The sequence below is a fragment of the Hyphomonas sp. genome, assembly GCF_036964145.1.
Taxonomy (GTDB): Bacteria; Pseudomonadota; Alphaproteobacteria; order Caulobacterales; family Hyphomonadaceae; genus Hyphomonas.
In genome coordinates this window covers 282,659-395,325 of the sequence record NZ_JBALUC010000004.1, presented here as the reverse complement: position 1 = coordinate 395,325, position 112,667 = coordinate 282,659, and the positions used below count along the sequence as shown (strand labels likewise).

The window sequence follows — 112,667 nt, the reverse complement described above, 5'->3', positions numbered from 1 at the left end:
TTCGGCCGCAAGCCGGACGGCACCGAAGAGCCCGCCCGGATGGATCTTGTCCGCCTTGCCATGCCGCGGCGCGTCTACACCCAGTCGCATGCGGACTATATCGTCGAAGTGTTCGAGGAACTCGCCAAGCGCAAGGATGACATTCGCGGCCTGAAGATCGTGAAAGAACCGCCGATGATGCGCCACTTCACGGCGGAGTTTGCGCCGCTCTAGCAAAAGGAAGCGCTCATCCTGAGCGAAGTCGAAGGATGAGCCTGCGGGTATCGTGTCTACCCCGTCTTGGCCAAGTCAATCCATTGCTCGACTTCCTCTTCGGCGAGGTAGTCATCGTCGCGGATTACCCGGTCGCCCTGCGGTGTCTGGAGGAATTCACTGGCCAGCATGAACAGGGTCCGCGCGGGCGCCTCGGCCAGTTCCTTGCGATTGCGGATGCCCGCGCCGACAAGGATCTGGGCGTCATGCACGCGCAGGCCCGGCACTTCCATCATCAGGATGGTCTGGTCCTTCCAGTCATTCAGTGTGTCGACGTCGATATAGGCCACATCGACCAGGAAGACGGTTTCCTCCGTGTCGCAATCCAGCAGGTCACCGACCGTGGTAATGCCGGCGCGCGACAGGCGCTTGGCGGTCTTCTTGCCGATGCTCGGCGCCTCGACCACGGGGGACTCGCGGGTGATGCGGCTGCGGCGGGCGATGTCACCGGACTCGTCGCCCAGATCATCAGCAACCGGCACGGGGGTAGCGGCCTCGGCTTCTACTTCGGGCTCGGGTTCGAACAGGACCTCTTCGGCCTTGGGGGGCGCCGGCTTCTTTGGCGCGGGAGCTTCCTCCGCCTGCGGCGCTTCGGCCTCGACCGGCTCTGCGGGCTCGGCGACTGGTGCGGCCTCTTCGCCCGCAGTGTCCTCGGCCTTGAGTTCGGCTTCGTCCCCGATCAGGGCGGTCAGCAGGCGCTCCTCGACCGCCTTGTTCTTCGAGCCTATCGGGCCAAGCGCCTGTTTGTTCAGCTCTTTCAGCGGAACGCGCAGCACCTGTCTGGCGTGAAGCTTTCGGATCGCCTTGTCGTCTTCCGGCAGGGTGCGGATGACCTTACCGGTCTTCTGATATTCCTTGTACATCCTCGTCACGGTGCGCTTGTCGGCAGCATCCGACAGTTTCGCCGTTACCCAGCGCAGCGGAATGTCCAGCGTCTCGATATAGCCCTGGAGGGTGAGATTGGTCTTCGGCGGGCTGACGGCGGCTTCCGCGATCGCACGTGACAGGATCGCGCCAAAGCCTGCGGTCGCATAGGCGACCAGTTCGACAATGGCGTCGAACATGGTCTCGTCGAGGCCGGCCGGTGGGTCCTTCACGCCAACCTCGAGATCGTAATGGTCGATGAAGGTCTGGTAATGGGGATGCGACAGGCGCGCGCCATTGCGCACCATGTCCGCGACGAAGCCAGCGCCCTCCGGCACCGGAACATCGGGATAGCCGAGCGTCTCGATGCGAGCATCAATCTTGTCGCGGGATTTGGCGATGCTCCACTCCACCGCGCGGTGCATGGTGCCCTCTTCCTCGGTCTGGCCGGTATGGAAGGGCTGGATCGGATCGGCATAATAATGGCTCAGCACACCGAACGCATAGGCGGCCTTGCTCCATTGCTTGCGGCGGAGGTGATCAACCGCCGTCGCATACCATTCCATCGCCTTGCCCGGCGCGCCGCCCCATTCCCCTTCGGAAATGTGCAGGACGTGGTTGCGGAAATCCTTGAATTTGGAATCCGGTGCCTTGGCCCCTTCGAGCAGGTGCTCGTGGTGGACCAGGAACAGATCCTTCCACTTCTCCGCCTCATCGGACGCAATGAGCGACAGCGCGTCCATCGCGATAAAATGGTGCGTCGACCGGCACCGATGGCCGCGAATTACTCGTTCGAGCAGAGACATGTCCCGTCTCCCTTCCCGCCTGATTCAATCTGGATCAGACGAGAAATGCCTAATGATAGTTACGCTATCATTAACCATTCGCGCGCGAGGGGAAGTTTCTGCTGTGCCCTACCGCACCGCAAAATCGGTGGGTTCGGCGCTCTTGCCTTTCACGTCCTTTTCGCCCTTGGCCTGGCCGTGTTTGCCGGGGCCCATGAAGCCGAAGAGGTAGCCGCCGACCTTGCGCATCTGGATCTCTTCCGAACCCTCGGTGATGCGATAGCGGCGGTGGTGGCGATAGATGTGCTCGAACGGCTTGTGGCGCGAATAGCCCATGCCACCATGCACCTGCATCGCCCGGTCGGCCGCATTACAGCAAAGCCGGTTTGCCCGGTAGTTGCACATGGAGACCTTGTCGGAGAGATGGATCGCGACGTCCGGCTTGGACATCTGGTCCATTTCCCAGGCTGTCTTGAAGATCAGCAGGCGCAGCATTTCGGCCTCGGTGGCAAGCTCCACCAGCGGGAACTGGATCGCCTGATTGGTGGCGAGCGGCTTGCCGAACGGTTTGCGCTCACGGGCATATTGCACGCTTTCATTGATGCAGTAGATCGCAGCGCCAACCGAACTCGCCGCCTGGCGGATGCGGTTCTCGTGGACGAAATGCTGGGCCAGGGCGAGGCCCCCTTCCGGCGGGCCGAAGACGGCATCTTCCGGCACCCAGACATCCTTGATGGTCAGGCGCGGATGGTCTGTCGGCATGTTGAAGGTCCACATATATTCTTCGATGATCACGCCGGGGTCGCGCGCCGGGATGATCAGGCAGGTAATGCCCTTCGCGTCGCCATCCTCGCCGCTGGTGCGGCAGAACAGCATGATGTGCGTCGCGACATGCATGCCGGTGATCCACATCTTTTCGCCATTGATCAGCCAGCCATCCTTGCCGTCCTTCTTATGACGCACGGCGCGGGTTTCCATATGGGTCGCGTCGGAGCCGTGGTCCGGTTCGGTCAGGCCGAAACAGGCGAGGAATTTCCCGTTCAGCGCATCGTCGGCGAGATGCTTCTGATCCGGGCGGGCAAAGTCCCGTAACATCAGGATCTGAGGGAAATTGCCAACAATGGAATGTTCGTTCTGAAGGTCATTGTGCAGGCCGAGGCCCTTCTTGGCAAAATGCTCGCGGATGATCGCCATACCGAGGTTCGAGCCATCCTGGCCGCCGAACTCCTTGGGCAGCGCATAGCGAAGATGCCCGGCCTTGTCGGCGCGGCGCTTGGCTTCGCGGAGCAATTCCTCCCATTCGGGGCGCGGCAGGCCCTCATTGTCGAAATCGGTGCGCGCCCATTCGCGGCGATGGTCGAAGAAGCGGATATTGTCGTCCTGCAGTTCGAGTGGCCTGATCTCGTCTTCGATGAACTGGTCCAGCACGGTCAGATAATCGGCAATGTCCTGCGGGATGTTGAAATCCATGATGCGTTTCCTCCTGAGCGGTCGCCTTTGCGGCAATCCCTTTTCCCCTCTGAGCATACCGCGCCGCACCCGGACGGCAATTTGTGCCGCCACGGCAGGATTGAAACAAAAGTTGATGATTGAACGATTGACAATTTATTCAACGCTCATATTCTACCTCTACGGTCACCACCGGCCGCAACTGCAAGAAGGTTTCCTCCCATGCCATCTTCCCGTCTCTCTTACCTGTTCGCCGCCGCAGCCATCGCAGGCGTCGCCTATACTGCGCCGGCCATGGCTGAACCCACCCGCCCTGTGTCGGCTGAAATCCAGTATGATATCAGCGCACTTTATTCACGCTCCGGCGCGGGAACCGTGCTAGATTCCCTGCAGGAACAGGCGATTTCGGTGTGTCGCTATGATGCCCCGGTCTCCCGGGCGCCTCGCATCGACGATTCCTGCGTGTCACAGGTGATCGCCCAGGCGGTAAACAAGATCGACCATCCCACACTGACTGAAGCCTATGTGTCCCGGTCGGGTTTGGCCCCACGACTTGTGGCGAATGCCGATTAGGTGCTGAATCCCGAAGGCTGAATGATTGACGCTTTCGTCAGCAATCGGTATTGAGAGCAGACGGGCACTCAGGGTCCGACACAGTTTTCCTATCCACGCACCGAAAGGTCTCCTCCCATGATCCGTTCTGCTCTTACCGCCGCAGCCTTCCTCGCACTCAGCGCGCCGGCCTTTGCCTCCACATTCACCTTCGAAACCGCTGAGCCGGTTGAAGATGGTCAGGTCGTTGCCATCGGCACCGTCTGGCTGTGCGAAGGCACGGTCTGCAAGGGCGATCTCGACCGCAAGAAAGCCTCTGTCCGCGACTGCAAGAAGATCGCGAAGAAGGCTGGCGAGATCATCTCTTTCGCAAATTCCGATTCCGCGCTGGAAGCAGACGATATTGAAGCGTGCAAGAAATCTGCGCGCTAACGCGTTCGACCGATTAGCAGTCCTCTCCTCGGGCCGTTCTGGTGTTTGCCAGACGGCCTTTTTTTTTGCCTGCGCGCGAACCCGTCCCGACTTTGTGCGTTACAGTCGGCAGGATTGAGGAAAGACATGGCTGCATCACAAAGCGACCCGCTGGAGAATGTGCTGGAAACCGCCATCGAGGAAGGCGGTGACGGGGAGATTTCCGTGGGGGATCTGCTCGACATGTTCGGCCACCGTTCCTTCGGCCCCATCATCACCCTGCTGGGCCTGCTGGTCGTGCTGCCACCCATCGGTGCCATACCGGGCCTGCCCGCCGTGGTCGGCCTCGTCATCCTGCTGTTCAGCCTGCAGATTCTGATTGGCGCGGATCATATCTGGATGCCTTCCTTCGTGGAGAAGCAATCCATCGAGGCCTCAAAGCTTGAAAAGGCCGAAGGCAATGTGAAACCCTGGCTGAAGCGCATCGACCGGATGATTACCGAACGCCTGTCATGGGCGACGGGCAAGCCCGCAACTTATCTGGCTGCGGTCGCCGTTTCGATTCTTGCCTTACTCATGATTCCGCTCGAACTCGTGCCGTTCGCGGTCGCGGCGCCGGGCGCGGCCATCGTCCTCTTCGGCCTGGCCCTTGTGGCGCGTGATGGCGCCCTGATGCTGGCAGGGTTTGCCGCCACCGCAGCGGCCGTGACCATCACCATCCTGTTCGTGCCCTGGGACCAGGTCGCAGGCTGGTTCTGACAGACATGCTTACATGGCTGGTGTGGACTCGATCGGCTGCCAGAGCTCGACCTTGCGGCCATCCGGATCCATGACCCAAGCGAACTTGCCGTAGCTCTCGGTCATAGGGTCGCCCTCCAGATCAACGCCTTCGGCCTTGATCTGCTCGATCATGGTGTCGAGGTCATCGACCATCAAATTCATCATGAAGTCACTGTCGGAGGGTTTGAAATAGTCGCTTTCCGCATTGAACGGCGCCCAGATGGTCCGGGCTCCCTTGGGGAACTGCGCTGCAGCGTCGGCCTGCGAGAAGCTCGCGCCGCCATACGCGTCAATCTCGACGCCCAGAACGCGCGTATACCATGCCCGCGTCGCATCGACGTCCTTGCACAGGAAGAACAGTCCGCCGAGCCCGATCACTTTTGCCATTTCATTATCCCCCTACCCGGTTACCGGGGCCTAGATCGCGCCTACGGCCTCCGCCAGCATGTCGCGGACCTGCCCCGCCACGCCGTGCAGCTCGCTGTTCTCAATCGCCTGCATGGAGGCGACAGGATCAATGGCGCTGATTTCGATGCCGCCCTCCACTTCGCGCAGGATGACATTGCAGGGCAGCATCGCTCCGACCCGCGGCTCCATGCCAATCGCCTTGTAGGCCATGTCCGGGTTACACGCACCGAGGATGAGATAGCCAGGCATGTTGGCGTCGAGCTTCTTCTTCATCGTCGCCTTCACATCAATTTCGGTGAGCACGCCAAAACCCTTGTCTGAGAGCGCCGCGCGCGTGCGCTGGTCAGCCTCTTCCAGCGAGACGCCATCAAGGGTGCGAGTGATCGTATAGGCCATATCGAAAATCTCCGAGAGTGTGCCTAGGCAAAGGCTAGTTGAATTGGAAAGAAACGCAATGCGAGCGAGCCCGATTGAGTTCCTTTTCATCCCTGCAATTCGCAAGGGATGATTGTAGACTCCCCCTATGACCGATTCTGTTTCCTTGCCCGGCGCGGGCTGCGGCGCCGCGATCCATGACGAAAACGGCCGCCTGTTGCTGATCCAGCGCCTGAAGGAGCCGGAAGCCGGCGCATGGGGCCTGCCGGGCGGCAAGATCGATTTCGGTGAACGCGCCGAGGACACCGCTCGCCGGGAAATCGAGGAAGAACTTGGGGTCAAGATCGAGCTGACGGGGCTCGCCTGTATCGCCGAGACCATCGACAAGGGCGACGGCAAGCATTGGGTCGCCCCGGTCTATTCTGCGCGGATCGTGTCCGGCGAGCCCCGCGTGATGGAACCGCAAAAGCATGGCGGCTGGGGCTGGTATGCGCTGGACAATCTGCCGGACGCGCTGACCACGCCGGTTCGCGATTATCTGGCCGCACTGGACCGGACGTCCAACCCGGACTGAAACTGCAAATATGCAGTGCGTGTTGCGGCTTGGCTCTAGCGGGCCGGAGCCAAGTGGTGATTATAGCGGTGTGATTCGACGCATCCGAACATTGCTGATCTGGCTGGTCATGGCGGACCTGGTCGCCACGCTTCTCTTCTGGGGCGCCACCCGGCTTTCGGACCAGACAGGCAAGCTGTCCGGCGGACGCGGGATCATCTTCTATACCGACAATGCCGCGGATGCCTCGGCGCGCATCGACAAGGGTCTCGCCCTGCTGAAGGCCGGCAAGCTCGACCAGTTGAAAATGGTCGGCGGCCATCGCCCGCAGGAAGGTCGGCTCGGCAGCCAGGAGATGGCCCTGTTGGCGGCGCGCCGATCCGGAGAGGCCGCCCGGATCAGTGCAGACGTTGAAAGCCGGGACACGATCTCCGGGCTGGAGACTCTCGCCAATACGACCAGCGCCGCCGACAGCGGCAAGATCGTCTTCATTTCGAACTGCATGCACGTCCTGCGCGCCAAGGCGATCTATGCCAGCCATCCGGGCGACCAGCCCAAGGCGTTCGCCGCCTGCCCTCGCGGCGGATACAACCCGCTGGATATCTGGCGCCGCGCGCATTACGAGGCCGGCGCCTGGGCACTGTTCCTGATGCCTGAAAGCTGGCGGGACGCGATCATCGACCGCCTGCGCGGGGACGAAGAGGGCGCCTAGCCCAGAGGGCCGCAGCGGCGTTCGTATTCCACAATGGCGTCCGGCATCCATTCCCGGAAATTTTCGGCCCGTGTTTCAGAGGCCGGGTGGGTCGACATCCATTCCGGCGGGCGCTGGCCGCTGCCAATCTGTCCCATCCGCTCCCACAGATCCGGCGCTTCGCGCGGGTCGTAACAGGCGCGCACGAGCAGATCGAGGCCGATCTTGTCGGCTTCGGTCTCATGCTTGCGGGAATAGGCCAGCATGCCGCCCTGCGCCGCGATGCCGAAGGCCTGCAGGATGGCGCGCTGTTGCGAGGCGTCCATGTCGCCAAGGCCAACGCCAACGGCGATCTGCCCAAACTGGACAACACGCTGCTGACTGACCCGCTCAGCGCCATGATGGGCCAGGGCATGGCCAATCTCATGCCCCATGACCACGGCCAGCTTGTCGAGATCGCTGATATCGTCGGTGCCGACCTGGCCGTCATGATTGCCGGTGATGTCGAGGATGCCGGTATAGATGGCGACATAGCCCCCCGGCAGGCAGAAGGCGTTGGGCGTCGACGAGTCCACGACATAATAGGTCCAGTCAAACTGGTCGGCGACCGGCGTGAAGGAGGCGCCGTCTCGCAGGAGGTCCTGCTCCAACTCGATGGCGGCGCGCTGCAGCCTGACACCGATCTCGCGGACGGCTTGCGTGTACTCCGCTTCGGCGCCGTCACAAGTGTTGCCATCTGCGCACAGGACGTCATTTCCCTGCTGCTGCTCCTGCTTCAGGATCTGGACATAGGATTGCTGGCCCAACTCGACCTCTTTCTCGATGGAGACGGTGTTCAGCTGCTTGCGGCCCGAGAATGGCACTTCGGTCTGGTTCGCCTGCCAGTAGAGGAAGATGAGGAACAGGCCGACCAGGATCAGGCTGAACCGGCTGCGCAACAGGCCGCCCAGCCCGCTTCTGCGGGTCTTGTGGCCATAGGCATGACGCGGCAGGCGCATGAGCAATCTCCGTCAAATCTGCTTGGTAAACCGTTTAAACCAAGACCCGTCGCAAGGGAAAGCACGCTTGCACCTTCACGAAGGCCTCTCCGGACGCTATTTCTGAAGCATGACAGACCAAGCCCCCCAGCCGAAGCTCGAAATCCGCATCATCCCTGTGACGCCGCTGCAGCAGAACACATCGATGATCTGGTCCACCGACACGATGGAAGGGGTGTTCATCGATCCGGGCGGCGAGGTCGACAAATTGATGGGCGCGGCCGAACAGTTCGGCGTGAAGATCGTCGGCGTCTGGCTGACGCATGGCCATCTCGATCATGCCGGCGCGGCGACCGAAGTGTCCGAGCGCACGGGTTGCCCGATCATCGGTCCGCATGAAGATGACCAATGGCTGCTGGACGAGCTGGAAGCGCAGGGCGCCAAATATGGCATTACAGACGGCCGCAATGTGAAGCCGGACCGCTACCTGCAGGATGGCGACGAACTGGAACTGGCGGGCAATAAATTCGGCGTTGCCCACTGCCCCGGTCACACGCCGGGCCATGTCGTGATCTATCACAAGGATGGCGCATTGGCCTTTGTCGGCGATGTCCTGTTCCGCGGCTCCATCGGCCGGACCGATTTTCCGCGCGGCAATCACCAGCAGCTGATCGACTCGATCACCGGCAAGCTCTGGCCGCTGGGTAATGAGATGCGCTTCGTGCCGGGACACGGCCCCCTGTCCACCTTCGGTCAGGAACGGCAGGACAATCCCTTCGTCGCGGACTCGATCACCGGATACCAAGGCGCCGCAACACAGGATGCGGACGCGACAGACCAGAAGCTTGCCAAGCGCTGGAGCTGACGGAATTTCGTATTACGATCCGGCAAGTCTCTGAAATTGCTTGGAACCAAGCCGAAAAGAAGACGTTTCTGCCCCGTACACAACGGAAAGGAATGTCCCATGACCGCTTATCTGAAACTTGCCGCCATTGGCGCCAGCGCCCTTGCTCTGGCCGCCTGTACGCAAACGGGTACGACGGAACGCAATGCCGCAGTTGGCGCCGCAGCAGGGGCCGTCGCAGGCGCCGCAATCGGTAACAATGTTGGCGATGGCGATGCTGGCCGAGGCGCTGCCATTGGCGCGGTTCTGGGCGGGTCTGCCGGCGCCGCCAAAGGCTGTACGGAATCCGAGGATTGCGACATGCCCGGCGTGAAAGACCAGGCGGATGAAAAAGATGCGGATGGCGATGGCCGCGCCGACATCTATGACCGCTACCCGTATGACAGCTCGCGCTGGTAAGCAGCCGAGGTAGTAGAGTGATGGTGAGCCCCGCTTCTTTGGAAGCGGGGCTTTTCTTTTGCGGCACATTTTCGCCATCGTATGACCCCTGTCTCTCCCCGGCCGAACCGGAACACGCAAAACGCTGGCACGTTTATTCAGCAAGATTGTGAGACAGGAGACACTTCATGGGACGAGTTACGCCCCTCAAAAATTTTATTTCCGGCTCGAAGCATATCGAAGCGGATGATCGCGCCGTGCGCGAACGCATCCGGGACTGGTATCGCTGTTGGCCGCACGGCCAGCTGGCAGCGGCCGATGAGCCTCTCACGGGCCCTGGCTGTATTCGTTTACTCAGCGATTTTGGCCGGGACGTTTCAGTGAATCGTACTTTGAACGATTACCGCCAGCTCTGGCGGCCGATTCTGGAGGATACTTTCAAGCGCTGGCACATCAGCATCGTCTCGGCGATCAATCTGCGCTGTACGCGCGACATGGCAGCGGCCCATTTCTTTACCCAGCTGAGCGGCGTCACGCATCATGACGGCGTGATGAATCAGGTCCAGGCTGTGTCGCAGGTCTGGGAGAAGATCACTGGCCGCTGGCACCTCGTCCAGGAGCATTCCACCGTGCATGACGCCCCGGTCTAGGCCGGGCGGCAGGCGGGCTGGTGAAAATCAATTACAGCTATTGACGGAAACCCATCCCTTTGGCCTTGCCCCCGCCCCCGACTCCCAGCTATGGAGCAGCCGTTTGGCCCGGTAGGAGAAAAGCAACATGCCGAAGCGCACGGATATCCGCTCTATCCTGGTTATTGGTGCCGGTCCGATCATCATTGGGCAGGCTTGTGAGTTCGACTATTCCGGCGTGCAGGCGATCAAGGCGCTGAAGAGCGAAGGCTACCGGGTGATCCTGGTAAATTCGAATCCGGCGACGATCATGACCGACCCGGAACTCGCTGACGCCACTTATATCGAGCCCATTCTGCCGGAAGTGGTCGAGAAGATCATCGAGGCCGAAAAGCCGGACGCCCTGTTGCCGACCATGGGCGGCCAGACCGCGCTCAACTGTGCGCTGGACCTGCATTATGCCGGCATCCTCGAAAAGCATGGCGTTGAGCTGATCGGCGCGAAGGCCGAAGCCATCGAGATGGCCGAAGACCGCAAGCTGTTCCGCGAAGCGATGGACCGGCTGAGTCTCGAAAATCCCCGCGCTGCCATCATAGCGTCTCCGAAGAAGGAAGACGGCAAGTATGACCGGATCGAAGGCCTGAAGCGCGCCATGGCCGCGCTGGACGAAGTCGGCCTGCCCGCCATCATTCGCCCGGCCTTCACGCTCGGCGGCACAGGCGGCGGTGTGGCGTACAATGTCGAGGAATATGAAGAGATTTGCCGGTCGGGCCTTGCCGCCTCACCGATGGCCCAGATCCTTGTCGATGAAAGCCTGCTCGGCTGGAAGGAATACGAGATGGAGGTCGTCCGCGACAAGGCGGACAATTGCATCATCATCTGCTCCATCGAGAACATTGACCCGATGGGGGTCCATACCGGAGATTCCATCACGGTCGCGCCCGCGCTGACGCTGACCGACAAGGAATACCAGATCATGCGGAACGCCTCGATCGCGGTACTCCGCGAAATCGGCGTCGAGACCGGCGGGTCGAATGTCCAGTTTGCCGTGAACCCGGCCGATGGACGCCTGGTCGTGATCGAGATGAACCCGCGCGTGTCGCGCTCCTCCGCACTGGCCTCCAAGGCGACAGGCTTCCCGATTGCGAAGATCGCGGCAAAGCTGGCGGTTGGCTACACGCTGGACGAGCTCGACAATGATATTACCGGCGTCACGCCAGCCTCGTTCGAGCCGACGATTGACTATGTGGTCACCAAGATCCCCCGCTTTGCCTTTGAGAAGTACAAGGGCGCCGATCCGGTGCTGACCACCGCAATGAAATCCGTCGGCGAGGCGATGGCGATTGGCCGCTCCTTCCAGGAAAGCCTGCAAAAGGCGCTCTGCTCACTGGAGACGGGCCTGTCCGGCCTGGACGATATCGCATTCGAGACCGAAGCCGATCTGCGCAATGCACTGGGCGTGCCGACACAGGACCGATTGCGCGTTGTGGCACAAGCCCTGCGCCAGGGCCTGTCCGTGGACGAAGTTCACCAGATCACGTCCATCGACAAGTGGTTCCTTCGCCAGATCGCGGAGCTGATGGAGGTCGAGGCTGAGATTCTGAAGGACGGCCTGCCACAGGATCATGAGGGCATGCTGCGCCTGAAGATGCTCGGCTTTTCCGATAAGCGTCTCGGCAAGCTGGTCGGCAAGAACGAGGCCGCGATCCGCGCCCTGCGTCACGGACTGGGCGTGCGCCCCGTCTACAAGCGCATTGATACGTGTGCGGCGGAGTTCGCCGCCAAGACGCCCTATCTCTATTCCACCTATGAGCAGCCGGTGTTCGGCGCCGACGAGGCAGAGTGCGAAGCCCTGCCCTCGACGCGTAACAAGGCCATCATCTTGGGTGGCGGCCCCAACCGGATCGGACAGGGCATCGAGTTTGACTATTGCTGCTGCCATGCCGCCTTTGCGATGGAAGACATCGGCATTGAATCCATCATGGTCAATTGCAACCCGGAAACAGTGTCTACGGACTATGACACGTCGGACCGTCTCTATTTCGAGCCCCTGACCGACGAGCATGTCCTGGAGATCATTCACAAGGAACAGTCGGCCGGCAGGCTGAACGGGGTGATCGTCCAGTTCGGTGGTCAGACGCCACTGAAGCTGGCCAACACGCTGGACCATGAGAACGTACCAATCCTCGGCACCAGCCCGGCCTCGATCGACCTTGCCGAAGACCGCGAGCAATTCGCGGCCCTGCTCGACGAGCTCGGCATCCAGCAGGCCCCGTCCCGCACGGCCCGCTCGGTCGAAGAAGCCGAAGTGAAAGCCAATGAGATCGGCTATCCGGTCATGCTGCGCCCCTCCTTCGTGCTGGGTGGCCGGGCCATGGAAATTGCCCGCAATGATGAAGACCTGCGCAAGTTCGCGGCCGAAGCCCTGAACGTGGCCAAGGATTCCGGCGACGCGTCACTCTTCATCGACCGCTATCTGTCGGATGCGATCGAGGTGGACGTGGACGCCCTCTGCGACGGCGAGAATGTGCATGTCGCGGGCATCATGGAACATATCGAAGAGGCTGGCGTGCATTCGGGCGACTCCGCCTGTGCGTTGCCGCCCTACACGCTGTCGCCCGCCCTTCAGGGCCGTCTCGCCGAGCAGACGATTGCGCTCGCGCGGGCGCTGAAAGTTCGCGGCCTGATCAACATCCAGTTCGCGGTCAAGGATGACGAGATCTATGTGCTGGAGGCCAATCCGCGCGCCAGCCGGACCGTGCCCTTCGTTGCCAAGGCTGTCGGCGCTCCGATTGCCGCTATCGCCGCCAAGGTCATGGCCGGTGCCAGCCTGACCGATTTCGACCTGACCCACGCCAATCCGCGCCGCGTCGCGGTGAAGGAAGCCGTCTTCCCATTTGCCCGCTTCCCAGGCGTCGATCCGCAGCTCGGCCCCGAAATGCGCTCGACCGGCGAAGTCATGGGCTGGGATGATGATTTCGGCATGGCCTTTCTGAAAAGCCAGATGGGTGTCGGAGTCCAGCTTCCGGACTCAGGAACGGTGTTTGTCTCGCTGAGAGACGGCGACAAGAAGGCCATTGTGCCGGCCATCCGGAAACTCATCGATTTCGGGTTCTCTGTCCTGGCGACCAGCGGAACCGCCGCCTTCCTCGAAGGCGAAGGCCTGAAAGTGACGCGCATAAACAAGGTTCTGGAAGGCCAGCCGCACATCGTTGACGCCATGATCAATGGCAATGTGCAATTGGTGTTCAATACCACCGAAGGCGCAGCCTCGCTGGCAGATTCCGCCTCGATTCGCCGGACCGCCGTGAACCGGAAGATTCCGTATTTCACAACTCTTGCCTCCTCGATGGCGTCGGTTCAGGCCATCGAAAGCATGAAAGACCGGGAAATCTCGGTGCGCGCCTTGCAATCGGCCTGATCAGCCCCACTTGACGCAATTACCAATTAAGACAACGATTTTGCCGCCAACAATAGAGGTGACACAGATGGACCGCATTCCCATGACCGCAGAAGGCCATGCTGCGCTTCAGTCAGAACTAAAGACGCTGAAATCCGTTGAGCGCCCGAACATTATCGCGGCGATCGCGGAAGCTCGTGCGCATGGTGATCTGTCCGAAAACGCTGAATACCACGCCGCCAAGGAGAAGCAGAGCTTCATCGAAGGCCGCATCGCCGAGATCGACGACAAGCTGGCACGAGCGGACGTCATTGACGTCTCCAAGCTGGGCGGCAGCAAGGTGCGCTTTGGCGCGACCGTCACCCTGATTGATGTCGATACGGAAGAAGAAAGCACGTACAAGATCGTTGGCGAAGACGAAGCCAATGTGAAGGACGGCAAGATTTCCGTTACCTCCCCAATTGCCCGCGCAATGATCGGCAAAGAAGAAGGCGACGAAGCCGAGGTGGCGGCCCCGTCCGGGGCACGCGCCTACGAGGTTGCCAAGGTCGAGTACCTGTAAATGGCTGAGACGGGGTCGCTCGGACCATCCGTCTGGGCGGTCTCCGACGGCCGCGCAGGCAATGCTTCTCAGGTCCGCGCGGTGCTGCAGGCACTGGGCGATACGCGGCGATGGATCCAGATCGCTCATATTAATGGCGAAGCGCACCGCTCAGACCCTCTGATGCTGACGCCGCGCATACCCTGGACCTGGCTGCCGGCCGATAAATGGCCTGCCCCCCTGGCCTCACTGCCCAAAGGCCAGCGCGCCCAGTTGGAAGCACCCTGGCCGACTGTCTGGGTCGCTGCAGGCCGCCGCTCGGCCGCGCTGACCCGCAAGGTGCGGGAATTGTCCGGGGGCAAGACCCTGACGGTCCAGATTCTCGATCCGCGCATACCCGCAGACAATTTCGATCTTCTCGTCACGCCCACACATGATGAGGTCAATGGACCGAACGTCATCCAGACCATCGGCTCACCGTCTTATTTTGCACCTGACCTGATCGAAGAGGCCGGACAGTCCTTCGCAGACCTTGCCGACGAGCGCAGCAAGAGCGCCATTGTCATTCTCGGCGGGAACTCCCGTGCACATACATTCACCGATGCGGCTGCCGAGCGCCTTGAATCCCAGCTGCGCATACTGGCCGGACAGGGCTGGCGCCTGCGTATCACCACGTCCCGCCGCACGCCGGTGCCGGTTATTGCCCGCTTCCGTTCGATGGCGGATGAAATCGGGGCGCGGTTCTGGGCAGGCCCGGAAGATGGCGAAAATCCCTATCTTGCCTGGCTGGTTTTCTCCGACTGCGCCATCGTGACGGAAGACAGCGCAAACATGCTGTCGGACGCCGCTTGGCATGATTTGCCGATTCATATCGCACGCCTCGAAGGGCGCTCCAAGAAGTTTGACAGCCTGCACCAGAGCCTGATCGATCACGGCGCTGCGCGCTGGTTCGGGGGCACACTCGAAACCTGGAGCTATCCGGCCCTGCGGGAAGCGGACCGGGTCGCCGATGCGATTGTCGAGAAGTTGCTGGCCCGCCATCCACAGCCTGACATGGGCGGCGATGACACCAAGGTCGCCCCGCCGGACTGGATGGAATGAGCCTGATACGGCTCCCCGCATGACCAGCGCCTGATGAAGCTGTTCGCGCTCACCCTTCTGACCATGCTCGCCTTTGCGGCCAATTCGATACTGAACCGTCTGGCGCTGGCAGGTGGCCTCATCGACCCGGCAAGCTTCGCCATCATTCGCCTGTTCAGCGGCGCACTCATCCTCGGCCTGATCGTTCTTTTGAAATCGGCGGCCCGCCCTGCCCTGCTGTCGCCAAGGCGATGGACCAGCGTAGCGGCCCTGCTCGCCTATATGCTCGGCTTTTCCTTTGCCTATCTTTCCCTGGATACGGGCACCGGGGCACTAATCCTGTTCGGCGGGGTACAGATCACCATGTTCGTTGGCGCCCTGGTGGCGAAAGAACATGTTCCCACCCTGAAATGGGTCGGCGCACTGGTCGCGGCAGGGGGGCTCGCCTGGTTCCTGTGGCCCGCGCAGGATGCGCGGATCGACCCGGCCGGCGCTGCGCTGATGGGCGTCGCTGCGCTCGGCTGGGGCATCTATTCGCTGATGGGACGCGGCGCAAGGAATGCCACTGCCGAGACGGCGGCAAATTTCGCGATAGCCGCGCCATTCAGCCTGCTCGCCCTGTTTGCCGCTACGCCACAGGTAGCGCCTCTGGGCATCCTGCTCGCCTGTCTGTCAGGCATGGTCATGTCGGGGCTAGGCTATGCGCTCTGGTATGCCATCCTGCCCCGCCTTGCCTCATCCACCGCAGCTGTGGCCCAACTCAGTGTCCCCGTCCTTGCCGCACTGGGCGGGATTGCATTGCTCGACGAGGCGCTGACACTACGCTTTGTCATTGCGGCGCTGGTTGTGCTGGGAGGCATAGGCCTGGCGGTTGCGACCGCGCGCAGGCTGCGCTAGGCAGCTACGGCTCCTATAGCACGCCGATACATGTGAGCGCCATCATCAGCCTCGTTGCGTACCGTCCGGCCCCTGCCGGAATGGGTGCGAGACTCCCGAAATAATTCGGCCATTTCCAAATCAGCTTTTCGCTCTATCTTCATCTGAAAGAGAGCGGAAAAAATCCTGCTCCAAGGGGAGATGAAATGACCGAGGAGAGTCTTGCACCTCTGCATGCGTATGCGAAAGCCTGTCGGGAATCGACGAGTTTCAAGGACCTCAGAACCGCCGCCTTCGAATTCTATGACCACACTCCCGTAAAGATGATGAGTTACATCCATTATCCTCCGGTAGGCGTTGAGGAATTCAACACCAACCTGAATGTTTCTTCGGTCGGTTTCCCGAAGGCATGGGTGCAAATCTATTATCAGCATCGGCTATATGAATGCGATCCTATGGCCCGGCTGGCCTCCACGCGCATATACCCGTTCTTCTGGCGCGAAGCGCGCCAGATGCCAGACCTGACGGACCGGGAACTCGAATTCCTGGACCGGGCCCGGGAATTCAAGCTCGACGTCGGCATTACAGTGCCCGTGTTCGGCCCGAATGGCCGGAATGGATATTGCGGCTTCGGTTTTGGCAGAGATGAACACTCCCCTGACGCATCCATGATCTCTACACTGCATATGGCGTGTCAAATGGGACACCTTGCCTACATAGATGTGCTTCTCAGTCGGCTTCCCGTTGAACCTGCCCTGTCCAAGCGAGAGAGGGAGATCCTGAGACTTGTCGCCAAAGGACAAACCAATGGAGAAATCGCAAAAACACTCGACCTGTCCGCCAACACTGTGCACACATATGTGAAGCGAAGCTTCGAGAAGCTGGATGTTTCAGATCGGGTCTCGGCCGCCTTGCGAGGGATGGCGCTCGGTCTGTTGAGCTAGGCTGCCACCACGCGCTCATCGGCCGGGATCGGCTTCAGGATGAAGCCGCCGCCGAGGATGCGCGTGCTGCCTTCGGCGTCGTAGAGCACGGCAGCCTGACCGCGTGCGACGCCCTCTTCCGGGTCATCAAACCAGATCACGGGCACGCCCTCGCTCCAGCCCAAACGGGCTGGCACGGGCGGCCGTGTGGACCGCACACGGACAAGCACGGGCGAGCCCGCATCGGCGGCGGCCTCAAGAGAGCCTTCGCCCAGCCAGTTCAGCTCTTCCAGAAGCAAGCCGGACGTCATCAACGCTTCGCGCGGGCCAACAATGACCCGGCGGTTCGGCGCGTCTATTTTCACCACGTACAGTGGATCGCCCGTCGCGACACCCAAGCCGCGGCGCTGGCCGATCGTGTAGTGGATCACGCCATTATGCTCGCCCAGCACGCGGCCATCGAGATGCACGATCTCGCCGCCGCGCCCGGCGCCCGGACGCAATTTCTCGACCACCGTCGCATAAGAGCCTTCCGGCACGAAACAGATATCCTGGCTGTCCGGCTTTGAGGCGACCGGCAGATTGAACTGGTCGGCCAGTTCGCGCACCTGCGTCTTCGGCAAGTCGCCCAGCGGGAAGCGCAGATAGTCGAGCTGCTCTGCCGTCGTGGCGAACAGGAAATAGGACTGGTCGCGGCTGGCATCGGCCGCGCGGTGAAGCTCCGGCCCGGTGTCGCCGCCTGTCCGGCGGATATAGTGGCCCGTCGCAAGGCAATCTGCGCCAAGATCGCGGGCCGTCTTCAGGAGATCCGAGAATTTGACCGTCTGGTTGCAGCGGATGCACGGGATGGGCGTCGACCCCGCCAGATAGGTATCCGCGAAGTCTTCCATCACCTGCTCGCGGAATTTGGACTCGTAATCGAGCACATAGTGCGGAATGCCGATCTGGTCGGACACATTCCGGGCATCATGGATGTCCTGTCCGGCGCAGCACGCCCCCTTCTTCTCGATGGCCGCGCCATGATCGTAGAGCTGCAGCGTGATCCCGATCACGTCATAGCCCTGCGCCTTCAGCATGGCGGCCACGACAGAGCTGTCGACTCCGCCCGACATGGCAGCGACGACGCGCGTTTCCGCGGGCGGTTTGGCAAATCCAAGAGAGTTCACGCGGCCATCCCAGGCGGGCGGCAATTCATAAGTCATGTCTCACTCCAACCGGGTTAAAGGCCCGGAGCAGTTTCAGGAATGGGGGCATATAGCGCGGGACGCGCCAAATTGCGAGGGGGTCAGGCTGCAGATGCTTCGGCGTTGGCCGTTCCGGCCGCGACCCAGCCGCCCCGAAAATGGCGGGCCGGCTCCAGCTTGTCAGTCAGGCCGATGACGCTTTCGCCGCCGCCGAGCAGGATCATACCGCCCGGCATCATCTGTTTCGCGACACTGTCGATCACCTTAGTCCGGGCCGACCGGGCCATGCCGGACAACACATTGCGGCACAGGATGACATCGAAATTGCCCAGCCCGTCCGCGCGTTCCAGCAGATTGTGCTGGCGGAAACTGATACGGGAGCGCAGCGCTTCCGACGCCTCCCACTGCCCGGTTTCCAGCCGGGTGAAATGCTTCACCAGACGGTGAATCGAAAGCCCCTTCTGGACCTCATAATGGCCGAAACGCGCCACACGGGCCTTCTCGGTCGCAACCTTGCAGATATCGGTCGAGAGAATGTCGATCTGGGCGCCGCGCAGGCTGGCCGGAAGTTCGTCTTCCAGAAGGATGGCCAGCGAATAGGCTTCCTGGCCTGTGGCCCCGCCAGCGCACCAGACCTTGAGGCGGCCGGTGTTGGAGGCTTTCAGGCGTTTGGGAAGGATCTCTTCCACCACGCGCTTCAGCGCGTCGCGGTCCCGGAAGAACCATGTGTCCTTGGAGACCAGCGCTGCGGCCACTTCAGCGGCGAAAACTGGATTGGCGCGGGATTTCAGGCAGTGAACGAGGTCCGCCATCGTGCCAAACCCCTCGCGGCGTGCAATCGCGGCGAGCCGGGCTTCGATCAGATAGGATTTGGATTTCGGAATCGCCTGTCCGGAGCCTTTCAGCGCCAGCTCAGCCAACTCGTTGAAGACCTCTTCCTGCATCTAACACTCCGAATCGGACATTCTGCCCATAAACCTTACCCATAGGTCGCGGTTTATTAAGAAATGCTTCAGACCAGACCGACTTCCGCAAATTTGCTTTCCAGAATATCAGCGTCGAATGGCTTCATGATGAACTCGTCGGCACCCGAACTCAACGCCTCATTGATGTGTTCCGCGTCGTTTTCGATAGAACAGAACACCACCAGCGGATGCTTGCCCTCTTCCTCACGGCGCAGGGCGCGCAGGAAATCGAGCCCGTTCATCACCGGCATGTTCCAATCGAGCAGGATGGCATCCGGCATCTTCTGTCGGCACTGGCGCATGGCCTCAGCGCCGTCACCGGCTTCCAGGACATCGAATTTCAGGTCGCGCACGATACGCGCCGCCACTTTTCGGACAACACGGGAATCGTCGACGATCAGACAGGTTTTCATAGGATATCCTGTGCGCAGCAACTTGGCGTCGAATCTGGCCGACCCCGGTTAAGAAAGTCCTGCCAAAGTGTAAATTTCAGCCGGGCCGTCAGCCCTCAGCGCGGATGCCCGCCGCCATGATGATGACGGTCTCATCGCTTTCGCTGGCAGTCAGTTCGCCGCCCAGACCGTCACAGATGATCTTGGAGAACAGGGGCTGGATCGTCTCCGGCCGCCAGCCATCTTCCGGCTCGATTTCCTTGATACCATTGGCAATGTCGGGGCGCAGACGGGCCCGCTTGCCCTTGCAGGTCAATGTGATGGTCAGGCCCACTTGCTCATTGCGAATGCGGACATGGATGACCCCGCCCCGCGGCAGGCAGTCGATCCCCATCATGACGAGGTTCATCATCATGCGCACATGCGAGAAGCTCAGATGGTCGGTCTGGATGTCGAATTCGATGCTGGGCCGGTGGCTCGCCACGAAATTCTGGGTGATCTTGCGCGCTTCATGAATGTCGGCAGCGCCAGAATTCAGCCCGATCGAGCCGAAGGCATAGCGCAGGAATTGGATCCGCGCGCCAGCCTTCTCCGCGCCATCATGCAACAGGTCCTGTGCCTGAGCCTTCATTTCCATGTCACCGGGATCGTTCAGCAGATCCAGCGCATTGGTGACCGAGGAAACGGGCGAAACAAGGTCATGGCAGATGCGCGATGCGATGTACGCGGACAGGCGTGCAGGATCGATCATGGATGGGAGCGCCCCGTTCTAGAGTTCAGATTTTGCGCAGGATTGTGTGAGCCGCCCGGTGTGTCAATCAAGGCTGTATGAACTATTGGCGATATTCGACTTTCTGCTCAGTTGTGTCTTCCGGTCGCTCCATATCATCATAACCATGCCGCGCGCTATGGAAGGTCAGCAGGAACAGGCCAATGGAGAGGCCGAGCGTCATCACACCGCCCAGAATATAGGCGAGCCAGCCATGACCGGAGAGGCCATCGGCATTGCTTTCCCACAGCAGCGATATGCCCCAGAGCATCAAGCCCAGAAGCACGAAGCTGGCGACTATCCATAAGATCAGCTTGCGCGACATGAAGATTCACCTACGCCGGACGGCGCCGGAAACAAGCTATTTCTGTTTCCAGGTGCCGCTGGCGTCCATGTACCATTGGCCACGGCTCAGCTTGGCGATCTGTTTTTCGCCCGTGATGCGGGCCACTTCCGCCACCGTGGTGCCGGTTTCAGCAGCAACTTGGGCGTATTTGGCAGCGCGTCGGTTGTTGATCTCCTGAACCTTGCGGATCAGGGCCGGGTCGCCGGACCCGATGACGCCGAGGCGTCCATCAATGCGCTCACCGACCTCACCCGCCTCGATGGCGGCGTCGATTACAGGATCACCCGCCGAAGCGGCTGGGGCCAATGTGGCCAGCCCGAATGCCAGGGCCAGGGCAGCGAAAAAAGTGCGAAGGGATTTCATCATATCGTCTCCTGATTTCGCGAGTTTAGAACAGGTCCGGATTGTCCGCGATCAGGTCTTCGACTTCCTTGTCGAGGATCACGCGGACTTCCTGGGTAATATTTACGTTCAAATCGATCTTGATCGGCTTGTCGGAGGGTTCAATGCGGACTGTCGGCGTACAGGCAACCAATGCTGCCACGCCCGCACCAGCCAGCAGGGCTTTGGAAAAATTCATCAGGATTCGCTCCTCAGGGTTCAGCGGCGACCATGACATAAGCAACCTTAACGTCAATGAAGTTGGTCGTTGCGCGCTATTCAGATTCGTCGAGCCGTTTCGCCGTGACCTGTTTCACAACCTCGTCCGTCAGGCTCTTCTGACTGGTATAATACTGGGCATTGCGCAAGAGTTCCCCGAGCGCTGAATTGACGGTGATCGTGAACAGGAAGGGCTGGCCGGTCAGCACCTGATTTCCATCCCCATACGCAATCCCCTTCCGGCTCTTGCCTTCAAGGATCAGGGAGATCGTCATCCGGTCTCGCACATTGCCGTCGAGCCCGAGTTCGAGAACGGTGAAATCGAAATCCTTCAGCGCCTCAAACGCCATTTTGGCATTCGGATCGGCCGCCCCGGCGGAATCCCCGGCCGAGCCCTGATAGGAGATGTAGCCGCCTGTGGCGTCGGCTTTCAGACGGGCGTCACGGACAAGGATGTTCGTACCGTCAATGTCGATGGGGAACCGACCGGACACGGTGCCCGTGGCCCGCGTATCCGGCAGTTTCAGCACTTCTACCAGTTTCGCCAATTCGATGGCATCCGCCGTGACTTCAATGTTCTGCTGCTCCCCGCCCAGCGTCCATACAAAGGAGGGCAGCGCGAGCGTGCCGCCCGCAAATGGGAAGGAGGCCGACTCGACCTTGAATTGCGTCCCTTCGACCAATTGGAAGATGATCTCGCCATTTTCCAGCGGAACACCGGGATTCAGCCGCTCAACCAAAATGGTCTGGCCGGGCTCTGTGGTCAGCGCGAGAAGCTCGCTGAATGTCACGGTGCCGTTGACGCCCTGCACCCGGCCAAGCCGGGTCGTCTGGAAGCCAAATTCGGACACCGACACCTGACCCGTCCCTTCGATCTTGCCTTCGACAATGTCGAACCGTGCAGACGCCGCCAGTCCGCCGCGCGCATCGGTGAAGACGCCGCGCAGCCTGTCCGACAGCCGCCAGGGCTGCAATCCGCCAGGTTCGAATTGCAGGTCACGGCTCTCAATACCCGCGCTCCCGCTCAGCTTCGTCACATCAAGGCGCAACAACGTGTCCGCCACGCTGATCCCGTTGGATGCCAGCCTCAGGGGCCCCGTCATGTAGAAGTCCGCGCCGTTGAGCGTTGCGTCCAGGTCTGCCGTCAGGGGCTGGTAGAGCGGGTCGTCGCGATAATCCCGGATGATCACGCCATCGGCGCTCATGCCGCCCTTCACGCCGCTGTCTCCGGTCGTGCCATCGAAGCGGAAGTCGCTGGAGGTGACGTTGGCGGGAATGAGCGAGCCGTTGAATGTGGTTGCGCCCAGTCGGGCCGAAAGCGCCGGGGCAGCGTTGATTCGCGTGGCAACGCCCAATCTGAGGGCGTCCCCTTCAATGGTGAGGGTTTCCTCGCCAATGTTCAGGGCCAGCGCGACCGTGTCCGAGACGGCTGATACGCTTGCGGTCTTGCCGCCCGTCCAGTCGATCGCGGCATTGGTGAACTTCACCGTGCCGGAATTGGACGAAAAGGCGACCGGAAGCGACAAGTCTCCCAGCCTGGTCGCGCCCGCAAACCCGGCCCCCGGCGCGACGAAATCCTTGCCTTCAGGACAGATCGGCGTCTGGAACGCGCCAAGACTGACAGACCCAAAGCGCAGTCCCTGGCTGTTCAGCGTCAGGCAGGCCCGGTTCGGTGTGGACACCCGCCAACCGGCCTTGCTCGACGCGACAAGCAATTCTCCCGCAACACTGGTAGAGTTGAGATCGAAGCCGGACAGGTTTCCAGCCACGCCGATGCGGCCGGACGTTTGAAGGGTCATCTCCCCTTCTCCGACACGCTCATAGTCGATCTGCTTGAGATTGGCCGACAGGGTACGTCCGCCCGCTGTCCACGGCGACAGGCTCAGACCCGTTGCGTTGAACCGGGACAGTCCGGCCTCACCCATGCGGACATCAAGGTCTGCGGAGAAGGCCGGGAGGCCGCCACCGCTCATGTCGAGATGCCCCGTCACGGAGCGGTCGTGCCCTGCCCAGGACAGCCAACGGCCTTCCGGCCCCGGCTCAATACCCAGCGCGAGCCCGGATTGAGAGGTCAATTGCACTGGTCCCTCCGCCGAGATCGCCCAGCCCTCCGCGCTGCGCCGGGCCTGAACGGACGCGGCCCCATCGAACGCTGCCAGAATACGACGCAGCGCGTTCGTGAGGCTGGTCTCATGTGCGGCGAACGTATCGGGCAAATTCACGAAGTCGAGCAATTGGCTGGTCGTTCCCGCGTTCAGCGACGTGCCGGAGGTCGACAGGTCAGCTTCGAACCCGATGTCGCCGTCGACGGACCGCAGGAGCGTTCCGCGCATCGAGGCTGCCTGCGCCCGCCCCTGCGGGATTTCAAGATCGTTGGCAGAGGCGAGGATTGGGCCGTTCACGCGTCCCGCTTCACCTTCAAGATCGAATTCCAGTGCGATGTCACGGCCGGCAAATGCACTGCCGGACACTTTGACGGCGTTCGCTTCGGCCGAGGCCTCAACCAGAGCAGTGAGGATCGAGTCGAGGTCCGAGGATGGCAGGCGGGCCAGAATGGCACGGCCGCTCGTGGCTGCCTCCGAGACGGCATAGCCGCCCCAGGCTGCGCTCGTGATGTCGCCATCCCAGACAATTTGTGTGTCGCCCTCTCCGCTGAGCGGCGAGTTCAGCAGGGCGGTCAGCTGAACGTCACGGGCCTGAACGCCCCGGACATCGGCCTCGGCCAGATCGAGAAACGCCTCGCCCTCCAATTGGCCGTCGCTCGCGGTTACGTCGATCCGCCCTTCCGACCAGACCAGCGTACCGTCCGGCCCGGACAGGGACACCGGGTCCAGCGTCATCTGCAATGTGCCAGATTGCGGGAATTCGCCTTCCAGATTGACCGACGCGCCGATCTCGCCAGCGCTCGTGACCAGCACGACCCGACCATCGGTAATCTTCACCGGGGGCAGAGCGCTGCTACCTTCCCCGCCAGAACTGCTACTGCCGAGGCCTTCAAGCCCGTAAAAGCGAATGCCGCGATCATCCAGTGTGCCGCGCAATTTAGGCGCCGTGATCGCCACAGCCCCAAGCGAGGGGACCAAGCCCTTCCAGGTGAGGTTTGCCGTCACGTCTTCCGCCCTGAAGGGCACATGGTCGCCGGATTTGACCCGGACGCCGGAAATCACCGCGCCGCCGGGTCCGAGGCGCTCGATATTCGCCTCGCAGACCAAGGATTGTTCGTGGCACCATTGGGCAAGGGCCTGATGGGCGATGTACTTCCGTCCCAGCCAGCTAAGGGCCACAAACAGGAGGATCAGGGTCAGGATCGCCACCAGCAGCCACCGCCCCCATTTCAGGCGCCGCCTGCCCGTCTTCGAGCCTTCAACCTCTAAATCTTTGTAATGTGGCGTATTCACTGATGGTTCCGGCTTGCTTCTTGCTTTGGTTGGCTACTAGGATTTGTAGGAGAGCAAGAAGGCCAAATTGAGCAAAATTGTCGTTTCTTAACGTATAAACGGTATAAAAGGTCCTTCTGACATTCACAGTCCTGAGAGACAGAGGTGCTGGGTGGCACTGGAGTGAGGGAGAGCGCGCCATGATGCATGACGTGAGTACAATTGAGACTAATACCGCCGAGCCCAGCCGCACGGTGTCGCATGGGGTGAAAAGCCTGGTCGTCTTGGGCCTGCTGGGATCTGTTTCGGCAGTTCTGGGCCTGGTGACGATCGGCCCGTCCAACGATCCGGTCGGAATGGGGGCCGCGCACGCCTCCCCGGCCCCGCCGCCGCTGGCGACGACACTGCTGTCCGCCACGGAATTCGAGCCCGGTCTCGGCACTCCTGATCATTTGAGCGACACGCTGAAGAGCCGCGAGACACTGACCGAACTGGTTACCCGGCTCGGCGCGCAGCCTTCCGATGCCGCCGCCGCGCTGCACACGATCTATGAAAAGGAATTGCTGGACCCAAGGCGCCTGCGCCCGGGGGTCAAGGCAGATGCCTTCATCACGAATGGCCAGCTGACCGCCCTGAACATCAAGGCAGATGCCGAACGCAACCTCTTCATTACCCGCTCGGCCTCCGGTGGCTGGACGGCCAGCGAGCTGAAAGCCCGCCTCAGCCCGACCTATCACCGTGTGGCGGCGCCGATCGAAACCTCGATCTATGAGGCTGCCCGCAAGCTGGGCGCCGGTGACCAGCAGGTCGTCGATTTTGCCAGCGCCTTTGCCTATGACGTGGATTTCCAGCGGGAGATCCATCCGGGTGACTCCTTCGAGATGGTCTATGAGACCCAGGTTGACGAGCACGGCACGCCCGTGAAGAGCGGTGACCTCGTCTATGCCAAGCTGAACGGACGTGCCCTGACGCGCGGCTTCTACCGTTTCGCGCCGAGCGATGACGGGGTGCCCGATTATTTCGACGAGAATGGCGAGAGCGCCACGAAATTCCTGATGAAGACGCCGATCAACGGCGCGCGCCTGTCGTCATCCTTCGGCAATCGCCGCCATCCGATCTCCGGCTATAACCGCCTGCACAAGGGCACCGATTTCGCCGCCCCGTCCGGGACGCCGATCTATGCGGCCGGCAATGGCACGGTGGAGCGCGCGAGCCGCTATGGCGGCTATGGCAATTATGTCCGCATCAAGCACGCCAACAATTACAAGACCGCCTATGCGCACATGTTGCGCTATGGACCGGGTGTGCGTGCCGGCAAGCGTGTCCGTCAGGGTGACGTGATCGGCTATGTCGGATCCACCGGCGCCTCGACGGGTCCGCATCTGCATTATGAAGTCTACATCAAGGGCAAGCCGGTCAATGCGATGAAGCTTAAACTGCCGACCGGGCGCAAGCTGGCGGAAACGCCGGACATGCTGGCCGAGTTCGAAGCCCGCAAGGCCGAGATCGACGCCATCCGCACGGCCCAAGGCGCGCAATTGATGGCGGCCACCCCGCTGGTCAATCCCCGCTCACCGTAAACGGAGTATCGCGGAGCCAATAAGGCTCCGCGCATTCACTGGTCTATTGTGCCGGATGATGTGCCTGAAGGAAGGCTAGCGTCTGCTTCAGCACATCTGTCCGTGCGTATGTGGACTGCAGGAAGTGATCCTCGCCTTCCATTTCCACAAAGGTGAAATTCGGACGGTTTCCTGCCTCGCTGCGCATCTGGGTGAATTGGCGGAACGGCACGCGGGTATCCTCCCGGCCATGCATGACCAGCGTGTTCGCAGAAATGGTATTCACCTGACGTACTGGCATGATGGCCGCCCGGCTGGCTTCGTCCGAGAAACGGCCGGATCCCAACATGGCTTCATACTCATTGTAGGCATCACTTTTCGGGGTGAAGTCCGCCAGGCGCAGGATCGGGTCGGTGACCCCGTTCACGGAAATCGCGCATTTGACCTGAGCGGCATCCCGCGCCGCCACCATGAGCGCGGAATATCCGCCATAACTGCCTCCGACGATGCAATAGCCCCCCGGATTGGCGAGGCCCTGCGCCACAGCCCATGCGGCGCCGTCTATGACGTCGTCAACCATCTTGCCCCCATATTCGCCATAGCCAGCGAAGTGGTGCGCCGGACTTGATCCGGTCGATCCACGATAGTTCGGTCGCAGCACGGCATAGCCGGCTTCTGCATAGGCACCCGACCACCAGTCGAACGAGGCCGTGTCATGCAAGAAAGGCCCGCCATGCGGCAACACGACCAGCGGGAATGGCCCGTCCGCCTGCGTCTTGCCCTGCGGCAGCGTCACAAAGCCGGGCACCGTCAAGCCATCACGCGCCTCGTACGAAATCGAAATGACATTTCCGACAGGGCGATTCACCAGATGGGATCCGGCGCTTCCTAGTCCGCCCATGGTTCCGGCTGCGGAATCATAGACAAAGTAATCGGCGGGGCGCCCGGCCTCTTCCAGGGCGACGGTGACTTTCGATCTGTCCGCTGTCCATGACGTGATCGTCACATGCTTGCCCGGCATGGCAGCCTCGATCGCCGACTGGGCGGCATCAAGTTCCGGCACAAGAAAGACCTGCTGGTCCCATTCGCCGCCATACTCCACGCCCACCAGAGTCCGCGTATACGGATCAATAATGGTCGCCGCGCCGCTGGCGGGCCGGTCCCCGATCATGACTGGTGATATCGCACCGTCACGCAATGACATGTAATTGAGGCCATGATTTTCCCCACGGTCGATCCAGACGATGAGATCGCCCACGCTTTCCTCAAGAGCAATGAGGCTGAGATTCCGGACATCAATATCGGTTTCCGAATAAATCTCGTCGCGTCCCTTGTAGACGGTGGACGTGCCAAGGTTCGTATCGCGGCGCAGGCGGGCGACTTCCCGTCCATACTGATCGAACACCACCTCATCGGTATGCTTGGGAAATGTCTCGGCCTTCCGGCTTTTTCCATTCTTCAAGTCCACAATATAGGTACGCGGCAGCCACCCGCCCGTGGACTTTGTGGGCATGATCGTTCCGGACGTTTCGCCACCATCATACATCCAGCCAAGCGCAAGCACCTTGTGCTTTTCCTGCGGTAACAGGGAAACGATGTTCGATGTATTCACCATGCCCCGCATGTCACTCATCAACATGGTCGACTCGCCGGAATTCACATCATACGAGACCGCGCGCTTGGCTTCGAATTCCTGCATGCCACTCTGGGTCTGCAACCGTTCGAAAGAGCCGAAGCGGAAGATCAGGCGTTCTTCATCCGCCCAGAAGAAATCCTTCAGGCGGTAGGTAGAGTCGAGCCCCAGCAGCGCAGGTTCGGCCCCACCCGTCAGATCGAACACACATAGAGATGGCAGCCCCTGGGGGGCGCATTCGATGGCAAGGTGCGTGCCTTGGGGGGATATCTGAGGCGAGGCGATTCCTGCGGCGCGGCCATAGAGTTCGGCAATTTCGTTCGTGTCCGCACGCGCCGTCTGGAGTGCAGCCGCCAGTATCACCGCGAGCGCGGGCAAAATCTTTGTCTTCAAATGCAAGATGGCCTCCCTGTTGCCAGGAAGGCCACCATGATTACTGAAAGGGATCAACCCTTAGTTCAGGGCCGCTGCACCTTTTGCGAACCCGTTCGGGACACCGTTGATGGAGAGCTGGTCGCCCTCGACGCCGATCTCGATGGTCTCGCCATCATGGATGCGCCCCTCCAGCAGAAGCCGGGCAAGCGGGTCCTGAAGTTCCTTCTGGATGACCCGTTTCAGGGGCCGCGCCCCATAGACGGGGTCATAGCCGCGCGCGGCCAGCCAGTTGCGGGCATCAAGGCTCAGCTGCAGCGTCATCTTCCGGTCCTTCAGAAGCGCTTCGAGGCGTTCCATCTGGATGTCGACGATATGGTCGATCTCGCCACGGCCCAGCCGCTTGAAGAAGACGATCTCGTCGATCCGGTTGATGAATTCCGGCCGGAAATGCATGCGGATGGCGCCCATGACAGCATCCTTCGCCGCGTCCGACACATCGCCCTCCTCACCGCTCGCCAGCGCATCTGCACCGAGGTTCGATGTCATGATGATGATCGTGTTCTTGAAGTCGACCGTACGGCCCTGACCATCGGTCAGGCGGCCATCATCAAGGACTTGCAACAGCGTGTTGAACAGGTCCGGATGGGCCTTTTCGACTTCGTCGAACAGGATGACCTGATAGGGCCGGCGCCGGACCGATTCCGTTAGTACACCACCTTCATCATAGCCGACATAGCCGGGAGGCGCGCCGATCAGACGGGCGACGGAATGCTTCTCGGAAAATTCCGACATGTCGAGCCGCAGGATCGCGGTATCGTCATCGAACATGAATTCGGCCAGCGCCTTGGTCAGCTCGGTCTTGCCGACGCCGGTCGGACCGACAAACAGGAAAGAGCCGATGGGCCGGTTCGGATCTTGCAGGCCCGCACGCGCCCGGCGCACGGCATTGGAAACAGCTTCCAGCGCCGCATCCTGGCCAACGACCCGCTTGCGCAAATCGTTTTCCATCTTGAGCAGTTTCTCACGCTCGCCTTCCATCATCTTGTCGACAGGAATGCCTGTCCACTTCGAGACAACGGCAGCGATATGCTCTGGACGGACGACTTCGGACACGAGGCCACCGTCGCCTTGGTCATCCTCACTACCTTCGACTTCGGCGATCAGCTTTTCGAGCTGCGGTATGGTCGCGAATTTCAGCTCGGACGCCTTGGCGAGATCGCCTTGGCGCTGGGCTTCCGCCATATCGGCATAGGCCCGGTCGAGCTGCTCTTTCGCAGAGGCAGCGCCCTTCAGCTTGTTCTTCTCGGCTGACCATGTCGACGTCAGTTCGTCAGACTTTGTTTGCAGGTCTGCAATCTCGCTCTCGATCGTCTTCAGGCGATCAACGGAAGCGGCATCCTTTTCCTTCTTGAGGGCTTCGGCTTCGATCCGGAGCTGCAGGAGGCGGCGGTCGATTTCGTCCAGTTCTTCCGGCTTGGAGTCGACCTGCATGCGCAGGCGCGCGGAAGCTTCGTCCATCAAGTCGATGGCCTTGTCCGGCAGGAAACGGTCCGTGATGTAGCGGTTCGACAAATTTGCGGCAGACACAATCGCCGCATCCGATACGCGGATCCCGTGATGGGCCTCATACCGGCCTTTCAGGCCACGGAGAATGGAAATCGTGTCAGCTACGGTCGGCTCATCGACGAAGACCGCCATGAACCGGCGCGCCAGAGCGGGGTCGCCTTCGACATGCTTGCGGTACTCGTCGAGCGTGGTCGCACCGATACAGTGCAGTTCGCCGCGCGCCAGGGCTGGCTTCAGCAAATTGGAGGCATCCATCGCGCCATCGGCCTTGCCTGCGCCCACCAGCGTGTGCATCTCGTCAATGAACAGGACGACGCCGCCTTCCGCCTGCTGAACTTCATTCAGCACAGCTTTCAGACGCTCCTCGAATTCACCGCGAAACTTCGCCCCGGCGATCAGCGCGCCCATGTCGAGCGCAAGCAGGCGTTTGCCCTTCAGGCTTTCTGGTACATCGCCATTGACGATGCGCAGCGCCAAGCCTTCGGCGATGGCGGTTTTACCCACGCCGGGCTCACCGATCAGGACGGGATTGTTCTTGGACCGGCGGGACAGGACCTGGATCGCGCGGCGGATTTCCTCGTCGCGGCCAATGACCGGATCGAGCTTGCCTTCGCGGGCATCCTTGGTGAGGTCGCGGGCATATTTCTTGAGCGCCTCATAACCTTCTTCGGCATTCTCGCTGTCGGCCGTGCGGCCCTGGCGAAGCTCGGCCACCGCGCCTTCGAGGCCAGAAGGTGTGACGCCGGCATTTGCCAGCACGTCTGCAGCCGGATCATTCTTCAGGCTGGCCAGGGCCAGCAACAGGCGCTCGACGGTAACAAAGCTGTCGCCCGCTTTCTTGGCGCCCTCTTCTGCCGACTGGAAAAGCTGGGCCCCTGCCTGTTCGAGCCGCAGGCCGGAGCTTGCGCCCTGCACTTTGGGCAATTTGCCGAGCGCTGTATCAACGCCTTGCGCCACCAGTTCCGGCCGGCCGCCGCTTGCGCGGATCAGGTTCACAGCCAGCTGGTCGCGGTCTTCCAGCATGGTTTTCAGGACATGGGCCGGTGTCAGCACCTGATGCCCGTTTGCGAGGGCAGCCGTCTGGGCGCCCTGGATGATCGCGCGGGCGCGTTCGGTATATTGTTCAATATTCATCTACATCCCCTTTGAAAGGCAGATCATGGAAGGTTCTGGATGATGGCCCCGCTCAGCGGCAGCCGGTATCCGGTTCTTCCCTGATGTGGGTAGCCTTTATCTGTCTTACAACCGCCCGTATTGTTACGATAGGCGCAAGAAAAAGCCCGGCCTGCGAGATGGCAGCCGGGCTCTTTGAAATGTGTATGACAGCCTCACCCTCAGTCAGTGGTTTCGGCGGACGCCTCTTTGGGCTGGGCGCTATCATCTGCCTTTGGCGCCGCTTTCCGGCGGCCACGGGAAACAGTCTTCAACACGCCATCGGTCTCAGCCTCAGGGGCGTCGTCCGATTTTTCGCGTTTGGCGTAAGGCTTGCGGCGGGTGCGCGAGCGGGGCTTTTCAGCCTTGTCATCGCTATCTTCAGACCGGTCGGAGCTCTCGGAAGACTCATCACTGCGGGAAGCAGCCTCGCCAGGAGACTCGCTGTCACGGCTGGAGCGGTCATCGTCATCACGGCTTTTGGTGCGCGATTCGACTTCGGCTTCCTGCTTGGAGGAATTGTCGCTGTCGGAGTTGCTGCTGTCACTGTCATCACGGTCGTCGCGGCGAGTGTCGCGATTCTGGTTGCGCTGCTGCTGGGAGCGTTCTTTCGCTTCCGTCTGCTTGGCCACAATCCGCTGATAGTGTTCGGCAAACTGGTAATAGGCTTCGGACAGGATCCGGTCGCCGCTCGTCTGCGCGTCACGAGCATATTGCTGATACTTGTCCAGCACCTGCTGGGCAGATCCACGAATCTTTACATCCGGACCGACGCTTTCATAGTGACGATTCGGATTGTTATGGCTGTTCTGGCTGCTACCGCCTGAGCGACGATTGCGCCCACGTGAACGTTTCATGCAGATCTTCCCGTTTCATGCGCCTGATCTGTTTTCAGGCAATTCCCAGCGCAACCGGCCTTCTGGATAAAGTGGCCCCAGCCCTTGATTTGCGCGAGTCTTGTGAGGGGGACATGCAGTTACACCGTGTGTGGTCGCCGTCTCACGAGAATCTTCTAGCGTGACTTTCACAATACGCCAAGAAGAAATGTAAGTATTACACAACAGGGCGTTGCGCGACGATGGCCCGGTCATTTCCACCGAGATCGTTCAGACAGGAGATGGCCTCGAATCCCGCCATTTCAAGCAGCCCGCTGACGGATTCCCTCTGATCATACCCGATCTCGAACACTAGCCAGGCACCGGGTTTCATGGCTGCGGCCCCCAACTGGACAATCTCCCGATAGGCGTCGAGGCCGTCGGCGCCGCCATCCAGCGCTGCGGCCGGATCATGGTCCCTGACTTCCGGCATCAGGCCGGCCATCTCCGCGCTGACGATATAGGGAGGATTGGAAATAATCAGGTCCGCCTCATTCCATTTCTGCCAGCCAGACCAGGGGCCATCGTGAATGGACGCACGATCAGACTGGCCGAGGCGGGACAGGTTTTCGCGGGCGAGCGCCGCGGCCTCCGGACTCGCCTCCACGCCTTCCCCGCTCGCTTCGGGACGATGCGCAAGGATCGCGGAGAGAAGGCATCCACTCCCCGTTCCGAGGTCGGCGACGAAGACCGGCTGCCCCTCGGGGATGCGCGCGAGGGCGGCCTCGACCACGATCTCACTGTCCGGACGCGGGATCAGCGCGCGGGCATCGCTCAGGAAGTCGAGCCCGTAGAATTCGGTCGTGCCGAGGATGTGCTGGAGCGGTTCACGCGTGGCGCGGCGCGCTATGACGTCTGAAAAATCGGAAATGGTTTCATCCGAAACCGGATCGCCGCCACGCGCGATAAGGTCTGCCGACTGACAGCCCGCAACATGGGCTAGCAACCAGCGGGATTCGAGCCGGGCTGTCTCTATGCCGGCCTCGCGCAATTGAGCCGCGCCTTCTGCCAGCAGGATATCATACGTCTTGCCAGGCAGCTCAGTTTGCCTCCATTGCGGCCAGCTTCCGGGCCCGGTCTTCCGTGATCAGCGCTTCAACAACATCGTTCAGCTTGTCGCCGGTGATGATCTTGTCGAGGGAGTATAGGGTCAGGCCAATGCGGTGATCGGTGACGCGGTTTTCGGGGTAATTATAGGTCCGAACCTTCTGGCTGCGGTCGCCGGTACCAATCTGGCTGGCGCGCGCTTCGGCGCGTTCCGCGTCGCGCTCGGAGCGCTCTTTCTCGTAGAGGCGGATTTTCAGCTGTTCCATCGCCTTCTCGCGGTTGACGTGCTGGGACTTTTCCGAACTCGTCACCATGATACCAGTCGCAAGGTGCGTGATCCGCACAGCCGAATCCGTCGTGTTGACGTGCTGCCCGCCGGCGCCGGATGACCGCATTGTGTCGATACGGATGTCTTCCGGCTTCACCTCGATCTCGACATTCTCAGGTGCAGGCAGAACCGCCACGGTCGCCGCCGACGTATGAATACGGCCCTGCGTCTCGGTGGCCGGGACGCGCTGGACGCGGTGCACGCCGCTTTCCCATTTCATGTGACCAAACACGCCATCGCCAGCAATATTGGCGACAATTTCCTTATAGCCGCCGGCATCGCCTTCAGAGGCGTCGACCACTTCGACCTTCCAGCCCATGGTCTGCGCGTAGCGGGTATACATGCGGTAGAGATCGCCCGCGAATAGCGCGGCCTCGTCGCCCCCCGTGCCGGCCCGGACTTCAAGCACGATGTTCGCCGCATCATCGACATCCTTGGGCAGCAGCAGGACCTGCATCTCCTGCTCAAGGTTCGGCAGGCGGTCCTTGATGTCCTCGATTTCCATCTGGGCGAGTTCCGCCATTTCGGCGTCGCCAGAGGAAGCCAGTGCCTGCGCCTCCTCCAGGCCCTTGCGTGCAGTCATGACTTCCCGTGCCTTGTCGACGACGGGTTTGAGTTCGGAATGCTCCTTGGACAGGGCGATGATCTCGTCGGTTTCGGTCGTCGCGCCCATGCGCGCCTCGACCTGTTCGAAACGATCAACAACCTGTTGGAGCCGGGAAAGAGAAAGAGTAGCCATCCGCGCCCTTTAGAGCGCTTTTGGCCACCTGATAAGTCCCTTCGGCTGTGATTGCCTGCCTCAGACGAGAATGCGGATCACTTCCTTGCCAGCCAGTACGATCAGCGTGATCGAGGCGAGCGCAAAGACAGAGAAACGCAAAGTCACCTTCGGCGACAGGATCTGGACGAAGGAATGCACGATGCGCAGGCCGACATAGATCCAGGCCAACAGGGTCGCGACATGGTCCCCGCCGCCCGTCAGCGCCGCGAAGAATACGAGCGCATAGAATATCGTCGGCTGCTCATGGAGATGATTGTAATTATCGGCGACCGAGCGGACATTTGCCGGCAGCTTGTCACCAAAGGTACCGGGATGGCGGGCATCATCCGGGTTGATCTGGGCCTTCTGCATGGCCGGAATGCGCGTAGCATACATCCACAACCAGAGGATCAGCGTCCACACGACCAGGGCAAGGACAGGATAGAGAAATTCGACATTGATTGGCATTTGGGCCTCCCACAGCTTTTTTGTTCTGTATGGAGCTTATGCGCTATTCTGCTGCATGAACAGCACCTTGCTTGCGCGCCGCACCTGGAAATTGCGCATCAATGAAGGCAATGAACGTCTCGATATCCTCAGATACGATGCTGTGCCCGCCCGGCCGGAGCCACCATGCGATGCCGGCGCCGGGGTCGAATTCCTGCTTCATGCCGCCTGCGGGCAAGCCCTCTTCGCCCGACGCCACATAGGCGTCGGAGGCTGACAGGGCGGCGCGAAAGGAAGAATTCGGATCGGACCAGACGTCCCGGCGGCCATTACCCAGCAGGACCGGCGTCGGGGCAAGCAGCGCGAGCAATTGGTGCTGGTCCACCGGCAATTCGTCCAGCCGGTTCAGCCAGTCCTGGGTCTGCGGTGCCAGCCAATGAGGATAGGATTCCGCCATGCGCTTGAGCCCCTCGCCCGTTTCCGAACGTGACAGGGAGGCCCCCGCAAACCCGGCCTGATGGGCGATCACGGCATCGGCGCGCCGGTCCCAGGCTCCTGTAATCAATGCCGCCTTGCCGAAGCGCGAATGTCCGAACAGGATCATTGCCCCGGAATCAATCGCGTCCCGGCCTTCCAGCGCATCCATGGCGGCTGAATAGCCATAGGCCCACGCCATCAGCGTACTGGTCGGATTGATCGGGCCGCCAAGGTGCTCCATCACGTCTGGGGCTTCATTGCGGCGGTCGGGCACGAAATCGGAGCCATAGAAAGTGGCATAGGCGATGCCCGCATCCATGAAGCGTTCGAGCGGCACCTTGGCGATATAGGTGCCGAAAATCTGGGTCGCGAGATAGCCGAATGTGCCGTCCATCTCGCTGCCCTCGCACGGTGTTCCCGCAGTCGAGGTGACCGGATAGCCGGGGAAGGCGGCGCAATTGCTGGAAAAGGTCTGGCTGATCACGAGCGGGAAAGGCCCCTCGCCGGCCGGAATCGCGACGGCCAGCCAGAACTGGCTCGCGCCCTCGCCCATGCCGATCGTGACAGGTATCTCCTCCAACCGGCCCTTGCCGTCCAGCAGATTGGCCTCCACTAGCCGGGGCTCACCCCAACTGACCGGCATGCCCTCTGGCCAGGGCCCGTAAAGCACCTCCTCGAAGCTCTGCATCAGGCCTGTTCGGTAGGTTGGTTCGCTCATGATCGCGGCGACATTGAGGGCGGGCTGCGGGGCCGCCTTGTTCGCGGTTTCAAGGCTCGCATAGTTGAGCCCGAGCATGGTGCAGCTGCTCATCACCAGCGCCATCACGAAGATCAGCAACAGTAGTGGCAAGCGGACGAGAAACCAGACAATGGCGCGGAACATGTGAAGCATGAGCGTCTCCAACAGGAATAAGCGGCACCCTAGCGGCATTTCTTCGGCCGCCTACCCCCTCACGGAAAAGTGGTCAGGCTGCCCGTTCAGACTCGAACTGGGCGCGATACCGCCGCGAGCCCGGCACCTCGTCGCCCGTGTCCAGCCGCAGGGTCACATCCCCTTCGCCGGTCGGGAGAATCTCGCTCACCCGGTCGAGATTGACGATGTGCGAGCGATGCACCCGCACATGCCGCCCGCCAGCCGCATCCAGCAGACGTGACAACTCTGTCAATGTCAGGCGCGCCAGATAGGTTTTGCCCAGGGTGACCACTTCCACATAATTGCCCGCCGCCTTGGCCCAGACGATATCGGAGGCCGTCACGAAATAGGAGCGCCCGCCGGATTTCAGTGTCAGCCGGTGCAAATCGGTTGCGTCGCGTTGCGCCACCCTGGAATCAAGTGCGCGTTGCTCGACCAGTCGGTTCATCCAGAAGATCGCGGCGATCAGCGAATAGCTCAGCACATCCTTGCGGTATTCGTAGAGCCAGATCGAAACATTCGAGAGCCCGAAATCATACGGAATGCCGAAGACAATCGGCGTGAGCAGTTTCCTCAATGCCACCATGGCCAGGATATGTGCGACTGAGAACAGTATTGTCGCCGCTGCATGCACCAGCAGATTGGTGCGCCACTGCCCCGCCGAGAGAGGGAACCGGCTGAGCATGAAAGTGATAAAGGGCGTCAATGCCAGGATCACGCCATGCGAGGTCGCCTGGCTCAGCCAGGGCAGGTTTGGATACGGATCCCCGATCCGATTCAGCAAATGCTGGTCCGAAAGGGATTCCACCAGGAAAGACGCAAACAGGAAACAGCCGAAATAGAACCATGTCTTCCGGTCCGCGCGGCGGTCGGCTTCGATTTCCGGATGGGCGGCGCGTGTCTCCATGCCTCGCTTCCTGCCACAAGCCCGGCCAAGTCCGGAACAGAAATCTCAGGATTTCGTCCCTGAATACCGCCGTCCACCCCTCTGGCGGGTCATTCATCCCCCGCATCCACCGGACATCCCAATCCGCATGACCTGACAACAGGCGCGCGAGAGGCTGGGGTCAAACCTTCAGGAGATTCCCATGCCCAACGCCCCCGCCTTCCCGCGCCGATACGATCTCGACTGGCTGCGCATCATCGCCTTCGGCCTGCTCATTCTCTACCATTCCGGTATGTTCTACGTGACATGGGGCTGGCACGTGAAAAGCGTCCATGCGGGGCCCGAGGCCGAATGGGCCATGATGTTGCTGAACCCGTGGCGGCTCGCGCTGCTCTTCTTCATCTCCGGTGTGGCCCTGCGCTTTGCAGCCGACAAGCTGGGCGGCTCGAAACTGGCCCGGGAACGCGCCGTACGTCTGGGCCTGCCCATCCTGTTCGGCATGGCAGTCGTGGTCGCGCCGCAAAGCTGGCTGCAGCTGGTCGAATCCGGGGAGTTTTCAGGCAACTTCTTAGCCTTCTGGCCTCAATACCTTGATTTCGGGTCGGATTTTTCGATCACAACCCCCACCTGGAACCATCTCTGGTACATTGTGTACCTGCTCGTCTACACGCTGATGCTGGCACCGTTTGCTGGCCGGATCGCACGCTTCATGGGCGGCACAGGTGCGCAGATCACAAAGCGCCTGTTTGGCGGAAAATGGGGGCCAGCCGCGGCGCTTATCCTGCCCGTACTGCCGCACATCCTGTACCGCATTACCCTCGATCCCTACTTTGAAACCACCCACGACCTCACCTGGGACTGGGCCAATCACGCCCACAGCCTGACCATGCTGATGATTGGTTTCCTGCTGGCCAAGGATATCCATTTCTGGAGCGCAATCCGCCGCGTCCTGCCCTTTGCGGTCGGTCTGATGGTCGGCCTCGGCGCAGGCCTGTCGGTCATCTGGGCAAACTGGGAAATGCTCAGCGAGGGCGGAGACTGGGACTGGATCATCTGGCCAGCCCGCATCGCGCGCCTCGCCTATGCCTGGATCACCATCGCGGCCCTGCTCGGCCTTGCCGAACGCTACCTCAACCGGCCCAGCCGCGCGCTGACCTACATGACCGAGGCCATCTTTCCCTGGTACATCCTGCACCAGACGCTGACCGTCATGCTTGGCTTCTGGCTGACCCGGCAGGAACTCCCCGTAAGTATCGAAGCGCCGCTCGTCATCGGCGGCACATTTGCCGGCTGCGCCCTGTTGCACGAATTGGTCATTCGCCGCGTCGGCTTCCTGCGGCCCCTGTTCGGGCTGAAACCCGCCAGCGCGTCGCCCGTATCTAGAAAGGCGAGCGCGGCAGCGACAGTTTGAAAACGATCGCCAGCGCGCGGATCATGAAGGCTGCGAGGAGGCCGCCCCCAAAGGCAAAGGTCTCCTCGACGGCGCTCAGCTTGAGGAGGAAATAGACGAGCGACCCCATCAGGGCGGCCGTCGCATAGATGTCCTTCTTGAGCAGCAGCGGCTCTTCATTCGCCACGACATCGCGCAGCAGGCCGCCCGCGCTCGCCGTCATCGTGCCCATGATCAGCACGACCGGCCAGCCAAAGCCAAGCGACATGGCCTTCGCCGCGCCGGTCACCGCAAACAGCGCCATGCCGAACGCATCGGCCCAGCGCAGGGGCCGGAAATTCTCCAGCCAGCGATGAAAGAAGAACGCGGTAAAGCCCCCAGCCACCGCAAGGCCCAAGGTCTGCGTGTCCTCCAGCCAGAAGACCGGCTGGGACAGGATCAGGTCGCGCAGCGTACCGCCGCCAATCGCAGGCAGGAAGGCAAGTACGATCACGCCGAACATGTCCATCTGCTTGCGCACGGCGACAATGCCGCCGGAGATCGCAAACACGAACACACCGATCCGGTCGGCAAACAGGAGAAGCAAGTCTGGAGTCATTGAGCGATTAAATCGGCTTTGCCAGCCGGATCAATGGTCGCGATGCCCATGATGGTGGGAGTCGCCATCCGACCGCGGGCCATCATAAGCCCGGTTGCGCTCCCAGCAGGCACAATCACTGCCCCAGGTGAAGGCTTCCCCTCGCCCGTTTATGCGCAGGCTTGAAGAGGCCATCGAACCATCCGCCGTATCGCCATACATATCGGCATATCCATCGCCGCTCGTATCGCACTGATAGAAGCTCCCCGTGCTCCGGCATTCGCCATACCCGACCCAAGTACCTGCAGCATAGGAAGGCGCTCCGCCGTAATAGTTCGGCGCATAGATTGGGACCCCAGGCGATCCGTAGGGGGCAGAGGAATTTGCCTGCAGGTCGTAGGAGGCTTCCGCAAGACCCTCTGAAAACGCGGCCAGGTCTGCAGACGTGCACCCGGATACGGCCACCCCCGTAGCCACGATTATAGCCGACATGACCACCTTCATTGTCCGCACTGCCCCTCTTCAGGATAGAAACATTGCGGGAATGTAACCCGGTGAAGATGAACACAGGTCAACAAATTGAAAAAATACGTATTTTTGGGACTACTCGGCCGCGACTTCTGACGCCTCGCGTTCACGACGAAGGACTTCAGCCTTCTGTTCGACCAGACCGACAATGTGATCGACCATTTCGGCATTGGAGACATTATGGTCAGCCCGGCCGGAGACAAACATCTTGCCGCTTTCCTTGCCACCGCCGGTAAAGCCGAGATCGGTCAGCGCCGCCTCGCCCGGTCCGTTCACGACACAGCCAATGATGGACAGGCTGATCGGTTCGGAAATGTGCGCGAGGCGCTGTTCGAGCAGTTCGACGGTCTTGATGACGTCAAATCCCTGCCGCGCGCAACTCGGGCACGCCACGATGTTGACGCCGCGCGTCCGCAGGCCGAGCGATTTCAGCATCTCGAAGCCGACCTTCACCTCTTCTACAGGATCGGCCGACAGGGAGACGCGGATCGTGTCGCCAATGCCCGCCCAGAGCAAAGCGCCCATGCCGATGGAGGATTTGACCGTGCCGGTGCGCAGGCCGCCGGCTTCAGTGATGCCGAGATGCAATGGCGCGTCCGTGGCTTCGGCCAGTTGCTGGTAGGCCGCCACGGTCAGGAACATGTCCGAGGCTTTCACCGAGATCTTGTAGTCGTGGAAGCCGAGGTCATCGAGGATGCGGGCATGGTCCAGAGCGGACTCGACCATCGCATCCGGGCAGGGCTCGCCATATTTTTCCAGCAGGTGACGCTCCAGCGAGCCGCCATTGACGCCAATCCGGATCGAACAGCCATTGGCGCGCGCCGCCGCGACGACTTCCCTGACCCGTGCTTCGGACCCGATATTGCCCGGATTGATGCGCAGGCAGGCCGCCCCGGCATCGGCGGCCTCGATGCCGCGCTTATAATGGAAATGAATGTCCGCAACGATTGGCACGGGGCTCGCCCGGCAAATTTCATGCATCGCCGCGGTGGATTCTTCCGTTGGGCAGGACACGCGAACAATGTCCGCCCCAGCCTCGGCTGCGCGCTCGATCTGGGCGATCGTGGCCGCCGCATCTTCGGTCGGCGTGTTGGTCATGGTCTGCACGGCAATCGGTGCATCTCCGCCGACCAGCACGTTACCGACGCGAATCTGGCGAGATTTGCGGCGCTCGATATTGCGCCAGGGACGGATTGGATTGTGCGACATGGGCGCGGTGTCCTGTCCGGTGAGTGTCCCGGTTCACATGGCGGGTCCGGCGACGGATGGCAAGCCTAGCGGGTGGCCTTGTTGCCACCATTGGCAGCCATGGCCGGGGTGGCGGCATCTGCGGCGCGGCCGATCTGGTCATCAATGCTGACGGAGAAGACCGCAGCCCCCTCAGGGCCGAGCGGCCCCACGGTCACATCGCCAACGCGCCATTCAAATGCACCGCCATCACGGGCGGACACGGTCCAGCCGGCCTGCAGGCGTGGGAAATAGCTCTCGCCGGCGGCCATGACACGGCTGCGGAAGATCGTGCCGTCTGCGCCGCGCACTTCCAGCCAGCCCTGCCGCACAGCGGCCAGTTCAAGCGGCAAATTCTTGGGAACGGGGCGATCCGATTTCGCCGTGTCCGCAAACAAGCTGTCGCGGGCGCCATTCACGGCGACCACGCCGGGTTCCGGCGACAGTTCGACATTCGGGCGCACCAATTGCGACACGCCGAGCGCGCCAGCGCCCAGGGCAACCAGTACGGCTGCTGCTGCAAGAGCCAGCGGCCATTTGGACTTCTCCGGCGCAATCCCGCCAATCTTGGGCACCGGCGCATCATTGTGCACTTCTTCCAGCGCGCCACATTCCTGGCTGTAGATCCGGATGACATCCTTTTCCGGCAGCTGCAGATGCTTGGCGTAGGTGTTGAGGATCGCGGTCAGATAGCCGCCGCGTGGAAGTTCACCGACTTCCATGCGCTCGATCCACATGAGGTAGTCCTTGCGCATCAGCGTCGCGCGGGAAATATCTGCAATTTCAAGGCCCAAAGCCTCACGAACGCGGCGCAGGACCTGGCCCATGCGCAGCGCTTCGCCTTCAAATTCGCGAGTCCGGAAGATTTCCATGGCACGCTCGCGCGGGGTCATGTCCGCATCAACAGAGACCGTCTCCGACGCATACGCAGGAGCGTCCTGCGAGGCCATCAGGCTCGCATCGTCGCGATCTTGCTCAGGGGTCAGGTCGTCGTGTGTCATATTCTTCCAGCTTATAGATACAGCAAAGGGGTTCCCCTCCCTGCAGCGCAATTTCTGGTCCATGAATGTGGTTATTATATGGGCCAGTCCATATTAACCATCAGAGAGCTCAATCCCATGATCGGCCGCCAAGGCTAATACTTGGTTACGGAAATCCTGCTCTGGCGCGTTCAGGGCGGCCAGAAAGTCCGGCCTGAAGGCCTGCAGATTCAAGGATCTTATCATCTGCTTGACCGGACCAATAGAGCCCGCCGACATCGAGAGCGCCGTGAATCCCAGTGCCACGAAACAGAGCGCGGACAGGGTTGACCCGGTTGCCTCGCCGCAGGCCGACATCCGGATTCCGTAGGTCCTGCAGGAATCCGACACCTCTTTCAGAAAGCGCAAGGCGCTGGGTGACACCAGATCGTAGCGATCCGACACATGCGGCGTCATGCGGTCGGCGGCGAAGAAGAATTGCATCAGATCATTGGTGCCGACCGACAGGAATTCCGCCTTCCCGGCCAGTTCCGGCAGGCCATAGGCCAGCGCCGGGGTTTCCAGCATGACCCCGACTTCCACCCGGGACGGCCTGCGCCCGGTGCGTTGGGCCGACCATTCGACTTCGGCCAGCAACAGGTCGCGGGCTTCCTCAAATTCGGACACCACGGTCACCATCGGGAACATGATGGTCAGGGGGCGATCCCCGGCGGCGCGCACCAGCGCGCGCAATTGCCGGCGGAACAGACCCTTATGGTCCAGCGCGAAGCGGATCGACCGCCAGCCAAGCGCCGGGTTCTCTTCCCGTTGCAGGTTCAGCGCGGGCAACACCTTGTCGCCGCCGAGATCCACGGTACGGAATACGACCGGCTTGCCGTCCGCCTTGTCGAGCACACGCTTGTAGAGGTCGATCTGGTCATTCAGCTTGGGCAGGGATTCGGAGACGAGGAACTGGAATTCGGTGCGGAACAGGCCCACGCCGTCGGCACCAGCCTGCTTCATCATCTCCATGTCGAGATCGAGCCCGGCATTCAGCATCAGCGAGACATCGGTCCCGTCCGTGGTGCGCGCGGGCAGATCCTTCAGCGCTTCATAAGCCGCCTGACGCTCCGAGCGCAGCGAAACGCGGCCCTTGTACGCATCGTACAGAGTGTCATCCGGCCGGATGTGCAGCGTGCCTTCCTCGGCATCGACGATGACCCAGTCGCCCTGGTCAATGCGGGTGGTGAGGCCAGGAATTCCGCCCAATGCGGGGATGCCCAATGCGCGTGCCACGATCGCGGCATGAGACGAGGCGGCTGCCTCCTCCATCAGAATCGCCCGCAGGCCCGTATTGGAATATTCCAGCAGCTCTGCCGGGCCGAGCCGCCGCGCGACCAGCACGCTGCGCTCTTCGCTGATCTGGGGCTTGCCCTCTTCCCCGCCGAGAATGCGGAGCAGACGGTTGTCGAGGTCTTCAAGGTCGTGCAGCCGCTCACGCAGATAAGGGTCGCGGGCGTTTTGCAAGCGCGCGCGGTGTTCGCGGCGGGCCCGGTCGACCGAGGCTTCGGCAGACAGGCCCGACCTCACACCCTCCTGCAGTTTCTCGGCCCAGGACGGGTCATGCGCCAGCAGGCGGTAGGTTTCCATCACATCGCGCGGATCTTCGCCAAGCGCCGCGCCATCCAGCGCCATCATCCGGTCGATGGAGGCTTTCAGCTCCGCCATGCCATCGGACAGGCGATGGCTCTCCGTCACCTGATCGGCGGCGAAGAATTTGGCGGCTGGCACGACCGGGTCATGCAGTACGGCGCGGCCATAACCGAGCCCCTCACAGAAGACGCGGCCGGTCAGCGACGCCGTATTGCGCTCGCGTTTCTCGTTGCCGCCATTGTTCAGCGCATCCGGATCGATCCGGTCGACAATCTCGGCCAGCACCATGGCAATGGTCTGGAGATTGTCGATTTCCTCGTCATCATAGGCGCGCTCGGTCCGGTTCTGGACCGTGAGCACGCCGATGACGCGCCCGCCGCGCAGGATCGGCACGCCGAGGAAAGCGTGGAACGGGTCTTCGCCCGTTTCTGGCCGGTAGGAGAAGGAGGCGTGCCGGGGGGCGTCCTGGATGGCCATCGGTTCGGCCCGGCGCGCCACGAGGCCGACTAGGCCCTCATTCACGGTGAGGCGTGTGGCCGCCACGGCGTCCGCCTTCAGGCCTTCCGTGGCGATCAGGAGCAACGCGCCGTCCTGCAACCTCAAATAGATGGAACAGACATCGGCGACCATGGTTGACGCAATCAGCCGCACGACCTTGTCGAGCCGAGATCGTGTTTCGCCTTCCTCCGCCATAACCTGGCGGAGCCGGTTCATCAGCAAGCGCGTCGCGGGCAGATTATAAGGCATGGTCAGCCCGTATGTCGCAGCCTCTATCAGGCAGCGTCAAGGCCGAATGCCGTATGGAGGGCCCGAACGGCCAGCTCAGTATAGGCATCTGCGATGAGCACTGAAATCTTGATCTCGGAAGTAGAGATCACGTCAATATTGATGCCCTTCTCGTACAAGGCCTTGAACATTGTCTCGGCGACGCCCGTATGACTGCGCATTCCGACACCGACGATGGAAATTTTTGACACGTCGCGCACAACTTCGAGGCGCTCATAGCCGATTTCGTCATGCATGCTTTCCAGCGTGTCGCGCGCAATCGGGCTGTCACGGTCGGTGCAGGTGAACACCATGTTGGCCTGTTCAGGCCCGCGCGCCTGCGCCTGCACGATCATGTCCACATTCACCCCTGCCCGGGCGAGGGCCGAGAAGATCTTGGCGGAGATACCCGGCTTGTCCGGCACTCCGTAAAGCGTGACCTTGGCTTCATCCCGCGAATAGGCAACGCCGCTGACAACCTGTTTTTCCACGATTTCTTCCTCTGAGCAGACAATGGTTCCGGGGTTTGGCTCGCCCGGCTTCAGGAAGCTGGACAGGACCCGGACGGGCACATTGTGATTCATCGCCATTTCGACAGACCGGGTCTGCAGCACCTTGGCACCAAGAGAGGCCAGTTCCAGCATCTCCTCGAACGAGATTTTCTCGATCCGCTGCGCCTTGGGCACGATCCGCGGATCGGTCGTATAGACGCCATCGACATCGGTGTAGATGTCGCACACGGTTGCATTGAGCGCGGCGGCCACCGCCACGGCGCTGGTATCCGAGCCGCCCCGACCGAGCGTTGCGACGCGTTCGTCATCCGTCACGCCCTGGAAGCCCGCGATCACGGCAATCTCGCCCGCATCTATCGCGTCCGGCAATTTGGAATCGTCAAAGCCCATGATGCGCGCGCGTCCATGGCTCTTATTGGTCTTGAGGCGCAGCTGCCAGCCAAGCCAGCTCCGCGCCTTCAGGCCCCGGCGGCGCAAGGCCAGCGCCAGCAGGCCGGCCGTCACCTGTTCACCGGAAGCGACCACCACGTCATATTCATCGTCGAATTGCTCGCGCGGCAGGCCGTCGCCAGCCGCGCCTTCGGCATAGCCGACCAGCTTGTTGGTCTCGCCCGACATGGCCGACACGACCACAGCCATATGCTCGCCCTTTGCGGCGCGGTCGGCTACAATGTCCGCCACGTTCGCAATGCGATCCAGGTCGGCCACGGATGTGCCGCCAAATTTCAGAACCGTGCGCGCCATTTCGCCCCATATCCTGTCGTCTTCGAGGGATTTCCCCTTATATGCGCCCTCATAGGGTGTGTTCACGCCCGGATCAAACAGGTTTCTTTGGCTATGACAGTTACAGTTGACGGTTCCAGCGGCGCGCCCGCCACGCCCAGCATCGATCCGGATGAGGTCGCCAAGTTTTCCGCGATGGCGGCAGACTGGTGGAATCCTCGCGGCAAGTTCCGCCCGCTTCACAAATTCAATCCCTTGCGCCTGCGCTTTATCCGCGACCAGGCCGAGAAGCATTTCGGAATTGCGCCGGACGCCAAGCGTCCGCTGGAGGGCCTGCGCCTGCTGGATATTGGCTGTGGCGGCGGCTTGGTCTGCGAGCCCATGACGCGGCTCGGCGCCTCGGTGACCGGCGTCGATGCGTCCGAAGCCAATATCAAGACCGCCCTGACCCATGCCCGCGAACAAGGGCTCGACATCGACTATCGCGCCGGGACGGCGGAAGGCCTCATCGAGGCCGGAGAGCCGCTCTTCGACATCGTGCTGAACCTCGAAGTCGTCGAACATGTCGCCGACCCGCACCAATTCCTGAAAGACACGGGCGGCCTCGTGAAGCCGGGCGGCCTGATGATCGTCGCCACGCTGAACCGGACGGCCAAGGCGCTGGCCACCGCCGTGATCGGCGCCGAATATGTGCTCGGCTGGCTGCCGCGCGGCACGCATGACTGGTCGAAATTCGTAACCCCCGACGAGGCTGATGCCGGACTGACCGCCGCAGGTCTCGTCACCGAGCCCGCCATAGGCGTGTCCTACAACCCGCTTGCGGACAGCTGGAAGCTCTCTGGCGACACTAAGGTAAACTATATGATCGTGGCCAGGAGGCCTGCTGAATGACTAAAGTGCCCACGCCGGAACAGGTGCTCGATTACTGGATCGGAGACACGCGCAACTCGGCCGATTCGTTGCAGGAAAAACACAAGCTCTGGTTCGGGAAGTCGGATGAGACCGATGCCGAAATCCGGGCCCGTTTTCTGGGCCTGCTGGAAGATGCCTCCCACCTCCCCTTTTCCGATGACTGGGCCAGTGATGGCCCGCGCGGACGACTTGCGGCGATCATCGTGCTCGACCAGTTCAGCCGCAACCTGTTTCGCGGCGAGGCGCGCGCGTTCCGCCAGGACTCGCTTGCCCTTCGTATGTGCAAGGATGGTCTGGCCCTGAACGGACACAAGGCGCTCAGTGAGACCGAACGCGTCTTCTTCTGCCTGCCGCTGGAACATTCGGAATCGCTGGAAGACCAGACACGCTGCGTCGCCCTGTTCCGCGAACTGGTCGAAGACGCCCGCCCCGAATTCAAGGAGTTTGCCAAGAGCACGCTCGACTATGCCGAACAGCACCTGAAAGTGATCCAGGATTTCGGCCGCTTCCCACACCGCAACAAGGCGCTTGGGCGCGAAACGACCATTGAGGAAGCTGCGTGGCTGGCTGAAGGCGGCGGCTTCTAGTCCGGACTAATCCAGCATCTCGGGTCCGCGCGGATCGAGGCTCTTGCTGATGTCGAGCTGCATCGACCGGGTGAGCGTATAGCGGGACGCCACAATTGCCGCGAGACCATAGAGGATCATGGGCAACAGGCAGAACACGATGATCAGGCCGTGAATGGCTTCGGGAGAATTCTCCACGCCCGGCCGGAAGCCTGCGACCCGGCCCAGCACGAAATAGCCGATCCCGAAAGCAAGACTGTTTCCCACCTTGTAGACGCTGGTCAGCACGGAATAGTAGATCCCGGCGCGGTTCTCCCCCGTCTTGGCGGCCTGGTATTCCACGACATCCGCCGCCATGGAGCGCGCAATGACCACCGGCGCGCTGAAGGCTGCCCCATTGACAAGCGCGCCAATCAAGAGCGGCCCGAAGCCGCCGCCGCTGCGTGCTGCGAAATAATAGATCACATAGCTCGACATCCCCATGAGCACCGCGCACAGGAACGCCGTGTGCTTCTCCGTGCGGGCCGAGAATTTGAGCCAGAATGGCAGGGCGGCCACCGCCGTGGAAAAGAAGATCATCAAGACAATGCTGGACATCGAATCCGACAGGCCGAACGCATATTCCGCCACGAACAGATAGTTCGACGCGGTAATCGCGATCGCCGTCCCGACCAGCAATTCCATCAGAAGCACCGAACCAAGATACCGGTTTTTCAGCGCCGCAACGATGGCCTTGAAATCGAATTTCATGGCATTGCCGCGGTCGCCCCGCATCTGCCTGTCCGGCACGAAGGCGCAGGAGAGAAACGCAACGATTGGCAGCGAGATCAGCAAGGCCCAGCCCATCACAGCGACCTGCCCGAACCGATCGACCTCGACCCCAGACATGGCCAGGATCGCCGGCACCGCGAGCAACGCCAACATGGAGACAATGCTGGTCACTTCCGCCCAGGTGAAGAAGCGGGACCGGTCATCATAGTCTACGGCAATTGCCGGCACCCAGGCCGACCGCGCCGTTTGCAACAGGGTGAAACCGACATAGAAAAGCAGCATCCAGACGACGAAATAGCCCGGCCCGGCGCCCCGTTCCGGCATATAGACGAAATAGGTGGCAAGCCCCAGCAGCGGGACGCTGAGCACGATCCAGTGCCGTACCCGGCCCCACGGGCTGCGATAGCGGTCGACCACATACCCCATGATCGGGTCGGTCAGAACATCCCAGAACCTCAGGACCATGAACAGGAAGCCGGTGAGTTCCAGTCCAAGGCCAACTTCATTGGCGTAGAGCGGTGCAAGATACACCGCCAACGGCAATCCGACCCCCGCCAGCGGTATGCTGAGCGAGGAAAAGGCGAGTACTCTCGGTAGGGACAGGCGCGGGCCACGAGCGTCAGTCATGTGCACAGCCTGCCCGGTAAAAACGTGACGGCCAAGTCATTTTTTTATCCCCTGAGCGCTTGACGTCGGGGCGGTCGGGCCTGACACCGGAGAAAAGATGAGCCGGGAGGAAATGGACCGATGCTGAAGAAAATCCTGTTGGGCACAATTGCCCTGATTGTGCTGTTGATAGGGGTGATCCTGTTCCGCACGTTTACCTATGGCGGTGCCTCGGCCGGTGAACGCGTGGCGTTGCCGGACGTCCCTGCCGTCTCCGCAGACAGCGCCGCAGGCCATCTCAGCGAAGCCATCCGGTTCCGTACCATCACCGTCGCCTCCGGCGATCCCCGCCCCGGCCAGGAAGGCCCGTGGCTGGAGCTGCATGACTGGCTGGAAACGACCTACCCGGCCGCGCATACCGCCATGACACGCGAACTCGTGCCCGGCACCCTGACCCTGCTCTACACATGGGAAGGCTCTGACACCTCGCTCGACCCGCTGCTCCTGATGGCGCATCAGGATGTGGTGCCCGTGAATATCGGCACAGAGAGCGACTGGACCGGCGCCCCCTTCGCTGGCGACATTGTCGATGGCTATGTCTATGGCCGCGGCGCGCTGGACGACAAGGGCAGCCTCGTGGCTCTGATGGAAGCGGCTGACGCGCTCGCCGCAGATGGCTTCCAGCCGAAGCGTACTGTCATCTTCATGTTTGGCCATGATGAGGAAGTGCTCGGCAATGGCGCAGAGGCCGGGATCGCCCTGCTCAAGGCCCGCGGCATCAAACCGGCCATGGCCCTCGACGAAGGCTTTGCGATCATCGACCCGTCCCCGCTCACCGGAAAGCCGATGGCCTATATCGGTGTCTCGGAGAAAGGCTATCTCACGCTGACCCTGACGGCTCTGGCCGAAGGCGGACATTCCTCGACGCCGCCACGCGACTCCGCCGCCGTGCGCCTCGCGCGCGCCATTGTCGCGCTTGATGAGAATCAGATGCCAGCCGATTTCTCCAAACCTCCGGTGTCGGACCTCTTCCGCGTCTCCGCGCCCGACCTGCCTTTCATGCAGAAAATGGCCTTTGCTAATCTCTGGCTATTCGAAGGCAGTGTGGATTCCGCGATGGCTGGCATTCCGGCTGGCAATGCCATGATCCGCACGACCACAGCGCCGACCATGCTGACGGGGTCTGCCAAGGAAAACGTCCTGGCGCAGCGCGCCATGGCGACGGTCAATTTCCGTGTGCACCCGAACAATACGGTGGAGGACGTGATCACGCATGTGAAAGACGTCACTTCCGACATCAAGGGCATTGAGGTCAGCCTGTCGGATGGCGGCATCAGCGGCAGCGAAGCTTCGCCCGTCTCCCCCACCGACAACAAGGCCTATGCCGTGCTTGCCAGCGTGGCGGATGCCCAGGGCGGCGGGGTGCCGGTTGCCCCCGGCCTCGTGCTGGGCGCGACGGATGCCCGCTATGCAAGCGCGATCACCGACAGCGTCTACCGCTTTGCGCCGTCCGTGCTCAGCCCGGCTGACCTGTCCGGCTTTCACGGCACCAATGAGCGCCTGGCAGTCGAGAACATGAAACGCCTGTCGGAAGGCTACGCCCAGATCATCTTGTCCATGGATAGTGGGGATTAAAAAACGTTTGATGCCCTCCGCCCACCGGGATCCCTCGGAGGGCATCAAACTCCCCTCCCACCGTCATGCAGTCACGGGAACTGCAGGACGATAAGCTTCAGCATCTGTTGTAAACTCGGCATGGCCGTAGCGCTTGAGCAGGCGGCGGATGCGCGCGGTCAGGCGGCGATCTGCCAGACCCCGTAGTCCGGGCACGGACAGGGCGAAGCGATACAGCGCCATCTTCGCCGAGATATAGGGAAACAGGACCATCGCGACGGCATAGTCCAGCGGACCGACCGGCACGCCGATCTCACGCGCAATCTGGCTGTCGCCGCCAAGGAAATGCTTCACCAGAACCAGCCGCGCGAGACGCTTTTCCAGCGCATTGAAGATGCGATGGCCAAGCTTCCGGTCCGGCGGCAGATAGGCCTCCAGTGTTGCCCGCACGAGCGTGCCGCAGGTTTCATCATCAAAGCCTTCCCGGATGGACGCGCTGCGTGCATTCATGATGTCGATGATGCCTTGTGGCGTATCCATCAGCAGGTCTTCCGGCAGGCCCAGCAAGTAACACCGATACCGGCTGAACTCGACACGCGCCCGCTCCTCGGCGGTGAACTCGGTCCGCCCTTCGCCCAGCATCTGGTAAGCGAGCAGAAAGACATCAATCAGGCCGGCGGGCATCTGGTCCACCTGAGGCACCGGAATACCGTACACGGAGACGTCCCAGGTCTTCACTTTGCGCAGGATATTGAACCGGACCATGGAATGCATCAGGCGCACCATGGCGGCGGCCTTGAAGCCCTCGCCGTGCGGCTCCAGCGCGCCGGGCAGCGTGGTGACGGTGAAGAAGGTCGCCGTCTCGTTGACGCGCCGCGCTGACGTGGAATAGCCCAGCGTCCCCGTGATCGCCATCGGCAGCGCGGTATACTTGTTCAGGAAGGTCGCGAGAAAGGCGCCCCGGATCATCCACGGAGACGTGATCGCCATCGGCAGCCGGTTCAGGCGCGCCCCTTCGCGCACAAGATCCATGTCCAGCCAGTCAGGCTTTGCTTCCATTTCCTCGATCAGCGCCACCAGTTCCGGTGGCGCATCGGGCACAGCGCCCAGCCCCGTGTCGCAGGCGGTCGTCAGCATCTCGACGAGGCGCTTGAAGCCATACTCCCCCATCAGCGCCGCATAGGCATCCGCGGTCACATCCCCCAGCATCGTGTAGGCCTTAACCCGTCCGACCATATCCGCCGGGGGCGGCGGCATCTGGCGCAGGGATTCCGGCAGCGAGCTGTCTTCGATACATTCTGTGTAGCGTTCCGGCGACTGAGAAAAATCGATATTGCCGTACATCTCCGGCAAGGCTGACTTTTGCAGTGCAATTCGTTCGTGTACCTGCGCGAGCGAAGGATTCATCCAGACGCCTCCTGTAGTGTTCTTGGCAGTCGTCGCCCTATAATGTAAGCAATGCTCAGATATTCCACTCGCATCGGGAAATGCGTATGGTTAAGCAAATCGGAACGCACAAGTGACTGAAAAGACAAGAAGAAAACCAAGACAGGCGCGCGCGCAGGCGACGGTGGAGGCTATACTGGAAGCGACGTTTCAGCTTTTGGAATCGGATGGCCTCACAGACTTGACCACAAATCACATTGCCGATCGTGCTGGCGTCAGTATCGGCACGCTATACCAATACTTCTCGGATCGGGAGGCGATCCTCTATGCACTCAGCAAGCGCCAGAGCGATGATGTGCGAAAGATGATCACGGCGCTGGTGCTGGAAGCGCCTGAAACCTCCGGCGTTCGCGCGATCATCCGTGCGCTCATGTATGGGCCGAAAGGGTCTCCCCAGACACGGCTCATCCTGTCCGATGCGCTGTTTCGGTCTGGCGGCAGCGACGAAATGAGCCGCCAGCATTATGCCTTCCTGGAATCGGTCAGTGGACAGCAAAGTTTCAACTTCCCTCATGGGCGTGAGGCCGCCTTCATCCTGACGCACACCGCCGTGCAATTGCTGCGCGCCGCAGCCGGCGAACCGGAGCTGCAGCTCAATCCGGATGTGCTGGAAGACGAACTCGTCCATCTGCTGGAGAGCTATATCGAAAACCTCAACACACGCGCCGAGCGTGCGCGCGCCTAGCCGCTGTTGAAATGACCCCAGATGCGTTCGGCGAGCGCTTCGTTGACGCCCTCCACATCCATCAGATCCGCAACCTTCGCGCGGGACACGCCCTTGGCCGATCCGAAATGGTGTAGCAGCGCCCTCTTGCGCGCGGGGCCGACGCCTTCGATCTCGTCGAGTGGGGACATCTTGATGGCGGCGGATCGTTTGGCCCGGTGTCCGCCGATGGCCCAGCGGTGGGCCTCGTCCCGCAAACGCTGAAGATAGTAGAGCACGGGCGCCGTCTCCGGCAGTTTGAAGGGCGCCCGGCCCGGCCGGAAGAATTGTTCCCGGCCCGCATTCCGGTCTACGCCCTTGGCGATGGAGACGAGGTTCACATCCTCCGGGGTCACACCAATTCCTGCCAAGGCCTCGATCACGGCATTCAACTGGCCAAGACCACCATCAATCAGGACAAGGTCCGGCCAGTTCGCGCCATTACCCTCTTCCCGTTCCTTCAAGGCGCGGGAAAAGCGGCGGCGCATCACTTCGCGCATCATGCCGTAATCATCACCCGGCTCGATACTCGTGTCCTTGATGTTGAACTTTCGATAGGCGTTCTTCATGAAGCCTTCCGGCCCGGCGACAACCATTCCGCCTACGGCGTTCGATCCCTGGATATGGGAGTTGTCGTAGATTTCGATCCGTTCCGGCGGCGACTCCAGCTCGAACACTTTCGCCACTTCCGCCAGCAGGCGTGCCTGGCTCGCTGTCTCGGCCAGCTTGCGCGACAGGGCTTCCCCGGCATTGCGGGCGGCCTGCGTGACGAGGTCTTTCTTGCTGCCGCGTTCCGGCCGGCGCACTTCGACCTTGCGGCCCGCCTTCAGCTCCAGCGCTTCAGCGATCAGTTCGGCCTGGTCCGGTATCCGGTTCACGAGGATCAGCTTGGGCGGCGGGCGCTTGTCATAGAATTGCACGAGGAAGGCCGACAGCACCTCCTCCGGCGTCTGTTCGCGCTCATGGCGCGGATAGTGCGCGGTCGCGCCCCAGTTCTGACCCGCCCGGATGAAGAAGACCTGCACACAGGAGACCCCGCCATCCATCTCGATGGCGAACACGTCTGCCTCTTCAATGTCTTCCGGGTTCACATCCTGGCTGGCGCGGACATGGGCCAGCGCCCGGATTCGGTCGCGCAGGCGCGCAGCCCGTTCAAACTCCATATCTTCTGCCGCCGCTTCCATGTCGGCGGCGAGGCGCTTCTGGAGGTCGGCCCCCTTCCCGCGCAGGAAATCGGCAGCCTGGTCGGCCAGTGCCTGATAATCCTCGGTCGAGATCAGGCCCACGCACGGCGCGGCGCAGCGTTTGATCTGGTGCAACATGCAAGGCCGGGCCCTCACGCTGTAGACACTGTCCTCACAGGTGCGCAGCAGGAAGGCCTTCTGCAACGTGTCGAGTGTCCGCATCACCGAACCCGCGCTGGCGAACGGGCCGAAATAGTCGCCCTGATCCATCTTGGAGCCGCGATACTTCTTGATCTGCGGCGCTTCATGGTCGCGGCGGATCAGGATGTAGGGAAAGGATTTGTCGTCGCGCAGCAGCACGTTGAAGCGTGGCTTCAGACTCTTGATCAGGCTCGCTTCCAGCAGAAGCGCCTCGGTCTCGGTCTCGGTGACGACGAATTCCATCCGCCGCGTCATCGAGATCATGCGGGCGATCCGCTGGGTATGGCCGCCAAGGCGGGCATAGTTCGATACGCGCGCCTTCAGGTCCCGCGCCTTGCCCACATACAGGACGTCGTCATGTTCGCCGAACATGCGATAGACGCCCGGCTTGGCAGGCAGCCGTTTGAGATTGTCCTTGATGACGTCAATGCCCCGAAGGGAGGTCGCGCCGGAATCAGTCGGGTTCATACCTCTACAGATAGTCTGGCTTGGCCGCAGATGCGAGCCTCAGAAGAAGTTGAGCACATCCTGCATCTCGAAGCGGGAATCCATCATCCAGCCTGCCGCGAAGCTGAACAGCATCACCAGCACCACCGACGAGACGAAAGATCGCCCCGGCGCAGGGTTCACCTTGCGGCGCCCGGCGCGCACCAGGATCAGCATGAACAGGATCAGAATGAAGACGACCATGAAGAACAGCTTCTCCATGTCGTCCAGGCGATGCACCCAGCGCGAGAAGTCGTAATAGGCCTCATTGGCCACTTCAGCGATCTTATCCAGGACCCGGTTCAACAGGTCCATACTTGATGAATTACTCATGGCTCCGTCCGTCAATCCCGTCCTGGGAACGCCTTCCGACTGGCTCTCAATAACCGCCATCATGCCAAAACGAGGCTAATATCCCGCCTATTCTGGCAAGTGACTTTCCCCCTCATGCTTAATGCACCGGTAAGAATTGCCGCCCGCCCGCCGGGGCGCATGCGTCAGAATTACCCTCGCCCTCCCCTTGCAGGCCGGGGCCCTCAGGCTTAAGCGAGGGCAAACGCCGCCGCGCGTGACATTTCACGGGAAAACCTCATGTCCGACACCTTCCGCTTCTCCGATGCCCTGGACCGCGTAAAGCCGTCCGCCACCATTGCCGTCACCACCAAGGCCAATGAGCTGAAACGGGCCGGTCATGACGTGATTGGCCTCGGCGCAGGCGAGCCGGATTTCGACACGCCGGACAATATCAAGGAAGCCGCCATCCAGGCGATCCGCGATGGCAAGACCAAGTACACGCCCGCCGACGGCATCCCGGAACTGAAGGAAGCGATCTGCGCCAAATTCCAGCGCGAAAACGACCTGAGCTACACACCCAGCCAGATCCACATCGCACCGGGCGGCAAGCCGGTCATCTACAATGCCTTCCTCGCCACGCTGAATCCCGGCGACGAAGTCATCATCCCGGCCCCCTATTGGGTGTCCTATCCGGACATGGTCCTGCTCGCCAGCGGCACGCCGGTGCCGGTCGAATGCGGCCCGAATGCCAAATACAAGCTGACCCCCGAAGCGCTGGAAGCAGCGATCACGCCGAACACCAAATGGCTGCTCCTGAACTCGCCATCGAACCCCACCGGCGCGGCCTATACCAAAGACGAACTGCGCGGTCTCGCCGATGTCCTGCTGCGCCATCCGCAGGTCTGGGTGATGACCGACGACATGTACGAACACCTCGTCTATGACGATTTCGAATACTTCACGATCGCCCAGATCGAGCCGGCCCTGTTTGACCGCACGCTCACCGTGAACGGCGTCTCCAAGGCCTATGCCATGACCGGCTGGCGCATCGGCTATGCCGGCGGCCCGGAAAAACTGATCACCGCCATGCGCAAGGTGATCAGCCAGACCACGTCCAATCCCTGCTCGATCAGCCAGTGGGCGGCCGTCGAGGCGCTGAACGGCACACAGGATTTCCTGCCCGAGCGCCGCGCCGCGTATCAGAAGCGCCGCGACATGGTCGTCGCTGGCCTCAACGCCGCCGAGGGCCTCACCTGCCCGACGCCGGAAGGCGCCTTCTATGTCTATCCGTCCTGCGCGGGCGTGATCGGCAAGACCAGCCCCTCCGGAAAAGTGATCGAGACCGACAAGGATTTCGCCGCCGAATTGCTGGAACAGGAAAAGGTCGCCATCGTCTTCGGCGAAGCCTTCGGCCTGTCCCCGGCCTTCCGCGTTTCCTATGCCACTTCGACCGAAGCGCTTCAGGAAGCGCTCACGCGGATCCAGCGTTTCTGCGCAAACCTGTCATAGAAACCTGCTATAGAGTAACCCTATATCCGGTGTTCCACCTATTGATTTGAATGGAACAAAGACGGCTCTTACATCCTTGATAAGAGAGAAAAAGGAGTTACCCATGCCCGTTGATATCGGTTTGAACGATGAAGCCCGCAACACTTCCGCAGACGCGCTGCGTGTGCTGCTGGCGGAAACCTATGCGCTCTATTCCAAGACACATGGCTACCACTGGAACGTGACCGGCCCGCGCTTCAACAGCCTGCACACCATGTTCGAAACCCAGTACAATGAGCTGTGGATGGCCCTCGACGAGATCGCTGAGCGCATTCGCGCCCTTGGTCACTTCGCCCCCACCTCTGCCGGGGAGATGGTCGAGCCTGCCTCGATCAAGCCTGACAATGGCATTCCGGACGCCGACACTATGGTCGAGAATCTCGTCAAGGGCCACGAAGCCGTCAGCCGCGCCGCCAAGGCCGGGCTGAAAATTGCCGAGGATAACAGCGACGCCGTGACGGCCGACCTGATGACCCAGCGTGCCGCGATTGCCGAGAAAACCGCCTGGATGCTGCGCGCCAATCTCTGATCCGGGCAGCGCCGCGCTCGGGCCGGCACTTCCTGTATATTGCACTGCACAACACTTGCCGCGTCTCGCGGGCTTGACGGCCCCCATGAGGCGCGGCAATCTTGCATTCAGTTAATGAAAAAAAGCGGCCAGCAGAGCCCTGACTCCAAGGCAAAAAAAAGCCCGGCAGCGATTGAACGCGCCGGGCTGAAAGTATCGGGCCCCGTAGGGGGGAGGAAACGCCCAATCGGAGGAATGATTGGGTTAATGCCCGAGGCCCTTGGCATGCGTGGTAGATAACCTCTCCAACGCTGATTACAACCAACGAGACAGCAGAGCTTTCATGCATTTACGCATGGATGTCGCATTTTTGACTAATTCTGACGCATAGCGGGTCGGCGCAGGATTTCGGTCTCAGCCGTGATGAAATCCCGGAAGGCCGACACGCGCTTCGAGCGGCGCAGATCGCTCGGATAGATGAAATAGAGATCGAAGATCGGCCCGACCGTTTCCGGCAGCACTTTTACAAGGCGCGGCATCGTCCCGGCCATGTAATCCGGCACGTCCGCGATCCCCAACCCGGCATCGACCGCGCGTAACATGGCGAACACATTGTTGACCTTCAGGGCCGCCGGGCGCGGCGGGCTGTCATCGCGCCCTACCCGGCAAGCAAAGCTCATCACGTCGAGCAGCGAGCTTTCATCGCCATAGGCAATGATCCGGTGATTATCGAGGTCCTGCGGTGTGCGCGGCATGCCATAGGCCTTGAGGTATTCCGGTGAGGCATAGAGATTGGTTGCTACCGTGCCCAGCTTGCGCTGGATCAGGTCGGCCTTGTCGGCGGCCCACAACCGGATGGCGCATTCGGCCTCCAGCTTCAGCAAATCATATTCCCGGCTGTCATCGAGGCGCAGATCGAGATTCATGTCCGGATGCTTGCGGGCAAACCCGCCAAGCCGCGGCACCAGCCAGGTCGAGCCAAAGGCCACCGGCGCGGCGACGATCAATTCGCCCTGCGGGGTCTCCTGTTGGTCCTTGAGCAGCGTGTTGGCCGACTGCGCCGCCGTCGCCATTTCCATGGTCGAACGGAACAGGGTGTGGCCGCTATCGGTCAGCACCAGGCCGCGCGCATGCCGCTGGAACAGGGAGACGCCGAGCGCCTCCTCCAGCGCTGCGATCTGGCGCGACACCGCCGACTGCGAAATGCCCAGCCGCTCGCCCGCAGACGTCAGGCTGCCAGCTTCCGCTGCCGCGTGAAAAGACTTCAGCTTACCCCAATCCATGGGGATCGTTTGTGACGCCTAAATGACCCCACGGCAAGCGGAGAATGCTGGAGGCGGCAGCGGCGCAACCTGTAGGGCGGGTTGAGCAAAGCGATACCCGCCAAATGGATTCCCCTATCCGTCTGATAGACCCTACCCCCATACTCCTCGCATGGACGCGCAGATGGACATTCTCAAACGCGGGTTGGAACATGCCGCCCTTGCCGTGATGGAGGCGTCGGCGCTGGCGAACCTGCATCTGGGGCCGAAGCGGATCGGGCGCGGCCTGGCGCAGCGCGTCTCCGGCCGGCTCCGCATTCTTGAGACAATCGTCCGTCGGCTGATCCTCCTGATGGCGCTCGGCCTGCAACTGGCCCCCACGCAGCCGCGCCCGGATCCTGCCAATCCCGCACCAGAGCCCGACCTGCCCGAAGGCGTCGAGCTGGCCATTTTCCCCCGCCTTACGCCCAGACGGCTGACACTGCTGCCCGCGCGCCAGGCCTTTGAAGGCTCCGGCGGCTTTCCGGACATTTCCGGTACAAGTTATGGACCCGTTTCCCCACACAAGCTGATGGCCCGCATCGCCGCGCTCCGGCGCGTGATTGCCGCGCCCGAAGCCCACGCAACCCGTCTCGCCCGCACCCTCAAACGCCTGCAGAAAAACGGGGAGCCCAAGCCAATGGTCGGCGCAGCAACGCCCGCCTTTCGCCTCTCGCCAGAGCTTGGCGCGCTGGCCACGCTGCTGCCCGCGCAGATCAGCGTGGGCCTGGAAACATGGGAAAGCTCGGGCTGACTCCCCCGAAAAACCATTCCTTTCCGCCCGTTTCCCTCGCGTGACGACCCCTTGTCATGCCTGTCATTCTTTCCGCGTGGTGGTACACTCCCCACCGGGAGGATACGCGTATGCCACGACTGAAACAGGCGGGCCGCGAAGCCGGCAATCCGTTTGCCAACCAGATTTTCGATCTGTTGTTTGCCGACCGCGACCCGATTGCCGAGCCCGGCACCGCAACCGGCACGCCCGGAAACTGGTGGACCGTGTTCAACATCGTGCCGGACGCCTTCAAGCACACGACCGAAGGCTTCCAGTTCTATCGCTCAAAGAACCGCAAGCTTGATCCGAAACTGCGCGAGCTCGGCCAGATCCGCGCCGGCTTTGCCGTCGGCTCGCAATTTGTCTTCTCACAGCATTGCAAGGCGTGCCGCGATGTCGGCCTGACCGAAGACCAGATCGCCGCCATTCCCCACTGGCAGGTCGCGACCTGTTTCAGCCTAGTCGAGCGCGCCGTGCTCGCCTATACGGACGGCCTGGTCCTGCAACGCGGCCGCGTGCCCGATGGCGTGTTCGAGGTCCTGAAAGCGGAATTGTCAGACGAGGAAATCCTCGAATTCACCTACATCACCTGCACCTATATGATGCACGCCATCATGAGCCGTGCGCTGAAACTGGAATATGATGATGTCGATGACCGCGTGGTCGAGATCGCCGCGCCGGATGGATCGGATACGGACGTAATGTCGATGGTCGACAGAGGAGGAAACTGACATGGCCTACCATCACCTCGCGCTCGCCGCAAAAGACATGAAGGCCACCCACGCCTTCTATGAAGGCATCATGGGCTTTGAACTGGTCAAGGTGGAAGTCGCCCCGATCATGGGCGGCGGCTGGGGCAAGCATTTCTTCTATCGCATGGATGGCAATGACAGCCACTTCATCGCCTTCTGGGAATTGCACGACACCGAAGGCAGCGAGGAATATGTCTACGACCTCAACGCCGCCGCCAAGCTTCCGCCGGCCACGAACCATTATTCCTTTTCGGTGGACACGAAGGAAGAACTGGAAAGCTGGAAACAGAAATGGCTCGGCGCCGGTTTGGACGTCTTCGAGATTGACCACAATTGGTGTCACTCGATCTATACGCGCGACCCGAACAACAATCCGGTCGAGTTCTGCCTGACCACGGGCGCGTTCACCGAAGCCGATCGCCAGCGCGCGCTCGACGCCCTGTCGGAAACGGAGTTCACCCCCTCCCCGGCGCCCGCCTTCATGCAGATGTGGAATGCTGAAACCGTGGGCAGCTGACTACCAGCGCGCCGAATAGCCTCTCGTATCGACATGCACGAACGGCCCATGCGCCGCATTCGATCCATAGGCCGACGCGCCGCCAACGACCCAGCCTTCCGGCTGCTCTGCCGCAAGCTCGTCGATCAGCCTGACCAGCGCGCGGGCATCCTCCTTGTCGATCCGGCCATTGCCATCAAGATCGTCCATCTGCCCGTCCCGGTCCTGGTCAATATAGATATCGGCCGCGTCCCCATAGAGATGGCGCGATGAAGTCGTCGTATTGCCGATGGCCGCATTATAGAAGGGCGTGCGATAGCCGCTCATCACAAAGAACGTGTCCGCCTCCCATCCTTTTTCATTGGCGGCCGCAAGAAGGGTTTCGAGCTTCACGAGCATGTCCGGCTGCATCAGCAAATAGGTCGGCTCATGTCCCGGCTGCTGCTTGCAGCGGAACTGGCCGAGCTGGAAGTTCGGCGAGACATGAAGATCCTCCGGCATCGCGGTCAGATCAATAAACCCCTTGGGCACGGCATAGGACGGAAGGTCCCGCAACGGCCGCGCATACATTCCGATGCGATAGCCATTCAGGGAATCATCCACCCCATTCTCGAAAGGCGTCAGCACCAGCAGGTTCAGGCGAGTTTCGGCCCCGCGATGCGAGACTACCATCTCGGCAAGGCCCGGCGCTTTCGGCGCGGTCCAGTCAATTTCCTCCGACTCGCGGCTCAGTTTCCCGTCCGAAATCTCAATGTGCGCATCTTTTGGAATAGCCAGGCTGATCTGGTCTCCCGGCATGGCGGAGACGGAGATCAGGGGCAGCGCAGAGCGCGTTCCGTTTACTGTAATCTCGACGCCGGCGCCTGTCGGGACCGTCTCGATCTTGCCGACCGGTTGGGCTGGGTGCGGCTCTGCCGTTGCGATGATCCAGGGCAGGAAGATGAATTTCATGAACTCGGAAAATATGGGTCTGGTCCTCTTGTCTGGTCTGGGCAGGCACGCGTCATCTTAACCATTACGCATGCCCCCTCAAACGCATCAGAGCGAAGATGGTGCCATATTTTTTCTGATGTTTTTCAGGGCCGTATTTCGGAACCAGAGCGGGCGCGACCGGTTTATCCAACAACACCGCGAAGAGTTCCGCCAGTCTTTCCGATTGGCCAGGCCAGCCTGATGCGGCGGCCGCGCTCTTCTCTAATAAGAGTATTTTGGAGATTATTTATGCGTACGCATCGCCGACTTCTTGCATCAACCCTCCTCGCCACAGCTGGCCTCCTGACCGCCATTCCCGCCAGCGCCCAGCATGCGGCTCCAGCCGACCCGGTCCAGCTTGCCGATCTGAGCGAGAAAGAGGCCATGGGCGGCGAACTTGAAGCGGAAAAAGCCTCTGCCATCCAGACCCTGATCCTGAATGACTGGCTGGAGCGCGAACTCGGTAATGAGACCGAATCCGGCGTCCTCACCACAGTGCGCGCCGCCTATGCCCAGAATGTCTTCAAGCCGATCTGGACCGAGAAAGGGATCCGTTCCCTGAAGCGCGCGCGCAGTGATCTCTTCTCTTACGGGCTTGTCGCATCAGACGTCTCGAAGGCCAATCTCGACAAGATCGCCGCCAAGCGCCTGAAAGGCGACAGCGACGAGATTCGCGCCACAGCCGACCTGCAACTGACCGCAGCCTGGATCCGCATGGCCTCTGCCGTAAGCGGAGGATTGTCCGACAATGGCGAAGCGGCCAAATCGAAGACCGATGCGCCCTCCAAATCCACCGTGCAGAAAAGCCTGATCAAGGCCGCACGGGGCGATGCCGACGACATCCTTTCCGAGCTCGAACCGGAACACCCCCAATACAATCGTCTCAAGAAACAGCTGAAGCAGTACCGCGAAATCCGGTCGGCAGGCGGCTGGCTCGCCATCCCGGACGGTGACGCGATTGAGCTGGAGGATGAAGACCCGCGTATTCCAGCCCTGCGCGACCGTCTGGAGGCGGAAGGCTATTACAAGCCGGAGACCTGGGCCGGAGAGCTTCTGTCCACCATCAGCCTGGCTTCGAATGATGACACCGACACATCTTCCACGGAGATCGTGTTTGATGCGCGCCTTCAGGGTGCCCTGAAGGAATTCCAGCGCCATCACGGCCTTGAGGATGACGGCGTCGTCGGTGGCAATACGCTTGCCGCCCTGAATGAGAGTGTCGACTCCAAGATCGACCGGATCGCCGACACGATGAATCGCTGGCGCCATTATGATGATCTGGGCGACCAGTATATCTGGGCCAATATTCCATCCTTCACGGCCGAAGGCTGGCGCAACAACCGTCGCGAAATCGCGATGAAGACAATCGTCGGCATGCCAAGCCGCGAAACCCCGGTCTTTTCCGACCAGGTGGAATATGCCGTCGCCAATCCGCGCTGGTATGCTCCGGTCAGCATCGTGCGCCGCGACAAGCTGCCAAAGCTCGCCAAGGACCCGTCCTATGCGGCCCGCAAGAATTTCAAGGTGATTGATCGCGCTACCGGCCAGTCCGTCTCCGCCGCCTCGGTGGACTGGACAGATCCGGCAGCCGCCGAAACCTACCAGCTGGTTCAGGGCCCCGGAGCCAGTAATGCGCTCGGTGACCTGAAGATCATCTTCCCCAATCAGTATTCGGTCTATCTGCACGGCACGCCGGGCATGAGCCTGTTTGACCGGGCCCAGCGCACTTTCAGCTCAGGCTGCGTGCGTCTGGAGAAGCCGAAAGAGATGGCGAAATGGATTGCCGCGCATGACCCCGAAGTCTCGGAGCGGGATGTCTCCAAGGCGCTCGAAGGGTCAAATCCGGAACGGATCGAGTTCAAGTCCGAAACCCAGATTCACATCACCTACATGACCGTCACAGTGGACGAAGATGGCGAGCCGAATTTCTGGCGTGACGTCTATCATGAGGAAGACGGCATCAGCATGGTCGGCAAATATGCCCCGCTCTACGAGCCCACCCAGGATGAGGAACTGGCCCAAGCGGCACCCGCCCCGCGCAAGGGATAAGGCTTACTGGCTCGCCCAGAGAATCCGGGCGAGCCAGGCAATTTCTGTCGGCTTGAAACTGCGGGTGGGATAGGCTGGGTTGAGCGAGGCGAGTTCAACCGTCCGCGTATTCTTGCGGGCCAGAACCTTGGCCATGACTTCCCCGTCAATTGTTTTCGCCACCACCCGGTCTCCCGCCTTCACCTCCGAGCCCGGCGACACAATGATCCGGTCCCCGGCCCGGTAGGCCGGCTCCATGGAATCCCCGCTGATCTCCAGCGCATAGACCGATTCCGTTTCCAGCCCCGGAAACCGAACCTCTTCCCAGCCCCCGCCAACCGGAAACCCGGCATCATCGAAAAAGCCGTCCTGCCCGGCCTGCGCAAAGCCGATCAGGGGGGCAATCGCGCCGCGCCTTCCATCGACCAGCGCGGCGAAATCCTCAAACCGGCTGCCGACAGATTCCAATACGCGCGCAAGGCTTTCCGTGGACGGCCAGCGCGGACGTCCATCGGCCCCTTCCCGCTTGGAAGGATTAAAGGCCGTCGGGTCCAGCCCGGCACGACGCGCCAGCCCGGAAGGCGTCAGGCCATGATGAGCTGCAAGGGCATCAAGCCCCCGCCAGATATCACGATGTTTCATGGGATAATTTTCCCAAAGGTTGCGCCTGTCGCTTAATAGGAATATTCACCTATTGTCAAGCAAGAGGTGGGGAAATGGCAATGAAACTGTTCATTCATGGCGTGCCCGATACGCCGCATTTGTGGGAGCCGCTGGTCGCGGCGCTCGACCTGCAAGAGCAGGACTATCTCGCGCCCACCCTGCCCGGCTTCGGCTGCCCGCGTCCGGACGGGTTCAGCGCCACCAAGGATGCCTATGCTGACTGGCTGGTCGGCCAGATGGAAGCGGCAGGCGGCAATGTCGATATTGTCGGCCATGACTGGGGCGCGCTGCTGACCCTGCGCGCGGTTTCCTTGCGGCCGGACCTCGTGCGCAGCTGGTGCGTCACCAATGCCGTGATCGATCCCGACTATCGCGGCCACACAATGGCAAGGCGCTGGGCAACGCCTGTGCTGGGCGAGCTTGTCATGCTGGGCATGCGCAACAAGAAACGGCTCCTGCCGGCACTTGTTTCCGGCGGTATGCCGCGCAGTCTTGCCGAGCAGGAAGTTCCCCTGATCGACAAGACGATGCGGCAGAGCATCCTCAGGCTCTACCGGTCAGCCGCCGGCCTGCGTTTCTCGGATGAATGGGTGAAGGGTCTCGAAAACCTGCCGGAACGCGGCCAGTTGTTCTGGGGCGAGACGGACCCCTTTGTGGACCTGTCCGTGGGCAAACGGTTCGCGAAGCGCTGGAACGTGCCGCTGCATGTCGAGCGCGGCGCCGGTCACTGGGCCTGTGCGGAGCGGGCAACCGAATTTGCTGCCCTGCTCCGATCACATTGGACCTGACTTTCAGGCGGCTTCCTTCTTGGGGCTGCCGAGTTCCTGTTTCACCCGCTCGGCCAGCTGGCGGACGGTGAACGGCTTCGGCAGGAACGAGACCGCGCGGTCGTCGTCCAGCTGCTTGGCAATGTCGCGCTCGGCATAGCCGGAGATGAAGATCACACGGGCATGGCCCAGCAAATCCTTGGCCTCGCGGATCAGCGTCGGACCATCCTTGCCCGGCATGACCACGTCGGAGATGACGAGGTCGAAGCTCTCCGGATTGTCCTCCAGGATTTCCATTGCCTCTTCGCCATCGCAAGCTTCTTCGACTTCATACCCGCTGGAGCGCAGCAAGGAGGCCGCAATGCCGCGCACGCCGTCTTCATCCTCGATCAGCAGGATGCGGCCGCGACCCGAAATATCAACGGGCTGGCTGGCAATCTTCTCGGCCTGCGCCATGTCGACCGGCTCAGGAATTTCCTCGGCCTTGAGGGCCGGCAGGTAGATGTGGAAAGTCGTGCCCTTGCCGACGCCGGACGTGGTGCAGATATAGCCGCCCGATTGCTTGATGATGCCGTAGACGGTCGCAAGGCCAAGGCCCGTGCCGACGCCAGCTTCCTTCGTGGTGAAGAAGGGCTGGAAGATCTTGTCCATGACATCCTTCGGCATGCCGTGGCCGGTGTCTGCCACTTCGATCAGCATGTAGTCGCCATCATTGACGAAGGCGAAGCCCTTGTCCTGGGCTTCCTTGCCCGTGGCGCGCGCTGTGCGGATCGTCAGCTTGCCGCCATTCTTGTGGCTGAGCATTGCATCCCGCGCATTGGTTGCGAGGTTGAACAGGGCGTTTTCAAGCTGGTTCTTGTCGGCCTTGATATAGGGCACGTCGCGGCCATGCTTGACGTCCAGCTCAATCCGCTCGTCCAGAAGCTGGCGCAGGAGGATGGAGAATTCGGACATGAAGTCGGTCACAGCGAAGACTTCGCGCTTGAAGGTCTGCTGGCGCGCATAGGCGAGCAGCATCTTCACGAGATCCTTCGCACGGATCGAAAATTCGTGGATCGACTTCAAATTCGAATAGGAAGGATCGCCCAGCGGATGGTGTACCATCAGCTGTTCATTGTTCAGGATGATGCCCTGTAGAACATTGTTGAAGTCATGGGCCACACCGCCGGCGAGCTGGCCGATGGCCTGCATCTTTTCGCCATGTGCCAGACGCATTTCCAGCTGGCGCTGTTCGGTGATGTCCATGACGTAGGCGACCGAGGGGCGCCCGGCCCCATCCAGCGCCACGAAGACGTTGACGTGCTTGGGCTCTTCGCCAGCCAGTTTCAGGTTTACCGGCTTGTCGATCGCGTCGACCAGCAGGCTCTTGAGGCTGTCCTCACCTTCTTCGGCTGAGAACAGGTCGGAGAATTTCCCGCCCGGCGCGGCCTTGCCTTCGGTGAGGTCCATCAGGGCGCGGTTGGTGTCCATGATGATGGCGCTGTCGACGCTGCCGCCCTCAAGGCGCACGGCGCCGAACGGCGCATCGTCGAACATCGGGTCGCCATCTGGGCGCGGCGGACGCGACGCGGTGGAAACGCGGAAACCTTCCTCGCCGGTGTTCATCACCTGTTGGCTGGCCAGGATGATCGTGCGGCCGGTCGCATCGGCGCCCTTGCCCGACCAGGTCGTGATCGCCTGCACCGGGCGCTCGACGCCGTCGCGGCCGCGCAGCTGGATGTCGACCCGTCCCGGCACCCCGGATTTGCGGTCACGCGACAGCATCTTCACGAATTCCGGACGCATGATGTCGTCGATGCGAATGTTCTTGGCCGTTTCCGGCAGGCCCAGCATGTCGCGCAGCCAACCATTGGCATAGGTGATCGTGCCATCAGGGCGCGCCGCGAAGAAACCCATCGGGGCGTCTTCGACATAGAGCGATTTCAGGTCAGCCGCGCCGGTTGCTTCGCGTTCGCCAGCAATCGGGCGGATACGCCAGAGCACCTTGTCGCGTGGCAGCGGGGAAACCGTGATTTCGAACTGGGCGGGCACGCGCTCTGGCCCGATCGTGATCGGCGGCAGGATTTCGCGACGCGCATGACCGGCCTTGGCGCCCTTGGACAGGCGATAGACGGGCGCAGCCAGGCCCGGATTGGCGCCGAACAGGCGGTCCACCGTGACAGGCGCGCCTTCGGATTGCGATCCGATCAGCGCGAGGCTCGTCAGTTCCCGGTAGGATGTGTTGGCCGCAACGGGCGCGCCACCCTGGTCGGCAATCAATACGGATTCATCCAGCGCCTCGATCCAGCCAAAGCGCGGCGTCGCGGCCTGCGCTGCGCGCGCAATCGAGCCGCGTTCCGGAAACAGGCCGAGCATCCGGCCAGCGCCGCGCACACTCCACAACAGGAAGACGAGTCCGCCAGATGCCATGGCGATCAGCAGGATCGGTCCCGGCGCGCCGGAGGCGTTTGGCCAGGCAAGCGCAACACTGGCGGCCGCGATGGAAACGAGCAGGCATATCCAGAACGAAAGCTGCATGAAGTCCACGCGTCCACGCTCAGGCAGCTCGCTCATTTCGGCGGCAGTTTCCTGATCGTCAGCGGGAGCGGCCTTCGCCTGCACTTGAAAATCCATTGGTCGCTTTACACTCCTGTTGCCAGCCGCCAAGGTTGGGCCAGCACTCTACGCCTTTTCCGTTCGGCATCGCTGCCGACTCAGTCATACGGAATCCTAGTGTACCAAATGTGGCACGACAAAGGTTAATGAAAGCGAAAAAGACGTTAAGACCAACGTTGAAAATTACAGAAATCACAGTGGAATCGGAGCTTTTCATGAGACGGACTTCAACAGCAATCGCAGCGCTCCTGCTGCTCGGCGCCTGTCAGAACACGCCGGAGTCGACGCTGTCACCCCCAGTCGCAGACCTTCCCCCCGCCCCCACCCAGGCCGACCGCGCAGAGCTGGTGGCCGCCGAGAGCGCCCGGCTGAACCAGTGGTTCGAAGACAAGTTCCAGGAAACCCTGGCGCGCAACCCGATGTACCAGACCTATCTCGGTGTGAAGACGGATTACGACAAATGGAATGACGCCTCCGACGCGGCCGAAATCGAAGAGATGGAAATCCAGCGCGCCAACATCGCCGAGATGAAGACGCTGTTCGATTTCGACCTGCTGGACGATCAGGCCAAGCTGTCGTGGCGCCTCGCCGAATATGAGCTGGCCGACGCCGAAGCCGGCTTCCCCTACCGCCACTATGACTATGTCTTCGACCAGATGGGCGGCGTCCAGTCGGGCATTCCGGCCTTCCTGATAAACCAGCATGGCGTCACCAGCCTGTCTGATGCCGAAGCCTATGTGGCCCGCCTTGAAGGCGTTGAAACTTATCTGGCCCAGAATATTGAAAACGCTGAATATTCCGCAGGCCTTGGTATCATGCCGCCCGCCTTTGTGTATCCCTATGTCCTGAATGATTCCAAGGGTGTGATCACCGGCTACCCCTTCACGTCCGATGTGGATGATGGCAGCGAAGACAGTCCCCTGATGAAGGATTTCCGCGGCAAGGTTTCCAGCCTCGTAGAGGGCGGCACGATTGAGGCTGCCCAGGCCGATGAGCTGCTCGCCAGTGCCGCTGCCGCGCTTGAGACCTCGGTGGGCCCGGCTTATGAAAACCTGATTGCCGTCATGGAGACACAATCGGAGTCCGCCACGACCGAGGATGGCGCGTGGAAGCTGCCCGAAGGCGATGCCTATTACGCCATGCGCCTGAAACATATCACCACGACCGACAAGAGCGCTGCGGACATCCACCAGCTGGGCCTGGACGAGGTTGCCCGCATTCATGACGAGATGCGCGAGATCATGACGAAGGTCGGGTTTGAGGGCACGCTCAAGGAGTTCTTCGAGTTCATGCGGACCGATCCGCAATTCTACATGCCGAACACCGAAGAAGGCCGTGACGCCTATCTGACTGAAGCGCGCGCGCAGATCGAAAAGATGAAGGCCGATCTGCCGAGCGTGTTCAACACATTCCCCAAGGCCGACATGATCGTTAAGGCGGTTGAGCCGTTCCGCGAGAAATCTGCCGGCAAAGCCTTCTACTCCCGCCCTGCCCCGGATGGCAGCCGGCCCGGCACCTATTACGCCAACCTCTATCGCATGCAGGACATGCCGACCTACCAGCTGCAGGCGCTTGCCTTCCATGAAGGCATTCCGGGCCACCACATGCAGATCGCCATTGCGCAGGAACTGGAAGGCATTCCGAGCTTCCGGAAATATGGCGGCTATACTGCCTTCTCGGAAGGCTGGGGCCTCTACACGGAGTTCCTGCCGAAGGAGATGGGCTATTATTCCGACCCGTATGACGATTTCGGACGCCTCGCCATGGAGATCTGGCGCGCCGCGCGGCTCGTCGTCGATACCGGAATCCATGACAAGAAATGGACCCGCGAAGAAGCGATCCAGTACCTCCTGGACAACACGCCCAATCCGGAAGGTGACGCGAAGAAGGCCATCGAGCGCTATATCGTGATGCCGGGACAGGCGACGGCCTACAAAATCGGCATGCTCAAGATCCTTGAGTTGCGCGAAATGGCAAAAACTGAGCTCGGTGAAGACTTCGACATCGCCGACTTCCACGATGTTGTCCTGAAAGATGGCCCGGTACCGCTTCAGATTCTCGAAGAGAATGTGAACGCCTGGGTCGCCGAGACGAAGGGCGCCTGACCATGATCCCACGCAGCTTTGCCCGCGCCTGTCTTGCTCCGCTCGCACTGGCCGGGCTCGCTGCGTGCACTTCCGTGCTCGCGCCCATCCTGAAACCGGATGTGAGCACGGAGGTCGTGAACATGGAGGGCGGCGACTGGCAGCTGGATCCAGCCCACGCCGCCCTCACCTTCAAGATCGACCACCTCGGCTATTCCACCTATGTCGGCCGGTTCGAACGGTTTGACGTTCAGTTGAGCGGCGAACCGGACGCTCCGGCAGAGGCGCGGGTGGAAGGCGTGGTCGACATGACCTCGCTCGACATTGCAAATGACGACTTCGCGGACACCCTGATGGGATCAGACTGGTTCAGCGCAACCAATTTCCCTGAGGCCCGGTTCCAGTCGACCCGTATCCTGATTACCGGCCCGGTTACGGCGGACGTCGAGGGCATCCTGACCTTGCGCGGCCAGAACGCGCCGATCATCCTGTCGGTGACCTTCAATGGCGCTGGCTTTGACCGGCTGCGCAATGCCCAGGTGGCCGGATTCTCGGCCACCACAGACCTCGACCGGACCGTCTTCGGTATCGACCGGTTCAGTGGCCTGCTGACCGACAAGGTGCACGTCGAAATCGAAGCGGAACTGCTAAAGACCTCCGGCGTAACTTGATTTGACCGGTCCACTCTCCCTATCAGGGAATTGGATCAGATTTTACGTCAGGAGATTTGGGGATGCTGGGTGATATGTTGGCGGAGGTCTTCTCCGTATCGGGTCTGTTTACGCTATTGATGCTTTTGATGCTCCAGGCCGTGCTCGGCTTTGACAATCTGCTCTACATTTCCATCGAATCAAAACGGGTCGGCGAAGCCAAGGCCCCCATGGTCCGCCAGTGGGGCATCGGGCTGGCCGTCTTGTTCCGGATCGTTCTTCTGTTCATCATCGTCGCCCTGTTCGATGCGTTGGCAGAGCCACTATTCGGGTTCCATCTGCCCGGATTCTTTGAGGGCGAATTCACGTTCCAGAGCCTGATCACCCTCGCAGGCGGTTCCTTCATCATCTACACGGCGATCAAGGAAATCACTCACATGCTGACGGTGGAGCACATCGAGCACAGTGAAGGGGGCAAGTCGAAATCGGTGATGCAGGCCATCATCCTGATCGTTTCGATGAACCTCGTTTTTTCCTTCGACTCCATCCTGTCAGCTATGGCCATCGCGAACATTGAAATTGCGCGCATCGTGAATGCGGCTGGCGAGACGATCGGCACGTTCACCGGGACGGTCACCGACTGTAAGGAAGCCCTGATCGCACAACCCGTTGCCGATGCAATTGGCTGCCGCCCTGGCAAGGATTACCAGGTCTGGCTGATGGCCATCGCGATCATCGCGTCAGGCATCATCATGGCATTGATGGCGAACACTGTGGCCAATTTCCTCAAGAAGAACCGCATGTACGAAGTCATGGGCCTGTTCATCCTGTTCCTCGTTGGCGTGCTTCTCGTCACCGAAGGCGCACACCTCGCCCACATGAAGCTGTTCAGCTACACGATCGAGGCGATGTCGAAATCGTCCTTCTACCTCGTCATCTTTGTCCTGGTGGTCACCGACATCATCTCGGTGCGCTACCAGCGGCGCCTGTGGGCGCAGAAGGAAGCAGAAATTCGCGGCGGCGGAACGGAGGAAGCCTCCATCGCCGGCGCAGAATCGCAGATGTAAGATGTAAGGAAAGTCAGGCCGGCAGCCCCTGCCTAGCGCAGCAGGGCTGTCCGCCGGGTGATCCGCAGGGCCATTCGGTTGCCTTTGCGGCCAATCTCGCCTTCGGCAACGACCCCGCCATCCCGGCCGCCCGTCAGAAGTTCGACCGGCTGGTCTGCGGGCAGGCCCAGCAACAGGGTCGAGCCGGGCTTCAGGTCTGCAAGACGGGACAAGGGCACGCTCAGCGACGCAACCCGCGCTGTGAGCACGGCGGTCATCGCCCCTGCCCCAGCCGACGGCGCAGCAGCGTGCGACACACGTCCCTGAGGGCGCGCAGGCGGCACTTCGCTGGACAGGTCGAACAGATCGTCTTCGGCGAGGATCAGGCGCGCCGGCATCTTCAGATCCTCAACGCGGATATCGAGGTCGAGGATGGAAGTCGTGCCCGGCCCGGCAAGCGCCGAGGCGAATTCCGCATCGGTCTCGATGCGGGAGAATTTGAGAGATGGCGCCAAGGCTGTGCCAAGCGGACGGACCAGCCCTTCCAGCAACGCGGCATCCATCGGTGTGAGGGCGCGGTGATGGCCTCCGGTTGGCTTGCCGCCACACGCGGTCTCGATCAGGGCGTTCGCCAGCGAGGCACTGATTACCAGCATGGCTGCGATCTCGCCGCCAGGCGCGGCGTAGCAGGCAATCGCCGAACCACGGCCAGCGCATTCGGTCTCTAGCCCTTGGTCGAAACTGCCGCGCGCACTGGCTCGGGCGAGCGCCGCCGCTTTCAGGCCGCAGCCATCCCGCAGCGCCAAGGTCAGGCGCGATGCGATCCGGCGCGCATCCTCGGTTAGCTCTGTGGGTTCAGCGGGGGGCCGTTTGACCAGATCCGGCGCCACAACATCAAGCACCTGTTCCGGCTCAGGCTCAGGCATGTCGTCCAGATTGGGACGTAGTAGCGCTTCGATCTCGGCGGCACTCAGCACGCCGCGAGAGGTCGGGATTGGACGCGTCGGCGTGATCGGCTCGAACGTTGTCGGCATGTCGAGCATGATGTCGGCCTCACGTCTGGGAGACATGTCCCATCCGTCATCGGCAGCAAGAGGCAGATCAGTCTTCATGGAGCGGGTAGCCGGTTCATGTGTTCCACTTTGTTGTGCGCCAGATACGGTTAACGACTGGTTAGTAATTTCCGCTCTGCTGCGGTCATCATCAGCCATGCTGCAACCCAAAACTCTGTCAGCCTTAATGCAGGCGCGCTTTGTGTTAAATATCACATGCAGCTGTTAAGGCCTTGATTACCATGCTGTAAGACATCCTTTGGACCTTGTTGGCAGTATGCCTTCAACGCATGAGGCTCCAAGCATAACCGCCGAAGCGTTGGGTTGATGGGTAAATGAAAACGGCGGTGATCCCGATCAGGGTCACCGCCGCTTTTTATTCTGGTCACGTGCATTCTGAAGGCGTCAGTCGTCGCGCAGCGTGCGCTCCTTGCGCTCGTGGCGTTCCTGCGCTTCGAGGCTCAGCGTCGCCGTCGGGCGCGCTTCGAGACGGCGCAGGCCAATTGGCTCACCGGTCACTTCGCAATATCCGTAGGAGCCGTCATCAATCCGGCGCAGGGCAGAGTCGATCTTGGAAATCAGCTTGCGCTGGCGGTCGCGGGTGCGCAGTTCGAGGGCCTTGTCGCTTTCCGCAGATGCGCGGTCCACGATGTCCGGCAAGGATCCTGACTCCCCCTGAAGGTTGTTGATGGTCTGCTTCGCGCCGTCCAGAATCTCGGCCTTCCAGTTTTCCAGAAGCCGACGGAAGTAGGCGAGCTGACGCTCGTTCATGAACTCCTCGTCATCCGAGGGGCGATAGTCGTCCGAAAGGTCAACACTCATCGCTTATCACCTTACTCTGTTTGGGGGCGGATATAGACCGCCAAGTGATTCTCTGCAATTGCTGATGCTGTGTAATTTTCGTCAATGTTTTCAGACAATTGAGGCGAAAACATGTAATCTTCATTATAATGTTACCAAACCTTAGTGTCTGAAACCGCGTATTCCCGTGCAATTTACAGGCCGGGACTTGATCTTTCTCCCGACGACGCGCTCTATGATGCCTGTCCAAAACACAACGGATGACTGGTTTCAGCGTAGATGGCCCGACGCCGGAAAACTATGGATAAATCGTCCGGTTGGATGCAGGCGGTGGTGTTCAACTCGCTGCTGATCCTCATGCCCGTCATCGCTGCGCAAAGCCTCGCCATGGCTTTTTCCGGCGAGAGTTTTTCGGACTCCCCCACGATTGAATCGATCGACCAGACCCGCCGCAACATGGATGATACGTTTGCCGCGATCGCCCCGCGCAATGGCGGCGACAAGTACAAATTCTGGCATGACATAGTCGAACGTGAACTGACGGACATGGATGTCGCAGCCGCACGCGGCTTCCTTCTGGCGGCGCCGCAGATGCTCGACCGGGACTCCGTGCGCGAGCTGGAAGCCGATTCGAGCGGCGTGAAGCTGGACCGCGCGGATGACCGTATGGCGGCCGCAGCGCTGCGCAAATTGCCCCTGGATATCGGCCTGAAATTCGAAAAGGCCCAGGCTTCGGCCGGGTCCCGAAATATCCCCAGTGCGTCTGCCATCATCGAAGATACAGACGGCACGGAAGATGCGCCCGAAGAAGAGAGTGCCGACGAGGCTGCGGAAGACTCCGAAGTCAGCGTCTCCAGCACGGCTCGCCCCTCGGACCGGCGCTTCGTCCTGCTTGGGACATTTGCCGACCTTGCCAACAATTCCGAGCGCTGGCTCAAGGGCGACCGGGTTGATCCGATCACCCTCAAGATCACCGCGCTTGCGCTGATCGGCGCGGACACGTCGGACGGCCTGTCGGAAGGCAACATCCGGGCGGCCTCCATCCTCAAGTCGGCCCGCCGCGCCCGGAGAATGACGCCGGAATTCACGGCTTACCTGAAAGGCCGCCTGAACAGCGCCCTGCCCGATGATGTCCTGCGCCCCGCGCTGGAAGAGGCCCTGGGTGAACTGGCCACGACCAGCGTTCGCGTCGACCGGGTACGGAACGCCTATCTCGACTCGATCAATGCCGAAGGCTTGCTGGAGCTTGAAACCGACCTGACCCAGATCGACCGGCTCGGGATGCTGACCAGCACCCCGGCGGCAATCACCCTGATCGAGCATGTGAAAGACAGTTCCGACCTGCGCCGCGCCAGACTGCTGGCGGAGGCGGGCGGGGACCGCTCGGTGGCCCTCGTGAAACAGGACGGGCCGGGCGCCCTGCGCATTGCCGACACGGGCATCAAATGGACGCGGCAGCTGATGCTGCAGGTTCTGGGCCTGACCGCATCCGGCTTGGCCCTGCTCTATGTGATGATCGCGACCTTCCGCCGGAATGTCCGCTTGCCGAAAAAGAGTGTCGAGCCCTCCGGCATCTGATCGCTAGAGATTGAACGCGCCGCGAATGCCGTCAATCAGCAGCTGAACCGACAGGGCCGCAAGAATTACGCCGAGGATCCGCGTCAGCGCCCCCGCCACGCTGGCTCCCATGAGGCGCACCAGCGGTCCGGCAATCAGGAAAATGACCAGTGTGAGCAGCAGGTTCAGGCCGATTGCGGAGAGCACGATTCCCTTCTCGACCCAGTCGGACTTGTCCGACATGTAGAACATCGCGGTTGCGATGGAGCCCGGCCCGGCCACCATCGGGATGCCCAGCGGGAAGACGGAAATATCGTCCGGTTCAGGATCGGCCGCATGTGTGCCCAGATGTTCTTCCGCGCGGTGCTCACGGCGCTCGGTGCGTTTTTCGAACACCATGTCCAGCGCGATAATGAACAGCAGGATGCCGCCGGCCGCCCGGAAGGCATCAATAGAGATATGCATGGCGCCAAGCAGCCAGGATCCGCCAAACGCAAACCCGTATATGATGATGGTCGCAACAATGATGGATTTGACCGCCATCCGGCGCCGATAGGCAGCATCGCCGCTCGCCGTCAGCGTCGCAAACACGGGCGCAACGCCCAATGCATCGATCAGGACGAAGAAGGTGACAAAGGTCGCGGTGAACAGGGAGAGAAGGTCGGCGCTCATGGCCGGGCACCTAGTCCTTTTGGGCCGCGGCGTCGAGGATTTCCTGCACGAGCGGCGCCACGATGAGCGAGTCGTTCATGCCTTCAAACCGGGAGAGGTCTGCACCGCCTGAGGCGAGTGACAACATCATGCGATGGCCGCGCAATCTCTGGAGCAGGCCATCGGTGCCCCGGTGCCCGTCCGCGCTCGCCATGCGCCCATTGCCGAGATCGACCACAAGGCCCTCCCCCTGCCCGGCTTCAAGCAGCGAAATGCCCTCCTCCAGCGTGACTGGCTTGGCGTCCGGAACCGGATCGACCTTCTTCAGGCTCGCCATCATGCCGGCTCCCGCGCATCCGCGAGCATCATCTTGCGACAGCGGCTCAGGGCCCGATAGAGTTGTGAACTGGCGACATCCGCGGAGACTTCAAGCACGGCTTCGCGGTCTTCCTCGCACTCGCACGCCGCCAGAAGGCCCGCCAGCGCTTCAGCAGCCTGGGCATAAGCCGGCCCATCGACCTCGCCGAGCAGGTACATTTGCATGATCGCGAAATAGGTGCGGCCTGCCTGCGTGGTCGCATCGGCTGGGCGCAGGATGTCTTTCTCGCGCAGGACACGAGCCCTGTTTTCCAGCAGCAAGACCCCGCGCCGGTCGCCATTTCTGACAACCGCGCCGTTTACCACGAATGTTTCGCCTGGTTTCAGGGACAGCTTCAATGGCATGGCGTCTGATTCCACTCCTGCAGATTTCGATGAAATTTGCAGAAAGGCGTTAACGCTTGATTGCGATTTCGTAAGTGCCCCCGAAACAAAACAATGATTTGCAATCGGGGGAAATGTGCCATGCGCCCGTTTCCCATATGCATAGGATCACAAGGCCTACATTGGCTCCGGTCCGTCACGGCCCGTTCGGGCCACCTAACCAGACCCAGCGCGGCGCTCATCTGAAGCTTGAAGCACTGCGGCGGCGCGCATGGCCATTCCCTTTTACCACAGGCGACGATCGGGTTGAAATGAATTCGGTGCTGCACTGCGGCGATGCCTTTCGCCACGTAAGCGCTTGCTCCTGACTTTCGCGACACTATTGTTGGCTAAGACCCAGATGAGGAAGAGTTCATGCGCTTTGAAGGCACCCAGGATTACGTCGCCACCGAGGATTTGAAAGTGGCCGTCAATGCAGCCATTGCTCTGGAGCGGCCGCTCCTGATCAAGGGGGAGCCGGGCACGGGCAAAACGGTACTCGCCATCGAGGTGGCCAAGGCCCTCGGGGCAGAACTCATCGAATGGCACATCAAATCAACCACAAAGGCGAGCCAGGGCCTCTACGAATATGATGCGGTCTCCCGCCTGCGCGACGGCCAGATGGGCGAAGAGCGCGCCAAGGACGTGGCGAATTACATCAAAAAGGGCAAGCTGTGGGAGGCGTTCACCGCCGACAAGCGCCCGATCCTGCTGATCGACGAGATCGACAAGGCCGACATCGAATTCCCAAACGATCTCCTGCAGGAACTCGACCGGATGGAATTCTATGTCTACGAGACCGACGAGACGGTGAAAGCGCTGCAGCGCCCGATCGTGATCATCACGTCGAACAATGAGAAGGAATTGCCGGACGCCTTCCTGCGCCGCTGCTTCTTCCACTTCATCAAATTCCCGGACGAAGAGACGATGCAGGAAATCGTCGACGTCCACTTCCCCGACATCAAGAAGAAACTGGTCAAGGACGCGCTGACGACATTCTACGCCATGCGTGAACTGCCCGGCGTGAAGAAGAAACCGTCGACCTCGGAACTGCTCGACTGGCTGAAGCTCCTGATGAACGAGGATATCGACCTCGAAACGCTGCAGGAAAATGACCCGGATCGCCTGACGCCGCCGCTACATGGCGCGCTGCTGAAGAACGAACAGGACGTTGCCCTGTTCGAACGTCTCGCCTTCCTCGCCCGGCGCGGCGACGGTGGTGGCGGCCGTAGAGGCCCTGCGGGCTAGCGCCCCAGCCCTAGTCCTGTGTGATGTCGCCCAGGGGCTCTGCCTTTGGCCGGCGGTTCACGTCTTCGCGGCTTTTCAGGAAGTCGGCCATCTTGGTCTTGTCCTGGCGTTCGTCGAACCAGGTTTTCCACGCGAGCGTCATCCAGGCCGCGTGGAAGGCCAGACCGAAAACGATGGAGACCAGCCCCGGAATGGGCCCGATATGTGCGCGGCGGACAAATTCGCCGAGTGTCAGGACATCCGTGGGATGGATTGCAATCTTGGCAAAATAGGCTGCGCCCTGAATGGCAAAGATCCAGCCATAATTACGGCGCAGGCGGCGCCCGATCGCGCGCGGCATGGATATTCGGTATTGCGGCTTTTCGTAATCATCCGATAGCGCCGTGCCCCGGTCGAGGGGAATACGCGCCCCTTCCCCGCGCAGCATCGGCACGTAAAAGGCAATCTCCAGCACCCGCGCCCGGAAGCGCCAGACATAGAAGAACCGGTAGCGTCGGGCCTCCAGGATCAGGAACATGATGCAAAGCGCACCGACGAGCACAATAGGAAAGGGCGAGGCCCGATCACTGGCAAACGAGACCGACAGGCCGATGCCGGTGGAGATCACGGCCCAATTGGTCGTCTGGTCGAGGCGTTGGCGCCAGATGGTGGAGCGATAGACTTCCGCGCGGTAGAGGTGCGCCAGCGCGCCAACCTCCTTGCTGCCGACAATGGCTTCCGGCGGGTCGCCGTCCGGATCTTCCTGGAATTCAATATCGCTCATGGCCCCATTCTATGGCGGGAGTCTTGGCCGCGCCAAGGGGCAAACCGCCCCAAACTCAGCCGTTCTCGTTCGCCGCTTCCTGTTTTTCCGACAGGATCGACTTCAGCGGTATCGGCATCGCCTCTTCGCGGAAGGACAGGGTCGATTGCGGGAACGGGATTGTGATGCCCGCTTCGTCCAGGGCATCCTTAACGGCAAAGGCGACCTCATCATAGGTTTCACGCTGCTCCGCCGGGCGACTGCCGGACCACCAGAGCAATTTGAAATCGATTGAGGAGCCGCCGAATGACACGCATTGGACATCCTTGGTCTCGGATTGTTTCACCGTCTCACAGGACTCCAGCGCATCCTGCAGTACGGCCTTCGCCTGACGCATGTCAGTGTCATAATCGACCCCCACGACCAGTTCCTGGCGTTTCAGGCCGCGATCGGTCTCGATGTTCACGGGATTCTTGAAGAGATAGGAATTCGGCACGATAACCAGTTCGCCATCTGTCTCGCGGACATGGGTTTCCCGGATCAGGATGTTTTCCACCCGGCCATAAACGTCTTCGCACTCAATCACGTCGCCAATGCGCAGCTTTTCCCGACCCAGGATAATGACGCCTGCGAGGAAATTCTCGAACACATCCTTGAACGCAAAGCCGATGGCAACGGAGGTCAGGCCAAGCCCGGCGATGATGTCAGAGGGCGATACCGATGGGAAAATCACGGTCATCGCGATGGCGATGCCGATAACCCAGGCCGCAATGGAGATCAGGTTTCGCGCCAGCGTGACCAGCGCCTCACGCACATGCGCGCGCTGCATGGCCGCCGACACGACCGCCCGAATGATGCGACCGACGAGCAGGGTCATCACCAGGATCACCAAGGCAATGGTCAGGTTGGGCAGGCTTTTGAAAAAGGCCGAAGCCATGCTTTCGACTTCGGCCTTCAGGTCTTCGATTGGGGTAAATTCCATGTGCTTTCAACGCACAAGTGGCGATTTGGTTCCCCTTACGGGCAATAGCCATTTTCCAGGATCGGAGCGTAGCCCTCCAGGGCCGTGCGGACATGATGGGTATCGTCTGCGTTGGCGTCCTGGCGAATACGTCCGGCCAGAGCGGCCGCATTTCCGGTCATGCGGCGCCGCCACAGGGCATAGCGCAAGGAATCCGGATCAGCCGTCAGCGCTACGGCCCGGTCGAACTGGCCGAGGTCGCAGGTCTGCATGGACAATTCTGCGAGAGCATAGCCGAAATCGGCCTGTTCGAAGGACCGGTCGAGCCCGGACGCCTGTTGGCGCGGGCCGGCCAGATCAAACATGGCTTCCATCACCCGACGCCGGATTGCCGCATTCGGCGCCATTCGTGCACCTTCCGCCATGATTTCCGGCCGGCCGATATTGAACGGCCTCACACCAGCGCGGGCATCGCGGAGGAATTCGTCCCAATCGCCGGCCGACAAGGCGAGTTCCGCCTTCTGGCGCGCATAGGGTATGCTACTGGACCTGCGCGCCACCGACGCACCGAGGCGCGTACGCCATTCCTGTATCAAGTGGGCGTCGCTGCTCAAGGAGACCGTCTCAAGGAAAGGCCGGGCCAACCGGGCCTGCTTCTCTTTCGGCAGCACGGCCGCGGCCACCCAGATCGCGTCCAGCATGCACGCCGCCTCATCTGCCCCCATGCAGGATTGCGCATCACGCGCACCTGCAGGCCCAGCCCCAAGAGCGGCCAGCCCCATCAAAACGCCCAGGATCATTGATTTCATCCCGCCTGATTAGCAAATTCAGCTGAACCGGGCATGAGCGTTTCGGTCAGGAAGCCACCATGCGCAGCCGGCTGAAATGCTGGTCCCACCCCTTGTCATGGCTTGTCAGCATCTCGAATACGTCGCCCTCGAAAGAGTCGAAGCCGGTGTGAACCAGCGTCACTTTGGTACCGCCATAGGCAGCTTCCAGCCGCCATTCCACCTCGGTTTCATGGCCGTTGAGGAAGGCGTGCGTGAAGGTATAGACAAGCCGGTGCGGAGGCTCGGAGACGAGTACCCTGCCCCAGCACATTTTCGGGTCCGGCTTGTCCTTGTTCTCACGCAGCAGGGCGTAATCCTGCCCAGCCTCCAATACCTTGTCTGATTCATGGAACCAGCGCGCGAGCTTGTCCGGCTCGACAAGGTAGGTCCAGACGCGCTCCGGCGCCGCATTGATGAAGATGGTCTTGGTCAGAGTGGCGTCAGTCATCGGATCCCTCCACAGCCTGTTTCAGATTGGCGAGCTTGTCGTCCCAGAACTGGCTGAAGAAGGTCAGCCATTCCGCGACGGGTTTCAGTCCCTCGGGATTGAGCTTGTTGATCGCTTCCCTGCCCTGACGCTCGACCAGGATCAGGTCAGCAGATTCCAGCTGGGCGAGGTGTTTCGAGACAGCGGGACGGCTCATCTCGAACTGGCTGGCAATATCCGAGACCCGCAAATCGCCCTCTGCCAGCATGGACATGATCGCGCGTCGGGTCGGGTCAGCTATGGCCCGGAAGACATCTGGGTCTGACATATCATGAAACCTTTCAGTTTCCTTTTATAAGAAACCTATTGGTTTCATGTCAAGCGCGCTTTTGCTTTTCCCAGCGTCATCTTGGACATGGGGGCCCTGCGACGCTATCTTCAGGGTGAACCAATCGAAGAGACCCGCCCATGTTCCTGAACTTCTTCAATGAGCTGCGCGAAGCCAAAGTGCCCGTCACCCTGAAGGAATACCTTCTGCTGATGGAGGCGATGGACAAGCAGGTCATCGATATGGACGTCGAGGATTTCTACTATCTCTCCCGCGCCGCGCTGGTGAAGGATGAGCGCAACATCGACAAGTTCGACAAGGTTTTCGGTCACGTTTTCAAGGGGCTCGACAGCCTAGCAGATGCCGTCGACGTTGAGGACATTCCCGAGGAATGGCTGCGCAAGATGTCCGAGAAGTTCCTGAGCAAGGAAGAGATGGACGAAATCGAAGCCATGGGCGGCTTTGAAAAACTGATGGAGACGCTGCAAAAACGACTCGAGGAACAAAAGAAACGCCATGAGGGCGGCAACAAATGGATCGGCACGGGCGGCACCTCGCCCTTCGGCGCGAATGGCTACAATCCTGAAGGTGTCCGCATCGGCCAGGAGAAATCCCGTCACCGCCGCGCCGTGAAGGTCTGGGACAAGCGCGAATTCAAGAATTACGACGACTCGGTCGAACTCGGCACACGCAACATCAAGGTCGCCATGAAGCGGCTGCGCAAATGGGCCCGCAAGGGCGCGCCGGACGAACTCGATCTCGACCAGACGATCCGCAACACGGCCCGCAAGGGCTATCTCGACATCGAGATGCGTGCGGAGAAGCGCAATACGGTCTCGGTCCTGCTGCTGCTCGACGTGGGTGGATCAATGGACCCGTATGTCCGCATCATGGAGGAGCTGTTCTCGGCGGCCCGGTCCGAGATCAAGAATCTCGAATATTACTACTTCCACAACTGCCCCTATGAAGGGCTGTGGAAGGACAATCGTCGGCGCATGAACAACCGCATCCCGACCTGGGACGTGCTGAACAAGTATCCGAGCGACTACAAGGTCATCGTCGTGGGCGATGCCACGATGAGCCCATATGAGATCACCTATTCCGGCGGCTCGGTCGAGCATTGGAACGAGGAAGCCGGTGGCATCTGGATCCAGCGTTTCGTGGAGCGTTACCCGAACTTTGTATGGCTGAACCCGGTCAAGGAAGGCGCATGGGACTATACCGGATCCATCAAGCTGATCCGGGAACTGATTGGCGAACACCGCATGTTCGAACTGACGCTGGATGGCCTTGACGAAGCGATGAAGGAACTCAGCCGCTAAAGGGTTCCGGACGCAGCATTATTGATTGTTCTCAAACCTGTGGTCTTCGGAACCGGTTACGAGCGCCTTGTCGGAGGAACCATCATGAGCAGCGTACATATAAACCAGAACGGGCCGGTCCTGATCGTGACCATAGATCGGCCGCAAGCGCGCAATGCCGTGGACGGCCCCACCGCCAAGGCCCTCTACGATGCGTTCAAGGAGTTTGATTCCGACGACAGCGCCCGTGTCGCGATCCTGACAGGTGCCGACGGAAATTTCTGCGCCGGCGCAGACCTGAAGGCCGTGGCTGCCGGCGGCGGCAACCGGGTGGAAGCCGAGGGTGATTTCGGCCCAATGGGGCCAAGCCGCCTCGAACTTTCGAAACCTGTTATCGCCGCCGTGGACGGCTATGCCGTGGCCGGAGGGATCGAGCTGGCCGCATGGTGCGATCTGCGCGTCGTCTCGCCGTCTGCGAAATTCGGTGTCTTCTGCCGGCGCTTTGGCGTGCCCCTGATTGATGGCGGCACGATCCGCCTGCCCCGCCTGATCGGCGCCTCCCGCGCGATGGACATGATCCTGACCGGACGGGAAGTCGGCGCAGAGGAAGCGCTCGCGATCGGTCTCGCCAATTACAAGACCGATGAGGAAACCGCCCTCGCCAAGGCCATGAATGTGGCAGAGCACATTGCAGCCTTCCCCCAGCTTTGCATGCAGAAGGACCGATTGTCCGCCTTGCGCCAATGGAGCCTCGACCTGCCGGACGCCCTGAGGGCAGAAACCGAAGGCGGGTTGGAAGTGCTTCGCGCGGGCAGCGCCGTGGAAGGCGCCTCGCGTTTCACGTCCGGCCAGGGCCGGGGCGGTGCACTCGCCTAGGGGCCTACCAGCCGCCGCCGCCGCCACCTCCGCCGCCACCACCGGAAAATCCGCCTCCCCCGCCACCAGACGAACTGGAGCTTTGCGGCAGGGAGCTGCTGACTCCCGTGCTCATACTCGACATGATCGCATCATTCATGCCGCCGACACTGCCAAAGGACCGGCTGCCGAAATGTCCCCAGGCCGGCGAATAGGCTGCGGCTGCGGCAGGCAATGCTTTTTCGAAATACTTCGTCCACGGTTTTTCTACATCGAGCGCGACAGCGTAGGGAAGAAACCGCTCATACCGCTCCACACTCATCGGAGGCGGCGCATCGCTGCCCACGTCGACCGAGTTCATCTGAAGCTTTTCGGCCTTTTCCAGATACAGTTTGAACCCTTCGATTTCGGTCCGCGTCTTCTGCCCCTTGGGCGTTGGCGCGGGCATCAGATACATGAAGAGACCATTGATCGCCGCAAGAGCCAGAATGACGGCCATATGCCACCAGGACCAGTTGATAGTCTGCGTCACGGCCAGCACGATGCCGGCGATGGTCAACACGACCGCCACAAGCGTATAACCGAGATTCCAGCGGAAGTAGGCCTTGCCATATTTCCGGGAGAGCGATTTCCGGAACAGCGAATAGGCCGTTGTAAAGCTCGCATCATACTTGCCGCCCAGGGTACGCGTGGAGGCGCCCTCAAACAAATCGTCATTGAGTTGCTGCTCGTCTGCTGACAGGGCCGCCCAAACACCTGGCTTGCGCGTCAGAATGGTCGACTTCTTCTCCGAGGCGTCGATGTCGACAGCCCCCTTGGTGCCCATGCTGATCAGCGTGGAGATCAGGGCGCCATGCCCGCGCAGGCCACGATAGTAGATGTGATGCACAGCGGCGGGTGACAGACTCTGCGGCGGCTCGTACCGCGCAAAAACCGGCCCCTTGGGCGGGTCCTCCCCAACCTTCCGGAAACCACGCATCAGGAAGGCGAGCACGCCAAGGAAAGAGGCAAGCAACACCCCGAGCGATCCGTACCGGAACCACCAGAGCGTACTCTTGTCTGACAGCGAAAGTGGCTCGATCACCCCTTTTTCGAGGCTGAGCGAGACGGTCAATCCTTCCCCTGCTTTGAGCGGCTGGGTCGCTTCGAACACATGTGCGCCGCCGCTCTGCCGATAGGCGTAATCGCTGCCGGTATCACCGAACCCGCCTGTATAGGCATTCTGCTCCGTAACCCGCGCCTCTTCCGGCAAGGTGATACGAGCAGCGGCCTGGTCAATCGGGAACAGCCAGTAATTTCCCGTGACGTTCCAATACAATTCATCATGGTCGTCAAAATAGCGAATCTGGTTCTTCACCTCATATTCGATTTCATAGGTGTGGCTGCCACGCTCGAGGAAGACATCGGCATCGCCAATCCGGATGCGGAAGGCATTGCCGTCCTTCTCGACCGTGTACGGCTCGCGACGACCATCGCGCGTCACGCGTTTCACGTCATACCGGTAAGGCAGCTTGTCGCCCGGCTGCCCTGCATCATCGGCATAGTATCGCGGAAGGTCCCGAAAAATACCGCGCCGGATGCGCACCCCTTCAGACATGACCTGGATCGTCTCGGACACTTTGATGTCGCCATCGGTCTCAACGGTGATCGCCACGTCGAAACTGTCGATCCTCTCCTCCGCAACCGCGACCAGCGAGACAAGGCACGCAGTAAGGCAGAGGATCAGCGTACGCACGCTCATGAAGCGCCTCCCATGTCGATCTGGGGCAACGCCCGGTCCGCCATGTCAATTTCGAAATAGGCGCGCTCCCGGAATCCCAGTGGGGCCGCCAAGAGATTGGCCGGAAAGCTCTGCACACTCGTGTTCAGTTCCCGGACCGCGCCATTATAGAATCGACGCGCCATCTCGATCTTGTCTTCGGTGTCAGCGAGTTCCTTCTGGAGTTCGAGAAAGTTTCCGCTCGCCTTCATATCGGGATAGTCCTCGGCCACCGCCATCAGGCGCGCGACCGGTTGGGACAGGGCGCTTTCCGCCGCGCCCCGGCTGGCAAGGTCATCGCCCGCCGCGAGCGCCCGCGCCCGCTTTTCTGCGACGTCGGCGAACAGCTCCCGCTCATGCGATGCATAGCCCTGCACCGTGCTGACCAGTTGCGGAATGAGATTGGCGCGGCGCTTCAGCTGCACGTCGATATCCGACCAGCCATTGTCGGCCATCTGCGACCGGCTGACGAGCCGGTTGTAGATCAACACGCCAAACACGATGAGGACGGCCACGAGGCCGAGTATGAAATAGATCAGCACAGTCGAAGGCCCTCCGGGTTGAGACCCTTATCCTTAACTGTCCTTTCGGGCGCTGTTAAGGCTGGCAGCCACCCTGCCCGGTTCGCCAGTCTGCGCGTGTCATCTCCCAGACCAGGGACCGGCGCCGCGACCCGTCCGGCCGCACACTCTCGATCTCACCCATCCGGGCAAAGCCCATCCCGTCCAGCATGCGCTGCGTCGGGACGTTCTCCAGACTGGCCGTTTCGCACAACAGATCCAGATCGAGTGCCTCGAACATCCAGGTGAAACTGGCCACCGCGCCGCGCGTCCCCTGCCCCTTGGCATGCTGGGATGGGTGCAGCGCGCCGCCCAACTCTCCGGCGGCCCACTGGGGCCAGACCTGAACATCGCTGTATCCCATGATCTGCCCGTCCTCTGCCGCGCGCACGAACAGAAGACCTGTGCCGGCCTCACGCTCTTCCAAGTGTTGCTGGATGAATGCGCCGACACTCGCCTCGGTCAGGGGCCGGGGCAAGGTATAAATGGGCGCATAGACGGCAGGATCTGACAGGAGCGCGAACAGCCCGGCCGCATCCTCGGGAACGGCCAGCCGCGACGCGTCGGGGGCATCCCCCAGCCGTTCGGCCTGGCGGACACGATCACGGATTCCGTCGGCCCGTTCAGGCGATATTTCCCGCCGTGTGATGGGTATTCCGTCTGCCATGCAACAGAGGTGGCCATAACACGGTGCACGCGACAAGACTTCACGCGGCGATATACCCCTGTCATCACGGGCATAAACGCATTGACCCACCCCGTGGCTGCGGCCAGATGCGCGCATGACTGACTCCGCCCCAACTGTAGCGCACCATGGCAAAAATGCCTTCATGTTCGTGATCATCACGGTAGCGATCGATATGCTGGCCTTCGGCCTGATCATTCCGGTCGTGCCGACCCTGGTCCAGGAACTGGGCAACATCAGCGCTGAGCGGTCCACGCTCTATATTGGCGGCCTCGGCGCGACCTATGCCTTCATGAATTTTCTGTTCGGCCCCATGCTGGGCGCCCTGTCGGACCGCTTCGGGCGACGCCCCGTATTGCTCGCCTCGATTGCGACCCTGTCCCTGGACTTCCTGATCATGGGATTTGCCAATTCGATCTGGCTGCTCTTTCTGGGCCGCGCCCTGTCCGGCATTTCCGGGGCGACTTCGGCGACCGCCAATGCCTATATCGCGGACGTCACCGAGCCGGAGAATCGCGGCAAGGCGTTTGGCATGGTCGGGGCCGCCTTCGGATTTGGCTTCGTCTTCGGACCCGTAATGGGCGGTTTCCTCGGAGATATCGACGCGCGCGCGCCTTTCTTTGCCGCGGCTGGGCTTGCCCTTCTGAACTTTGCCTATGGCTCTCTCGTGCTGCCGGAATCGCTGGACCGGGAACATCGCCGTCCATTCGTGATGGCGCGGTCAAACCCGTTCGGCGCCGTGAAACATTTCTCGAAGCTGCCGCATGTGTCCTGGTTCCTCGTCGCGGCAGGCATCTTCTTCTTCGCCCATACAGTCTACCCGGCGACATGGTCGGTGCATGGCGAAATCCGGTATGACTGGTCGCCGAAGGAAATCGGCCTGTCGCTCGGACTTGTGGGATTGGGCGCCGCCGTGGTGCAGGCCGGGCTGATCGGCATCGTCCTGAAACGGTTGGGCGCAGTTCGCACCGCGCTCTACGGTATTGCCATCAATGCGATCGCGCTGGTCCTGTATGGATTCGCGGGCGCCGGATGGGTGGTCTACCTGATCATCCCGATTGGCGCACTCGGCGGCGTCGCGAGCCCCACGCTCAACTCGCTGATGTCATCGGTGACACCGCGCAATGCACAGGGTGAATTGCAGGGGGCATCGGCCAGCCTGAATTCCTTCGCCATGATCTTCGGCCCGCTGATCATGGCCGGCACGCTCTTCTATTTTACCGAAGAAGGCACACCCTTCCGCTTTCCGGGGGCTGCCTTCCTGCTGGCAGGCGTTCTGACGGCCCTTGCCATCATCCCGTTCCTGCGCGGGGTGCAGGCCAACAAGGATGCGCTCCCCTCAGACGAATGAAGCCGGCCCACACGGAGCCGGCTTCAACATGATTTCCGGTAGGTTTTAGCTTTTCGGCTTCATCAGCAGGCCGGCCAGTACACCGACAATGCCGCCACCGACACCGCCTTCAAGCAGCGTGTTGATGATGTTCAGCGGAGATGTCGCGCTGGCAGTCGCATCGCCCAGGACCTGGATATTGGCCGCGTCCAGCCCGTAATGGGCTCCAATGCCGCCGACAATTCCCCCAATCAGTCCGCCGGTGCCGCCGCCGCCGGCCAGTCGTGATACGAGCGGGCCGACCACAAGGCCGCCGATAGCGCTCAGAATGAGCGGTACAATGTCTTCCATAATTTGCCCTCCCTTTAGGCATTCAGGGGGGCTCTGACGGCCCCTCCATCAAGGATGAGATCGCTTTTCGGCCAAGAGGTCCAGAAAATTTACCACAAGTCCGAGTGTTGCAACTGCGAGAAACTGCGGGCAAAGACCGGCGGGATGAGCGCTTCCCAACCTGCCCTGTTCCTCGATCGAGACGGCGTCATTAACGTCGACAAAGGCTATGTCAGCCGTGAGGAGGATTTCGAATGGGTTCCCGGAGCGGCAGAGGCTATTGCCGCCTTCAATGCCCGGAACTGGTACGTCTTCGTGGTGACAAACCAGTCGGGAATTGCCCGCAACTATTACACGGAGTCAGACATGCACACGCTGCATGACTGGATGCTGGCTGAACTGGCCCAACAGGGTGCACGCATCGACCGGATCTATCACTGCCCCTACCATGAAGAGGGCGAGAATCCGGCTTATCGAAAAGCCAGTTTCGACCGGAAACCCAATCCCGGCATGCTCCTGGCGGCCATGTCCGAGTTCCCGGTCAAACGAGAGCAGAGTTTTCTCATTGGCGACAAGGAAACCGACATGGCCGCCGCGCGCGCGGCGGGCGTAGCCGGTTTCCTGTTCCGCGGCGGGAATCTCGCTGAATTTGCCGAATGGACTCTCGCAGGTTTCGAAGACGGCAATCGCGGGTAGGAAAGGCCTGGCCCCCAGTTCCGTTTACGCAAAGGTAAGGCTGGCTTTGCGGCAATCTCCTGATTAGTGTGCGCCGCAACAAGCATCGCATACACTGGAGGATACCTCATGCGTGAAGCCGTAATCGTTTCCTATGCCCGTACAGGCATGGCCAAAGCCAATCGGGGCTCACTGAACAACACACACGGGATCACGATGGCCGGCACGGCCATCAAGGGCGCCCTTGATCGCGCTGGCATCGAGGCTGGTTTGGTCGAAGACGTGTTCCTCGGCTGCGCGCAGCCTGAAGGCGCGACCGGACACAATGTGGCCCGCAACGCCGCACTCTGGGCTGGTTGCCCGTCCACGACGTCCGGTGCCACGATCAACCGTTTCTGTTCGTCCGGCCTGCAGGCGATTGCCAACGCAGCCCACACGGTCATCAATGAAGGCGCGCCTGTTGCCATCGGCGGCGGCGTTGAATCCCTGTCCCTCGTCTCCCGTAGCGGTCACATGAACCTTCACCGCTACACCGAAGACGAACTGATGAAGAAGTGGCCGGCGATCTGGATGACCATGATCGAGACCGCTGAAATCGTCGCTGACCGTTATGGCGTCAGCCGCGAATACCAGGACCAGTACTCTGCTGAATCCCAGAAGCGCACCGCTGCGTTCCAGGAAAAAGGCTACATGGCCGAGGAAATCGTGCCGCTGAAAACCACGATGAAACTGGTCAACAAGGAAACCGGCGAAGAGACGCTGCAGGAAGTCGTATGTGATCGCGACGAGTGCAACCGCCCCGGCACGACGTTTGAAAGCCTTTCCGGCCTGAAGCCGGTTTTCTCTGGCGGCATGGTCGTCAAGGAAGGCAAATACGTCACCGCCGGTAACGCATCCCAGCTGTCAGACGGCTCCGCAGCCGTCGTCGTGATGGAAGCCAAGGAAGCCGAGAAGCGCGGCCTGAAGCCGCTCGGTCGTTTCGTCGGCTTCAACGTCGCTGGCTGTGATCCGGACGAAATGGGCATCGGCCCTGTCTTCGCTGTGCCACGCCTGCTGGAACGCCACGGCCTGAAGGTTGACGATATCGACCTCTGGGAACTGAATGAAGCCTTCGCCTCGCAGTGCCTCTACAGCCGCGACCGTCTCGGCATCGATCCCGAGAAGTACAATGTGAATGGCGGCTCGATCTCCATCGGCCACCCCTTCGGCATGACCGGCGCACGCTGCACAGGATCCTTGCTGATGGAAGGCCAGCGCCGCGGCGCAAAATATGGCGTTGTCACGATGTGCATCGGCGGCGGCATGGGCGCAGCCGGTCTCTTCGAGATCTTCAGCTAACCCCCTTCCCCATCATCCAATGAAAAAAAGCCCCCGGTCCTCGGACCGGGGGCTTTCTTTATCTCGGGCTACGGGAAACCTAGAAGGCTACCGTCAGCGTGGCCTGAACCGTGCGCGGATTGAGAGGACGGAAGAAGGCGTCGCCGCCACCCGTTGTGGTGAACGTGAAGGCCAGTGTGTCCTCGTCAAAGATGTTGTCCACGTTCAGACGAAGACTGACATTCTCAGGCAGGCCAAAATTGTTCGGACCGCCAATGTCCGCATAAGCGCTCCACAGGAAATAGCCCTCCATCTTGTTGCCGGGACTGTCTGCAGCTTCCCGGAAATCGGCGTAGCGGTCGCCGGTATATTTCGTCGACACGTTTCCGACGAACCATTCAGTCGGCTCCCAGGTTATGCCGCCGCTGAAAATCCATTCCGGACTGTCCGCCAACAAGCTGCCGGAGGGATTGTCCAGGAAGGTGTCATCATTGGTCGCATTATTATAAGTCAGGTTCACATCGCCATAGAGCTTGCGATCGAACATTTCCGGCTGCCACACACCCGACACCTCGACACCATAGGCCGTGGTCGAGCCGGCATTCACCGAGAAGGATTCTGGCTGGAGCGTCGCCGGATTGATCACATTCCCTGTCACGAGACGGTTGTCGAACGAGGTATAGAAGGCCGCGACCGCGCCATTGAACGTGGCTCGATTGGTTCTCAGGCCAATTTCATAATTGGTCGATTCTTCTGCGTCGGGTGCCGGAGCGACAAAGCTCGTCGCCGTCGAAAAGATATCATCCGCGCCACGTGGCAGCGCATAGTTCATGGAGAAGGACGCAAACACCTGATCGGTGTCGCTGAGATCATATACTGCTCCCAAATTGGGAAGCAGGTCGCTCGTATAGGTGGCGGAGACACTTTGCGGCCCATAACCTGGAAGCGTGTCGCCACCTCCCGCACCGCCTACCCGAATGGCGTAGTCCGCATAGTCACGATATCCATCAAGAGAGTAGTCAATATCGAGCAGCTTGGCGCCCACTTCGACCTTCAGGCGATCCTCCATCAGGCTGATCGTGTCCTTGAGATAATACTGCATCGTATCCCGGACCGACACATAGTCGCGCCGATAATAGGCTACTTCATCAAACAGGACCGCGCCATCAGCGCTGCCGTCAGCATTGTTCAGGCGCTTCTGAGTCCGGTGATACTCATCTTCTTCATACCAGCCCCCCGCTTCAATCGTGTGGTTGGCGAGTTCCCATTCAAACCCCAGAACGGCACCCTTCCGTGTGCCACCCACGCCCGATAACCCATATTGGACACCGCGTGGATGCGTGACATCGAGGCCCACTTCTACCTGGTCCTGATAGCGGCTCAGCGTATTGTCATAACCGTCCGGTGACACGCCGAAACCGTCCTTGTCTTCGTAGTAAAGCGTGGCCTTCGTGCTGAGGCCTTCCACAAGGTCGGATTCAAAATTGAGGGCGTAAAGACTGTCCTGACGGATGTTCACACGGTCCTGATAATATCCGGTGCAACTGCCTGTCTGGAGCGGAACATAGTCGGCGTCGTTGATGACCCCATCATTGTTGAAGTCGACGCTGACCGGAGAAATACATCCTTCCGGCAAGGTTTCCGAATATCCGTAATCGGTCCCCACCGCCTCAAACCCGGCACGAGAGTTGGACGGGGAATCATAGTCGAAGAAATCGTTTGAAACATAAGACGCCGTGACGAATGTGTCGGCATCAAACTCATAGCGTACCTTCCCTTCGATATGTTCGCGGTCGATCGTGCCGGGTCCCCTCCACAGATCGCTATCCGTCTTGGACCGGCTGATATAGGCCGAAAAGCCATTGATGTCCCCGGTTTCCAGTTTGACAAAGGTCCTCTGCAGATCGTCATCCCCCAGCGTGTAGGAGAGCATGCCGCCTGCTTCGTCGGACGGCGCAATCGTATTGTAGGACACGATTGGGCCGAGCGACGCATAGCTGGGCAGGGACACATCGCCCGCGCCCGGCGAGGCCACAACGGAGCCAAGATTTTCATTGTCCACATAGCGGAAGATCGGGCTGCCCCCGAACGCGTCGGACCGGCCCATCGGCACACCATCCAGGACGAAGCCTATCTGCTGGAGATTGAAGGCACGGACGGTAACGGAGTTGCCGAACTCATAGAGCCCCAGCGCGCCATCGGTCTGGACGTTGAACCCCGGAAGCGATTCCAGCATCTTGAGACCGGAAATGCCTGACGGGGCGGACAGCAATTCCTTGCGAGTCACCGCAACCGTGTTGCTTGCCTCATCCTGCCCGATGGCCAGATCTGTCTGCGAAACGCGGCGGCCTTCAACCACAACGGCCTCAAACCTTGCCTCGTCGGCGCTGTCATCTTCCTGTGCATAAGCGGGTGCCATCAAACTCGTCGCGCCCAGGATCGCCCCCAACACAAAAGGTGTTTTCGGCAACCATTGCTGCCGCTTTTTTAATGTGATCATCTCTTTCTCCCAATCTGAAATCTGTAACGCCCAGTTCAGGTTCAGGAGAGGTCAGGGTATTTTGAACATCAAATTTCGAGTGATCGTTCTAAAAGTGGCCGATTGACCGTTTTTTTTGCATCGCAGCAATCGGGCGCTCAACTACCTCCCACCATTAGGGGGAATATTGGCGCGACCTTTGGTTGCGGCCCAATGTTTTGAGAGACCATACAGGTGTGAGGATCTTGGTGTTGGAACCCGTCTTTGTGCTAGTCTTGATCCGGTCATCTACGAAGGAGTTGCCATGAAGCGTGCCATCTTAGCCGCTGCCGGACTGGTCTTGCTGTCCGCATGTGAAAGCGTACCGCACCCCCATGAACACGGCATCAGCACCGATCCGCATGGCGCGACGTCTTTCACGACGGCCGATGCCCCGCTTCCGGAATCGGCCAAGACCCCGAAGGGTGAAGCCATTGTCCGCGATGCCGATGGCCGTCCATATACTCACGCCCTGCTGGGAGAGGCCCTGCCTCCTCTATCTGGTGAAATGGCGGATGGCTCGACCTTTGATCCTGCTTCGCTGACCAATTGGACGATAATTCACGTCTGGGGGTTGTGGTGCGGCGACAGTATGGCGGATGCGCCCTACACAGCTGCGCTGGTCACCGCGATTGAACAGGACCCAGATCTCGACTTCCTGTCGATCCACACGCCCTTCAATACTGATCGCACAGCACCGGAGGACATGTTCGGCAAGCATGGGTCGGTCGCAGCCTATTTCGAGTCAAAGGGGTATAGCTTCCCCACGCTGATTGATGAGGATGCGGGCCTGCGCCAGGCGTTGCAGATCAATTGGACCCCTTCCTACCTGCTGGTAGATCCGGACGGAATTGTCCGGGGATACAGGACTGACTTGTCAGTCGCCAAGGGAGAGCCGGTGAAAGACTTTCTGAAAGATGTTGCCCGCGTCAAAGCCGAAAGGAAAAACACCGAAGCCGAGCAAACCTCTCCCGTCGCTTCGATTGGGCCGGATGGCGCGATGGGTGTTACGGGGGTCATACCGTTCAACACCATTTCTATCCGGGCCGCCTTTTCGGGATATGAGGTCGTTCCTGACAAAATGACGTCAGAAGGACAAGCATATCCCGTGTTCAACATTGTTGCAGAGCCAGACACAAGGCCCATCTATGTCGTGGAATCTGATTGGTCGCTGGGACAAGTCTACCGCGTTTCGACCACTCATCCGGACGTGGCCGGCCCGAACGGAGAACATGTCGGCACCTATCGCCTGAGCGACCTGCCGGAATCTGATCGGGCAGGATGTGTGGAGGGCGAGGACACGTCCGCAGGTCTACTGATGTGCAACGAAATGAAAGCGAATGCGCAGTTTCAGCGCGTTTTCGACCCTCTGGAAGACGGCTCCGATGCCGTTCTGGTGCGCATGACCTACTACCCATCCGCCTCCAAGTCGCCGGATTAACCTCGCGGAAAGCCTAACTTGCGGGATTTAACATCATTTCACGGGTTTTGGCGTGACAGGGCGTTTGATCATTCGCCTGCCAGCTTGTAACTGTTAGAGAAAGCGTTCTGGATAAACGGAAAGGCGGGTCTTGATGCTGCATCCATCCACCAAACGGCTGATAGATAAGCTCGGCGACATGACACGCCGTCATAAAGTGACCTGGCAAGAGGCCGAAGACGGCCGCATGACCCACGATACGGAAGGCTATCGGGTCACGCTGACGCCTGAACCCTATGCCGTCCTGCTGACGGATGCCCAGGACCGTGAAATTGAGACCTGCAGCCCGTCCGACTTCGCGGACGATATCGACAGCGACGGCCGCCCCTACACCCTGTTCGTGGAAGAACTCTATCGCGAAGCCAAGCGTCATGCGCGCGGCGCCGAAGAGGCGATCAGTGCGGTGCTGGCCGGGCTGGACGCTGTAGAGATCGATGCCGGAGATTCGCCCTCCGAGCTAGCTGAAGACGCTGTCGAGCAAAACGCTGAAGCCGTGGACGTGGCCGCTGGCGAGGATACGGTCGAGGACCCGCTGGACGACAGCTCCCCGCTGGAACCGGAAGCCTATTGGGAAATGGACAGCCAGTCCGATATTACTTCAGCGGTCGCTTCTCTGGCCAACCAGGTGAATACGCCCTTACCTGCCGCCCCGGTCGACTTTGAAACAATCGACGACATAAGTGACGACGCGGCGGAGCCCTCGAATGACACGTTCGGCACGCAGGCAATGCCGTCGGAAGACGACATACTCACGGATGAAAACACGGCCGTCACTCTTGAAGAAGCGGTCGCGGAGTCCGCTAGCGGCGCAGATATAGCGGAAGCTTCGGAACCGGTAGAAACTGAGACGCCTACGCCCCCGATCATGGGCTATGGGATTTCCTCGCCAGATGCCCTCGCCGCTTTGGAACCTGTGGACGAAGCCGGCCCACTGGATGAGCCGGCCGCCGGCTTCACCCCAACCGGGTTCGTGGACACCTTGCCGGAAGAGGCGCCTGCCGCCGAACAGGAATCGCCACACATCGAGGTCGAAGCTGAGACCGTGGCCGAGCCGGAGGCCTACGCCCCGACATTTTGCGACATCGTGGCAGACGCCCCAAACTATGCGCAGGCGGAGCCCTTCACCACGTCCCCACCTGAGCCAGAATCGGAAAGAGCCCCTAATTTCCTGAGCAGCACTAGCAGTGCCTTCACGGGCGCTCTTGGTGAGCCAAACACCCCTGAGGCGGGACTGGAGCCGGATTCGGCGGAAACTTCGGCGCATTCCTATGCAGAGGATGAAGCCCCTGCGACGGAAGCCCGCTTCGAGACAACGCTCGAGCCAGAGCCCGCTCCCGTCCCGGATCCACAGCCAGCGTCCCCACCCTCCTTCAGCCTGTCCGGCATTGGTGCCCGGCCGGAGGCTGCCCAGCCTCCTGCCCCCATGGAAGCCAACGATCCGGTTGAATCTGTGGGGAGCCCACAGGTTGTGATTGATGCCACACATGATCATGCATGGCCAGGAACCGAACCAACCGGCCTGAATGAAGACACACCCGCTCCGGACCTGGCATTCGGGACGGCGGAGCCGCAGGCCGAGGCCGAGGAAGACCTGTCTCCCGAGCCCGATTTCGTCGTGGAAGCCCAGCCGGAACCGGCTGAAGCCCATGCCGAAGACGAGGAACCTGTAGCAGCCGAGGAGGCGCCCGCCCGTCCGGTCAAACGGTTCAATCCCTGGAACTGAGGCCTAGCCGCGCCAGAAGCGCCGGGTCAGCACGACAAACACGGCAACGAATTCCAACCGCCCGAGCAGCATGGCGATTGCACAGACCCATTTGGCAAAGTCTGGCAACAGCTGGAACGTGCCGGACGGACCGATCATGGGGCCAAGCCCCGGTCCTACGTTGGAAACGCTGGTCGCAGCCCCTGAAATGGCCGTCAGCGCGTCCACGCCCGTGAGGCTGATCAGGGCAGCCGAAACCAGAAAGGTCAGCAGGTAGAGGCTGACGAACACCATGACCGATTGCAGCACTTCCTCGTCCACCGCCTTGCCGGCATAGCGGATCGGCGTGCGGCGGTGCGGCTGGATCATGCGTTGCGAATAGGCGATGATTGTTTTTGCGGCGATTTCCAGCCGGAACATCTTCAGGCCGCACGCAGCCGAGCCTGCGCATCCGCCGACAAAGGTCGCGCCGAGAAACACAACCATCACCGGCTGGCCCCACGTGTCATAAGGCGCCGATGCGTAGCCCGTCCCCGTCATGATGGAGATGATATTGAACAGCGCTTCCTTGAAACCGTGGAAGATGTGATCGAAGATTGGCGGGTCCACCACCGCCTCGTGATAAACGACAATGATCGTGGAGAAGATGAGAGCAAGTCCCAGATAAACGCGCGGCTGCGGGTCTGACAGCATGGGCCGGAGGCGCCCCTGCAGCATCAGCATGGCCAGCAAGCTGAATGGCAGGCCCGCGATGAACATAAAGATCGTGGCGACATAGGGCGCGTTGGTTTCACTGAAGTAGCCAAACGACGCATCATGGGTCGAGTATCCGCCCGCTGACATGGTCGTCATGGCGTGCGTGATCGCGTCGAACCAGTCCATGCCCGTCAGATAATAGAGCAAGGCACAGAGCATCGAAATCAGCAGATAGGTGAAGCCGAGATAGGCCGCGATATCTGTAATGCGCGGCAGGAATTTCCCGGACATGTCAGAGCTTTCGAGCTCGAACAACTGCATCCCGCCGACCCGAAGCTGGGGCAGGATGGCGATTGCCGTCACGATAATGCCGATCCCGCCGATCCATTGCAGGATGGCGCGCCACAGCAGCAGTCCGCGCGGCATGTCATCCAGGCCTGTCATCACCGTGGCGCCCGTCGTGGTCAGGCCGGAAATTGTCTCGAACAGCGAGTCAGTGACGGTCATCCCCGATGCCAGAAAGGGAATGGCGGCGATCATCGGCAGGAAGACCCAGACCAGCACGGTCAACAGGAAGCCTTCCCTCTGTCCGGTCCGCTCCACATCCCCGCGCGACAGTACCCACATGCACGCCCCGATCAGGATGGAGCCGAATGCCGACACTTCGAACACATAGGTTTCCGCCCGGCCGTCAGCGTAATCCATCAGCGCACACGGGATCATCGCCAGGCCCAACAGGACGGTCATGATGCCGATGGCGAGAAAGATGGGACGAAGCTGCATGTCTGGCGGGCAGGATACGCCGCAAATCCTGCTGAGGTGTCAACGCATTGGGTGGTTAAGCAGAATGCACCCTGAACGCGATTTGGGCGGAATTTGAGGGTTTGCCGGGAACTCCTGACGATAATGTCGGACCGTGTCTGGCCTGCGCCGAGGCAGATATGCCATTTTCGCGCCAAGTCCAAGGGCGCGCGCCTGTTGACGCGGTCATCGGCAAGGGCCTAAACGCCCCTTCGTTTCATTTGCAACTGATGACCATTTCATGTTCGACCATTCCTCCTTCGATGCCCATGAGGGCGTCCACCTGTTTCATGACGCGGCAAGCGGCCTGAAGGCGATCATTGCGATCCATTCGACGGCGCTGGGACCGGCGGCAGGCGGCTGCCGCATGTGGAATTACGCCACCGGCGAAGCCATGTTGCGCGACGCCCTGCGGCTCAGTCAGGGCATGAGCTACAAGAATGCCATGGCCGACATCCCCCTCGGCGGCGGCAAGGCGGTGATCTGGGGCGATGCAAAGACCGACAAATCACCCGATTTGTTCCGGGCCTTCGGGCGCGCGGTCGAAAGCCTGCAGGGCAAATACATCACCGCCGAGGATGTCGGGATCGGCGTGGCGGACATGCAGATCGTGCGCGAGGAAACAGCCCATGTCGCCGGCCTTGATGAAGGCGACGCGGCCAGCGGAGATCCCTCTCCGATCACCGCAATGGGAATTTATCTCGGCATTCGCGAAACCGCGAAGCGTGCCTTCGGGACGGATGACCTGACCGGCCGGACGATTGCTGTGCAGGGCGTCGGCTCAGTGGGCGGGCATGTGTGCGAGCATCTGGCCAAGGCTGGCGCAAACCTCGTCATCACCGATATCGACCAGGCGGCCCTGTCGGATATTTCGGCCCGCACCGGCGCAAGGATCGTGCAGCCGGACGATATCTATGACGTCGAGGCGGATATCTTCTCTCCGAACGCTCTGGGCGCCATCATCAATGAACAGACGCTGGAGCGATTCCGTGTGAAGGCGATTGCCGGCGGCGCAAACAACCAGCTTATCGTTCCGGAAATGGGCGAATTGCTGCGCCGGCGCGGCATCCTCTACGCACCGGACTACGTCATTAATGGCGGCGGGATCATCAATGTATGCGCGGAGATTTCCGGCACCTATTCGCGCGACTGGGTGGACGGCAAGGTGAAGGCCCTGATGACGACCCTGGGGCAAGTACTTGATACTGCACTGGAAAACGACGAACCAACCAATCTCGTTGCTGGCCGGATTGCCCGGCAAAGGATTGGCCGGACCGATTAGGTAGTCTCACCTAGTTCAACGGGGTCGATAAATGTTACACAGATTTATCGAACCTGACTGACGCTAGGAGTGAGCCCATGTCCGTAGTCGCCATGTTGCAGGGGACGGTTGAGACCGACCTTGCCACCATCCGCACCGCCCTGTCGCTTGCCCGCCGCATGAATGTGCCGCTGCGGGCCCTGTGCGTCCTGCCCGATCCGAACGCCGCCCTGATGGTGATTGCCACGCCGGAGGCTGCAGGTCTGACCAGCGTCACCACCCAATCGGTCTTCGATATGCAGGAAGAGGTCCTGACCAATGCCCGCGAAGCTTTCAAACAGGCGACGCAAGGCGAGGAGACGGTCACCTGCGAGTTCAAGCACGAGGTCAACACGGTTGAGCGTGCGGCGTCGGATGCCGCCGCCCTGTCCGAGGCGGTAGTGTTTCCGCGCTCCGCTGCGGACGGCTCACAACCGCTGAATGTGTCCTTCGAATATGTCCTGATGGAGGCCCACCTTCCGGTCGTCCTGGCCGGGACGACGACGGACATGGACGGGCCCGCCATTATCGCCTGGGATGGCAGCAATGGCGCAGCCCGGACCGTCCGTTTCCACCTCCCGCTCCTGCGGGCCTTTGGTGACGTCATTATCGCCCAGAACACGGATGATCTGAACAAGGATCCCCAACGCGAGATTGCAGCACCGGAAGCGCTCGTGGAATGGCTGGTCCTGCAGGGCATTTCCTCACGGGTCATGGAAATCGAGGGCGAAGTCTCCTCCGGCCTGCTCGCCATGGCAAAGGGCACTGGGGCCAGCATGATCCTGGCGGGCGCCTATGGTCATTCCCGCCTCGCCGAACGCATTTTCGGCGGCACCACACGCCGCCTGCTACGCGCCGACAACGCCCCCGCTCTGGCGTTGGCCCACTAAAGGAGATTCAGTCATGAGCCTTTCAAAGATCGTACTGCAACTCGCCCGCAATCCCGGCCTGCCAAACGGCGATGCCGGGCAAGGCTATACGCTGGTCGCGCCGCTGACCGCTGAGGGCCAGATCGATGTTGATGCATGGCGCGACAACCGGTCCGCCTGCCGCGTCGTACGCTTCAGCCCAGACCCTGACGAGCATGCCGATGGCCTGCTGACCCATCGCGGCAGTCGCTGGTTCTTCCATTATGATGAAGACGATGAGGGGGATGACGAAGCCGGCTACAAGCTGGGCGAACATATCTTCAAGGAAGGCGAATATGTAACCATCGCCAGCCATGGCGAAACACCGCTCACTTACAAGATTACCGATATCAGCTCCATCTGATCCTTCCCGGGCGTCAAGCTGGACAGCCTTCCGTTATCATCGCAAACTTCCACCCATGAGGGCAGGCAAACATGCCCCTTGGGAGGAAGACATGAAGAGATTGTTGGGCCTCGCCGTTTCGGCGATCGCACTGGCTGCGTGCGATAGCTCCGCGCCAGACAATTCTGCACCGGACAGCGATACCGCGCAAATTGAACAAACCGCGCCTGCCTCGGGGCGGACGGCTGGATACAATGAAGACCGGAATGCCTATTTCGGTGACCTGCATATCCACACGCGCTCCAGCTTTGATGCATATATCTTCAATGTCCGGCGCACTGCCGATGACGCCTATAGGTTTGCCCGGGGCGAGACCATCACCCACCCTTCCGGCTTTGACATGACCATTGCGGGCGGCCCGCTCGATTTCTACACCGTGACCGACCATGCCGAATATCTCGGCATCCTGCCCGTCATGGATACGCCCGGCACGGATCTTTCCGAATTACCGCGCGCCAAGGATATGTTCTCGGCCGATCCCGCAAAGATTACTGCGGCATTCCAGGGCGTCGGTGCGTCGGTCCGCTCGGGCGAACCGATCGAGGAAATGTACGATACCGAGATCATGGGCTCGGTCTGGCAACAGAATATTGACGCTGCCGACAAATATTATGTGCCCGGCGAGTTCACGACGTTTGCCGCCTATGAGTTCACGTCCGTGACCATGAATGAGGAGGATGGTTCATTTGCCGGGGGCAATCTCCACCGCAATGTCTTCTTCAAGGGCGACGCGCCGGACCGTGCTTTCTCGACCCTAGATTCGCCTAACCCGGAAGACTTGTGGGACTGGATGGATCAACAACGGGCTGAAGGCTATGAAGCCATCGCCATTCCGCACAATTCGAATGTATCCGATGGACAGATGTTCCGTCTGGAAACCTATAATGGCGACCCGCTGGACGTGGCCTATGCCGACCAGCGCATGCGCAACGAGCCGCTCGTCGAAGTAACCCAAGTCAAAGGGACCAGCGAGACCCACCCTGCCCTCTCGCCCAATGACGAATGGGCCGACTTCGAAATCTATGACCGGCTACTGGCTTCCTTCCAGGTGTCGAAAACGGAAGGCGGCTATGTCCGGGAAGCCTATCGCAATGGCTTGAAGCTTCAGGAGAAGCAGGGTTTCGACCCGTTCCACTTTGGCCTCGTCGGAGCATCCGATAGCCATGTGGCAGGCGGTGCCTATGCCGAGAATGATTACTGGTCGAAAGTGGGGATTGTCGACGGCACCCCGATGGCACGCGGCTCGGTTCCGTTCCTGGGCACAAAAAGCTGGGATGCCCAGCCCGACAATCCGATGGTCAATAATGCACGGGAATGGTTTTCCCGCTGGGCCGCGTCTGGCCTGACCGGCGTGTGGGCCGAGGAAAATACGCGCGAATCCATCTTTGATGCCTTCCGCCGCAAGGAAACCTTTGCCACGACCGGCCCGCGCATGAAGGTACGCTTCTTCGGCGGGTATGGGTATACGGAAGACATGCTGGACGACGCCGACCTGACCCGGCAAGCCTATGAGGGCGGGGTGTCGATGGGCGGCGATCTTGTCGGCACCGGTGAAGCTCCGGCGTTCCTCGCTTGGGCACAGCGCGATCCCAATATGGGCGCCCTTCAGCGCGTCCAGATCGTGAAGGTCACATCCGGCGGAGAAGCCATCTATGATGTCGCCTGCCACAATGGCGCGCCCGACCCGGCCACCCATCGCTGCGCAGATAATGGCGCAGCCGTCGACATGGACACCTGCACGCCGACCGGAGAAGGCGCCAGTGAGCTGAAAGCCGTCTGGCAGGATCCGGATTTCGACGTCGCGCAGCGCGCGACCTATTATGTCCGTGTGCTGGAAAACCCGAGCTGCCGCTGGTCCACCTGGGAAGCCATGCGCGGGAATGTCGAGCCCCGCCCTGACGTGCCCCAGACCATTCAGGAGCGCGCCTACACCTCGCCGATCTGGTACATTCCAGCCGAATAAGGGACTAGCGCCTTGAAGTTCCTGCGAGATCCACTCGTTCATTTTGTCGTGGTGGCGGCCTTGGTATTTGGCGCGCATGCAGTCTGGCAGGCGCGGTCGGCCCGGACCGAGTCCACCATCCTCGTTTCTGCAAGCGAGATCGAACGTATGGCCGCGCTCTACACGTCCGAGGCAGGCGCCCTCCCCGGCGAGGCCGACATGGCCGCGATGCTCTCAGACCATGTGCGTGATGAAGCGCTGGCACGGGAAGCGCGCCGGCTCGGGCTGGACCGGAACGATACGATCATCACCCGGCGCCTTGCCCAGAAGATGACTTTCATGGTCTCGGACCTGCAGGAAGATCCAATTCCGACCGAACAGGATTTGCGAGATTGGCACACGGCACATCCTGATCGGTTTACTCAGCCAGCAACCCTGACTTTCAGCCACGTCTATTTCAGCCCGGATGTGCGCGGCGCCGAGGCAAGTCCGGCCGCTGAGACCGCCCTCGCGCGCCTGAGCGGGTTCAATCCCCCGGACAGCGCCACGCTTGGCGATCCCTTCATGCTCCAGCGGCAATATGGCGACATTCCTTTCCGGGAACTCGCGCGCCAATTCGGCGGCGCCTTTGCGGAAAGCCTGTCCACCCTTCCCGTCTCCGAGGACTGGCAAGGCCCCGTCGCCTCGGCATATGGCGTCCACCTCGTCCAGATCACGAAATCTACGCCTGCGAAGCTTTCCCCGTTTGAGGACGTCGCACCAGAGGTCCGCAAGGACTGGCTGGAGCAGACCCGGCGTGACGCGAACGAACAGGCCATTCAGGACATCATCGCCCGCTATGAGGTCGTGATAGAGGGACTGGACTGATGCGGGTTGCACTCTGTCTGCTGGCCGTCGTCCTGATTGCCCTGTGCGCGGCCGCTCATGAAGTGCGCCCGGCCTATTTGGAAATTACCGAAACCGAGGCGGGCCAGTATGACGTCATATGGAAACAGCCGGTACTCGATGGCCGACGTCTGAAACTTGAGCCCATGTTTCCCGGCGAGTGCACGCGCCGTAATGAACGCATGTCGGCGCCCGTCGCAACCCTGATCACGCGCTGGTCGATGATTTGCGACCTGAACTCAGGCAACCTGTCGATCGACGGCCTGGACCGCACCCTGACGGATGTTTTCCTGCGGCTTGACCGGCTGGAAGCAGACGACATCTCAGCCGTGCTGCGCCCCGGCGCCAGTTCCGTTGAGCTGAGCAGACCACAGGGGGCGCCGATACTCGCCTATTTCCGGATCGGGGTGGAACACATCCTGTTCGGGTTCGATCATTTGCTCTTCGTGCTGGGTCTGGTCCTGCTGGTCAGGCCGCGCCAGTTGCTCGCCACGGTGACCGCCTTCACGGTCGCGCACTCCATCACCCTCGCCGCGTCAGCCCTCGGCGGGATCACCCTGCCCGGCCCACCAGTGGAAATCGTCATCGCGATGAGCATTGCCCTGCTGGGCGCTGAAGCGATTTACCGGATGCGGGGACAGGAGACGCTCGCGCAAACCCGCCCCTGGATCATCGCCTTCGGGTTCGGTCTCGTGCACGGATTCGGTTTTGCGGGCGCCCTGTCAGAGATCGGCTTGCCGAAGGGCGCGGAAGTGATGGCCCTGCTCCTGTTCAATCTTGGCGTCGAGGCCGGACAAGTCGCTTTCGTCCTTTTCGTGCTGGCGCTCGCCTGGCTGGGGCGCCACCTCTATCGCAAAGGCGAACCCGCGGTGCGCACGGCCTTGGCCTACAGCATCGGCATCACGGGCAGTTTCTGGGCCATAGAACGGATCGCAGAGACCTTTTTCTAAAGGCCAATTGCCTTCCACAACATGCGCGCTGCCACCACGGCCAGCAATATGGCGAACCAGCGTTTCAGCTTGGCCGCATCGAGGCTGTGCGCCAGCTTCGCGCCCACGGGCGCCATAGTCACCGTGAATGTGGAGATGAGCGCAAACGCTGCGAGGTTCACATTGCCGAATGAGAATGGCGGGCGGCCCTCTGTGCCCCAGCCGACGACAATCGCCGCCAACGCGCCCGGCAGACCGATGGCAACGCCCCAGCCCGCTGCCGTGGCAACCGCGCGGTGGATCGGACGGCCACAAAGCGTCATCAGGCTGACGCCAAACGTGCCGCCGCCTATTCCCATCAGCGCCGAAAGTGCGCCGACAGACGCGCCAAGCCCTGCCCGCGCCATGCCGGTCGGCATGTCATCCGCCAGTCGCCATGTGGGACGTCCGAAATAAAGCTGCGCGGCCAGCAGGAAGGCCAGAGACCCGAAAATCGCGAGCAGGCCCCGATTGGACAAGTAGCCACTCACCGCCATGCCGATCAGGGCGCCGATCACGATCCAGGGAGCCCAACCGCGAATGATCTGCCAATCGACGGCGCCATGAGAATTATGCGCAAGCACGCTGCGGATCGAGGTCAGGATGATCGTCGCAAGCGATGTGGACACGGCGACATGCATCGCCGTCTCGCTGTAGCCCATGCCCTCAAACAGGAAATACAGAACGGGCACGATAATGGCACCGCCGCCAATGCCAAACAGGCCGGCGGCCAACCCGGCCGCGATCCCGGCGGCAGCAAGCGCCAGCAGGAGGGGCGCATACTGCGCAAGGAGATCCATCACGTAATTATTGCCCCGGACTCTGATTCATCGTTCGCGAGGGATACCAAGACATACGCCGCAAGGAAAACCCTTTGGTGACGATACGTCGCCTCCCCTACCAGACGCCCGCCTGCTTGAGTGCGGCGTCCAGTGAAGGTGGAATGTCGATAGCGGCTTCCTTGCTGCCCAGATCGCGCGGCGCCTCGCCCGGTTTCAAATAGCGCCAGCCCTGGAAAGGCCGCTTCGGCTTGGCATAGGTGCGCACCAGATTGGGATCGAAGACAAGCTCGCACATCGAGTGGCCATCTCCGGCGACTTCGCGCACCTCGAGTATGCGCTGGCGAACCCGGATCGCCCCCTTGATGACCCAATAGATCGACCCGCCTTCCAGCAGCTGGTCTTTCTGTTTCGGCATCATGCGCGTGCGATGGAACGGCTCATGCCCCTGTTTCATCAGGCGCTTCTGCCAGTTCACCAGATCGTCAATATCTTCCGCGCCGACGCAGAGCTTCACCATGTGAATCGTCATGCGCCTAATTTAGCCGCCTTAGCGCGGCAATCCAGACATGAGCTGCGGCCCTTTTCGCCGAATTTCAAAATCTGTTTCGGCCTCGGCGCTCGCAAAGAAGAATTCGGTCTGGATGATGTTCGCTGAATAGCGTCGCGAGATCGTGCGAAAGGCCGCGCGCGCTTCAAGATCAATCGAGAAGCTGGACACATAGCTCATACCCCAGCGCGGTTCGGTCCGGATGAAATAGCTCTGCTCATAGCGGGTCAGCTTGCCGCCCTCCGGTCCCGCAACCGGCTTCGGCAGGCGATAGTCGATCCTCAGGAAGCGCTCGCCCACGGGATCCAGCCACGCTGTCGCCTGCAGACGTTCGGCCGCCCAGACATCGAATTCGCCGTCATTGGTCGAGGGTTGGTGCCTGAACGCGACTCGCCAGGCATGGCCCATATCCTCCACCCGCACTTCGCGGCCCATGCTGGCGCGCAGATCGTCCGGGAACAGGCGCCCATCCGGCGCAGCTTCATTGGCCCAGTTGGCGGCCACCTCTTCCAGTTCGTCATCTTCCCCCTCCCAGGAGACAACCTGCCACCGAGCGCCCTTCTCGTTGCGGGGATCATAGGAATAGACGCGGCTGGCATGCTGGCTTTGCAGTTCGACAGTGAAAGCGGCCCGCAGGGTGCGCGGCGCTTCCGTCGCGGTCAGCGCCGCGTCCAGTGGCGGGGCCTGCGTCATCATGATGAGGCTCGCAAGGAAAGCCAGAAGCATCTCGAATTACCGTCCCGTAATCTGAATAGGTCCGGAATGCGGCTGATCTTGGGCACAGGGCAAGAGTTCACGCGCCAGTTCGGACCGGTCAAAACTGTCCGGCCAGTGTGGCGCTGAATGATTTACGGGACTTGAACGGGCTGCGTCCAGAGACCGGCTAATCAGGCCTGACCTTCATCCTTCAGAGGAATGCCATAGAGTTCAAGCCGGTGGTCCACCAGCTTGAAGCCGAGTTTCTTCGCGATCTCGACCTGAAGGCGCTCGATTTCCTCGGAATGGAACTCGACCACTTCGCCATTTTTCACATTGATGAGGTGGTCATGGTGTTCGTCCGGCACCTCTTCATAGCGGGCGCGGCCATCCCGGAAATCATGCGCCTGGATGATGCCGGCATCCTCGAAGAGTTTCACGGTCCGGTAGACGGTGGCCAGCGAGATCGACGCGTCCATGGAATTTGCGCGGCGGTGCAATTCTTCGGCGTCCGGGTGGTCTTCAGACGAGGACAGAACCCGCGCAATGATGCGCCGGGGTTCGGTCATCCGGAGGCCTTTTTCGGCACAGAGTTTTTCGAGTCGATCCATGGGAATGTTTTGCCCTCACATTTCAAGGAAGTCCAGTGGATTGAAACCTCAAACGCACCCAGAACCTCTCCTGGCGTCACCCCAGATGCAGGCTGAAAAACTCCACTGTGCGCGCCCAGGCCAACGCCGCAGCCTCGGCGTCGTAGCGCGGGGTCGTGTCATTATGGAAGCCGTGGTTCACGCCGGGATAGATATAGGCCTCGTACTCCGCGCGATGTTCATCGAGCGCCGCCTTGTAGGTTGGCCACCCCCCGTTCACGCGCTCATCCAGTCCGGCGAGATGGATTTGCAGGGGGACTTTCATGTCTGCAGCCTCTTCCGCCGAAGGCCAACCGCCATAATATGGCACTGCAGCGGAGAGCCAAGGCTGGCGCACCGCCATGAGATTGGACACAGCGCCGCCGAAACAGAAGCCGACACAACCGACCTTGCTATTGACCGCCGCATGTCCGCGCAGGAAATCGGCTGCTGCCATGAAATCCTGAACCATGGATTCCCGGTCCCGCGTCGCCTGCATGGGCCGGCCCTCATCATCAGTTCCGGGATAGCCGCCAAGGGGATAGAGCGCGTCTGGAGCGAAGGCGACATAGCCCGCCTGCGCCGCGCGACGCGTCACATCCCGGATATGCGGATTCAATCCGCGATTTTCGTGGATGACGACAATGCCGGGCAAAGTCTGCTCAGCTCCAGCGGGGCGCACGAAATATCCTTCCATCTCGCCTGCGCCGTTCGGAGAGCTGTAGACCAGCGTTTCCTCATACAAGCCGTCTGCGCCAGGCTGGGTCTGCTGCTTGCTATAATCAGGCATGACGCACGCCGCGAGGCTCGTCACGGTCAGGCCGCCAACCGCATATTTGCTGAGGCTGGAAAAGAAGGCGCGTCGGGACAGGTCACCATGACAATAGGCGTCATATAGTTCGAACACCTCCTGCGGGATGTCTGCCGGATCAGGTTTCTGGGTCATCGGATGTCCTCCTTGGCGCGTTGAACGGGAACATAACGCATTTTCCGCCGCCGCCCAGCAGGACCGAACCTAGCGGGCAATCCCAAGGAAGCGTGACATCAGGATCGCATCAACGGGGATGTCTCGCGCCGCCTTGTAGTAGCGGGGCCGGCGGCCATCCTCGACGAAGCCATGCGCGCGGTAAAGTTCGCGTGCGGCCACATTATCTTCGGCAACGTCCAACGTGATACGTATCACGCCGCGCTCGCCCATTCGCTTTACCAGTGCCTCGATCAGCTGGCTGGCAAGCCCTTGCCGCCTCTGATCCGGATCGGTCGCAATCGTCAGGATATCGGTTTCACCTGCCACCGTCTGGCCCATCGCAAAGGCGACCAGCTGTCCATCGCTCTGGATGCCGAGGGTGAGGACATTCGGATCCTTCAACAGGTCACGCATGGAAGCGGCGCTCCAGGCATCGTCAAAGCATTTGGCATGGAGGGTGGCCACCTGCCCGGCATCGTCCGGCCGTAATACGAGCAGGCCGGACATCAGGATTTGGGCTCCGGCAATTTCGCGTCCGGGTCGCGCGCATAGACCGGTGCGGGGGGATGGCTGGCCGGATCAAACATGGGCGCCTTCAGCGCCGCCGTCACGGCCGATGGGATCAGCGGACGAATATCCAGCGCGTCTGCCAGGTCTCCCAGCGCTTCCCCACCCTGCATGAAGATGGGCGCATGGAATCCGGTCAGCATGGCCTTCAACTCGTCCAGCCTAACCTCCATCGTGTCCGCAATGCCCTGATTTCCCGAGACGCCTTGCACCCACCAGGTTTGCTCCGGCGGGCGCTTTTGCGCGGCAATGCAGCCGAGCACTGTGTCTTCCATTCCGGCTGGAATGGCGGCCTCGATACTGGTGACCCCGACGCAGGGCGCTTCGGTGACGAGCGACAGGCCGCGGGCATAGGCAACGCCAATCCGGATGCCCGTGAAACTGCCGGGCCCGGTGACCACGGCGATCCGGTCCAGATCCGCCAATGTCACGCGCGCCTCTTCGAGCAGGCGCTCGACAAAACCCGGCAAGGCCTTGTCCTGGCCACGCGCCATTGTCTCGCGCGCATCGGCGAGGATCTCCCCGTCGCGCACGATCGCCGCTTCCATGGCCGTGAAGGCAGTATTCAGTCCAAGGACGAGCATCTCAGCCTAGACGATCCGGCACGCCTCATCGAAATGCAGCCGGGGGCTGCGCGCAAAGATGGTGGACTTGTCGCCATAGCCGAGATTGCAGATCCAGTTGACCCGCCAGTTCTTCTCTTCGCCGTCCTGACTCTCGAAGAACTCTTTGTTCACGCCATCCATGTCGAAGCCGGACATCGGGCCGGTATCAAGCCCGAGCGAGCGCGCAGCCATCAGGAAATAGGCGCTCTGAAGCGAGCCATTCCGGAACGCGGTCTCCTCGCGATTATTGTCGAACCAGGTCTTGGCGCTCGGATTGTGCGGAAAGAGTTTCGGGATCTTCTCCTGGAACTCCATGTCATATGCGATGATCACGGACCATTTGGCTTCCTTTACCTTTTGCTGGTTGCCTTGGGAGACAAGCGGCAAAAGGCGTTCCTTGCCCTCCGCAGAGGAGACGAAGACGAAACGCGCCGGCGAACAATTGGCGCTGGTCGGCCCCATCTTGGCGAGGTCATAGACAGCCCTAACCAGGACTTCCGGGACATCCTTGTCCTGAAACCCGTTATAGCTGCGTCCGTCCCGAAAAATCACGTCGAGCGCATGGTCGTTCACCGGGTGAGCCATGACCTGTTTCCTTCTGTTGCTGGAATATGTGTGTGCGAGTCTTGCCGGGAAACGCCTGAACAATCAATGCTGTCCACAGCCCTTGCTCAGATCGGGCGCCTACAGCACGGCCTCGACCGCAGTGACTTCCGGCACATAGGTCTTCAGCATGTTCTCGATGCCCTGTTTCAAGGTCATCGTGGAAGACGGGCACCCTGCACAGGCGCCGCGCATGGACAGGTGGACGATGCCGGTATCCGGTTCGAATTTGTGGAAGATGATGTCGCCGCCATCCTGCGCTACGGCTGGGCGGACGCGCGTCTCGATCAGTTCGCGAATTTCCTCGACGATTTCGGCGGCCTCGCCCTCATAGCTGACGTCCGCTTCGGTGTCGGCCGAGGGCGCTGCCCCCTCCTCCACCACCGGCAGGCCAGCCATATAATGGTCCATGATGGCAGCCAGCACCATCGGCTTCACATGTTTCCAGTCCTTGTCCGTGTCCTTGTTGATCGACACGAAATCACTGCCGAGGAACACGCGCTCCACACCCTCGACCTGAAACAGGGCGCGCGCCAGCAGGCTGATCCGGGCACTGGCAGCGTCGGGAAAATCGAACGGGCCCGCATCGCCCGCCACGGGATGGCCGGGCAGGAATTTCACGGTATCCGGGTTCGGCGTCGGTTCGGTCTGGATGAACATGGCCTTGGGGGCCCTTTCTGGCTTGCGGTCTTACCGTTCCAGATGGCTCAGACGAGGGGCAGGTTCAAGGGATGGCGTGAGATTACGGCGCTGCCGCCAGTTGCGTCTCCAGCCCGGCCACATTCTCCAGAGCCCCTTCGGGCACCTGCTCCAAAGCCGCAGCAAGGTTGCGGGAGGCGTCCTGCGCTTCACCGAGATAAAAACCGATACTGGCAAGATGGTTTGCCATGAACGGGCCATCGCCGCTCTGATTTGACACAACCAGCGGCTTCATGCGGGCTGCCCGGCTCCAGGCCAGTTCGGCGCGATCAAACGCGGTGCTGACCGAGGGCAGACGGGCCAAACGCGGCTCGGCCGTGCGGGCCGCAGCCAGCATTTGCTGTGCCAGATGGGCCCGCGCCTTGGCGCTGTAGAAGGTTTCGATGTCGACCTTGCTGGCCGGCCATTCCACGACGTCCTGATTGACCTGGACGGACAGGTCGATCCGGTCGGCCTCCGCCCAGCTTGCAAACAGGGTCGCCTCGGCTGCGAGTTTGTCCACCTTATCCGGTGTGGCGGCAAGGTCGCGGCCAGCGCGGGAATCATAGCGGTTCAGCGCTTCGGCAGCTGCGGTCAGGCGCGGGCGCATATCTTCGCCCTCAACCCCTTTCAGCAGGCGCGCGGCGGCTTTAAGGTCTGAATCGACCTCGCCATCCTTGACCGTCAAATCCGCCAGAAGCGCGGTATGTTGGGACAAGGCATCGGCGGTCGCACTCTGCCAGGCAGGCATTGCGGTCAGGCGGGCTTGCGGGTGCCAGTTGGCCCGGTCCCCTGCCCAGCCGCCACCTTCCAGCTCGCGGGCAATCTTCACAATCGACACGCCAACTTCCGGAAGCGTCCAGTTCTGGCCGGCAACTTCAATGCTGCTGTCATCGATCCGGTTCGATGCGACTGTCATGATTGGATAGGCCGCAACCGCGCACACCACGGCGCCCACTTTCAGGAGCGTCACCGTCCGGCGCCACCAGCGCTGGGCAAACAACATGATGGGACTGGGTTCTGCGTAGTCGAACGTTACGAGATGATCGGAGCCCAGCACAGTCACGACAGGACCTTCCTCCTGGTATGCCGCGGGGAGGCGACTATCAAATGCCATTCACTCTACCCTGTATTTAATCACACACACGCGGAACCTGTTGCGCTCAGGACACTATGCCGAGGTTCCGCCAATTTTAACAGTCTATTTACTGTTAAATATATGCAAGCAACATGCCTGCCGGATAATTGTTCGGGCGAGGTGATTTCAGAACGCAAATTGAAGGCAATTCCGGCACGAAACTACGCGCCGCATGCGGCTCAGTCCCCCAGGCCGCGAATCTCTGCCTCGGTCGTCAGGGTCGATTCGGTCCCTTGGGAATCCGTCAGGGTCAGGACGAGGTCCACCGTCTCACCGATCTCGATGTCTGGGCTGACGCCGAACAGCATCAAATGGGCGCCGCCACTTTCCAGCACCAGGGGCGCATCCTCGGACACGTCAAATTGCTCAACCTTGCGCATTCTCATGACGCCGTCTTCCATGCTCATCGTGTGGAGTTCGACCGTGTTGGCAATATCAGTATCTGCGCCAACCAGCGCGATGGGTGCGCCGGTCACGGTCAGGGTCAAGCCGCCACCCGCGACATCCCGGCCCGGCGTGGGCTTCACGATATAGGCTTCGCTGACCTTGACCGCGGCCTCGCTCGTTTCAGAGGGCGGCGAACAGGCCGCAACGGCCGCAAGGCTGAGGGCTGCAACAAGGGACACGATGCGCATGAATGGTCTCCAACCGTCTGAATGCTGCCCGACAGGTAGCCTGACTGTCGCCGGGGTCAATGCAACGCGGCGCCGCAGGTACGTATCGCAGGTGAGGATCAGGCGCCCCAGAACCCGACCAGTTTGCGCACATCGTCGATGATCGGCGCGGCGATCGCATCCGCCCGCTCGGCGCCATCCTTGAGGACCGAGTCAATGAAGCCTGTATCGTCGAGGATTTCGCGATAGCGCTGCGTAATCGGCGCAAGATGGTTCACCGTCACTTCGGCCAGCGCCGGCTTGAACACGCCGAAGCCCTGCCCGCCATATTGCTTCAGCACAGCCTCAACGCTTTCACCTGCCAGCGCCGCATAGATGCCGACTAGGTTCTCGACTTCAGGACGCCCCTTCAGGCCATCCACTTCGCTCGGCATGTCGCCTTCAAGGTCCGTCTTGGCCTTCTTGATCTTCTTTGCGATCGTATCGGCATCATCCACCAGGGAAATGCGTGACAATTCCGACGGATCGGATTTCGACATCTTCTTGGTGCCGTCCTTCAGGCTCATGACACGCGCGCCCGGCCCCTTGATCAGCGGCTCCGGCAGCGGGAAGAAGTTCGGCGCATCATATTCCCGGTTGAACCGGTCGGCGATGTCACGGCTGAGTTCCAGATGCTGTTTCTGGTCCTCGCCTACCGGCACATGCGTTGCCTTGTAGGCCAGGATGTCTGCTGCCTGCAGCACCGGATAGGTGAACAGGCCCACTGAAGCGCGTTCGGCATCCTTGCCGGCCTTGTCCTTGAACTGCGTCATCCGCTCGACCCAGCCCATCCGCGCAACGCAGTTGAATATCCAAGCAAGCTCGACATGCGCCTTCACCGAGGATTGCGCATAGAGGATGGATTTCTTCGGATCGACGCCGCAGGCGAGGAAGGCCGCTGCGATCTGGCGGGTCTGGCTGACCAGAGCCCCCTTCTCAACCGGCATGGTGATCGCGTGCAGGTCCACCACGGCATACACCGCGTCCCAGCCCTCCTCCTGCAGGTCCACGAATTTCTTCAGGGCCCCCAGATAGTTGCCCAGATGGAGATTGCCGGTCGGCTGGATACCCGAGAAAATGCGCTGCGGGCCGCTATAGGATGCAGGTGTATCAGTCATGGGCTGGCGCTTTAGCGCGTTTGTCTAGCGCCGCAAAGCCTGACGAATGTCAGAAATGCGGATTGCGCCGGTCAGCAGGGCGGCAAACCCGTAAATCACACCGCCCGCCAGCACGATGGCGGCGGCTGAAACAATGCGCGAATTCCAGAGTTCGGCCCGGATCAAAGCGAGGTTTTCCAGCATGAACCAGACCGCGCCCGACATGATCGCCGTAGCGATTGCCGCCCGGACGACACCGGAGACGAGCCGTGCGCCGGGAACATACCAGCCGCGCCGCATCAGGGTCAGGGCCAGCAGCGCCGTGTTCACCCACGCCGCAATCGACGTGGCAATGGCAAGACCGATGAAGCCCGCCTGACCGTTGGACTTCATCCAGAAGAACAGGCCGGCACCGAGCGCCGTATTGATCGCGACCGAGACCAGCGCGAAGCGCATCGGCGTCCTGGTATCTTCCCGCGCGAAGAAGGCCGGCGCGAGCACCTTGATCAGCACGAAGGCGGGCACCCCCCACGCAAAATGAAACAGCGCATTGCCGGACATAGCGGCATCCGATGGCAGGAACTCGCCGCGCGTGAAGAAGGCGTCGATCAGGAAGATGGGCGCGATCATCAGCGCTGCGGCCGCCGGGAGGGTCAGCGCCATGGCGAGGCCAATGCCTTCATCCATAGTGCGGCGGCTGGAGCCGTCATCGCTCGCCCGCGCGGCCCGGCTGAGACGTGGCAAGATGGCGACACCGACGGCAACTCCGACAAGCCCCAGCGGCAACTGGTAAAGCCGGTCGGCCGCATAGAGCCAGGATTTCGCGCCGACTTCGAAACTTGCCAGCGACTGGCTGACAATGATGTTGATCTGCGTGCCCGACGCCGCAATCGTGCCGGGAATGGCGAGCTTCAGCACCTTCTTGACAGCGGGCGTCATGCGCGGCCAGCCAATCAGGCTGAGACGTACTTTCTGCCGGTTGACGCCCCACCAGAGTGCCCCCGCCTGCAGCACGCCTGCAACAAAATAGGCCATCGCCGCCGCCAGCGCCGTGCCTTTGGCATCCGGAGCCACGAAGGCGGCCGGGATCAGGGACAGGTTCAGCAAGGTCGGCGCGCCCGCTGACAGGATGAAACGTTCTGCCGAATTCAGCACACCGGACAGGAGCGCCGCCATTGCCATGAAGGTGAGATACGGCATTGTGATCCGCGTCAACAGCACCGCGAGGCCATAGCTTTCCGGATCATCCGCCTGCCCGCCATGAATCAGTAACAGGACCCACGGCATGAAAATCTGCGCAAGGATGGTCAGCGCCGCCGTCGCGGCGAACAGGACGCGGAGGGCCTCCTGCGCCACATCGCGCGCGGCTTCCATCCCTTCGGCTTCCAACGTGCGCGCATAGGTCGGCACGAAGGCCGAGGCAAAAGCCCCTTCGGCGAAGATGCGGCGGAACAGGTTCGGGAATTGCTGCGCTGTCGCCCAAGCATCTCCGATTGGCCCTGCGCCAATCTTCGCGATCAGCAGGATATCGCGCACCATGCCCAGGATACGGCTACCCAGGGTCAGGGAGGATTGCACAAGGGTATTGCGGGCGACGCTCATGCGGGAATCCCTGATCGAATTCTCAGAAACTGTCCACGGCGCGAGAGCGTCTCAATTTCCGGGCCGGCGTTTCCGGCGCATCCGGTTCATGCTGCCCCAATGCGTCGAGAAGACGGTCCTTCAGTGTCTCAATCCGGGTCTTTTCGGTCAGCTTCCGTCCGTCGGCCGTCTGGACATAGAACGCATCGAACATGCGTTCCCCATATGAGCCCACATGCGCGGAATGAATCGACAGGCCACTGTCAGCCAAGACACTGGCCACATCATACAGCAGGCCCGGCCGGTCCCGGCCGGCAATATCGACGACCGTATATTCCGTCGAGACGTCGTCCCGGATCTGAGCGGAAGGCTGCACGAGGAAAGCCGCCTGCCGACGTCCCATGCGCGAGGTGGCCAGTTCCTCGACGCGCGTTCCGCCGAGCGTGTCCATCAACGCCGTTTCAAGACGTTTCAGGCGTGTGGAATCCTTTTGGCCGAACGGCTTCTGCGAGGCATCCTGCAGGATGAAGATGTCGACAATTCGTCCGCTGCGGTTCGTGAAGACCTGCGCCGAGACGACATTGGCGCCA

The 112,667-nt window shown here is 61.1% G+C and carries 110 protein-coding genes (2 of these 110 running past the window's edge); 45 read left to right on the top strand and 65 right to left on the bottom strand.

Going from position 1 to position 112,667, the window contains the following annotated elements:
* On the top strand, positions 1-213 hold the 3' portion of the coding sequence (locus tag V7660_RS14035; protein ID WP_335603680.1) for a tryptophanase. The gene continues 1,152 nt to the left of window position 1, outside the view; 213 of the gene's 1,365 nt are visible here — the last part of the coding sequence; its start codon lies beyond the left edge, outside the window; the stop codon is at positions 211-213.
* A 56-nt stretch (positions 214-269) separates the two neighbouring features.
* Here V7660_RS14035 and V7660_RS14030 read toward each other — a convergent pair whose 3' ends face one another.
* Both V7660_RS14030 and V7660_RS14025 read right to left on the bottom strand, forming a co-directional pair.
* The gene (locus tag V7660_RS14030; protein ID WP_335603679.1) at positions 270-1,922 is read right to left on the bottom strand and encodes a DUF4332 domain-containing protein; all 1,653 of its coding nucleotides are present in this window, start codon (positions 1,920-1,922) and stop codon (positions 270-272) included.
* A 108-nt stretch (positions 1,923-2,030) separates the two neighbouring features.
* On the bottom strand, positions 2,031-3,371 hold the full coding sequence (locus tag V7660_RS14025; protein ID WP_335603678.1) for an acyl-CoA dehydrogenase family protein: 1,341 nt from the start codon (positions 3,369-3,371) through the stop codon (positions 2,031-2,033).
* Between the two features lie 201 nt (positions 3,372-3,572).
* On the opposite strand from V7660_RS14025, the gene V7660_RS14020 reads away from it, so the two are divergent.
* From V7660_RS14020 to V7660_RS14010, 3 genes are all read left to right on the top strand, one after another.
* Positions 3,573-3,923: a UrcA family protein gene (locus tag V7660_RS14020; RefSeq protein WP_335603677.1), complete on the top strand. Its 351-nt coding sequence runs from the start codon at positions 3,573-3,575 to the stop codon at positions 3,921-3,923.
* Between the two features lie 117 nt (positions 3,924-4,040).
* Entirely contained in the window at positions 4,041-4,334 is a 294-nt protein-coding gene (locus V7660_RS14015; RefSeq protein ID WP_335603676.1) for a CC_3452 family protein, read from the top strand.
* 126 nt (positions 4,335-4,460) lie between these two features.
* Positions 4,461-5,072 (top strand): exopolysaccharide biosynthesis protein, encoded by a 612-nt coding sequence (locus tag V7660_RS14010; RefSeq protein ID WP_335603675.1) that lies wholly within the window; start codon positions 4,461-4,463, stop codon positions 5,070-5,072.
* A 9-nt stretch (positions 5,073-5,081) separates the two neighbouring features.
* Here V7660_RS14010 and V7660_RS14005 read toward each other — a convergent pair whose 3' ends face one another.
* Together V7660_RS14005 and V7660_RS14000 are read right to left on the bottom strand one after the other, a co-directional pair.
* A complete protein-coding gene (locus V7660_RS14005) occupies positions 5,082-5,480 on the bottom strand; it encodes a VOC family protein (protein ID WP_335603674.1) in 399 nt (132 codons plus the stop codon).
* Positions 5,481-5,510: 30 nt separating this feature from the next.
* Positions 5,511-5,897, bottom strand: a complete 387-nt coding sequence (locus tag V7660_RS14000) for a DUF302 domain-containing protein (RefSeq protein WP_335603673.1) — start codon at positions 5,895-5,897, stop codon at positions 5,511-5,513.
* A 127-nt stretch (positions 5,898-6,024) separates the two neighbouring features.
* On the opposite strand from V7660_RS14000, the gene V7660_RS13995 reads away from it, so the two are divergent.
* Entirely contained in the window at positions 6,025-6,450 is a 426-nt protein-coding gene (locus V7660_RS13995) for an NUDIX hydrolase (RefSeq protein ID WP_335603672.1), read from the top strand.
* Between the two features lie 70 nt (positions 6,451-6,520).
* Positions 6,521-7,141, top strand: a complete 621-nt coding sequence (locus tag V7660_RS13990) for an ElyC/SanA/YdcF family protein (protein WP_335603671.1) — start codon at positions 6,521-6,523, stop codon at positions 7,139-7,141.
* On the opposite strand, the gene V7660_RS13985 is transcribed toward V7660_RS13990, so the two are convergent.
* Entirely contained in the window at positions 7,138-8,118 is a 981-nt protein-coding gene (locus tag V7660_RS13985; protein WP_335603670.1) for a M48 family metallopeptidase, read from the bottom strand. The two genes, V7660_RS13990 and V7660_RS13985, sit on opposite strands and share 4 nt — an antisense overlap.
* 109 nt (positions 8,119-8,227) lie before the next feature.
* Between V7660_RS13985 and V7660_RS13980 the strand changes: the two genes are divergently transcribed.
* The 8 genes from V7660_RS13980 to V7660_RS13945 all read left to right on the top strand — a co-directional run bounded on the left by V7660_RS13980 (position 8,228) and on the right by V7660_RS13945 (position 16,849).
* Positions 8,228-8,962 carry an MBL fold metallo-hydrolase gene (locus tag V7660_RS13980; protein WP_335603669.1) on the top strand — a complete coding sequence of 245 codons (735 nt, stop codon included), beginning with the start codon at positions 8,228-8,230 and terminating at the stop codon, positions 8,960-8,962.
* A 99-nt stretch (positions 8,963-9,061) separates the two neighbouring features.
* Positions 9,062-9,400 (top strand): glycine zipper domain-containing protein, encoded by a 339-nt coding sequence (locus V7660_RS13975; protein ID WP_335603668.1) that lies wholly within the window; start codon positions 9,062-9,064, stop codon positions 9,398-9,400.
* 167 nt (positions 9,401-9,567) lie between these two features.
* Positions 9,568-10,029: a nuclear transport factor 2 family protein gene (locus V7660_RS13970; RefSeq protein WP_335603667.1), complete on the top strand. Its 462-nt coding sequence runs from the start codon at positions 9,568-9,570 to the stop codon at positions 10,027-10,029.
* A gap of 127 nt (positions 10,030-10,156) precedes the next feature.
* Positions 10,157-13,429: a carbamoyl-phosphate synthase large subunit gene (gene carB / locus V7660_RS13965; RefSeq protein WP_335603666.1), complete on the top strand. Its 3,273-nt coding sequence runs from the start codon at positions 10,157-10,159 to the stop codon at positions 13,427-13,429.
* 67 nt (positions 13,430-13,496) lie between these two features.
* Positions 13,497-13,970: a transcription elongation factor GreA gene (gene greA, locus V7660_RS13960; protein WP_335603665.1), complete on the top strand. Its 474-nt coding sequence runs from the start codon at positions 13,497-13,499 to the stop codon at positions 13,968-13,970.
* Positions 13,971-15,050 carry a mitochondrial fission ELM1 family protein gene (locus tag V7660_RS13955; RefSeq protein WP_335603664.1) on the top strand — a complete coding sequence of 360 codons (1,080 nt, stop codon included), beginning with the start codon at positions 13,971-13,973 and terminating at the stop codon, positions 15,048-15,050. It begins immediately after the preceding gene.
* A gap of 33 nt (positions 15,051-15,083) precedes the next feature.
* Entirely contained in the window at positions 15,084-15,926 is an 843-nt protein-coding gene (locus V7660_RS13950; protein WP_335603663.1) for a DMT family transporter, read from the top strand.
* 185 nt (positions 15,927-16,111) lie between these two features.
* Positions 16,112-16,849, top strand: a complete 738-nt coding sequence (locus tag V7660_RS13945) for a helix-turn-helix transcriptional regulator (RefSeq protein ID WP_335603662.1) — start codon at positions 16,112-16,114, stop codon at positions 16,847-16,849.
* Here V7660_RS13945 and mnmA read toward each other — a convergent pair.
* From mnmA to V7660_RS13905, 8 genes are all read right to left on the bottom strand, one after another.
* Positions 16,846-18,030 (bottom strand): tRNA 2-thiouridine(34) synthase MnmA, encoded by a 1,185-nt coding sequence (gene mnmA / locus V7660_RS13940; RefSeq protein ID WP_335603661.1) that lies wholly within the window; start codon positions 18,028-18,030, stop codon positions 16,846-16,848. The two genes, V7660_RS13945 and mnmA, sit on opposite strands and share 4 nt — an antisense overlap.
* An 83-nt stretch (positions 18,031-18,113) precedes the next feature.
* Positions 18,114-18,956: a CheR family methyltransferase gene (locus V7660_RS13935; RefSeq protein WP_335603660.1), complete on the bottom strand. Its 843-nt coding sequence runs from the start codon at positions 18,954-18,956 to the stop codon at positions 18,114-18,116.
* Between the two features lie 68 nt (positions 18,957-19,024).
* On the bottom strand, positions 19,025-19,390 hold the full coding sequence (locus tag V7660_RS13930; protein WP_335603659.1) for a response regulator: 366 nt from the start codon (positions 19,388-19,390) through the stop codon (positions 19,025-19,027).
* Positions 19,391-19,478: 88 nt separating this feature from the next.
* On the bottom strand, positions 19,479-20,120 hold the full coding sequence (locus V7660_RS13925; protein WP_335603658.1) for a histidine phosphotransferase family protein: 642 nt from the start codon (positions 20,118-20,120) through the stop codon (positions 19,479-19,481).
* Between the two features lie 82 nt (positions 20,121-20,202).
* Positions 20,203-20,463, bottom strand: a complete 261-nt coding sequence (locus V7660_RS13920; protein WP_335603657.1) for a hypothetical protein — start codon at positions 20,461-20,463, stop codon at positions 20,203-20,205.
* Positions 20,464-20,499: 36 nt separating this feature from the next.
* Entirely contained in the window at positions 20,500-20,850 is a 351-nt protein-coding gene (locus V7660_RS13915; RefSeq protein WP_335603656.1) for a YdbL family protein, read from the bottom strand.
* Between the two features lie 22 nt (positions 20,851-20,872).
* A complete protein-coding gene (locus V7660_RS13910) occupies positions 20,873-21,064 on the bottom strand; it encodes a YnbE family lipoprotein (protein WP_335603655.1) in 192 nt (63 codons plus the stop codon).
* A 76-nt stretch (positions 21,065-21,140) separates the two neighbouring features.
* Positions 21,141-24,482, bottom strand: a complete 3,342-nt coding sequence (locus V7660_RS13905; protein WP_335603654.1) for an intermembrane phospholipid transport protein YdbH family protein — start codon at positions 24,480-24,482, stop codon at positions 21,141-21,143.
* Positions 24,483-24,661: 179 nt separating this feature from the next.
* Here V7660_RS13905 and V7660_RS13900 point away from each other — a divergent pair, with 179 nt between their 5' ends.
* A complete protein-coding gene (locus V7660_RS13900) occupies positions 24,662-26,041 on the top strand; it encodes a M23 family metallopeptidase (RefSeq protein ID WP_335603653.1) in 1,380 nt (459 codons plus the stop codon).
* A 43-nt stretch (positions 26,042-26,084) separates the two neighbouring features.
* Here the strand turns inward: V7660_RS13900 and V7660_RS13895 are convergent, their stop codons facing one another.
* The 8 genes from V7660_RS13895 to V7660_RS13860 all read right to left on the bottom strand — a co-directional run bounded on the left by V7660_RS13895 (position 26,085) and on the right by V7660_RS13860 (position 36,500).
* The gene (locus V7660_RS13895; protein WP_335603652.1) at positions 26,085-28,046 is read right to left on the bottom strand and encodes an alpha/beta hydrolase family protein; all 1,962 of its coding nucleotides are present in this window, start codon (positions 28,044-28,046) and stop codon (positions 26,085-26,087) included.
* Positions 28,047-28,106: 60 nt separating this feature from the next.
* Positions 28,107-30,728 carry an ATP-dependent chaperone ClpB gene (gene clpB / locus V7660_RS13890; RefSeq protein ID WP_335603651.1) on the bottom strand — a complete coding sequence of 874 codons (2,622 nt, stop codon included), beginning with the start codon at positions 30,726-30,728 and terminating at the stop codon, positions 28,107-28,109.
* 200 nt (positions 30,729-30,928) lie between these two features.
* Positions 30,929-31,603 carry a DUF4167 domain-containing protein gene (locus V7660_RS13885; RefSeq protein WP_335603650.1) on the bottom strand — a complete coding sequence of 225 codons (675 nt, stop codon included), beginning with the start codon at positions 31,601-31,603 and terminating at the stop codon, positions 30,929-30,931.
* 196 nt (positions 31,604-31,799) lie between these two features.
* Complete coding sequence (gene prmC, locus V7660_RS13880) at positions 31,800-32,633, bottom strand: peptide chain release factor N(5)-glutamine methyltransferase (protein WP_335603714.1); 834 nt, start codon at positions 32,631-32,633, stop codon at positions 31,800-31,802.
* A gap of 28 nt (positions 32,634-32,661) precedes the next feature.
* Positions 32,662-33,735 carry a peptide chain release factor 1 gene (gene prfA / locus V7660_RS13875; protein WP_335603649.1) on the bottom strand — a complete coding sequence of 358 codons (1,074 nt, stop codon included), beginning with the start codon at positions 33,733-33,735 and terminating at the stop codon, positions 32,662-32,664.
* 60 nt (positions 33,736-33,795) lie between these two features.
* A complete protein-coding gene (locus V7660_RS13870; protein ID WP_335603648.1) occupies positions 33,796-34,224 on the bottom strand; it encodes an MAPEG family protein in 429 nt (142 codons plus the stop codon).
* A gap of 43 nt (positions 34,225-34,267) precedes the next feature.
* Positions 34,268-35,572: a glucuronyl esterase domain-containing protein gene (locus V7660_RS13865; protein ID WP_335603647.1), complete on the bottom strand. Its 1,305-nt coding sequence runs from the start codon at positions 35,570-35,572 to the stop codon at positions 34,268-34,270.
* Between the two features lie 73 nt (positions 35,573-35,645).
* Positions 35,646-36,500, bottom strand: coding sequence for a LytR/AlgR family response regulator transcription factor (locus V7660_RS13860; RefSeq protein ID WP_335603646.1), 855 nt, complete (start codon positions 36,498-36,500; stop codon positions 35,646-35,648).
* Positions 36,501-36,681: 181 nt separating this feature from the next.
* Between V7660_RS13860 and V7660_RS13855 the strand changes: the two genes are divergently transcribed.
* A complete protein-coding gene (locus V7660_RS13855) occupies positions 36,682-37,890 on the top strand; it encodes an acyltransferase family protein (RefSeq protein WP_335603645.1) in 1,209 nt (402 codons plus the stop codon).
* On the opposite strand, the gene V7660_RS13850 is transcribed toward V7660_RS13855, so the two are convergent.
* From V7660_RS13850 to V7660_RS13825, 6 genes are all read right to left on the bottom strand, one after another.
* Positions 37,859-38,467 (bottom strand): trimeric intracellular cation channel family protein, encoded by a 609-nt coding sequence (locus V7660_RS13850; protein ID WP_335603644.1) that lies wholly within the window; start codon positions 38,465-38,467, stop codon positions 37,859-37,861. The genes V7660_RS13855 and V7660_RS13850 overlap by 32 nt on opposite strands.
* A 30-nt stretch (positions 38,468-38,497) precedes the next feature.
* A complete protein-coding gene (locus tag V7660_RS13845) occupies positions 38,498-38,938 on the bottom strand; it encodes a hypothetical protein (RefSeq protein WP_335603643.1) in 441 nt (146 codons plus the stop codon).
* 111 nt (positions 38,939-39,049) lie between these two features.
* Positions 39,050-40,183 (bottom strand): flavodoxin-dependent (E)-4-hydroxy-3-methylbut-2-enyl-diphosphate synthase, encoded by a 1,134-nt coding sequence (ispG, locus tag V7660_RS13840; RefSeq protein ID WP_335603642.1) that lies wholly within the window; start codon positions 40,181-40,183, stop codon positions 39,050-39,052.
* Positions 40,184-40,248: 65 nt separating this feature from the next.
* On the bottom strand, positions 40,249-41,202 hold the full coding sequence (locus V7660_RS13835) for a helix-turn-helix domain-containing protein (RefSeq protein WP_335603641.1): 954 nt from the start codon (positions 41,200-41,202) through the stop codon (positions 40,249-40,251).
* Between the two features lie 93 nt (positions 41,203-41,295).
* The gene (gene ptsP / locus V7660_RS13830; protein WP_335603640.1) at positions 41,296-43,560 is read right to left on the bottom strand and encodes a phosphoenolpyruvate--protein phosphotransferase; all 2,265 of its coding nucleotides are present in this window, start codon (positions 43,558-43,560) and stop codon (positions 41,296-41,298) included.
* Positions 43,561-43,586: 26 nt separating this feature from the next.
* Positions 43,587-44,834 (bottom strand): aspartate kinase, encoded by a 1,248-nt coding sequence (locus V7660_RS13825; protein ID WP_335603639.1) that lies wholly within the window; start codon positions 44,832-44,834, stop codon positions 43,587-43,589.
* 93 nt (positions 44,835-44,927) lie between these two features.
* Between V7660_RS13825 and ubiG the strand changes: the two genes are divergently transcribed.
* Together ubiG and V7660_RS13815 are read left to right on the top strand one after the other, a co-directional pair.
* Positions 44,928-45,704, top strand: coding sequence for a bifunctional 2-polyprenyl-6-hydroxyphenol methylase/3-demethylubiquinol 3-O-methyltransferase UbiG (gene ubiG, locus V7660_RS13820; protein WP_335603638.1), 777 nt, complete (start codon positions 44,928-44,930; stop codon positions 45,702-45,704).
* Positions 45,701-46,312, top strand: a complete 612-nt coding sequence (locus V7660_RS13815) for a DUF924 family protein (RefSeq protein WP_335603637.1) — start codon at positions 45,701-45,703, stop codon at positions 46,310-46,312. The genes ubiG and V7660_RS13815 overlap by 4 nt, the downstream gene beginning before the upstream one ends.
* 6 nt (positions 46,313-46,318) lie before the next feature.
* Here V7660_RS13815 and V7660_RS13810 read toward each other — a convergent pair whose 3' ends face one another.
* Positions 46,319-47,689, bottom strand: a complete 1,371-nt coding sequence (locus tag V7660_RS13810) for an MFS transporter (protein ID WP_335603636.1) — start codon at positions 47,687-47,689, stop codon at positions 46,319-46,321.
* Positions 47,690-47,809: 120 nt separating this feature from the next.
* Here V7660_RS13810 and V7660_RS13805 point away from each other — a divergent pair, with 120 nt between their 5' ends.
* Positions 47,810-49,303: a M20 family peptidase gene (locus tag V7660_RS13805; protein WP_335603635.1), complete on the top strand. Its 1,494-nt coding sequence runs from the start codon at positions 47,810-47,812 to the stop codon at positions 49,301-49,303.
* Positions 49,304-49,366: 63 nt separating this feature from the next.
* On the opposite strand, the gene V7660_RS13800 is transcribed toward V7660_RS13805, so the two are convergent.
* Positions 49,367-50,689 (bottom strand): oxygenase MpaB family protein, encoded by a 1,323-nt coding sequence (locus V7660_RS13800; RefSeq protein ID WP_335603634.1) that lies wholly within the window; start codon positions 50,687-50,689, stop codon positions 49,367-49,369.
* 112 nt (positions 50,690-50,801) lie between these two features.
* Between V7660_RS13800 and V7660_RS13795 the strand changes: the two genes are divergently transcribed.
* Positions 50,802-51,413, top strand: a complete 612-nt coding sequence (locus V7660_RS13795; RefSeq protein ID WP_335603633.1) for a TetR/AcrR family transcriptional regulator — start codon at positions 50,802-50,804, stop codon at positions 51,411-51,413.
* Here the strand turns inward: V7660_RS13795 and uvrC are convergent.
* Together uvrC and V7660_RS13785 are read right to left on the bottom strand one after the other, a co-directional pair.
* Positions 51,410-53,284: an excinuclease ABC subunit UvrC gene (gene uvrC, locus V7660_RS13790; protein ID WP_335603632.1), complete on the bottom strand. Its 1,875-nt coding sequence runs from the start codon at positions 53,282-53,284 to the stop codon at positions 51,410-51,412. The two genes, V7660_RS13795 and uvrC, sit on opposite strands and share 4 nt — an antisense overlap.
* Positions 53,285-53,323: 39 nt before the next feature.
* A complete protein-coding gene (locus V7660_RS13785) occupies positions 53,324-53,635 on the bottom strand; it encodes a hypothetical protein (protein ID WP_335603631.1) in 312 nt (103 codons plus the stop codon).
* A 258-nt stretch (positions 53,636-53,893) separates the two neighbouring features.
* Between V7660_RS13785 and V7660_RS13780 the strand changes: the two genes are divergently transcribed.
* Together V7660_RS13780 and V7660_RS13775 are read left to right on the top strand one after the other, a co-directional pair.
* Positions 53,894-55,105 carry a pyridoxal phosphate-dependent aminotransferase gene (locus tag V7660_RS13780; RefSeq protein ID WP_335603630.1) on the top strand — a complete coding sequence of 404 codons (1,212 nt, stop codon included), beginning with the start codon at positions 53,894-53,896 and terminating at the stop codon, positions 55,103-55,105.
* Positions 55,106-55,208: 103 nt separating this feature from the next.
* On the top strand, positions 55,209-55,673 hold the full coding sequence (locus V7660_RS13775; protein WP_335603629.1) for a Dps family protein: 465 nt from the start codon (positions 55,209-55,211) through the stop codon (positions 55,671-55,673).
* Positions 55,674-56,026: 353 nt separating this feature from the next.
* Here the strand turns inward: V7660_RS13775 and V7660_RS13770 are convergent, their stop codons facing one another.
* Positions 56,027-56,935 carry a LysR family transcriptional regulator gene (locus tag V7660_RS13770; protein ID WP_335603628.1) on the bottom strand — a complete coding sequence of 303 codons (909 nt, stop codon included), beginning with the start codon at positions 56,933-56,935 and terminating at the stop codon, positions 56,027-56,029.
* 163 nt (positions 56,936-57,098) lie between these two features.
* Between V7660_RS13770 and V7660_RS13765 the strand changes: the two genes are divergently transcribed.
* From V7660_RS13765 to V7660_RS13755, 3 genes are all read left to right on the top strand, one after another.
* The gene (locus tag V7660_RS13765; RefSeq protein WP_335603627.1) at positions 57,099-57,707 is read left to right on the top strand and encodes a hypothetical protein; all 609 of its coding nucleotides are present in this window, start codon (positions 57,099-57,101) and stop codon (positions 57,705-57,707) included.
* A 110-nt stretch (positions 57,708-57,817) separates the two neighbouring features.
* The gene (locus V7660_RS13760; RefSeq protein WP_335603626.1) at positions 57,818-58,459 is read left to right on the top strand and encodes a carboxymuconolactone decarboxylase family protein; all 642 of its coding nucleotides are present in this window, start codon (positions 57,818-57,820) and stop codon (positions 58,457-58,459) included.
* Position 58,460: 1 nt separating this feature from the next.
* Positions 58,461-58,997 carry a VOC family protein gene (locus V7660_RS13755; RefSeq protein WP_335603625.1) on the top strand — a complete coding sequence of 179 codons (537 nt, stop codon included), beginning with the start codon at positions 58,461-58,463 and terminating at the stop codon, positions 58,995-58,997.
* Here the strand turns inward: V7660_RS13755 and V7660_RS13750 are convergent, their stop codons facing one another.
* Positions 58,998-59,927 (bottom strand): D-Ala-D-Ala carboxypeptidase family metallohydrolase, encoded by a 930-nt coding sequence (locus tag V7660_RS13750; protein WP_335603624.1) that lies wholly within the window; start codon positions 59,925-59,927, stop codon positions 58,998-59,000.
* Between the two features lie 270 nt (positions 59,928-60,197).
* On the opposite strand from V7660_RS13750, the gene V7660_RS13745 reads away from it, so the two are divergent.
* A complete protein-coding gene (locus tag V7660_RS13745; RefSeq protein WP_335603623.1) occupies positions 60,198-61,997 on the top strand; it encodes a L,D-transpeptidase family protein in 1,800 nt (599 codons plus the stop codon).
* 3 nt (positions 61,998-62,000) lie between these two features.
* On the opposite strand, the gene V7660_RS13740 is transcribed toward V7660_RS13745, so the two are convergent.
* The gene (locus tag V7660_RS13740; RefSeq protein ID WP_335603622.1) at positions 62,001-62,618 is read right to left on the bottom strand and encodes a S24 family peptidase; all 618 of its coding nucleotides are present in this window, start codon (positions 62,616-62,618) and stop codon (positions 62,001-62,003) included.
* An 80-nt stretch (positions 62,619-62,698) separates the two neighbouring features.
* Here V7660_RS13740 and V7660_RS13735 point away from each other — a divergent pair, with 80 nt between their 5' ends.
* The gene (locus V7660_RS13735; protein WP_335603621.1) at positions 62,699-63,427 is read left to right on the top strand and encodes an alpha/beta fold hydrolase; all 729 of its coding nucleotides are present in this window, start codon (positions 62,699-62,701) and stop codon (positions 63,425-63,427) included.
* 3 nt (positions 63,428-63,430) lie between these two features.
* On the opposite strand, the gene V7660_RS13730 is transcribed toward V7660_RS13735, so the two are convergent.
* A complete protein-coding gene (locus V7660_RS13730) occupies positions 63,431-66,019 on the bottom strand; it encodes a response regulator (RefSeq protein WP_335603620.1) in 2,589 nt (862 codons plus the stop codon).
* 197 nt (positions 66,020-66,216) lie between these two features.
* On the opposite strand from V7660_RS13730, the gene V7660_RS13725 reads away from it, so the two are divergent.
* The 3 genes from V7660_RS13725 to V7660_RS13715 all read left to right on the top strand — a co-directional run bounded on the left by V7660_RS13725 (position 66,217) and on the right by V7660_RS13715 (position 69,802).
* Positions 66,217-68,106: a DUF885 domain-containing protein gene (locus tag V7660_RS13725; RefSeq protein WP_335603619.1), complete on the top strand. Its 1,890-nt coding sequence runs from the start codon at positions 66,217-66,219 to the stop codon at positions 68,104-68,106.
* 2 nt (positions 68,107-68,108) lie between these two features.
* Entirely contained in the window at positions 68,109-68,756 is a 648-nt protein-coding gene (locus V7660_RS13720) for a YceI family protein (RefSeq protein ID WP_335603618.1), read from the top strand.
* A 62-nt stretch (positions 68,757-68,818) separates the two neighbouring features.
* Entirely contained in the window at positions 68,819-69,802 is a 984-nt protein-coding gene (locus tag V7660_RS13715) for a TerC family protein (RefSeq protein ID WP_335603617.1), read from the top strand.
* A 32-nt stretch (positions 69,803-69,834) separates the two neighbouring features.
* Here V7660_RS13715 and V7660_RS13710 read toward each other — a convergent pair whose 3' ends face one another.
* Positions 69,835-70,893 carry a FliM/FliN family flagellar motor switch protein gene (locus V7660_RS13710; RefSeq protein ID WP_335603616.1) on the bottom strand — a complete coding sequence of 353 codons (1,059 nt, stop codon included), beginning with the start codon at positions 70,891-70,893 and terminating at the stop codon, positions 69,835-69,837.
* Between the two features lie 345 nt (positions 70,894-71,238).
* The gene (gene dksA / locus V7660_RS13705) at positions 71,239-71,655 is read right to left on the bottom strand and encodes an RNA polymerase-binding protein DksA (protein ID WP_335603615.1); all 417 of its coding nucleotides are present in this window, start codon (positions 71,653-71,655) and stop codon (positions 71,239-71,241) included.
* Between the two features lie 279 nt (positions 71,656-71,934).
* Between dksA and V7660_RS13700 the strand changes: the two genes are divergently transcribed.
* The gene (locus V7660_RS13700) at positions 71,935-73,212 is read left to right on the top strand and encodes a hypothetical protein (RefSeq protein ID WP_335603614.1); all 1,278 of its coding nucleotides are present in this window, start codon (positions 71,935-71,937) and stop codon (positions 73,210-73,212) included.
* 3 nt (positions 73,213-73,215) lie between these two features.
* Here the strand turns inward: V7660_RS13700 and V7660_RS13695 are convergent, their stop codons facing one another.
* The 3 genes from V7660_RS13695 to V7660_RS13685 are packed head-to-tail and all read right to left on the bottom strand — an operon-like array spanning position 73,216 to position 74,565.
* Positions 73,216-73,863, bottom strand: coding sequence for a MarC family protein (locus V7660_RS13695; RefSeq protein WP_335603613.1), 648 nt, complete (start codon positions 73,861-73,863; stop codon positions 73,216-73,218).
* A 10-nt stretch (positions 73,864-73,873) separates the two neighbouring features.
* Positions 73,874-74,182, bottom strand: a complete 309-nt coding sequence (locus tag V7660_RS13690) for a hypothetical protein (protein ID WP_335603612.1) — start codon at positions 74,180-74,182, stop codon at positions 73,874-73,876.
* On the bottom strand, positions 74,179-74,565 hold the full coding sequence (locus V7660_RS13685; RefSeq protein ID WP_335603611.1) for a flagellar biosynthesis repressor FlbT: 387 nt from the start codon (positions 74,563-74,565) through the stop codon (positions 74,179-74,181). The genes V7660_RS13690 and V7660_RS13685 overlap by 4 nt, the downstream gene beginning before the upstream one ends.
* Positions 74,566-74,958: 393 nt before the next feature.
* Between V7660_RS13685 and V7660_RS13680 the strand changes: the two genes are divergently transcribed.
* On the top strand, positions 74,959-75,831 hold the full coding sequence (locus V7660_RS13680; protein ID WP_335603610.1) for an AAA family ATPase: 873 nt from the start codon (positions 74,959-74,961) through the stop codon (positions 75,829-75,831).
* Between the two features lie 10 nt (positions 75,832-75,841).
* Here the strand turns inward: V7660_RS13680 and V7660_RS13675 are convergent, their stop codons facing one another.
* Genes V7660_RS13675 through V7660_RS13655 form a run of 5 tightly spaced genes read right to left on the bottom strand, consistent with a single transcriptional unit; the run spans position 75,842 to position 79,119 of the window.
* Entirely contained in the window at positions 75,842-76,594 is a 753-nt protein-coding gene (locus V7660_RS13675) for a DUF2270 domain-containing protein (RefSeq protein ID WP_335603609.1), read from the bottom strand.
* 55 nt (positions 76,595-76,649) lie between these two features.
* Positions 76,650-77,555: a mechanosensitive ion channel family protein gene (locus V7660_RS13670; protein ID WP_335603608.1), complete on the bottom strand. Its 906-nt coding sequence runs from the start codon at positions 77,553-77,555 to the stop codon at positions 76,650-76,652.
* A gap of 35 nt (positions 77,556-77,590) precedes the next feature.
* Positions 77,591-78,334 carry a hypothetical protein gene (locus V7660_RS13665; protein WP_335603607.1) on the bottom strand — a complete coding sequence of 248 codons (744 nt, stop codon included), beginning with the start codon at positions 78,332-78,334 and terminating at the stop codon, positions 77,591-77,593.
* Between the two features lie 55 nt (positions 78,335-78,389).
* The gene (locus V7660_RS13660; RefSeq protein ID WP_335603606.1) at positions 78,390-78,812 is read right to left on the bottom strand and encodes an SRPBCC family protein; all 423 of its coding nucleotides are present in this window, start codon (positions 78,810-78,812) and stop codon (positions 78,390-78,392) included.
* Positions 78,805-79,119, bottom strand: coding sequence for an ArsR/SmtB family transcription factor (locus V7660_RS13655; RefSeq protein WP_335603605.1), 315 nt, complete (start codon positions 79,117-79,119; stop codon positions 78,805-78,807). Before V7660_RS13655 ends, V7660_RS13660 begins: the two co-directional genes overlap by 8 nt.
* Positions 79,120-79,259: 140 nt before the next feature.
* On the opposite strand from V7660_RS13655, the gene V7660_RS13650 reads away from it, so the two are divergent.
* The gene (locus V7660_RS13650; RefSeq protein WP_335603604.1) at positions 79,260-80,441 is read left to right on the top strand and encodes a vWA domain-containing protein; all 1,182 of its coding nucleotides are present in this window, start codon (positions 79,260-79,262) and stop codon (positions 80,439-80,441) included.
* Positions 80,442-80,525: 84 nt separating this feature from the next.
* Positions 80,526-81,296, top strand: a complete 771-nt coding sequence (locus V7660_RS13645; RefSeq protein WP_335603603.1) for a crotonase/enoyl-CoA hydratase family protein — start codon at positions 80,526-80,528, stop codon at positions 81,294-81,296.
* A 4-nt stretch (positions 81,297-81,300) separates the two neighbouring features.
* Here the strand turns inward: V7660_RS13645 and V7660_RS13640 are convergent, their stop codons facing one another.
* From V7660_RS13640 to V7660_RS13630, 3 genes are all read right to left on the bottom strand, one after another.
* The gene (locus V7660_RS13640) at positions 81,301-83,016 is read right to left on the bottom strand and encodes a DUF2207 domain-containing protein (RefSeq protein WP_335603602.1); all 1,716 of its coding nucleotides are present in this window, start codon (positions 83,014-83,016) and stop codon (positions 81,301-81,303) included.
* A complete protein-coding gene (locus V7660_RS13635) occupies positions 83,013-83,570 on the bottom strand; it encodes a LemA family protein (RefSeq protein ID WP_442910050.1) in 558 nt (185 codons plus the stop codon). Before V7660_RS13635 ends, V7660_RS13640 begins: the two co-directional genes overlap by 4 nt.
* A 61-nt stretch (positions 83,571-83,631) precedes the next feature.
* The gene (locus V7660_RS13630; RefSeq protein ID WP_335603600.1) at positions 83,632-84,261 is read right to left on the bottom strand and encodes a GNAT family N-acetyltransferase; all 630 of its coding nucleotides are present in this window, start codon (positions 84,259-84,261) and stop codon (positions 83,632-83,634) included.
* A gap of 115 nt (positions 84,262-84,376) precedes the next feature.
* Here V7660_RS13630 and V7660_RS13625 point away from each other — a divergent pair, with 115 nt between their 5' ends.
* Positions 84,377-85,630, top strand: coding sequence for a TCR/Tet family MFS transporter (locus V7660_RS13625; protein ID WP_335603599.1), 1,254 nt, complete (start codon positions 84,377-84,379; stop codon positions 85,628-85,630).
* A gap of 45 nt (positions 85,631-85,675) precedes the next feature.
* On the opposite strand, the gene V7660_RS13620 is transcribed toward V7660_RS13625, so the two are convergent.
* Positions 85,676-85,960, bottom strand: coding sequence for a hypothetical protein (locus V7660_RS13620; RefSeq protein ID WP_335603598.1), 285 nt, complete (start codon positions 85,958-85,960; stop codon positions 85,676-85,678).
* A gap of 144 nt (positions 85,961-86,104) precedes the next feature.
* Between V7660_RS13620 and V7660_RS13615 the strand changes: the two genes are divergently transcribed.
* Together V7660_RS13615 and V7660_RS13610 are read left to right on the top strand one after the other, a co-directional pair.
* The gene (locus tag V7660_RS13615; protein WP_335603597.1) at positions 86,105-86,635 is read left to right on the top strand and encodes an HAD family hydrolase; all 531 of its coding nucleotides are present in this window, start codon (positions 86,105-86,107) and stop codon (positions 86,633-86,635) included.
* Positions 86,636-86,743: 108 nt separating this feature from the next.
* Positions 86,744-87,952, top strand: a complete 1,209-nt coding sequence (locus V7660_RS13610; RefSeq protein WP_300267889.1) for an acetyl-CoA C-acyltransferase — start codon at positions 86,744-86,746, stop codon at positions 87,950-87,952.
* A gap of 79 nt (positions 87,953-88,031) precedes the next feature.
* Here V7660_RS13610 and V7660_RS13605 read toward each other — a convergent pair whose 3' ends face one another.
* Positions 88,032-90,431, bottom strand: coding sequence for a TonB-dependent receptor (locus V7660_RS13605; protein ID WP_335603596.1), 2,400 nt, complete (start codon positions 90,429-90,431; stop codon positions 88,032-88,034).
* Between the two features lie 283 nt (positions 90,432-90,714).
* Between V7660_RS13605 and V7660_RS13600 the strand changes: the two genes are divergently transcribed.
* Positions 90,715-91,890, top strand: coding sequence for a TlpA family protein disulfide reductase (locus V7660_RS13600; RefSeq protein WP_335603595.1), 1,176 nt, complete (start codon positions 90,715-90,717; stop codon positions 91,888-91,890).
* A 133-nt stretch (positions 91,891-92,023) separates the two neighbouring features.
* A complete protein-coding gene (locus V7660_RS13595) occupies positions 92,024-93,652 on the top strand; it encodes a hypothetical protein (protein WP_335603594.1) in 1,629 nt (542 codons plus the stop codon).
* A gap of 3 nt (positions 93,653-93,655) precedes the next feature.
* On the opposite strand, the gene V7660_RS13590 is transcribed toward V7660_RS13595, so the two are convergent.
* Positions 93,656-95,110: a TrkH family potassium uptake protein gene (locus V7660_RS13590; RefSeq protein WP_335603593.1), complete on the bottom strand. Its 1,455-nt coding sequence runs from the start codon at positions 95,108-95,110 to the stop codon at positions 93,656-93,658.
* A gap of 259 nt (positions 95,111-95,369) precedes the next feature.
* Between V7660_RS13590 and V7660_RS13585 the strand changes: the two genes are divergently transcribed.
* The 6 genes from V7660_RS13585 (at position 95,370) to V7660_RS13560 (ending at position 101,516) form a co-directional block, all read left to right on the top strand.
* Complete coding sequence (locus tag V7660_RS13585) at positions 95,370-96,410, top strand: Glu/Leu/Phe/Val family dehydrogenase (protein ID WP_335603592.1); 1,041 nt, start codon at positions 95,370-95,372, stop codon at positions 96,408-96,410.
* A 77-nt stretch (positions 96,411-96,487) separates the two neighbouring features.
* Positions 96,488-97,318, top strand: a complete 831-nt coding sequence (locus V7660_RS13580) for a universal stress protein (protein ID WP_335603591.1) — start codon at positions 96,488-96,490, stop codon at positions 97,316-97,318.
* 13 nt (positions 97,319-97,331) lie between these two features.
* Complete coding sequence (locus V7660_RS13575; RefSeq protein ID WP_335603590.1) at positions 97,332-97,700, top strand: hypothetical protein; 369 nt, start codon at positions 97,332-97,334, stop codon at positions 97,698-97,700.
* A 91-nt stretch (positions 97,701-97,791) separates the two neighbouring features.
* A complete protein-coding gene (locus tag V7660_RS13570) occupies positions 97,792-99,702 on the top strand; it encodes a DUF3604 domain-containing protein (protein ID WP_335603589.1) in 1,911 nt (636 codons plus the stop codon).
* Positions 99,703-99,714: 12 nt separating this feature from the next.
* Entirely contained in the window at positions 99,715-100,548 is an 834-nt protein-coding gene (locus tag V7660_RS13565) for a peptidylprolyl isomerase (protein WP_335603588.1), read from the top strand.
* On the top strand, positions 100,548-101,516 hold the full coding sequence (locus V7660_RS13560) for a HupE/UreJ family protein (RefSeq protein ID WP_335603587.1): 969 nt from the start codon (positions 100,548-100,550) through the stop codon (positions 101,514-101,516). The genes V7660_RS13565 and V7660_RS13560 overlap by 1 nt, the downstream gene beginning before the upstream one ends.
* Here V7660_RS13560 and V7660_RS13555 read toward each other — a convergent pair.
* The 14 genes from V7660_RS13555 to V7660_RS13490 all read right to left on the bottom strand — a co-directional run.
* A complete protein-coding gene (locus V7660_RS13555) occupies positions 101,513-102,334 on the bottom strand; it encodes a sulfite exporter TauE/SafE family protein (protein ID WP_335603586.1) in 822 nt (273 codons plus the stop codon). The genes V7660_RS13560 and V7660_RS13555 overlap by 4 nt on opposite strands.
* A 97-nt stretch (positions 102,335-102,431) precedes the next feature.
* Positions 102,432-102,845 carry a DUF1489 family protein gene (locus V7660_RS13550; RefSeq protein ID WP_335603585.1) on the bottom strand — a complete coding sequence of 138 codons (414 nt, stop codon included), beginning with the start codon at positions 102,843-102,845 and terminating at the stop codon, positions 102,432-102,434.
* A gap of 18 nt (positions 102,846-102,863) precedes the next feature.
* Entirely contained in the window at positions 102,864-103,589 is a 726-nt protein-coding gene (locus tag V7660_RS13545; protein ID WP_335603584.1) for a hypothetical protein, read from the bottom strand.
* 161 nt (positions 103,590-103,750) lie between these two features.
* Positions 103,751-104,170 (bottom strand): Fur family transcriptional regulator, encoded by a 420-nt coding sequence (locus V7660_RS13540; protein WP_335603583.1) that lies wholly within the window; start codon positions 104,168-104,170, stop codon positions 103,751-103,753.
* Between the two features lie 76 nt (positions 104,171-104,246).
* On the bottom strand, positions 104,247-105,134 hold the full coding sequence (locus V7660_RS13535) for a dienelactone hydrolase family protein (RefSeq protein WP_335603582.1): 888 nt from the start codon (positions 105,132-105,134) through the stop codon (positions 104,247-104,249).
* Between the two features lie 69 nt (positions 105,135-105,203).
* A complete protein-coding gene (gene rimI / locus V7660_RS13530) occupies positions 105,204-105,662 on the bottom strand; it encodes a ribosomal protein S18-alanine N-acetyltransferase (RefSeq protein ID WP_335603581.1) in 459 nt (152 codons plus the stop codon).
* Positions 105,662-106,306 (bottom strand): tRNA (adenosine(37)-N6)-threonylcarbamoyltransferase complex dimerization subunit type 1 TsaB, encoded by a 645-nt coding sequence (gene tsaB, locus V7660_RS13525; RefSeq protein ID WP_335603580.1) that lies wholly within the window; start codon positions 106,304-106,306, stop codon positions 105,662-105,664. The genes rimI and tsaB overlap by 1 nt, the downstream gene beginning before the upstream one ends.
* A 6-nt stretch (positions 106,307-106,312) precedes the next feature.
* Positions 106,313-106,912, bottom strand: coding sequence for a malonic semialdehyde reductase (locus V7660_RS13520; protein WP_335603579.1), 600 nt, complete (start codon positions 106,910-106,912; stop codon positions 106,313-106,315).
* Positions 106,913-107,011: 99 nt separating this feature from the next.
* Entirely contained in the window at positions 107,012-107,590 is a 579-nt protein-coding gene (locus V7660_RS13515; RefSeq protein ID WP_335603578.1) for a NifU family protein, read from the bottom strand.
* 82 nt (positions 107,591-107,672) lie between these two features.
* A complete protein-coding gene (locus tag V7660_RS13510; RefSeq protein WP_335603577.1) occupies positions 107,673-108,725 on the bottom strand; it encodes a hypothetical protein in 1,053 nt (350 codons plus the stop codon).
* A 200-nt stretch (positions 108,726-108,925) separates the two neighbouring features.
* Entirely contained in the window at positions 108,926-109,381 is a 456-nt protein-coding gene (locus V7660_RS13505; RefSeq protein ID WP_335603576.1) for a copper chaperone PCu(A)C, read from the bottom strand.
* A 98-nt stretch (positions 109,382-109,479) separates the two neighbouring features.
* Positions 109,480-110,517 (bottom strand): tryptophan--tRNA ligase, encoded by a 1,038-nt coding sequence (gene trpS / locus V7660_RS13500; protein WP_335603575.1) that lies wholly within the window; start codon positions 110,515-110,517, stop codon positions 109,480-109,482.
* Positions 110,518-110,541: 24 nt separating this feature from the next.
* Positions 110,542-112,098, bottom strand: coding sequence for a murein biosynthesis integral membrane protein MurJ (murJ, locus tag V7660_RS13495; protein WP_335603574.1), 1,557 nt, complete (start codon positions 112,096-112,098; stop codon positions 110,542-110,544).
* Positions 112,099-112,120: 22 nt separating this feature from the next.
* On the bottom strand, positions 112,121-112,667 hold the 3' portion of the coding sequence (locus V7660_RS13490; RefSeq protein ID WP_335603573.1) for a [protein-PII] uridylyltransferase. The gene runs 2,306 nt beyond the window's last position; only the last 547 of its 2,853 coding nucleotides appear in the window; the start codon falls outside the window, past its right edge; it ends in the stop codon at positions 112,121-112,123.

What these genes read in the sequence shown, in the direction of transcription:
- V7660_RS13690 (WP_335603612.1), bottom strand. Translation starts at nt 74,182, where the DNA reads ATGATGGCGAGCCTGAAGAAGGTCGATCCGGTTCCGGACGCCAAGCCA.
- dksA (WP_335603615.1), bottom strand. Translation starts at nt 71,655, where the DNA reads ATGAGTGTTGACCTTTCGGACGACTATCGCCCCTCGGATGACGAGGAG.
- V7660_RS13665 (WP_335603607.1), bottom strand. Translation starts at nt 78,334, where the DNA reads ATGATCCTGGGCGTTTTGATGGGGCTGGCCGCTCTTGGGGCTGGGCCT.
- V7660_RS13550 (WP_335603585.1), bottom strand. Translation starts at nt 102,845, where the DNA reads ATGACGATTCACATGGTGAAGCTCTGCGTCGGCGCGGAAGATATTGAC.
- V7660_RS13845 (WP_335603643.1), bottom strand. Translation starts at nt 38,938, where the DNA reads ATGTCGGCTATAATCGTGGCTACGGGGGTGGCCGTATCCGGGTGCACG.
- V7660_RS13585 (WP_335603592.1), top strand. Translation starts at nt 95,370, where the DNA reads ATGTTCGACCATTCCTCCTTCGATGCCCATGAGGGCGTCCACCTGTTT.
- V7660_RS13625 (WP_335603599.1), top strand. Translation starts at nt 84,377, where the DNA reads ATGACTGACTCCGCCCCAACTGTAGCGCACCATGGCAAAAATGCCTTC.
- V7660_RS13935 (WP_335603660.1), bottom strand. Translation starts at nt 18,956, where the DNA reads ATGCAGGAAGAGGTCTTCAACGAGTTGGCTGAGCTGGCGCTGAAAGGC.
- tsaB (WP_335603580.1), bottom strand. Translation starts at nt 106,306, where the DNA reads ATGCTCGTCCTTGGACTGAATACTGCCTTCACGGCCATGGAAGCGGCG.
- V7660_RS13805 (WP_335603635.1), top strand. Translation starts at nt 47,810, where the DNA reads ATGCTGAAGAAAATCCTGTTGGGCACAATTGCCCTGATTGTGCTGTTG.
- V7660_RS14015 (WP_335603676.1), top strand. Translation starts at nt 4,041, where the DNA reads ATGATCCGTTCTGCTCTTACCGCCGCAGCCTTCCTCGCACTCAGCGCG.
- V7660_RS13780 (WP_335603630.1), top strand. Translation starts at nt 53,894, where the DNA reads ATGTCCGACACCTTCCGCTTCTCCGATGCCCTGGACCGCGTAAAGCCG.
- V7660_RS13975 (WP_335603668.1), top strand. Translation starts at nt 9,062, where the DNA reads ATGACCGCTTATCTGAAACTTGCCGCCATTGGCGCCAGCGCCCTTGCT.
- V7660_RS13955 (WP_335603664.1), top strand. Translation starts at nt 13,971, where the DNA reads ATGGCTGAGACGGGGTCGCTCGGACCATCCGTCTGGGCGGTCTCCGAC.
- V7660_RS14000 (WP_335603673.1), bottom strand. Translation starts at nt 5,897, where the DNA reads ATGGCCTATACGATCACTCGCACCCTTGATGGCGTCTCGCTGGAAGAG.
- V7660_RS13595 (WP_335603594.1), top strand. Translation starts at nt 92,024, where the DNA reads ATGCTGCATCCATCCACCAAACGGCTGATAGATAAGCTCGGCGACATG.
- V7660_RS13810 (WP_335603636.1), bottom strand. Translation starts at nt 47,689, where the DNA reads ATGACTGACGCTCGTGGCCCGCGCCTGTCCCTACCGAGAGTACTCGCC.
- mnmA (WP_335603661.1), bottom strand. Translation starts at nt 18,030, where the DNA reads ATGACTTATGAATTGCCGCCCGCCTGGGATGGCCGCGTGAACTCTCTT.
- V7660_RS13770 (WP_335603628.1), bottom strand. Translation starts at nt 56,935, where the DNA reads ATGGATTGGGGTAAGCTGAAGTCTTTTCACGCGGCAGCGGAAGCTGGC.
- murJ (WP_335603574.1), bottom strand. Translation starts at nt 112,098, where the DNA reads ATGAGCGTCGCCCGCAATACCCTTGTGCAATCCTCCCTGACCCTGGGT.
- V7660_RS13765 (WP_335603627.1), top strand. Translation starts at nt 57,099, where the DNA reads ATGGACATTCTCAAACGCGGGTTGGAACATGCCGCCCTTGCCGTGATG.
- V7660_RS13910 (WP_335603655.1), bottom strand. Translation starts at nt 21,064, where the DNA reads ATGAATTTTTCCAAAGCCCTGCTGGCTGGTGCGGGCGTGGCAGCATTG.
- V7660_RS13615 (WP_335603597.1), top strand. Translation starts at nt 86,105, where the DNA reads ATGAGCGCTTCCCAACCTGCCCTGTTCCTCGATCGAGACGGCGTCATT.
- V7660_RS13735 (WP_335603621.1), top strand. Translation starts at nt 62,699, where the DNA reads ATGAAACTGTTCATTCATGGCGTGCCCGATACGCCGCATTTGTGGGAG.
- V7660_RS13900 (WP_335603653.1), top strand. Translation starts at nt 24,662, where the DNA reads ATGATGCATGACGTGAGTACAATTGAGACTAATACCGCCGAGCCCAGC.
- V7660_RS13645 (WP_335603603.1), top strand. Translation starts at nt 80,526, where the DNA reads ATGAGCAGCGTACATATAAACCAGAACGGGCCGGTCCTGATCGTGACC.
- greA (WP_335603665.1), top strand. Translation starts at nt 13,497, where the DNA reads ATGGACCGCATTCCCATGACCGCAGAAGGCCATGCTGCGCTTCAGTCA.
- V7660_RS13750 (WP_335603624.1), bottom strand. Translation starts at nt 59,927, where the DNA reads ATGAAATTCATCTTCCTGCCCTGGATCATCGCAACGGCAGAGCCGCAC.
- carB (WP_335603666.1), top strand. Translation starts at nt 10,157, where the DNA reads ATGCCGAAGCGCACGGATATCCGCTCTATCCTGGTTATTGGTGCCGGT.
- V7660_RS13675 (WP_335603609.1), bottom strand. Translation starts at nt 76,594, where the DNA reads ATGAGCGATATTGAATTCCAGGAAGATCCGGACGGCGACCCGCCGGAA.
- V7660_RS13605 (WP_335603596.1), bottom strand. Translation starts at nt 90,431, where the DNA reads ATGATCACATTAAAAAAGCGGCAGCAATGGTTGCCGAAAACACCTTTT.
- V7660_RS14005 (WP_335603674.1), bottom strand. Translation starts at nt 5,480, where the DNA reads ATGGCAAAAGTGATCGGGCTCGGCGGACTGTTCTTCCTGTGCAAGGAC.
- V7660_RS13930 (WP_335603659.1), bottom strand. Translation starts at nt 19,390, where the DNA reads ATGAAAACCTGTCTGATCGTCGACGATTCCCGTGTTGTCCGAAAAGTG.
- ubiG (WP_335603638.1), top strand. Translation starts at nt 44,928, where the DNA reads ATGACAGTTACAGTTGACGGTTCCAGCGGCGCGCCCGCCACGCCCAGC.
- V7660_RS13650 (WP_335603604.1), top strand. Translation starts at nt 79,260, where the DNA reads ATGTTCCTGAACTTCTTCAATGAGCTGCGCGAAGCCAAAGTGCCCGTC.
- V7660_RS13985 (WP_335603670.1), bottom strand. Translation starts at nt 8,118, where the DNA reads ATGCGCCTGCCGCGTCATGCCTATGGCCACAAGACCCGCAGAAGCGGG.
- V7660_RS13570 (WP_335603589.1), top strand. Translation starts at nt 97,792, where the DNA reads ATGAAGAGATTGTTGGGCCTCGCCGTTTCGGCGATCGCACTGGCTGCG.
- V7660_RS13670 (WP_335603608.1), bottom strand. Translation starts at nt 77,555, where the DNA reads ATGGAATTTACCCCAATCGAAGACCTGAAGGCCGAAGTCGAAAGCATG.
- V7660_RS13710 (WP_335603616.1), bottom strand. Translation starts at nt 70,893, where the DNA reads ATGAAGACTGATCTGCCTCTTGCTGCCGATGACGGATGGGACATGTCT.
- V7660_RS13815 (WP_335603637.1), top strand. Translation starts at nt 45,701, where the DNA reads ATGACTAAAGTGCCCACGCCGGAACAGGTGCTCGATTACTGGATCGGA.
- V7660_RS14010 (WP_335603675.1), top strand. Translation starts at nt 4,461, where the DNA reads ATGGCTGCATCACAAAGCGACCCGCTGGAGAATGTGCTGGAAACCGCC.
- V7660_RS13520 (WP_335603579.1), bottom strand. Translation starts at nt 106,912, where the DNA reads ATGGCTCACCCGGTGAACGACCATGCGCTCGACGTGATTTTTCGGGAC.
- V7660_RS13620 (WP_335603598.1), bottom strand. Translation starts at nt 85,960, where the DNA reads ATGGAAGACATTGTACCGCTCATTCTGAGCGCTATCGGCGGCCTTGTG.
- uvrC (WP_335603632.1), bottom strand. Translation starts at nt 53,284, where the DNA reads ATGAACCCGACTGATTCCGGCGCGACCTCCCTTCGGGGCATTGACGTC.
- ptsP (WP_335603640.1), bottom strand. Translation starts at nt 43,560, where the DNA reads ATGCCTTATAATCTGCCCGCGACGCGCTTGCTGATGAACCGGCTCCGC.
- V7660_RS13580 (WP_335603591.1), top strand. Translation starts at nt 96,488, where the DNA reads ATGTCCGTAGTCGCCATGTTGCAGGGGACGGTTGAGACCGACCTTGCC.
- V7660_RS13945 (WP_335603662.1), top strand. Translation starts at nt 16,112, where the DNA reads ATGACCGAGGAGAGTCTTGCACCTCTGCATGCGTATGCGAAAGCCTGT.
- V7660_RS13870 (WP_335603648.1), bottom strand. Translation starts at nt 34,224, where the DNA reads ATGCCAATCAATGTCGAATTTCTCTATCCTGTCCTTGCCCTGGTCGTG.
- V7660_RS13950 (WP_335603663.1), top strand. Translation starts at nt 15,084, where the DNA reads ATGAAGCTGTTCGCGCTCACCCTTCTGACCATGCTCGCCTTTGCGGCC.
- V7660_RS13600 (WP_335603595.1), top strand. Translation starts at nt 90,715, where the DNA reads ATGAAGCGTGCCATCTTAGCCGCTGCCGGACTGGTCTTGCTGTCCGCA.
- V7660_RS13885 (WP_335603650.1), bottom strand. Translation starts at nt 31,603, where the DNA reads ATGAAACGTTCACGTGGGCGCAATCGTCGCTCAGGCGGTAGCAGCCAG.
- V7660_RS13555 (WP_335603586.1), bottom strand. Translation starts at nt 102,334, where the DNA reads ATGGATCTCCTTGCGCAGTATGCGCCCCTCCTGCTGGCGCTTGCTGCC.
- V7660_RS13740 (WP_335603622.1), bottom strand. Translation starts at nt 62,618, where the DNA reads ATGAAACATCGTGATATCTGGCGGGGGCTTGATGCCCTTGCAGCTCAT.
- V7660_RS13685 (WP_335603611.1), bottom strand. Translation starts at nt 74,565, where the DNA reads ATGCCATTGAAGCTGTCCCTGAAACCAGGCGAAACATTCGTGGTAAAC.
- V7660_RS13610 (WP_300267889.1), top strand. Translation starts at nt 86,744, where the DNA reads ATGCGTGAAGCCGTAATCGTTTCCTATGCCCGTACAGGCATGGCCAAA.
- V7660_RS13745 (WP_335603623.1), top strand. Translation starts at nt 60,198, where the DNA reads ATGCGTACGCATCGCCGACTTCTTGCATCAACCCTCCTCGCCACAGCT.
- V7660_RS13800 (WP_335603634.1), bottom strand. Translation starts at nt 50,689, where the DNA reads ATGAATCCTTCGCTCGCGCAGGTACACGAACGAATTGCACTGCAAAAG.
- V7660_RS13715 (WP_335603617.1), top strand. Translation starts at nt 68,819, where the DNA reads ATGCTGGGTGATATGTTGGCGGAGGTCTTCTCCGTATCGGGTCTGTTT.
- V7660_RS13775 (WP_335603629.1), top strand. Translation starts at nt 55,209, where the DNA reads ATGCCCGTTGATATCGGTTTGAACGATGAAGCCCGCAACACTTCCGCA.
- V7660_RS13510 (WP_335603577.1), bottom strand. Translation starts at nt 108,725, where the DNA reads ATGGCATTTGATAGTCGCCTCCCCGCGGCATACCAGGAGGAAGGTCCT.
- V7660_RS13760 (WP_335603626.1), top strand. Translation starts at nt 57,818, where the DNA reads ATGCCACGACTGAAACAGGCGGGCCGCGAAGCCGGCAATCCGTTTGCC.
- V7660_RS13850 (WP_335603644.1), bottom strand. Translation starts at nt 38,467, where the DNA reads ATGACTCCAGACTTGCTTCTCCTGTTTGCCGACCGGATCGGTGTGTTC.
- V7660_RS14030 (WP_335603679.1), bottom strand. Translation starts at nt 1,922, where the DNA reads ATGTCTCTGCTCGAACGAGTAATTCGCGGCCATCGGTGCCGGTCGACG.
- V7660_RS13860 (WP_335603646.1), bottom strand. Translation starts at nt 36,500, where the DNA reads ATGGAGACACGCGCCGCCCATCCGGAAATCGAAGCCGACCGCCGCGCG.
- ispG (WP_335603642.1), bottom strand. Translation starts at nt 40,183, where the DNA reads ATGTCGCACAATCCAATCCGTCCCTGGCGCAATATCGAGCGCCGCAAA.
- V7660_RS13915 (WP_335603656.1), bottom strand. Translation starts at nt 20,850, where the DNA reads ATGATGAAATCCCTTCGCACTTTTTTCGCTGCCCTGGCCCTGGCATTC.
- trpS (WP_335603575.1), bottom strand. Translation starts at nt 110,517, where the DNA reads ATGACTGATACACCTGCATCCTATAGCGGCCCGCAGCGCATTTTCTCG.
- V7660_RS14020 (WP_335603677.1), top strand. Translation starts at nt 3,573, where the DNA reads ATGCCATCTTCCCGTCTCTCTTACCTGTTCGCCGCCGCAGCCATCGCA.
- V7660_RS13920 (WP_335603657.1), bottom strand. Translation starts at nt 20,463, where the DNA reads ATGTCGCGCAAGCTGATCTTATGGATAGTCGCCAGCTTCGTGCTTCTG.
- prfA (WP_335603649.1), bottom strand. Translation starts at nt 33,735, where the DNA reads ATGGCTACTCTTTCTCTTTCCCGGCTCCAACAGGTTGTTGATCGTTTC.
- clpB (WP_335603651.1), bottom strand. Translation starts at nt 30,728, where the DNA reads ATGAATATTGAACAATATACCGAACGCGCCCGCGCGATCATCCAGGGC.
- V7660_RS13560 (WP_335603587.1), top strand. Translation starts at nt 100,548, where the DNA reads ATGCGGGTTGCACTCTGTCTGCTGGCCGTCGTCCTGATTGCCCTGTGC.
- V7660_RS13505 (WP_335603576.1), bottom strand. Translation starts at nt 109,381, where the DNA reads ATGCGCATCGTGTCCCTTGTTGCAGCCCTCAGCCTTGCGGCCGTTGCG.
- rimI (WP_335603581.1), bottom strand. Translation starts at nt 105,662, where the DNA reads ATGTCCGGCCTGCTCGTATTACGGCCGGACGATGCCGGGCAGGTGGCC.
- V7660_RS13535 (WP_335603582.1), bottom strand. Translation starts at nt 105,134, where the DNA reads ATGACCCAGAAACCTGATCCGGCAGACATCCCGCAGGAGGTGTTCGAA.
- V7660_RS13785 (WP_335603631.1), bottom strand. Translation starts at nt 53,635, where the DNA reads ATGAGTAATTCATCAAGTATGGACCTGTTGAACCGGGTCCTGGATAAG.
- V7660_RS13835 (WP_335603641.1), bottom strand. Translation starts at nt 41,202, where the DNA reads ATGACACACGACGACCTGACCCCTGAGCAAGATCGCGACGATGCGAGC.
- V7660_RS13855 (WP_335603645.1), top strand. Translation starts at nt 36,682, where the DNA reads ATGCCCAACGCCCCCGCCTTCCCGCGCCGATACGATCTCGACTGGCTG.
- V7660_RS13700 (WP_335603614.1), top strand. Translation starts at nt 71,935, where the DNA reads ATGGATAAATCGTCCGGTTGGATGCAGGCGGTGGTGTTCAACTCGCTG.
- V7660_RS13695 (WP_335603613.1), bottom strand. Translation starts at nt 73,863, where the DNA reads ATGAGCGCCGACCTTCTCTCCCTGTTCACCGCGACCTTTGTCACCTTC.
- V7660_RS13730 (WP_335603620.1), bottom strand. Translation starts at nt 66,019, where the DNA reads ATGGATTTTCAAGTGCAGGCGAAGGCCGCTCCCGCTGACGATCAGGAA.
- V7660_RS13630 (WP_335603600.1), bottom strand. Translation starts at nt 84,261, where the DNA reads ATGGCAGACGGAATACCCATCACACGGCGGGAAATATCGCCTGAACGG.
- V7660_RS13660 (WP_335603606.1), bottom strand. Translation starts at nt 78,812, where the DNA reads ATGACTGACGCCACTCTGACCAAGACCATCTTCATCAATGCGGCGCCG.
- V7660_RS13575 (WP_335603590.1), top strand. Translation starts at nt 97,332, where the DNA reads ATGAGCCTTTCAAAGATCGTACTGCAACTCGCCCGCAATCCCGGCCTG.
- V7660_RS13590 (WP_335603593.1), bottom strand. Translation starts at nt 95,110, where the DNA reads ATGCAGCTTCGTCCCATCTTTCTCGCCATCGGCATCATGACCGTCCTG.
- V7660_RS13540 (WP_335603583.1), bottom strand. Translation starts at nt 104,170, where the DNA reads ATGGATCGACTCGAAAAACTCTGTGCCGAAAAAGGCCTCCGGATGACC.
- V7660_RS13755 (WP_335603625.1), top strand. Translation starts at nt 58,461, where the DNA reads ATGGCCTACCATCACCTCGCGCTCGCCGCAAAAGACATGAAGGCCACC.
- V7660_RS13725 (WP_335603619.1), top strand. Translation starts at nt 66,217, where the DNA reads ATGAGACGGACTTCAACAGCAATCGCAGCGCTCCTGCTGCTCGGCGCC.
- V7660_RS13545 (WP_335603584.1), bottom strand. Translation starts at nt 103,589, where the DNA reads ATGCTTCTGGCTTTCCTTGCGAGCCTCATCATGATGACGCAGGCCCCG.
- V7660_RS13655 (WP_335603605.1), bottom strand. Translation starts at nt 79,119, where the DNA reads ATGTCAGACCCAGATGTCTTCCGGGCCATAGCTGACCCGACCCGACGC.
- V7660_RS13995 (WP_335603672.1), top strand. Translation starts at nt 6,025, where the DNA reads ATGACCGATTCTGTTTCCTTGCCCGGCGCGGGCTGCGGCGCCGCGATC.
- V7660_RS14025 (WP_335603678.1), bottom strand. Translation starts at nt 3,371, where the DNA reads ATGGATTTCAACATCCCGCAGGACATTGCCGATTATCTGACCGTGCTG.
- V7660_RS13720 (WP_335603618.1), top strand. Translation starts at nt 68,109, where the DNA reads ATGATCCCACGCAGCTTTGCCCGCGCCTGTCTTGCTCCGCTCGCACTG.
- V7660_RS13980 (WP_335603669.1), top strand. Translation starts at nt 8,228, where the DNA reads ATGACAGACCAAGCCCCCCAGCCGAAGCTCGAAATCCGCATCATCCCT.
- V7660_RS13640 (WP_335603602.1), bottom strand. Translation starts at nt 83,016, where the DNA reads ATGAGCGTGCGTACGCTGATCCTCTGCCTTACTGCGTGCCTTGTCTCG.
- V7660_RS13825 (WP_335603639.1), bottom strand. Translation starts at nt 44,834, where the DNA reads ATGGCGCGCACGGTTCTGAAATTTGGCGGCACATCCGTGGCCGACCTG.
- V7660_RS13865 (WP_335603647.1), bottom strand. Translation starts at nt 35,572, where the DNA reads ATGCTTCACATGTTCCGCGCCATTGTCTGGTTTCTCGTCCGCTTGCCA.
- V7660_RS13925 (WP_335603658.1), bottom strand. Translation starts at nt 20,120, where the DNA reads ATGATCGATCCTGCACGCCTGTCCGCGTACATCGCATCGCGCATCTGC.
- V7660_RS13680 (WP_335603610.1), top strand. Translation starts at nt 74,959, where the DNA reads ATGCGCTTTGAAGGCACCCAGGATTACGTCGCCACCGAGGATTTGAAA.
- V7660_RS13970 (WP_335603667.1), top strand. Translation starts at nt 9,568, where the DNA reads ATGGGACGAGTTACGCCCCTCAAAAATTTTATTTCCGGCTCGAAGCAT.
- V7660_RS13515 (WP_335603578.1), bottom strand. Translation starts at nt 107,590, where the DNA reads ATGTTCATCCAGACCGAACCGACGCCGAACCCGGATACCGTGAAATTC.